Genomic DNA, 115343 nt, shown 5'->3' on the forward strand with positions numbered 1-115343 from the left:
GGGCCGAGTTCGGGATCTTGCCGTAGCGGGTGGCGAACAGGGTCGACGACCAGGCGCCCGCGTTCCAGTTCAGGCTAGCCGCCAGCTTGTCCGGCCAGTCCGAACTGGTGAGCGAATTGAGTTCGTCGCGCACCGTGTCGCCGGCAAACTGTTTCGAGCGGCGGGTCAGCGTTTTCGAATAATTGCCGCGCAAGGTGAACGTGCCCCAGGCCGTGGTGCGCAGCGCGTAGCGGGCGCTGACGTCGATGCCGCTGCTCGACTCCTCGGCCGCATTGATCGGGTTCACACGGATCTCGCGGATCTCGCCCGGACGCACCGGCGAACTGGCCGCGTAGCGCGTGATGCGCGAGATCGTGTCCGCGCACAGCGAAGAGCCGATATCCAGCGAGCCCAGGCGGCAGGCCGCTTCGTCGCGCAGCAGCTGGTCGGCCGACAGATTGGTCACCAGGTCGTCGATCTCGATGTTCCAGTAATCGACCGAGGCATCGAAACTCGTGCTCGGCGACCAGACGATGCCAGCGCCATACGACTTGCCCTGTTCCGGCTTGAGGTCGGCGCTGCCATACTGGATGTAGTCGGCGCCCGGCGAGTAGTTGGCGAATTCGCAGTTCGCCAGCGGCTGGCCGGTGGCGCCGCAGCGGTAATGGTCGGTGGTCGACGAGTAATAGCCGGTGCCGCGCGCCTTGTAGATGTAATTCATGTCCGGCGCCCGGAAGCTGGTCGCGTAGTTGGCGCGCACCAGCACCGCGCGCGTCGGCCGCAGTTCCAGGCCGCCGGCGTAGGTGAACTTGCCGCTGTCGCGTTCGGCGAATTCATAACGGTCGTAGCGGCCGGCCAGGGTCGCGGTCAGGATCTTGTGCAAGGGAACACTCGCTTCGGCGCCGAGCGCGTAGCGGTTGCGGGTGCCGGCGGTGACGGCGGTGTTCGGCGCCAGGTTGAAATAGCCCGCATTGATGCGCTCGTCGGGCGCATTGGTAAAGCCCTGGCGGCCGGCCTCGGCCACCACCGCCAGTTGCAGCGGGCCGGCCGGCAGTTGCGCTACTTCTCCATTGGCGCTGGCCGACACCGTGTGGGTCCACGACTCGTCGTCGCTTTCGGCGTAGCCGGTGATCGTGCCGAATTCGTCCGGGTTCACGCGGGTCGCCAGCCGCGTCGGGTCCGGCGCGTAGATGGCGACGCCGCTCGCGTCGGTTCCCAGGCGCGGCCCGAGGAAGAAGCTGTCGATGTTCGACAGCGCGCGCGGGGTCTTGCCCTTGCTCTCATACCACGAGGCGCTGTAGCCGGCTTCCCACTTCCAGCTGGTGCCGGGCACGATGCCGCGCGCGCCGAGCGAAGCGGCGACCGCGCCGTCTTCCCAGAAGCGGTCGTAGCGCGACAGGCCGCCCATCTCTTCCGGGGAAATGTAACGGGTCCAGGCTTCGTAATGCCCTGTGTTCCGGTTCAGGAAATAACCATTGTTGAGCGAGTTCGACGTCCACGACGGACCGCGCGTATTGTTGACGGTGTGGTTTTGGCCCAGCAGGATGTCGGCGAACAGCGTCGTGTTCTGGTCGAGCTCATAGGTGGCGCTGCCGAATGCATTTTTGCTCTGGTTCCGGGTCTGCACCGACCAGTAGGTGGGGCTGACCTTGTTGCTGGCGCAGTAGTTGCCGGTGCGTGATGCGTAGTCGACGACGCTGCCGCCGAACAGGTCGCCCAATTGCGCGCAGGTCGCGCCCGGATCGATGTAGCGGCCCACGGTGGCGTCACGGCGCGACAGCACATTGGTCGGCGTGCCCGAGCGCTCGGCCATGAAATCGCGCTGGTAGGCGCCGATCGGATTGCGCTCGGAGAATTCCAGCGCGAACACGGTGCTCAGGCGGTCGAACTGCTTGCCGCCGGTGAGCTGCACGCGCCGCTCGGCGCCGCCGCCGCGGCTGGTGCCGCCCAGCTTGACGTTGAGGTCGACGCCCTCGGCCTTCCTTTTGAGGATGATGTTGACCACGCCGGCGATCGCGTCCGAGCCGTAGATGGCGGAGGCGCCGCCCGACAGGATCTCGATGCGCTCGACGATGGCCGACGGGATATTGGCCAGGTTGGTAAAGTTGACCGTGCCTTCATAGGCGATCGGGAAGTCGGCCAGGCGCCGGCCATTGAGCAGGATCAGCGTGTGGTTCGGCCCCAGGCCGCGCAGGCTGATGGTGTTCGCCGACGGCGTGAAGGTATTGCCGAAGTCGGCGCCCTGCACGAAGCCGCTGTTCTGCACCTGGTTGTTCAGGGCATCGAACACGTTCTTGTAACCTTGGCGCGTGATCTCGTCGCCGGTGATGACGGTGACCGCCGACGGACCGTCCAGCTGCGCGCGGGCGATGCGCGAACCGGTGACGAGGACTGACGCGGGCGCGGCGTTGGTGGTGGTAGCGGCCGGCGCATCGGCGGAGGTCGCCGCCGCCTGGGCGTGGGCCAGCAGCGGCGCGCCGATGGCGGCGGCCAGGAGGTAGGTATGTTTCATGATTGGCTTGTTTTTATTGGGAAACGAACTCTAACAAGCCGACAAGTCAGTACAAACGAATTATTCTGAACAACTTTATAACAATAATGTTTGGCGCTGCCCGCGTTAACGACGACGCCCGGCGCGAGGCCGGGCGTCGTGGTCGAAGAACGGAAAACGGATCAGGCCGTCCCGCCCACCGTCACCCCATCGATGCGCAGGGTCGGCTGGCCGACGCCCACCGGCACGCTCTGGCCTTCCTTGCCGCACACGCCGACGCCCGAATCCAGGCGCATGTCGTTGCCGATCATCGAGATGCGGTTCATCACGTCCGGGCCGTTGCCGATCAGGGTCGCGCCTTTCACCGGATAGGTGATCTTGCCGTCCTCGATCATATACGCCTCGCTGGCCGAGAACACGAACTTGCCGTTGGTGATGTCGACCTGGCCGCCGCCGAAGTTCACCGCGTACAGGCCGTTCTTGACCGAGGCCAGGATCTCTTGCGGGTCCTTGTCGCCGGCGCGCATATAGGTGTTGGTCATGCGCGGCATCGGCAGGTGGGCGAACGATTCGCGGCGCGCATTGCCGGTGACCGGCATCTTCATCAGGCGCGCATTCATCGTGTCCTGGATATAGCCCTTCAGGATGCCGTCCTCGATCAGCGTGGTGCACTGGGTCGGGTTGCCTTCGTCGTCGATGTTCAGCGAACCGCGGCGGTCTTGCAGGGTGCCGTCGTCGACCACGGTCACGCCCTTGGCCGCCACCCGCTGGCCGATCATGCCGGCATACGAGGACGAGCCCTTGCGGTTGAAGTCGCCCTCCAGGCCGTGGCCGACCGCCTCGTGCAAGAGCACGCCGGGCCAGCCCGGTCCCAGCACGATGGTCATCGGACCGGCCGGGGCCGGACGCGCCTCCAGGTTGACGCAGGCCGACTTGACGGCCTCGGTCGCATAGCGGTCGAGCACCTCGTCGTCGAAGTAGCCGTAGTCGAAACGGCCGCCGCCGCCGGAGGAGCCGACTTCACGCCGGCCGTTCTGCTCGGCGATCACGGTCACCGACACGCGCACCAGTGGACGGATGTCGGCCGCCAGCACACCGTCGCTGCGCACCACCAGCACCACGTCGTATTCGCCGGCCAGGCCCGCCATCACCTGCACCACGCGCGGATCCTTGGCGCGCGCCATCTTTTCCACGCGCTCGAGCAGCTTCACTTTCGCGGTCGCATCGAGCGAGGCCAGCGGATCGTTGGGCAAATACAGCGAACGGCCGCCGGTCGGCAGCGCGCTGCCGGCCACCTTGATGCGGCCGGCGCCGGCGCGCGCGATGGTGCGCGTGGCGGTGGCGGCGTCCAGCAGCGCGCGCTCGGAAATCTCGTCGGAATACGAAAACGCCGTCTTGTCGCCCGAGATGGCGCGCACGCCGACGCCCTGGTCGATCGAGAAGCTGCCGGTCTTGACGATGCCCTCTTCCAGGCTCCAGCCTTCGCTCTTGGTGAACTGGAAGTACAGGTCGGCGTAATCGACCTTGTGCGTGAACATCGTCCCCAGCGCGCGCAGCAGCTTGCCCTCGTCGAGGCCGAATGGCGTCAACAGCACGTCGCGCGCGACGGCGATGGAGGAAAGATTCGGTTCAAATGGAGTCATGTTGGCATCAAGCATTCGGTTGGAAAGGGCATTGTGCCATATCCATGCCGTTCGCACCGGAAGGTAGACCAGGCAATGTGCTGTCGGTCATCGGGCATGCGTTCCGTGGCGCCAGGCTCCGCCTGACCCACTCAATCCCAGTAGCGGTTGGCGCGCACCAGTTCCAGGTAGTCGTCCCGCGTGACGCCGACAACGATTTTGTCGTGGTGTCGGCCGTCGCGAAAATACCAGTTGCGGCGCACCCCTTCCTGCTTCCACCCGCACTTGTCAAGATAAAAGCGGATCGAACGTTGATTGTAGGCAATCATGTCGCCGTCCAGGCGCTGCAAGCCCAGTTCCATGAAGGCGTAGCGCATGATCGCCATCACCGTGTCGAGGGCATAGCCGCGGCCGCGCAGGTTTTTTTCCCCGATCATCATGCCGTGGAAAGCGTTGCCGTTTTTCCAGTCGATGTCCACCAGGTTGGCGGTGCCGATCATGCCGTCGTCGGGCGTGTCGATGCAAAAGACATGGCTGGTCGGATTGCCGTCCTTGCGCGAACGGACCCAGTCTTCGGTCGAGCGGCTCGAGAACGGGAAATGCCAGCCGCCAAGCATATTCCATACTTCCGGATCGTTGCTCCAGCGATGCAGGCGCGGCACGTCATCGAGTTCCGGAGCCCTGAGGGTGACGGTCTTCCCTTGGATATTCATGGTGTGTGTCCAGTATGGTGTGTGTGTGTGCCGACAAGTAGGCCGCGCAGGCATCCGCCACCCTCGCCATATCGTCTTCGTCATAGCGCTGGTCGCAAGGCAACGGCACGAGCTCGCGGACCAGGGCGGCCGCAGCGCTGGCGCCCGGCGCTCGCTGCAGGACGTCGGGCCAGTAGGTTGCGACGTAGATTCGCTGTGCGATAAGCGCCTCGCGCAGGCCTTGCGCGCCCGTCAGCAAGGGATAGCACAGGGGCCCATCGATGCTTCCGGGATCGAGGTCGCAGCCGTTGAAGCGCGCCAGCCGCCGGTGCAGATAGTCGAAGTTGCGCTTGCGCCGTTCCCGAGCCGCCTCGAGGTCGACGCTGGCCAGGATGCGCTCGGATAGCGCCGACATGTGGCGCGGCGCCAGCGCCGCCAGCGCCTGTTCGCTGCGCTGGTAGGCGGCGTACCCGATCTCCGGCGCGCCCGCCAGCCGCATCAGGAGGTGGCCGGCATGCTCCAGCACCTGCGTATCGTCCTGTTGCGGGGCAGGCACCGGCAAGTCCGTGACCAGGAAGCCGCCATCGGCAACACCAAAGAACTTGCGCGGCGAATAGATGGAAGCCAGGCAGGCCGGCGCCGGCACGTAGAACGCCTGGCAATGGTCGAGCACGACGCGCGCGGGATCCACCCGCGCCAGCAAGGCATCGATTTCACGGGTACGGACACCGAAATAGTTGACGGCATAGAGCCAGTCATCCGCTTGCAGATCGACCTGCCCCGACACCTCGAAACGGGCATCGACCTCGTATGGCATGAGGGTCACGCCAGCCGCGTGCAGAGGCGCCAGCATGGAATCGCACAGGTAGTCGGGCATCCACACCCGGCCCGGCCGACCGGCTTGCAACAACGCGAAAAACGCTGCGCGCGCCGACTGGAAACGCAATGCGCCGGGAAACGCTGACGGCCGCTGCGGCGGCAGCTCGAGTTCGAAATAGCCACCGATCGCTGGCGCGCTCATGCGACCTCCCCCGCCGCGATCAGCTCACGCGTGGCGCGGGCGTCGTTGAACATCAGCACATCCAGGATCGACAGTCCGGGCTGGAACGGCTGCGCCAGCTGGGGATAGGGTTCCAGGCGCGGTGCGATGAATTCCAGGGCGATGCCATGCCAGGCGAAGGTCGACTTGTCGTACAGGTCGGTGCCACCGGGCGCGTTGAGGTAGCGGCTGGCGCGCTCGCGCAGGCAAATGTCGATGATGCGCGTCTCCCCCGCCAGGTGCCCATTGTCGTACGTGCGGGATGAATCGACGAGCCCCGTGTCCAGCCCGACGTGTTCGCACACCATGCGTACACTGGCGCGCGACAAGGCGCCGATCGACGCATGATTTCCATGAATGACACTGGCGAGCATCTCGTACGCCAGCGCGAAGTATGGCGCCCTGGCGTAGGCGTGGCGGACACTCTCCAGCAGCTTCTTTTTCCAGTGCTCGCCCGGCTCCGGCCTCACCGCATCAATCTTCATGAAGGAACTCGCGCCGGCCAGCGGCACCGTCATGTAGCGTACCGCCCCCGCCAGGAACAGGCGGTTGCGGTTGACCCATCCATTCTTGATGTAATTGACGTCGTCATAGAACACGAATCGATCGACCGACGCAAGCAGCTGGAAGTACCCGATGTACGGAAACAGATAAGGCTGCATGATGGCAAGCTTCACCGTTGCGCCTCCGGCGCGACGACCGCGCAAGCCACGCTCGCCGACGACGAGTCGCGCAGCGCGCGTGCCTGTCGAGAGACCTGGACCGAGTGGTGTTTGCTCATGATTGCAGTGCCATTCATTATGCGCGGCATGGGCCGCCCTGCTGCCGGCTGAGGGAAAACCGCATGATGACAAAAATCTTTCCCCAAAACAAGCTTCGTGACACGCATGCACGGCGCCCCGAAACCCTCGAGGAACGCCTACATTTTGCGATGCCGCAATGCCGGCAGGCTTTCGCGCACCCCGGCCAGGTAGGCCGCATCCAGTTCGCCCGCGACCACGCCCTCGCCTTCCGGCAGCACCGCCTTGACCTCGCCCCAGGGATCGACCAGCATGCTGTGTCCGTAGGTGCGGCGGCCGTTGACGTGCATCCCGCCCTGGGCCGCGGCCAGCACATAGCACTGGTTCTCGATGGCGCGGGCGCGCAGCAGCACTTCCCAGTGCGCGCGGCCGGTGGTGTGGGTGAAGGCCGCCGGCACGATGATGAGGGCGCATTCGCCCATCGCGCGGTACAGCTCGGGGAAACGCAGGTCGTAGCACACCGACAGGCCGACCCGGCCGAACGACGCGTCGAACACGCCCACCGTCTCGCCCGGCACGATGGTGCGCGCCTCGTCATACGATTCGGCGCCCTTGTTGAAGCCGAACAGGTGGATCTTGTCGTAGCGGCTCATCATTTGCCCCTGCGGGTCGTACACCAGGGTGGTGTTGAGCACCTTGCCCGCCTCGGGCGAGACCATCGGCAAGGTGCCGCCGACCAGCCAGATCCCGTGCTCGCGCGCCAGCGCGGCCATGCAATCCTGGATCGGGCCGCTGCCGGGCTGCTCTGCATGCGCCACCTTGTCGGCGTCGCTCATGCCCATGATCGGCCAGTATTCCGGCAGGGCCACCAGGGTGGCGCCCCGGCCGGCGGCCTCGGCCACCAGGCGGCGCACGGTGGCCAGGTTCTCGCCGACCTCGGGGGTGGAAACCATCTGGATCGCGGCTACGGTCGTCATATCACTCCTTCTTGGCTGGCTCAGTGGCTGGTGCAGTGGCGGCGGCCGCCGCCGGGTTGTCGATTTTCGTGATGACCGGCGCCTTCCACGGCCCCGTCACCTGCATTTCATAGGTCAGCGCCTTCATCACCGGCGCGCGCAGGAACAGCTGGGCCAGGAAGCCCCCCAGGCCGATCACCGGATTCACCGCCAGGCCATACACCAGCGGCCCGGTGCCCAGGTTGAATTCGGGGATCACCACCACGCGCAGGTTCGTCGATTCGTTGGCGATGTCGGCGCTGCCGTTCATCAGGACGGTGGCCGCCACCCCATGCATTCTAAGGTTGTCGGTGCGCAGCACCCCGCGCTGGATCATGGCGTTGGCGCTGATGCCGTCGAACGCCAGGCCTTCCGAGAACACGTCGTGGAAGTCGAGCTTGAGCAGGCGCGGCAGCGCTTGCAGGCTGAGCACGCCCAGCAGCTTGGCGGCGCCCGGATCCTGCTTCAGGAACTGGCCCGATTCGACGTTCATCTCGATCTGGCCCGACAGGCTCGGGATATCCATCGCATACGGCAGGCCGGCCCAGGAGATGTCGCCGCTCAGGGTGCCGTTGCCGCGCCCGATCGTGCCGGGGAAGCCCAGGCGGTCCAGCAGCTTGCCGGCGTCGTCCATGTGGAGCGCGAAATTCAGGCTGGTATTGCTCTTGCCATCCTTGGTCAGCCAGCGGCCGTTGGCCTTCAGCTGGCCGTCCGGATTGGCGAGCAGCACGCGGTCGATGCGCCATTCGCGGCCCGCCAGCGCGCGCACATTGCTGGCGCGCAGTTCCAGCCGGCCGAGGCGCTTGTCGAACAGTTCGAACTGCTCGGCCACGATGTCGAGCGAAGGGATGGTGGCGCTGGCGCCCCGGCTCGACTCCAGCAAGTCCTTGACCTCGGCCTCGGCCGATTCGGGAATCGTGAGCGAAGCCAGGCGCGCCGTAACCTTGCCCAGGCCGCTGGGGGTCTCGCTCCAGGTGAGATAGCCGCTGGCCTGGCGCGAATGCAGGTTCGCCTGCCAGGTGTCGCGGGTGTGGGTGGCGCCGAGCACCACGTCGGCCACGCGCCGTTCGCCGATGGTCAGTTCGCTGATGCGTCCGGCCAGCACGGTCGGCAGGATGTACTGCGTGAAGTCGGCGCCGCTGGCGGAGCTGGCCGCCGGTCCGGCCATCGCGCCCGGCGCCGGCAAGGCGGCGCCGGTATCCGCATCCGCGCCGGCGATGGCGCGCCCGGCCGCCAGCCAGTGATCGATATTGAGCACCTTCGAATCGACGTGGACCATCATGCCTTCGTCGGGCAGCGGCGCCGGCACGTTCACGCCGATGCCGCCCTGGGTCACCCGCCACGGGCCCTTGCCCTGCTTCTCGCGCAGGTAGCGCGCCGCCAGGTTGGGGCCGACGCCGACGCGGATCTCGTCGCGGCCCAGGCCGGCCATGGTCGGCGCGCCTTCCAGCACGAAGCTGAGCGGCAGGCTGGCGTCCGCCGCCTTGTTCAGCGGGTGCGGCAATTCGACGCCCAGGCCCGACAGGCTGGAGTCGATGGCGATCGTGCGCCGGCCTTCGCGCACCACGATCGAGCCGGTGTAGTGGGTGCTGCCCGACAGGCGTTCGGCCAGGCGTTGCATTGCCGGCGCCGGCGCCGTGCGGCGCATGCCCTCGGCCGACAGCACGCCGTCGAGCAGCACCCGGGTGCTGCCGTCGCGCTGGGTGCCGCCGGCCACCGTGACCGGCTCGCCCAGGAAGTCCGCGCGAATCGCCTCCAGGCCGAAGCCGTGATCGTGGAAATCGATCCGGCCCTGGGCGCTTTGCAAGGTCGGCAGTTCGGGGAACAGGCTGACGTCGTTATTCTGCAATTGCAGGCTGCCCTGCACCTTGGTGTCATGCATGTGCGACAGCGGCATGCGCAATTTCAGGCCCAGCTTCGCGTTGCCGCTGCCGCGCGTGTCCTCGGTGAAGTGGCCGATCCAGTCCAGCACCGGCGTCACCGACACATAGCGCAGGAATTCCTGCAGCGGCCCGGCGCCCTGGCCGTCGATCTCGAGCATCATGTTCTCGTGGGCGCCGAGGTCGGGGATCACCGCCTTGACGTTCGACAGCGCCACGCCCAGGGTGCGCAGGGTCTTGCCGTGGATTTCCATGCGCGCCCGGTCGAACTCGATGCTGCCGTCGATCGCCTCGGCCAGCGGCCACAGCGGCGTGCCGTCCGGATGCCGGTGGCCGGGCGCGTATTCGAGGCGCGCCCCTGCCAGCCGTCCGCTCACGCTGAATTCGCCGCGCGCGCGTTCGGCCGCGTTATTGGCATGGAACGGGAAGTGGGCCAGGTCGCCGCGCAGGCGCAGGCTGGCGTCGTTCAGGCGTCCGCCCTGCAAGGCCCCGACCAGCCAGTCGTGCAGGCCGTGCGGGGTGGCGAGCGGCAGGTAGCGGCCGATCTGGTCGATCGGGAAGCCGTCCAGGCTGCCGCTGAAGTCGGCGCTGCCGGGCCCGTGGCCGGGCTCGAGCGGCAACACGTGGCGGCCCGACACCTCGCCCGTGAAATCGCCCTGGCGGAACGTCAGGTCGTCGACCTCCACCTGCAATTGCTGCCCCGGCTCGAGCTTCCAGTTCGCGTTCAGCGCCAGCTGGTCGAACGGCATGCGCGGCTCGGCGAACCAGGCCGGCATGAACAGCGCCAGGCCCTTCGAGTCCAGCGCCACGCTGCCGCCGCGCTCGTTCGCATCGATGCGGCCGCTCAGGCGCTCGAAACCGGGCGTGGCGGGCCGCGCCGGCAGCGCCGGAACGCCGCCCTGGGCGTTTCTCGCCGGACGGGCGGCGACGGCATTCAGGGCCAGGTCGGCGACCTCGCCGCGGATGCGCCAGCCGCTCACGTTCGGGTAGCGCCCATCCCATTCGGCGCTGACGTCCTGCAGCATGCCGCGCGGCGCATAGTCGGCCAGCAGCTGGCGCTGCACCGGCGTGACCGGCAGGTACTGGGCCAGCGCCGCCAGCGCGCCGATGTCGAGCCGGCGCGCGCGCAGGGCGCCGCGCTCCGGCTGACCATCCTTCGCGGGACGCCAGGTTTGTTCGAGCGTGGCCGGCGGCAGCGCGCGGCCATCGCGCGCCACCACGGCAAAGTGTTCGAGGCGGATCGTGTGGCCGTGGGCGCCGAAGGTCGGCTTGCCGTCGGCCCCGTTCGGCAGCAATTCCTCGCGCGCCGACAGGCGGCCGCTGACGCGCGCCAGTTGCAGGGGCGCGATGTCCTTGCCGAGGCGCGCATTGACCCCGGCCAGGGCCAGGTCGGCGGTGAAGCCGGCCAGGCGCGCCTGGTCGAAGCCGAGCCAGGCGCGCAGCGAACCGCGGCCGCGCTCGAGCTGGATCGGATAGTCGACGAAGCGTTTCCAGGCGCCGAGGTCGACGTCGCGCAGGTCGGCGTACAGCTCGCCCTTCCAGCGCAGCACGTCCGACGGCCGTTCGCCGAAGCGGTGGCGGAACTGGGCGCGCACGTCGATCGGGCTGCCCAGCGCGCGCGGCGGCGTGGCCTGCAGCGCGAAGTGGTGGGCGCCCCAGCGATTGAGCAGCGCCAGGGTCACGCCTTCCAGCGCCAGCGGCGGCGTGCCGCGCAATTCGTCGGTCCAGTCGACCCGGCCGTCGCGGATCACGATCTCGCGCTGGCGCAGCAGCCAGTCGCCGCCGCCGCCGCCGGCCTTGTTGGGGTCGAGCCGCACGCCGGCGACCTCGATCACGCCGTCCAGCCCGCGCCGCACCGCCAGGCGCGGCCCCTTGATCTCAAGCGAGGCGAAGCGCGGCTCGAAGGCGGCCACGCTCCACCAGCCCAGGGTCGCCTCGACCTGCGGCAGCGCCAGCACCTGGCGCCCGTCGCGGTCGTGCAGGCGCACCTCGCTAAGCGACAGGGCCGGCCGCAAGCCGTGCCAGGACGCGGCCAGGCGCGCGATCGTGACCCGGCTGCCGAGGGCATTGCCGGCCATGCGCTCGATGTCGCTTTTATACAGGTCGATGTTGGGGAGGATGGCGTAGCGCAGCACCAGGAACAGCACGGCAAGCGCGAAATACACCAGCAGCACGAGCTTGATGGTAAAGCCGAGCACGTGGTGCGAGGCCAGGTTGGCCATGCGGTAGGCCGAACGCAGCCGCCGCCAGCGCACGGCGAGCGGCGATGCCGCAGTGGGCGCCTGCGGATCCGGGTTGTGCATCAAGGTGCTAATAACAAAGGCTCGCCGTAAATTTAACTCTTTAATAAAACAGGTCGCTTGCAACAGTTGCGGCGTCTACCTTACCATCGGTGCTGACCCAGGCAGCGTATCGTGTCCGATGAGCAGGCCATTCTACCGCATCGCCTCTGAGCCCGACCTTAAAAACCCTCCCTGCCGGGCGGCACCGACCCGCGCATCTAACAGGATCGACGATGACCACAGCTTCCCCCGCCTGCGCTTCGCGCTTCGTCCAGCGCTGGCTCGATGCCGCTCCCGAGCGCGCCGCCCAACTGGCCGCATTGTCATCATTATCGCTGGGCGGCGCCGATTTCCGCGCGCTGTTGGAACGCGAACTGGCCCAGGGCCTGCCGCTGGAACGGGCCATGCGCCGCGTGCGCAACCTGCTGGTCTCGACCATCGTGGCGCGCGACCTGGGCGCTCAAGCCGACCTCGATGAGGTGGTCACGGCCATGACGGCCTTCGCCGACTTCGCGATCCAGACCCACGTCGCCGCCCTCACCGACGAGCTGGTGACCAGCCACGGCATGCCAATGGGCGAGGAATCCGGCCGCCCCCAGCACCTGATGGTGCTGGCCATGGGCAAGCAGGGCGGCGGCGAACTCAATGTCTCGTCGGACATCGACCTGATCTTCGTCTATCCGGAAGACGGCGAGACCGCGGCCGGCCCCGGCCAGCGGCAGTTGTCGAACCACGAGTTCTTCGTGCGCCTCGGGCGGCGCCTGAACGCGGCGCTGTCCGAGGTGATCGAGGACGGCTTCACGTTCCGGGTCGACATGGCGCTGCGCCCCAACGGCAAGTCCGGCCCGCTGGCGGCCAGCCTGGGCATGGTCGAGGAATACCTGATCGTCCAGGGCCGCGAATGGGAGCGCTATGCCTGGGTCAAGGCGCGCGCCGTCACCGGCGCGCCCGACGACATCGCGGCGCTCGACGCGATCGTGCGGCCCTTCGTGTTCCGGCGCTACCTCGACTTCGGCGTGATCGATGCGATCCGCAATATGCACGCCCAGATCCGCGCCGAGGTGAAGCGCCAGGAGCGCCTGCATCCCGAGCGCAGCCACAACGTCAAGCTGGGGCGCGGCGGCATCCGCGAGATCGAGTTCCTGGCCCAGGTGTTCCAGCTGATCCGCGGCGGACGCGATCCGGCCTTGCGCGAGCGCTCCACCCGCAAGACCCTGCTGCTGCTGGCCGAGCGCGAGCTGCTGCCGCAAGAGACAGTCGAGCGCCTGCTGCAGGCCTATACGTTCCTGCGCAACCTCGAGCACCGGGTGCAATACCTGGAAGATGCCCAGACCCATACCCTGCCGGCCAATGCCGACGACCGGCTGGCGGTGGCGCGCATGATGGGCTTCGAGGACGAAGCCGCCCTGCTGGACGAGCTCGACGCGCAGCGCGCCTATGTGGCCCAGCAGTTCGACGCCATCTTCGCCGACAAGGAAAAGCCCGACGACAAGCCGGACGCCCCGCCCCTGGCCGACGAACTGGACAACGTGGATGCGCTCGCCGCCCGCCTGGCCGCGCTCTGCTTCGACGACGCCCGCACCGCCGCCAGCCGCCTGACCGCCACGCTGCAGGGTCCGCGCTTGTCCAGCATGCCCGACGCCAGCCGAGAGCGGCTGCTGGCGCTGGTGGAAGCCGCCCTGCCGCTGGTGGCCAGCGTGGTGGATGAGGCCGGGATCGGCAGCCACGCCGCCACCCTGGGCCGCCTGCTCGACCTGTTCGAGGCGATCGCGCGCCGCTCGGCCTACCTGTCGCTGCTGACCGAATACCCGCACACGCTCGAGCGCGTGATCCGGATGATCAATGCCAGCGGCTGGGCCGCCACCTTCCTCACCCAGCACCCGATCCTGCTCGACGAACTGCTGGACGACCGCAATGCCGGGGCCGGCGACCTCGGACAGCTGGCCGCGCTGCTGGACGAACACCTGAGCGAGGCGGCCGGCGATACCGAGCGCCAGCTCGACATCCTGCGCGAAGCCCACCATGCGCAGCTGTTCCGCCTGCTTGCCCTGGACCTGGCCGGCGAGCTGTCGGTCGAACGGCTGGCCGACCACCTGTCGGCGCTGGCGGACATGATCGTCGGCGCCGTGGTCAGGCATGCCTGGCGCACGGTCAATGGCCGCCACCGCGAGGAACCACGCTTCGCCGTCATCGCCTACGGCAAGCTGGGCGGCAAGGAGCTCGGCTATGTGTCGGACCTCGACGTGATCTTCCTGTACGACGACGAGGACCAGGATGCCCCGCCCCTGTATGCGCGCCTGGCCCAGCGCTTCATCACCTGGATGACGGCCCATACCGCGGCCGGCATCCTGTTCGACGTCGACATCGCCCTGCGGCCGGACGGCGCCAGCGGCATGCTGGTTTCGTCCGTCGCCGCCTTCGAGCGCTACCAGAACGATGCCGCCTGGCTATGGGAACACCAGGCATTGACGCGCGCCCGCTTCTGCGCGGGCGAGCCGGCCATCGGCGCGCGCTTCGAGGCGATCCGCGAGCAGGTATTGCGCAAGGACCGCTCCGGCCAGGAAGCGCAACTGAAAGAGGAGGTGGTGCGCATGCGCCAGCGCATGCGCGACGCCAACGTCAACCGCAGCGAGCTGTTCGACCTCAAGCACGACGCGGGCGGCATGATCGACATCGAGTTCATCGTGCAATACCTGGTGCTGCGCCATGCCGCGGCTTACCCGCAGCTGACCGCGAACGCCGGCAATATCGCCCTGCTGCGCGTCTGCGGCGAGCTGGGCCTGATCGACGCCGGCCTGGCGGGGCAGGTCGCCGACGCCTACCGCATCATGCGCAAGCTGCAGCACAGCGTGCGGCTGCAGGGCCAGGACAAGACCCGGGTCGAACCCGGCCTGGTCGGCCACCATCCGGACAGCGTGCAGCGCCTGTGGCAAGCCTGTTTCGGCGCCTGAATTTCCACTTTCTTCCTCTCCCTCCCATTGATTCACATGCGCACCACCCCGGTGCGCATGCGCGGCCTGCGCACCAAAACTACTCGTGCATACACCTCGCACGCACCATCTGTAAGCCATTGAAATTCCTGACTTTTCAGTCATTTAATTTCTTTTTGATAACTGTTGTTTTTGCCACATAAACAGGGGTTCAGTGCGTTGACACTCATCAATATGGAATGGTTTTATACAGATGTGTATGCACTACGGAACAGCCGTTACCCACGGGCCCCGCATGCGCACGGGTTGCACTTATTAATCATAAAAAGTCGTTCCACTTCCGGTGGGACGCAAGGATGGAGAGCACATGCAACAACGTACCAAGATCGCATTGGCAGTCGCCCTCGCACTGCCCACACTGACCGCTATCGCGCAGGAAACGCAGCGCGTCGAAGTGACCGGTTCGCGTATCCGCCAGGTGGACCTGGAAACGGCGCAACCGGTGCAAGTCGTCAACGCCGAGCAGATTCAGAAGAGCGGCCTGGTGACCGTCGGCGATATCGTCAACCAGCTGTCGTCGGTCGGCACGCCAGCCTTCAGCCGGGGTTCGGTCCTGACGTCGAACCGTGAAATGGGCGGCCAGTACATCAATATGCGTAACCTCGGTGCGCAGCGACTGCTCGTGCTGGTCAACGGCAAACGCTGGACCACCTCGACCGGCGGCTACACCGACATGTCGACCGTGCCGGCCGCGCTGATCGAGCGCATCGAAGTGCTGAAGGATGGCGCGTCGTCGATCTACGGCTCGGACGCGATCGCGGGCGTGGTCAACATCATCCTGAAGAGGAACATGCAGGGCGGCACCGCCAGCGCCTACGTCGGCCAGAACGAAAAGAACGATGGCACGAACAAGGACTTCTCCGTCACCTACGGCGCCGGCGACGAAAAAGCCAGCCTGCTGTTCGGCCTGACCCATACCGAGCAGGGCGAAGTCTGGTCCAGCACCCGTCCGATCACTTCCTTCACCTACGGTCCGGATCACTACCTGTCCGGCCTCGGCGCCTCGCCATGGGGCCGCATCACCGCCGTCAACCCGGCCAATGGCGGCTCGCTGACCACCGCCTCCGCGGGCGGCTTCAACCGCATCCTGAACCACACCGGCGGCTACCTCGGCGACGGCGTCGGCGCCGATTCGCGCAACCCGGCCAACTACCACAACTACACCGGCGCCGAAGCCGACGTGTACAACTCGACCGACCAGATGCACCTGGCCGCGCCGAACAAGCTGACCTCGATCTTCACCAAGGGTGAAATCGCGCTGCCCTACAACACCCGCCTGGTGACGACCGCCATGTTCGCCCAGCGCAAATCGAGCCGCCAGATCGCCGGCTATCCGCTGACGTCGACCACCCAGGCCGCCTATCCGGTCTACATCGACAAGGACAGCTACTATAATCCGTACGGCAACCAGGTCGCCGGCGCCGGCCTCGGCCAGGACCTGTGGTTCTCCCGCCGCACCATCGAAGTGCCGCGCGTGACCGACAACACCAGCGATACCCTCCACATCGACGCCGCGCTCGAAGGCGACTTCGAGATGCGCGGCCTGCCGTGGAACTGGTCGGTGGCCTACAACTACAACAAGGTCCAGGGCACGACCCAAGGCACGGGCGACCTGAACCTGCTGAACCTGAAACAGGCGCTGGGCCCGTCGTTCCTGAACGCCTCGGGCGTGGTCCAGTGCGGCACGCCGGACTCACCGATCGCGCTGACCTCGTGCACCCCATGGGACATCCTGGGCGGCCCGTCGGCCTCGACCCCGCAAGCCCTGAACTACGTGATGGCGCAGGCCCAGGGCACCTATGGCTCGACCATCAGCAACGCCAACGCGGACCTGAGCGGCGAGCTGTTCACGCTGCCGGCCGGCGCGGTCGGCATCGCGGGCGGCCTCGAGTACCGCGAAGTGCGCGGCTACGACGCGCCCGGCCTGTTCGAGCAGTCGGGCTACTCGTCCGGCCTTGCCGCCAAGACGACCCGCGGCCGCTATACCGTGCGCGAAGCCTACCTCGAGACCAACATTCCGCTGCTCAAGGGCGTGATCGGCGCCGACCTGCTGAGCCTGAACCTGGCAACGCGTTATTCGGACTACTCGAACTTCGGCTCGACCACCAACAGCAAGGCGAGCGTGATGTGGAAGCCGATCAAGGACGTGCTGGTCCGCGGCACCTGGGCCGAAGGCTTCCGCGCCCCGACCCTGAGCGACACCTTCGGCGGCGGTTCGCAATCGTTCGACAGCTATCTCGACGCCTGCGACAGCCGCTACGGCGATGCCGCCACCAACCCGGCCACGGCAGCGCGCTGCCTCGCCGCCGGTGTCCCGGCCAACTTCCGCCAGGTGAACCAGGCCGGCACGCCGGTCACGGCCGCCGCGCAGACGCCGACCGCCTTCAACTCGGGCGCGGGCAATGCGTTCCTGACCCCGGAGACCGCCATCACCCGCACCGCGGGCATCGTGTTCAGCCCGGCGTCGGTGCCTGGCTTCTCGCTGGCGCTGGACTGGTTCAACATCCAGGTCGACAACCGCATCACCGCCATCGGCGCGGGCTACGTGATCAATCAGTGCTACGTGTCGGGCGTGCCGCAGTTCTGCAGCCAGCTCAAGCGTGATCCGGTCACCGGCCAGATCGTCGAACTGTCGCGCGGCAATGCCAACCTGGGCGAGATGGAAACCGAGGGTGTCGACGTCAGCCTGTCGTACCGCCTGCCACGCACCCGCTACGGCCAGTTCGCGTTCCGTTCGGAGACCACCTATGTGGACTCGTACCGCACCCGCAGCACCAGCACCGCCGACTGGGCCGAGTACGCCGGCGAATCCGACATCTATCGCGTGAAGTCGAACCTGGCGCTGGATTGGAGCCTGGGCGACTGGAGCGCCACGTTCGCGACCCGCTTCTACAGCAGCCAGAAGACCCGTTGCTGGACCGTCAACCCGGCCGTCGAATGCTCGAATCCGACCGACGCCGTGACCTGGGGCACCGGCTACAACCGCCTGAAGGAAATGTGGTTCTCGGACCTGTCGGTCGGCTACGCCCTGCCGTGGAACGCCAAGCTGCTGATCGGTGCAAACAACATCTTCGACAAGAAGCCGATCATCAACTACAGCGCGAACAGCAACTACGGCGGCACTTCGTCGTCGAACTCGGTGAATCCGGAAGTGCCGCTCGACCGCTTCGTCTACATCCGTTACAACCAAAACTTCTAAGCAATTTAATTGCTGAAAAAGCCCGTCCGGCGCAAGCCGGGCGGGCTTTTTTTCTTCTTGCCAAATTTAGATCAGTTGTTGACCGCATAGTCAATTACTTGTCAAAGTGGCAATCAATAAATACACATTTCTGCAACACATCCGTCATACAGACCCGTATGCATTGACAGTCATACACCGCGAGTGGTTTTATTGCTGGCTTGAAAAGTCGTTAAACCAAGTAGTTGGCGTTTTTCAGCGAGTCGCTTCGCGACATTTTCGGTGGCAGTGCCCTTCCCATGGTGCCGCCGCGTTTTCACCCCTAGGAGTTTGCAACATGATGGAAACACTCTTGTCCCGGTCGGTCCGCGCGATCTGCCTCGGCGGTATGACCCTCGGCATGACCGCAGCGGTCGCACAGGAAGCATCGGCGCCGCTACAGCGCGTCGAAGTGACCGGTTCGCGTATCCGCCAAGTCGACCTGGAAACAGCACAACCGATCCAGGTCATGAACCAGGAACAGATCCAGAAAACCGGTCTGGTCACCGTTGGCGACGTCCTGAACAACCTGTCGTCGGCCGGCGCGCCTGACTTCAGCCGTTCGGGTTCGCTGATCTCGAACACCGAGGCCGGCGGCCAGTACGTCAGCCTGCGCAACCTGGGTGCAAACCGCCTGCTGGTGCTGGTGGACGGTAAGCGCTGGACCCAGACCGTTGCCGGTTACACCGACCTGTCGACCATTCCATCTTCCATGATCGAACGCATGGAAATCCTGAAGGATGGCGCCTCGTCGATCTACGGCTCGGACGCAATCGCCGGCGTGGTCAACATCATCCTGAAGAAGAACATGCAGGGTGGCCAACTGTCGCTGTACACTGGCCAGAACGAAAAGAACGACGGCAAGAACAAGGACTTCTCGCTGAGCTACGGCGCAGGCGACGAGAAGGCTTCGCTGATGTTCGGTCTGTCGCACACCGAACAGGGCCGCGTAGCCACCGGCACTCGTAACATCACCCGCTTCCAGTACGGTCCGGATCACCCGTATTCCGGCCTGGGCGCAGGCCCATGGGGCCGCATCACCCCGGTCAACCCGGCCAACGGCGGTTCGCTGACCAACGCTGCCCAGGGCGGCTTCAACCGGGTCCTGAACCACACCGGCGACTGGACCGGCAACGGCGTCGGCGCCGACTCGCGCAACCCGAACAACTACCACGCCTATTCGCAAGCGATCCAGGAAGACAAGTACAACTCGTCGGCCGACATGGACCTGCTGTCGCCGAACAAGCTGGACACCCTGTTCGTCAAGGGTGAAATCGCGCTGCCGAAAGACATGCGCCTGAAGACCACCGCGATGTACTCGCAACGCAAGTCGCTGCGCCAGATCGCCGGCTACCCGCTGCAATCGACCTCGCAGGCCACCTATCCGGTCTACATCGACAAGGACAGCTACTACAACCCATACGGCAGCTCCGTCGTCGGCGCCGGCCTGGGCCAGGACCTGTTCTTCCAGCGCCGCACCATCGAGCTGCCACGCCTCACCGAGAACGAAAACCGCACCCTGCACATCGACGCATCGCTTGAAGGCGAATTCGCCGTCAAGGACCTGGCCTGGAACTGGAGCGTCGGCTACAACCACAACAAGGTGTCTGGTACCGCAACCGATTCGGGCAACATCAATCTGCTGAACCTGAAGCAGGCCCTGGGCCCATCGTTCATGAACGCGGCTGGCGTCGTCCAGTGCGGCACGCCTGACGATCCGATCGGCCTGGCATCGTGCACCCCATGGGACATCCTGGGCGGCCCTTCGGCCTCGACCCCGGAAGCGCTGGCCTACGTCAACACCGTCGGCACCAAGACCTACGGTTCGACCATCAACAGCGCCACGGCCGACATCGGCGGCGAGCTGTTCCAGCTGCCGGCCGGCGCAGTCGGCCTGGCGGTCGGCCTCGAACACCGCGAAGTCAAGGGCTACGACGTCCCTGACCAGTTCTCGCAGTCGGGCTACTCGACCAACCTGTCGGGCCAGGCGACCTATGGCCGCTACACTGTCCGCGAAGCATACGCCGAACTGAACGTGCCGGTCCTGAAAGACCAGCCGTTCGCTGAACTGCTGAGCCTCAACTTCGCAACCCGCCACTCGGACTACAGCAACTTCGGCGTGACCAACAACAGCAAGGCCAGCTTCATGTACAAGCCGGTCAAGGATGTGCTGGTCCGCGGTACCTGGGCTGAAGGCTTCCGCGCACCGACCCTGGACGACGTCTCGGGCGGCGGTTCGCAGTCGTTCGACACCTTCCTGGATCCGTGCGACACCCGCTTCGGCGAAGCATCGCGCAACGCGGCCGTGGCCGGCCGCTGCGCCACCGGTTTCGGCGGCGTCATCGGCACGCCAAACGGCTACCGCCAGCTGCTGCAGGCGGGTGGTCCGATCGAAAACTCCGGCGGCACCCAGTCGCTGGTCGCCTTCAACAGCGGCGCCGGCAACCAGTTCCTGCAGCCTGAAACCGCGGTCACCAAGACCTTCGGCTTCGTGTACAACCCATCGTTCGTGAACGGCCTGAGCATCGGTCTCGACTGGTACAACATCTCCATCGAGAACCGCATCACCGCGATCAGCGCAGGCTACGTCGTGAACCAGTGCTATATCGAAGGCGTCACGAACTTCTGCGACTCGCTGCGTCGTGATCCGGTCACCGGCAACCTGACCCAACTGGCACGCGGCAATGCCAACCTGGGCGAAATGGAAACCGAAGGCCTGGACCTGTCGATCAGCTACCGTCTGCCACGCACCTCGTTTGGTCAGTTCAACATCCGTAACGAAACTTCGTACACCGACAAGTTCCGTACCCGCAGCGGCGCCGACCAGGAATGGAACGACTACGCCGGCGACTACTTCTACAACCGCGTGAAGTCGAACACCAACCTCGACTGGTCGCTGGGCAACTGGAGCGCCACCTGGGGCTTCCGTTACTACAGCCCGGTCAAGGACCAGTGCTGGGACGTCGATACTGGCGTCGAGTGCAGCAACCCGACCGGCGAAACGTCGTCGTGGGGTACCGGCTACAACAAGCTGGGCTCGGTCACCATCCACGACGTGAGCGTTGGCTACAAGACCAACTGGGATGCCCGCATCCTGTTCGGTATCAACAACGTCTTCGACAAGTCGCCACGCATGGTGTACGGCACCCAGGCATCGGCCTCGTCGGTTGACGCCGACATGTCGCTGGACCGCTTCTTCTACGTCCGCTACAACCAGTCGTTCTAATGGTTCGGGGCCGCAAGGCCCTGTCCTGAAGACATGACCGAATGCCCGTCCGGCTCCGCCGGGCGGGCATTTTTAATTGCGCTTTCTATCGTGGCGCCGCCTGCGCGGTATCATGGCGGTTTGCCCGCGCCGCGTGCAGCCCTACTCTTACCGTATGACCATCAAACTCAAGAACGACAAAGACATCGCCAAGATGCGCATTGCCGGCCGCCTCGCCGCCGAAGTCCTGGAAATGATCAAGGAATACGTCGTGCCCGGCGTCTCCACCGAAGAACTCGACCGCCGCTGCCACGACTATATCCGCAAGGTGCAGAAGGCCACGCCGGCCAACGTCGGCTACCATGGCTTCCCCAAGACCCTGTGCACCTCGATCAACGGCGTGGTCTGCCACGGCATCCCGAGCGACAAGGACGTGCTGCAGGACGGCGACATCGTCAACATCGACGTCACCGTGATCAAGGACGGCTGGCACGGCGACACCAGCCGCATGTATTTCGCCGGCACGCCAAGCCCCGAAGCGAAGAAGCTGGTCGACACGACCTATGAAGCGATGATGGCCGGGATCCGCGCCGTGCGTCCGGGCGCGCGCCTGGGCGACGTCGGCCACGCGATCCAGAAGCTGGCCGAAGGCGCCGGCTACTCGGTGGTGCGCGACTACTGCGGCCACGGCATCGGCCGCGTCTACCACGAAGAGCCGCAAGTGCTGCACTACGGCCGCCCGAACACCGGCCTGCTGCTCAAGGAAGGCATGACCTTCACGGTCGAGCCGATGATCAATATTGGCGAGGAAGACGTGATCCAGCTCGATGACGGCTGGACCGTGATGACGCGGGACGGTTCGCTGTCGGCGCAGTGGGAACACATGATCGTGGTGACGAAGAACGGCTTCGAGATCCTGACGCCGTGGCCGGACGCGAAATAATCACCTGAAAACGCCGGGTTGGCACATGCCGCGCCGCTCACGGTGCGGCATGCTGCGATTCAACCTAGATGCCGCAACGGGCGTAGCAATCGGTACGGTCCATATTACACTGGCTTTCATCGTAGCCATTGGCTACGCATGCCTGATACCCCCTAAGGCATTGCCATGCGCACTGACCCATGTCTTGCTGGAAGGCCGATACCGAGGCTGCGCTACCGAGCCCGATTGCGAACAACAGCACTGCAAGCTTCTTGCTCATACATTTCTCCTAGATGATAAAGGCGGCGACATAGCTCAGGAGCCGCGCCGCAGGTCGCGCCGATCCCGACACGGGAAATCGGCAAAATGGGCCAGCGGTCAGGGCCGCGCGATGCGGCCTGCCGCGGCAAGAGCGGCTTCCAGGTGGTCCTGGTTGAATCCGGTGAGCATCCGTTCGCCGACCAGTATCACCGGGACACCCTTCCCGCCAAGCTGCGCGAGCTCGCGATAACTTTGATCCGAATCGGAAATATTACGATCGATGAATGCGATATTGCGTTCCCGTAGATAAGCGCGCGCCTGAATGCAATAAGTGCATGAGCTCGTTCCATAGAGAACGACATTGCTTTGCTTGTCGGGATAGTAGGCGCTGTAGTCGCCCGTGGCATAGGCGGGCTTCAGCAGGTTGACGACGTAGGGAACGCCGGATCCTATACCGAGACCAGCAGCAAGGATGAGCACATATGACAGGATGGTCTTGACGCGTTTTGCAGGCATGGATCGTTCCGGTTTAAAGGGACGAATCCACGATACATATCTGTATATTACGCTGTCAATGAATTAGGATTGTTGCATGGATTTATCGCTGATTTAATGCTTTCGGGGTAGTGTACAGACGCAAAAAAGCCCCGGATGCGCGCGCGCACCCGGGGCGATTGGATGCCCGAAGGCTTACTTCGCGTTCATCAGCGCGACAGTGGTGTCGAGCATGCGGTTCGAGAAGCCCCACTCGTTGTCGTACCACGAGGTCACCTTCACCAGGCGGCCCGAGACCTTGGTCAGCGTGGCGTCGAAGTTCGACGATGCCGGGTTGTGGTTGAAGTCGACCGAGACCAGCGGATCGGTGTTGTAGGTCAGGATGTCCTTCAGCGGGCCTTCGGCTGCGGCCTTCTTCATGATCTCGTTGATCTCTTCGACCGTGGTGTCGCGCTTGGCGATGAACGACAGGTCGACGATCGACACGTTGATGGTCGGCACGCGAATCGCGAAGCCGTCCAGCTTGCCGTTCAGTTCCGGCAGCACCAGGCCGACCGCGGCGGCGGCGCCGGTCTTGGTCGGGATCATCGACTGGGTGGCCGAACGGGCGCGGCGCAGGTCTTCGTGCATCACGTCGGTCAGCACCTGGTCGTTGGTGTAGGCGTGCACGGTGGTCATCAGGCCGGTTTCCAGGCCGATGGCGTCATGCAGCGGCTTGACCAGCGGGGCCAGGCAGTTGGTGGTGCACGAGGCGTTCGAAATTACCGTGTCGCTGGCTTTCAGCACGTCCTGGTTCACGCCGAACACGACGGTCGCGTCGACGTCCTTGCCGCCCGGGGCCGAGATGATGACCTTCTTGGCGCCGCCCTTCAGGTGGGCCGAGGCTTTCTCTTTGGTGGTGAAGAAGCCGGTGCACTCCAGCACCACGTCCACGCCCAGCTCGCCCCATGGGATCTCGGCTGGATTGCGCTGCGCGAACACGCGAATCTTGTCGCCGTTGACGATCATATTGTCGCCCTCGACCGTGACGGTGCCCGGGAACTTGCCGTGGGCGGTGTCGTAACGGGTCAGGTGGGCGTTCGACTCGGCATTGCCGAGGTCGTTGATCGCCACGATCTGGATATCTTGCTTCTTGCCGCCTTCATAGAAGGCGCGCAGGACGTTGCGGCCGATGCGGCCATAACCATTGATTGCAACTTTGATCGTCATGCTGTGCTCCTGATTAGAAAAAAACTTTTTTCGTAACGAACATAGTAGAACGGGCTGCTCCTGGGAGCAGCCCGCGTCCGGCAAATGCTTATGCTGCGATAACTTCTTTCGCTTTCGCGACGACGTTCTCGACGGTGAAGCCGAAGTGCTTGAACAGCACCGGCGCCGGCGCCGATTCGCCGAAGGTGTCGATGCCGACCACGGCGCCTTCCAGGCCCACGTACTTGTACCAGAAGGCGGTCACGCCGGCTTCGATGGCCACGCGCGGCACGCCCTTGGTGAGGACCGACGCCTTGTAGGCGGCGTCCTGGCGGTCGAACACGTCGGTCGACGGCATCGACACCACGCGTGCGGCGATGCCCTCACCCGCCAGCGCGTCGAAGGCTTTCACTGCCAGCTCGACTTCGGAACCGGTCGCGATCAGGATCACTTTAGCGTCGGCGCTGTCGCGCAGCACGTAGCCGCCCTTGGCGATGTCGGCCACCTGCGCCGCCTCGCGCGCCATGAACGGCAGGTTCTGGCGCGAGAAGATCAGGGTCGATGGACCGTCCTTGCGCTGCACCGCCGCGCCCCATGCCACCGCCGACTCGACGGTGTCGCACGGACGCCAGTTGTCCAGGCCCGGGATCAGGCGCAGCGACGAGACGTGCTCGATCGACTGGTGGGTCGGGCCGTCTTCGCCCAGGCCGATCGAATCGTGGGTGAACACCGAGATCGAACGGATCTTCATCAGGGAAGCCATGCGCAGGGCATTGCGGCTGTAATCCGAGAAGGTCAGGAAGGTCGCGCCGAACGGGATGAAGCCGCCGTGCAGGGCCACGCCGTTCTGGATCGCCGACATGCCGAATTCGCGCACGCCGTAGTTGATGTGGTTGCCGGCGATGCCCGAACGCACAGGCACCGATTCCTTCCAGTTGGTCAGGTTCGAGCCGGTCAGGTCGGCCGAGCCGCCCAGGAATTCAGGCAGCACCGGGGCCAGCGCCTGGATCGCGTTCTGCGAGGCCTTGCGGGTGGCGATGGTCTCGGCCTTGTCGACGCAGGCGGCGATCGCCGCGTCCAGGGTCTTGCTGAAATCGGCAGGCAGGTCGCCCTTCATGCGGCGCTCGAATTCGGCGGCCAGCTCGGGGTGGGCGCCGCGGTAGGCGTCGAACATCGTGTTCCACTCACCTTCGGCTTGCGCGCCGCGCGCCTTCGCGTCCCAGGCTTCGTACAGGTCGGCCGGGATGTCGAACGGGATCGGATCCCAGATCAGGTGCTTGCGCACGGCAGCGATCTCGGCGTCGCCCAGCGGCGCGCCGTGGACCTTGTCGCCGCCCTCCAGGTTCGGGGCGCCCTTGCCGATGATGGTCTTGCAGCAGATCAGGGTCGGACGATCCGATTGTTTCGCCTTTTCGATGGCCGCATCGATGTCGGCGACGCTGTGGCCGTCGACCTTCGGGATCACGTTCCAGCCGTAGGCCTCGAAACGCTTCTGGGTGTCGTCGGTGAACCAGCCTTCCACACGGCCGTCGATCGAAATGCCGTTGTCGTCGTACAGCCAGATCAGCTTGTTCAGGCGCAGGGTGCCGGCCAGCGACGCCACTTCGTGCGAGATGCCTTCCATCAGGCAGCCGTCGCCCAGGAAGGCGTAGGTGTAGTGATCCACCACGTCGTAGCCTGGACGGTTGAATTCGTTACCCAGCAGCCACTCGGCCAGCGCCATGCCGACCGAGTTGGCGATGCCCTGGCCCAGCGGACCGGTGGTGGTCTCCACGCCCGGGGTGATGCCGACTTCCGGGTGGCCCGGGGTCTTCGAGTGCATCTGGCGGAAGTCGCGCAGATCGTCCATCGTCAGGTCGTAGCCGGCCAGGTGCAGCAGCGCATAGTGCAGCATCGAGCCGTGGCCGTTCGAGAGCAGGAAGCGGTCGCGGTTCGTCCAGCCCGGATTGGCCGGATTGTGGCGGTAGTGCTTGTCCCACAGCGCGACGGCAATCTCGGCCATGCCCATCGGCATGCCCGGGTGGCCCGAGTTGGCTTTCTGGACGGCGTCCATCGCCAGCGCGCGGATCGCGTTGGCCATCAGGGTGGTGGTTTGCGTAGATTTCATGGAGATCGTGGATCAGGGATTGGAAAGCGATGGCCCGCGAGGCCGTAGCCCGTTATTCTACCAGACCGGGGTGCTGCCGATTTAAAATGCAGGTTTATTCCTTTAACGCAAGCCCTCGCTGCGCCCCCACAGAATGCCCCGTTTTTATTGCCCCCAGCCGCTCGCCGCCGGCCTGACCGTCGACCTGCCGGAAGCCGTCGCCCACCACCTGCACGTGGTGCGCCTGCAGCCGGGCGCCGGCCTGACCCTGTTCAATGGCGAAGGCGGCCAGTACCGCGCCACCCTGAGCGAGAGCGGCAAGCGCCGCGCCACGGCGACGGTCGACGCCTTCGAGGATGTCGGAGCCGAGGCGCCCTACTCCGTCACCCTGGCCCAGGGCTTGCCTGAAGGCTCGAAGATGGACTGGATCGTGGAAAAGGCGGTGGAACTGGGCGTGACGGCGATCCAGCCGCTGGCGGCCCAGCGCAGCGTGGTGCGCCTGGCCGGCGAGCGGCTCGATAAGCGGCAAGCGCACTGGCAGGGCGTGATCGTCGCCGCCTCCGAGCAGTGCGGCCGCAACCGGCTGGCGCGGCTGCATCCGCTGCTCGAGGTGCAGCCATGGCTGGCGGCGCCGGCCGACGGCGTGCGCATCCTGCTCAGCCCGCGCGCGACCGAATCGCTGGCCGGCTGGGCGCGCGCCAATACGCCGCAAGCGGTCACCTTCCTGATCGGCCCCGAAGGCGGCCTCACGCCACAGGAAGAAGCCGCGGCCGTCGCCGCCGGCGCCCTGTCGCTGTCGATGGGTCCGCGCGTGCTGCGCACCGAAACCGCGGGGCTGGCGGCGCTGGCGGTGCTGGCCGGCGCCTGGGGCGGCATGTAAGCGCTTCGCACTATATAAGACAAGAAAAGCCCGCCGGCATCGCTGCCGGCGGGCTTTTTATTGGACATCAAGCAGGCTTAGAACGTGTAGTTCGCGCCCAGGCTGAAGAAGCGGCCCACCGCGCCAGGCTGGTGCAGCGAGGCGTTGTACGAGGTCTGGTTGCCCGCGTTGCCGTAGGTGGCGACGTCATATGGGGCTTCCTTGTCGAACAAGTTCAGGATCGCGCCACGGATGGTCAGGTTCTCGGTAACCTTGTAAGCCACGTTCAGGTTGGTCGAGGTGAACGACGACACGTCGCAATACCACGCCGGCTGGACCAGGCCCTGGAAGTAAGGACGGCCGCCGACGTTGGTGCCGGTCGACGCGCAATCGGTCTCGCCCAGCGCCGGGTCGAAGGTGGAGAAGCCGCTCGTGTAGTTCACGGTGGCGGTCACGTCCAGCGGGCCGCGGGCATAGCCGAGGGTGAACTGGGCGCGGTCCTTCGGATTGCCGGTGGCGCCGCCGACCGACGATGGACCCTGGGTGCCGGCCAGCTGGTAGCTCTGGCCAGCCACTTCGGTCTCGTAGCCGAACACGTGCGCCGCGCTCAGGTTGGCCGTGATGGTGCCCATGTCACCCAGGCGCCAGCGGTAGCGCACATCCGCTTCGATGCCGTGGGTCTCGGTGCTGCCGGCATTAATATACGGCGACAGGCCGTACAGGATCGGACCGGCGACAGGCATGCCCGGAACCGTGTTGTTACCCGAGCCGGTGGCGATGTCGATCGTCGCCGCCGGGCCGCGCACCCAGGTCGGGACGAAGCTCGGATCGTTGCCGGCCTGGGTCACGATCAGGTTCTTGATCTGGATCTTGTAGTAATCCAGGGTCATGTTCAGGCCACGCATCGGCTCGAGGATGATGCCGAAGGTATACGACTTCGATTTCTCCGGTTGCAGGTCGGGATTCGTGGTCTGGACGTATGGCGGGCTGAACGAGCAGGCCGACGGCACGTTGCCGGCGGTGGTCTGGCTGCCGTTGGCGCACAGGATCGGATCGCTGATCGCGTTGAAGGTGAAGAAGGAACCGGCGTTGCCCACCTCGGCCGGGGCCGGCGCGCGGAAGCCGCGTGCGAAGGTGCCGCGCAGGCCGATCTGCTGGCTCGGCGTCCACTTGAAGTTGGCCGACGGCGTGAACGAACGGCCGTAGGTATCGTAGTGGTCGTAGCGGCCGGCGACGCCGATTTCGACGTTCTTGATCGGGGTCGCCTGCAGCTCGGCGAACGCCGCCTTGTTGGTCTCTTCGCCGATCGCGAAGGCCGCGGTGTTGGCCACCGCGCCATTGAGCGTCAGGCTGGACGGCGGCGCATCCTGCTCGCGCTTGTGCCAGTGCAGGCCGGCCGCGAAGTTCAGCGGACCGGCGCCAAAGTTCGACAGCAGTTCGCGCGATCCGATCAGGTCGGCGTAGTTCAGGGTCGACTCGATCTTGTTGCTGAAGTGCGGCGACACCTGGTTCATGACGGCCGGCGAGTTACCGCCCAGCACATTGAAGGTGCCGTTGCGCAATGCGGCGTAGAGCGCGCTGCGGTTGACGTAGCCACTATAGTCGAGGTCGTTCTTGACCTTGGTCGCGCCGACCGAGGCGGTCACGTCCCAGCCGTAGGCGCTGCCGATCAGGTCGGCCGAGAAGCGGGTTGCGGTCGACTCGTTCTTGGTGGTCAGGGCAGCGCCGACATCCGGAATGTAGCCATACAGGCGTGCGTTCTGGCCAAACGGGTTGGTGACGTTGGCGCCGACCTGGGCGCCCGGCGCGAAGGTCGTGTCCGGCACTGCGCCGACGCGCGGGGTCAGCACGCCGTTGACCAGGGTGGTGGTGCCGTTGAAGGCCGTCGGATTGAAGGCCAGCGGCGACGTGCCTGCGCCGTTGCGGTTGTTGGTGCTTTCGCGGCGGAACATCGAGCCCTTGAACTGCACCTCCCAGTCCTCGCTCAGCTTCTTGGTCATGCCGACGAGGACGTTGACGTTCTCGGTCGGCGGCTGGATGAACGATTCGGTATCGCGCACCGAGCAACCGCCGGCGCGGTACTTGGCGAAGTTGCAGTTCGGATCCAGGAACAGGTAGTTGGCCGGGTTGTTGACGTTGGTGACGCCGGCCGGATTGTTCGGATTGGCCGGGTTGTACAGGAAGGGGCTGCTGGACGCGGTCAGGAAATTGTTGATATTGGTCGGCACGCCCAGGGTCAGGTCGTTGCCGCCACGTGCGCGCCAGTCGCGGTTGGCGTAGCCGAACTGCTCGCGGTCGACCACGTAGATCGGATCCTGCTTGCGGTATTCGGCGGTGATGAAGGCGTTGTAGCCGTCGGCGCCGAGGTCGCCGATGCCGGTGCTGACCGAGGCGCGCTTGGTCTTGCCGCCGCCGTGCTGGGTGTCGCCGATCTCGGCCGACAGGCGGGTGCCGTTCAGGTTCTTCTTGAGCTTGATATTGATTACACCCGCGATCGCGTCGGAACCGTACAGCGACGAGGCGCCGCTTTTCAGGACCTCGATGCTCTCGATGGCGTCGAACGGAATCGCCGACACGTCGACGAAGGAGCGCTGGGCGTCGTCCGACAATGGATACGGGGCCATGCGGTGGCCGTCGATCAGCACCAGGGTGGCGCCGACGGTCAGGCCGCGCAGCGAGATGCCGGAGGCGCCATTGGCGAAGGCGCCGGCGAAACCGGTGCCCAGGGTGCCGGCGCCGTTGGCGGCCAGGTCGGTCAGCAGCTCGGCGACCGAGGTCTTGCCGCTTTTCTGGATGTCGGCCGCGGTCAGCACCTGCACCGGGGTCGGGGTTTCGGTGTTGGTGCGGCTGATCAGCGAGCCGGTCACCACCACACGCTGCGGGCCTGCCTCGGCGCTGCCCTGCTGGGACTGAGCCATGGCCGGCGCTGCGCCGACCAGGGCGCCACTGGCGACCGCGCAGGCAATCGCAAAGGGCATCGACTTGAGTTTCAACATCATGTGTACTTCTCCTTGTGCTTTTCTTGTGAGTGGGTGCCTACCGCAACATTGGTACCGACAATATGCGGTCTCCTCTTTGCCGGCAGCGGCATGGCTCCTGGACGACACCATGCCTCCAGCGCGTGCCGCCAGCAGGAGGATGAATTTTCGTGCGTCTGAATACGATGTCTGCATATTCCCGCATTCACGGCGATGCATTATATGCAGCCCAAATATTAAGGACGAACAGCCTCAATTAGCGTTTGTTGCTAAATCAAACGTTATTTAAGTGAACATATAAAAACATATGGCACAGAAAAGTGTCAATCAGACACAGGGGGCGCAGAGTGTTAAATACAACAGATTTCCAAAGTGAAATTTTGGATAAGCAAATCCGGCTTGCGATACGACGCCAATGCATGCATACGGGGTAGGTATGGCATCCCAAGCTCAAATATGTGCTAAATCATTGTATTGACGATGGTTTCATACGCAGTGCATATGTGGAGCGCCGCATTCCGGCGAGATTTTTTTCTATTCGCGCGCCAAACAATATTTACACAGTATGCATTTGAACTAAGTTGTAGAGAATTTGTAGAATGCTGAGGTATGGTTGCGTAAACCCTACAGAACGTCCTCTCCAATCACTATTACTCAACGAAAAGGAAAATCCAGGCACTTTCCCTGGACATCGCGGCACCAGACACAAGCGGCTAGCTAGGACCCGCGCCGCCCTGCCAGGGCGCCAACGCCATCCCGCCCGATGCCTGCCGCCGAGGTAAAATAGCGGTTTGCCCGCTCACATTTTGTTGCCTCACCAGCAACCACCCTCTCATGCTGCGTATTAACGAACTCAAACTCCCCCTGAACCACCCCGAACCGGCCCTGCGCGAGGCCATCCTGGCCCGCCTCGGCATCCAGGACGCCGACCTGGTCGACTTCACCGTCTACAAGCGCAGCTACGATGCGCGCAAGAAGGCCGCCGTCGTGCTGATCTATTCGATCGACGCCGAAGTGCGCGGCGAAGCGGCGGTGCTGGCGCGCCTCAAGCAGGACCAGCACGTGATGCCCTCGCCCGACGTCGACTACAAGTTCGTGCAGGTCAACAAGCCGGCCCCTGGCACCCCGCGTCCGGTGGTGGTCGGCACCGGTCCCTGCGGGCTGTTCGTGGCGCTAGTCCTGGCGCAGATGGGCCTGAATCCGATCATCCTCGAGCGCGGCAAGATCGTGCGCGAGCGCACCGTCGACACCTTTGGCTTCTGGCGCAAGCGCAAGCTCAATACCGAGTCGAACGTGCAGTTCGGCGAAGGCGGCGCCGGCACCTTCTCGGACGGCAAGCTGTACAGCCAGATCAAGGACACCAACCATCATGGCCGCAAGGTGCTCACCGAATTCGTGCGCTTCGGCGCACCTGAAGAGATCATGTACGTCAGCAAGCCGCACATCGGCACCTTCCGCCTGGTCAAGATGGTCGAACAGATGCGGGCCGAGATCATCCGCCTCGGCGGCGAGATCCGTTTCGAGACGCGCGTGGACGACGTGCTGATCGAAGAGACCGGCGGCGTGCGCCAGGTGGTCGGCGTGCGCCTGGCCAATGGCGAAGAGATCGCGACCCGCCACCTGACGATGGCGATCGGCCACAGCGCGCGCGACACCTTCCAGATGCTGTACGACCGCGGCGTGTACATCGAAGCCAAGCCGTTCTCGATCGGCTTCCGGGTCGAGCACCCGCAGTCGCTGATCGACGTCTGCCGCTTCGGCCCCAACGCCGGCAACAAGCTGCTCGGCGCGGCCGACTACAAGATCGTGCACCACGCCTCCAACGGCCGTTCGGTCTACAGCTTCTGCATGTGCCCGGGCGGCACCGTGGTCGCCGCCTCGAGCGAGGAAGGCCGCGTCGTCACCAACGGCATGAGCCAGTATTCGCGCGCCGAGCGCAACGCCAACAGCGCGATCGTGGTCGGCATCACGCCCGACGACTATCCGGGCCACCCGCTGGCCGGGATCGATTTCCAGCGCGAGCTCGAATCGCGCGCCTTCGTGCTCGGCGGCGGCACCTATGACGCGCCGGGCCAGCTGATGGGCGACTTCGTGAAAGGCAGGCCATCGACCGAATTCGGCTCGGTGACGCCGTCGTTCCGTCCGGCCGTGCACCTGACCGACCTGGCGACCTCGCTGCCGGACTACGCGATCACGGCGCTGCGCGAAGCCTTCGTCGCCTTCGACAAGCAGATCAAGGGCTACTACAAGGAAGACGCGGTGCTCACCGGCGTCGAGACCCGCACCTCGTCGCCGATCCGCATCAAGCGCAACAACGACGACCTGCAAAGCCTGAACACGCGCGGCCTGTTCCCTGCCGGCGAAGGCGCCGGCTACGCCGGCGGCATCATGTCGGCCGCGGTGGACGGCATCCGCGTGGCCGAGGCGGTGGCCAAGGCGATGGCCGCCAAGTGAATGATCAGGTGAACGCCCGCGCCGCCACCGCCGCCCAGGGCGTGGCCGCGCCCGCGCTGGCCATCCTGGGTTCGCTGGTGTCGGTCAATGCCGGCGCCGCCTGGGCCAAGGGCCTGTTCCCGGCGGTCGGCAGCGCCGGCGTGGTGGCGTTGCGGGTCGGCTTGTCGGCCCTGATCCTGCTCGCCATCGTGCGCCCGTGGCGCTTCCCGCTGCGCCGCGCCGACCTGCCCAATCTCGTCATCTACGGCGTGATGCTGGGGGCGATGAACCTGTTCATCTACCGCTCGTTCGAACGCATCCCGCTCGGGATCGCGGTCGCGATCGAAGTCACCGGGCCGCTGGCGGTGGTGATCCTGTCCTCGCGCCATGCGCGCGACTTCCTGTGGGTGATCCTCGCCGGCGCCGGATTGTGGCTGCTGCTGCCGACGGCCGCCAACAGCGCCGCGCTGGACCCGGTCGGCATCGCCTATGCGCTGGCGGCCGCGTTCTGCTGGGCGATGTACATCGTGTTCGGCAAGCGGGTGTCGACCCTGGACGGCGGCCAGGCCGTGTCGTGGGGGCTGCTGGCGGCCTGCGTGTTCGTGGTGCCGTTCGGCGTGAGCTACGCCGGCGGCGACCTGCTGGCGCCGGCGGTACTGGGCGGCGGGCTGGCGGTGGCCATCCTGTCGTCGGCCCTGCCCTACACGCTCGAGATGAAGGCGCTCAAGCGCCTGCCGCGGCGGGTGTTCGGGATCCTGGTCAGCGCCGGGCCGGCAGTGGCGGCGCTGGCGGGTTTCCTGCTGCTGGGCGAACGGCTCACCACCGTGCAATGGCTGGCGATCGCGATGGTGACGCTGGCTTGCGCCGGCGCGGCGGCGACCGCCGACCGGCGCTGATCACAGCCAGCCGGCCTTCTTGAACCGGCGGTACAGGTAAGCGCACACGCCCACCATAGTGAGAAGCGCCAGTGGATAGCCCCACTTCCACTTCAGCTCGGGCATGAACTCGAAGTTCATGCCCCACACCCCGGCGAAGGCGGTGAATACGGCGAAGATCGCGGCGTACGAGGCCAGCTTCTTGCTCACTTCGTTCTCTTCGATCGCCACCATCGACAGGGTCACCTGGATCGCGGTGTTGATCGTGTCGCGCACCGCGTCCAGGCGGCCGGCGATGCGGTACAGGTGGTCGTGCACGTCGCGGAAGTAATCCTGGGTCTCGAGCACCACGCCCGGCACCCGGCCGCCGTACAGGCGGCCGACGGCGTCCATCAGCGGCACCACGGCATGGCGCAGGGTTTGCGCCTTGCGCTTGAGCTCATACAGGCGCTCGACGTTGGCGCGCTGCTTGCCCTGCATGCCGAAGATGTGGTCCTCGATCGACTCGAGCTCGGATTCGAGCATGTCGACCACCGGGAAGTAGCGGTCGACCACGGCGTCGACCAGCGCGTACAGCACGAAGCCGGCGCCCTTTTTCAATTGATGCGGCTCGCGCTCGGCGCGGGCGCGCACGCCCAGGAAGCCCTGGCTGGCGTCGCGCCGCACCGACAGCACGTAGTTCTCGCCGGCGAACACGGCCAGCTGGCCGACGTTCAGTTCGTCCCCGGCCAGCTCCACGATCTGGACCACGACGAACAGCGAGTCGCCGTATTCCTCGAGCTTGGGCCGCTGGTGGCCGCGCAGGGCGTCTTCGACCGCCAGTTCGTGCAGGCCAAATTCTTCCTGCATCAGGGTGATGTCGGCGGGGGCCGGGTCGCGCAGGGCGACCCAGACGAAGGTGTCGTCCTGTTTCAGGTATTCGCTGATATCCTCGACCGGGATATCGCACAGTTTCTTGCCTTCCTGGTAGGCGACGCAGTTGATCAGCATGGGGTGAAAAGGTAGAGCGGGCGATGCAGGAGCTTACACCACCCGCCACACTTTTCACTATCAGCCTTTACTGCGAGGCTTTACTACGGCGCTATTCTTCGCGCGCGCCGTCGATCCCCAGTTCCACGATCTTGCGCGTGATGGTGTTGCGCCCGATCCCGAGCCGCATCGCGGCGTCGTTCTTGCGGCCGTGCGTATGCTTGAGGGCGGTCCTGATCAGGGCCGACTCGAACTGGCGTCCCAGGATGTCCATCACGTCCATCTGCCCCGCGCTGAGCATGCCGGCGGCCTGCAGCTCGAGCAGGTCGATCCAGCCGTCGGGCGAGGCCGGCGCCTGCGCCGCGACCTGCATGACGATGCCGCCGGCGCCGGCCACGGGCAGCGCGCCCGCCCCCACCACGCCGTCGGCCAGCGGCACCGGGTTGACGCCGGCGCCCGCCTGGCCCTGGGTCAGGTCGCGCGGCAAGTCCTTGATCTCGACCGTCTGGCCGGGCGCCATCACGGTGATCCAGTTGCACAGGTTTTCCAGCTGGCGCACATTGCCCGGCAACTCGAGGCCGGTCAGGAAGCGCATCGCCTGCTCGCTCATGCGCTTCGGTTCGACGCCCAATTGGTGTGCGCTCTGCACCAGGAAGTGGCGCGTGAGGATTGGAATGTCGTCGCTGCGCTCGCGCAGGGACGGCAGGCGCAGGCGGATCACGTTCAGGCGGTGGTACAAGTCTTCGCGGAACAACCCGTCGCGCACGCGCTGCTCGAGGTTCTGGTGGGTGGCGGCGATCACGCGCACATTGGCCTTCACCGGCTGGTGGCCGCCGACGCGGTAGAAGTGGCCGTCGGACAGCACGCGCAACAGCCGCGTCTGCAGGTCGAACGGCATGTCGCCGATCTCGTCCAGGAACAGGGTGCCGTCCTCGGCCTGCTCGAAGCGGCCGCGCCGCATGGCCTGGGCGCCGGTGAAGGCGCCGCGCTCGTGGCCGAACAATTCCGATTCCAGCAAGTCCTTCGGGATCGCCGCGGTGTTCAGGGCGATGAAGGGCTGTTGCGCGCGCGGGCTGTGCTTGTGCAGCGCACGCGCCACGAGTTCCTTGCCGGTGCCCGATTCGCCCGTGATCAGGACCGTCACGTTCGATTGCGACAGGCGGCCGATGGCGCGGAACACCTCTTGCATCGCCGGCGCATGGCCCAGGATCTCGGGCGTCTCGGCCGGCAGCGCCTCGACGCTGGCTTCGCGCAGGCTCTCCTCGAGCGCGCGCCGGATCAGCGCCACCGCCTTGTCGATGTCGAACGGCTTGGCCAGGTAATCGAAGGCGCCGCCCTGGAACGAGGACACCGCCGAATCGAGGTCCGAAAAGGCGGTGATGATGATGACCGGCAGGCCGGGATGGCGGGCCTTGACGGCCTGCAGCAGGTCGATGCCGGATTCGCCCGGCATGCGGATGTCCGATACCAGCACCTGCGGGGTATCGGTTTCAAAGGCGGTCAGGGCCTCGCGCGCGTTGGCGAAGCTGCGGGTCTCCAGGCTTTCGCGCGCCAGGGCTTTTTCGAGCACCCAGCGAATCGATGCGTCGTCGTCGACAATCCAGATTGGTTTCATGTATTCGTGCTTCCCGCAACATGGATTCAATAAAGGACTGGTCGGCGCGCATCGAAGCCCGCGCTTATGGCAGGGGCAGCAGGATACGGAAATCCGTCAGTCCAGGCCGGCTTTCGCACTCGATCACCCCCAGGTGCTGCTGCACGAAGGTTTGCGCCAGCGTCAGCCCGAGGCCGCTCCCGCCGTCGCGCCCGGATACGAGCGGATAGAAAATGCGGTCGCGGATATCGGGCGCGATGCCCGGTCCATTGTCGATGATATGCAAGTCTAATGCCAGCCCGTAACGGACCTTGGCCAGGGTGACCTGGCGCGCCACGCGGGTGCGCAAAACGATCTCGGCATCGCCCTGCGCGATACGGCTCGCCAGGGCCTGGGCGGCGTTGTGGGCGATGTTCAGCACCACCTGGATCAGCTGCTCGAAATCGCCGCGAAATTCCGGAATCGAGGCGTCGTAGTCGCGCTTGATGCTCAGGCCCTGCGGGAATTCGGCCAGGATCAGGCTGCGCACGCGCTCGCACACTTCGTGGATATTCACGTCGCCCACGATGTGGGGTTTGCGGTGCGGCGCCAGCAGGCGGTCGACCAGGGTCTGCAGGCGGTCGGCTTCCTTGATGATCACCTGCGTGTATTCCTGCAGTTCGAGCAGGTGGTGCGGCGGCAGCTCGAGCTCCAGCAGCTGGGCCGCGCCGCGGATGCCGCCCAGCGGGTTCTTGATCTCGTGCGCCAGGTTGCGGATGAGTTCCTTGTTGGCCTGGCTCTGGTCGAGGATGCGCTCCTCGCGATCGAGCTTCAGCTGCTGCACGTTCTCGCGCAGCTCGATCAGGAGGGTGCCGTCGCCCAGCGCGCTGACGATGCTGTTCACGTGCAGCGGCTCGCGGTTGTTGCGCTGCAGGGTCAGGTCCTGGCGCAGGTCGGCGTACTGGTGGGCCAGCGCCTGGCCGATCAGGGCCGCCAGCTCGGCGCCGTTCTGGAACAGCTCGGGCAGGCGATGGCGCTGCAGCGACTTGAGCGACAGCTCCATCAGGTTCTCGGCGGCGGCGTTCGCATACAGCACTTCGCCCTCGGCGCCGGTCAGCAGCACGGCCGAGGCCAGCAGGTCGAGGCCGGCGTAGCGCGCCGGATCGCCCGCGTCAAAGGCGGGCGTGTCGTTCAAAGGTGGCAGGGTCATCTGATATTGCCGATCTCGCGCCGCAGCGCCTCGATATTGCGTTCGGTCCGGTTGATCTCGTCGCGCATCGACGCCACCCGCTCCTGGTACTTGGCGTAATTACGCTCGTTACCCTGGCGCTCGGGCTCGCCGTTATTGAATTCCTTCTTGAGGTCCGCCAGCTTGCGTTCCTCGATGCGCAGCTCGTCGCCCAGGATCTCGCGCCGCTCGTCGTCGCGCGCGCGCTGCACCACGTTGTCCACGCGCGGGAAGCCCGACGGGGTGCTGGTGGCGGCCGGGCTCGGCGCACTTGCCGAACCCGATCCGCCCGAGGCGCTCGATGAGCGCGGGGCCGGAATCGGCTTCGACGCGGCCGGCGGCGAACTGTAGCCGGTGTCGATCAGCTGGCACTTGCCGACCTTGGTGTCGGTGTACAGCGGGCGGCCGTTGGCATCGAGACAGCGGTAGATCTGGGCTTGGGCCGAGGCGCAGAACAGCAGGGCGAACATGGCCACGGCGCCATGAAAAACGATGTTTGTCATTCCTATCACTCGGTAGCTTGCATCGGCGGGAAGATGCATTGTAGTCGCGCCCGACTATACCCGAAGCAACAAAAAACGCGGGGAAAGCCATCGCTTTCCCCGCGTTTCATGGCATCGCCGTGGAGCATGGCGATGCGCAGGCACAACAGTATTGCTAACTGATTACGACGAGTAGTACATGTCGAATTCGGCCGGGTGCGGGGTCATGCGCAGACGCTGCACTTCGTTCATCTTCAGCTCGATGTAGGCATCGATCATGCTGTCGCTGAACACGCCGCCGCGGGTCAGGAACTCGCGGTCCTTGTCCAGGGCTTCCAGCGCTTCTTCCAGCGAGGCGCACACGGTCGGGATCAGCTTGTCTTCTTCCGGCGGCAGGTGGTACAGGTCCTTGGTCGCGGCTTCGCCCGGGTGGATCTTGTTCTGGATGCCGTCCAGGCCCGCCATCAGCAGCGCGGCGAAGCACAGGTAGACGTTGGCCAGCGGATCCGGGAAGCGGGTCTCGATGCGGCGGCCTTTCGGGTTCGCCACGTGCGGGATGCGGATCGAGGCCGAACGGTTGCGGGCCGAGTAGGCCAGCTTGACCGGGGCTTCGTAGCCAGGCACCAGGCGCTTGTACGAGTTGGTGCCCGGGTTGGTGATCGCGTTCAGCGCGCGTGCGTGCTTGATGATGCCGCCGATGTAGAACAGCGCGGTTTCCGACAGGCCGGCATAGCCGTCGCCTGCGAACAGGTTCTTGCCGTCTTTCCAGATCGACTGGTGCACGTGCATGCCCGAGCCGTTGTCGCCGTTGATCGGCTTCGGCATGAAGGTCGCGGTCTTGCCGTAGCTGTGGGCGACGTTCCAGATGACGTATTTCAGGTTCTGGGTCCAGTCGGCGCGCTCGACCAGGGTCGAGAACTTGGTGCCCAGCTCGTTCTGGCCGGCGCCGGCCACTTCGTGGTGGTGCACTTCGACCGGGATGCCCATCGATTCGAGGATCAGCGACATTTCCGAACGCATGTCCTGGAACGAATCGACCGGTGGGACCGGGAAGTAGCCGCCCTTGACGGTCGGACGGTGGCCGCTGTTGCCGCCTTCGAACTCCTTGTCGGTCGACCACGAGGCTTCTTCCGAGTCGATCTTGACGAAGCAGCCCGACATGTCGATCTTCCAGCGGACCGAGTCGAAGATGAAGAATTCAGGTTCCGGGCCGAAGTAGGCGGTGTCGCCGATGCCCGACGATTTCAGGTACGCCTCGGCGCGCTTGGCGATCGAGCGCGGATCGCGGTCGTAGCCCTTGCCGTCCGACGGTTCGATGACGTCGCACTGCATGAACAGCGTGGTCTCTTCCATGAACGGGTCGAGGTTGGCGGTGTTCGGGTCCGGCAGCAGGAGCATGTCCGAGGCTTCAATACCCTTCCAGCCGGCGATCGACGAACCATCGAAGGCGTGGCCGGATTCGAATTTGTCCAGGTCGAAGTGCGACACCGGGACCGTGACGTGTTGTTCCTTGCCGCGGGTATCGGCGAAGCGTAAATCAACGAATTTGACTTCGTTGTCCTTGACCAGTTGCATTACATCTGCGGCGGACTTTGCCATTCGGAATCTCCTAATTGAAAAAAGGAAGTCGAGTCATGAGAACCGACAACTTGCATCATGTTGAAGCACGAAGCATGCCAACTTGGTGACACCCCACGCGCCTTCTCGTTTGCATGAGGGCATGCACAAATCGTTCTTGGGGGACGGGCCAGTTTACCCATAAAATCGCGTCGATCGGCAAGCTTGTCGAAAGATTTACAGTACAGGCCGAATGCACCAATGGAGTGCGATCGTAGCCAGACGCACCATTTCAGAGCAGGATACACTGATCCATGGTGGTGCAGCGCGAGCGAATGCCCAAAAACGGAACGAACATTATGACTAAAGAAAACATTCTCGAAGCAGCGCGCCAGCGCGGCGCAGGGCAGCCCTATGCCGGTGCGGTGACGCCCCAGGAGGCGTTCGAGCTGCTCAAGAGCAGCCCGAAGGTCAAGCTGGTGGATGTGCGCACCAATGCCGAACGCGACTGGGTGGGCCGGGTCGCCATCCCCGACGCCCAGCACGCGGCAGTGCAATGGGCCACCTACCCGGGCGGCGTGCCGAACCCGGATTTCGGCGCCCAGCTCGAAAAAGTCGCGAGCAAGGACGACACCCTGCTGTTCCTGTGCCGCTCGGGCGTGCGCTCGCGCCACAGCGCCCGCGTGGCGACCGAACTCGGTTACGCCAACTCCTTCGACATCCTCGAAGGCTTCGAAGGCGACAAGGATGGCGAAGGCCATCGCAAGACCGTCGGCGGCTGGTGCAAGGCGGGATTGCCGTGGGTGGGCGCATGAGCGACGCCATGGAACGCCTGGTCAGGGCGCGCGAGCTGGCCGACCAGGGGCAGTATGACGCGGCGCTGCAAGAGCTGGCCTGGTTCCACGAGCACGCCCTGGAACAGGATCCCTCGTTGCATGGCGTGCGGCGCTCCTACGCGCTGGCCGACTGGGCGGTGCTGGCCGAGGCCCATCCGCCCGCGGCCGCAGCGCTCGAAGCGGTGCGCGAGCGCGCTACCACTGCCCTGCTGAACGGCCAGGGCGCCCGCGACCAGCTGCTCGACGTCCTGTCGATCGACCATGCGCGCGACCAGCCGGTGCGCACGCGCGACTTGTTCCTGCAACTGGAAAAGGTGGCGCCGGCGCTGGCCGCTTCCGGCATCCGGGTCGTGCTGCCGCAGGTGATCGCCGCCGGCGACGCCGAGCTGGCCGAACGCCTGATGCCGAACCCCGAAGAGAACATCCGCCAGCATGCCGACTACCTGATGGACGCCTTCCGCGAGCGCCGCAAGCGCTTCACCGCCGCGCCCAGCATCCCGGCCGAGATCCACAACTATGTGCAGGACGTGAACGCCATCCTGGACGTGCTGGCGGCGCGCGGCCGGCACGCCGACGTGCGGCGCCTGCGACAGCTGGCGGCCGACGCGATTCCCGCGACCACCCTGCGCCGCGAAGTGCGCGCATCGCTCGTTCCCGGCGCGCCGGCGTGGTACGAGCGCGGCGTGCCGCGCCGTCGCAACGAACGGTTCAGTTAGGCATCACCATCAGCTGGAGGCCAGAGGCGCTGCCCGGCGTGCGATACACACGCTGGCTCGCTTTCCTGAAGTCCTCCGGCTTGGCGTCGGGAATCCGCATGAAGGTCTGCGGATTCAGGTCGATCAGCGGGAACCACGAACTCTGCACCTGCACCATGATGCGGTGACCGCGGCGGAAAGTGTGGTTCACCTGCCCCAGCTCGTAGCCGATCGCCGTCACCTCACCGGGCACGAAGGGCTGCGGCTTCTCATAGCTGTTGCGGAACTTGCCGCGCAGCGGATTGCCGCGCACCAGCTGCTGGTAGCCGCCCAGTTTCACGGCCGGCGGTGCGACGTCGTTGCCCGCGCCCGGCGCCGGCGGCGTCGGATAGTCGCTCGGGTAGACGTCGATCAGCTTGACCACCCAGTCGGCGTCGGTGCCGGTGGTCGAGACGAACAGCTTCGGGACGACGGAGCCGGCCACCGTGACGTCTTGTTCCAGCACCTCGCTCTGGTACACCAGCACGTCGGGACGGGTCGCGGCGAAGCGCTGGTCGGACACCATGTACTCGCGCGGCACGCCCTGCGCCGGATAGCCGATGTAGGGCACCGGGCGCTTCGGATCGGCCACGTATTCATCGTAGCCGGCGCCGCCGGCGACCGGCTGCTGCCAGGTCAGGCTGCCGTTGGCGTTGAAATACAGGGTGCGCGCCCGGGCCGGCTTCGGCGGCCAGGCGTCGTAATTGCGCCAGACATTGGTGCCGGTCTCGAACATGGTGAACGGCGCCAGCTCCGTGGCCGGCTTGACGCCTTTCAGGTGCTGCTCGAAGAACGGGAACTGGATATGGCGCCGGAAGTAGTCGCTCGTATTGGCGTCGAAGCGCACGTGGCCGAGGCGCGCACCAATGCCGCGCATCCAGCCGCCATGCACCCATGGGCCCACCACCAGCTTGTTCACCGCGGCCGGACTGTGGCGCTTGAGCGCGTCGTGGATCGTGAACGGCCCCTGGAAATCCTCCGCATCGAACCAGCCGCCCACGGTCAGCATCGCCGCCTTCACGTTCTTCATGTGCGGGCCGATGGCGCGCGACTGCCAGAATTCGTCATAGGTGTCGTGCTCGATGTTCGGCATGAACAGCGCGCGCTGGCGCTCGCTCATCGTGCCCGCGATCGCCCCCAGGGTCAGGTGCTTGAGGAAGAAATCGTAACCGTCGGCCTCGTCGTAGTCGAAGCCGCCGCCCGATGCCGGCTTGGGCGATGGATTCGGCGCCGCGACGAACGACGAATAGAAGTCGAAGTTGGCGGCCAGCTTGAAGGCGCCGCCATGATAGGAATCGTCGCCCATGTACAGGTCGGCGATCGGCGCCTGCGGCGAGGCGGCCTTGATGGCCGGATGCGAATCGATCACGCTGGCGGCGGCGTAGAAGCCGGGATAGCTGATGCCCCAGATGCCGACCTTGCCGTTGTTGTTCGGGACGTTCTTCAACAGCCAGGCGACGGTGTCGTGCATGTCCTCGGCTTCGACGCCCTCGCCTTTCGCGCGCTGCGCCTTGCCGTGCGGCGTCATCTCCTGCCACACGCCCTCGGACATGTGGCGGCCGCGCACGTCCTGGACCACGAAGATGTAGCCGGCCTCCTCGAATTCGCGCGAGGGGCCGAGCGTTTCCGGCATCCAGTCCACGCCGTAGCGCAATTCTCCTTCGGCGCGCACGCCGGCGCTGTAGGGCGTGCGCTGCATCAGGAAGGGATAGGAGCGGGAAGCGTCCTTCGGCACGTACACGGCCGTGAACAGGCGCACGCCGTCGCGCATCGGGATCCGGACCTCGTACTTGGTATAGGCTTCGCGCGCCGGCCGCTCCCTCGCGGACGGCGCGGCATCCATGCCGGCCGCAAGGACGGGCGAGGCGGCCGGCCAGGCCAGCAGGCAACCCAGGAAAAGGGCGGAGAACGAACGGCGGATCATGGCTTCCTTCGGGACGGTACACGGGGCCGCCAGTGTAATCCGTTTGCCCCGGGCGTGGCTATGCCGACAGGTTCCTGGCAGGCTGCCGCAACTCGCACGCGACCACGCGGTCGCGGCCTTGCGCCTTGGCCTGGTACAGCAGGGCGTCGGCCGCTTCGACCCATGCCAGGGCGGGCCCGTCGTCGACGGCGGAATGGGCGGCCACCACGCCGATGCTGAGCGAGACGCGTCCGTGCGGACTATCGGCATGCGCGATCCCGAGCGCCGCCACCGCGGCGCGGATGTTCTCGGCGACGGCGCGCGCGCCGTCGAGATCCGTGTCCGGCAGGATCACCGCGAACTCCTCGCCGCCATAGCGCGCCGCCAGGTCGGTCGGCCGGCGCGTGCCGGCGCGGATCGCGCCGGCCACCAGCCGCAGGCAATCGTCGCCCGCCACGTGGCCGTAGCGGTCGTTGTACTTCTTGAAGTGGTCGACGTCGGCCAGGATCAGCGCGCACGGCTGGCCATTGCGGCGCGCCCGCTCGTGCTCCGCCGCCAGCGTCTGCTCGAAGCCGCGCCGGTTCGCCAGGCCGGTCAGCCCGTCGCTGTCGGCCAGCGCCTTGAGCGACGCGTTCTGCTCCTTGAGCGTCAGGCGCGCCCCGCGCAATTGGTCTTCCAGCGCGTCGCGCACCCGCAACTGGCCGATCATGCGGTGGGTGCCCCAGGCCAGCAGCGCCACCGCGAACAGCACCACGCAGCTCATCTTGACGACCACTACCCACCATCCGTACAGCACTTCCTCCTTCGACTTGGCGATGGCGACCAGCAGCGGGAAGCGTTCCACATGGCGGTAGCTGTACAGGCGCTCGATCCGGTCGATCTTCGAGGTCAGCATCGCGGTGCCGACCGGGCCCGTCTTGCGGTAGAGCTGGAAGATCGGGCCGCCGCCGATGTCGGTGCCGACCATGGATTCGCTGAACGGCCGCCGGTACAGCAGCGTGCCGTCGTCGATCGCCAGGATCAGGGTGCCGGTGCGGCCGACGTCGAAACTGTCGTAGAAGTCGCCGAAAAAGCTCAGCCTGAGCGACGCCATCGCCACGCCGCCGAAGCTGCCGTCAGGCCGGTCGATGCGGCGCGTCAGCGGAATGCTCAGGACGCCCGTCGAGCGGCTGCGGATCGGCTTGCCGATCCGGGTGCCGCGACCCGCGTGCTCGCGGTGGTAGCGGAAGTACTCGCGGTCCGCCACGCTGCCGGGAAGCCTGGCGGGCAGCGAGGTGGCCACCCGTTCGCCATTGGCGTCATAGATGAACAATTCCTGGATCTGCGGCGTGACGGAGGCGATATGGGCCAGCCGCGCATGCAGCCCGGCATCCTCGGCAGCCACCGTCGTGCCGGCCTCGGCGCGCGCCGTCATCTCGTCCAGGATCGCGTCGCCCAGGTCGATCGTGCGCTCCGCATGCGAGGCCAGCGCGCGCGCCATATTGGCGGTGCTGGTGCCCGTGTTGTCGATCTCGGCCTGGCGCGACGCCAGCAGGCTCCACGCATGCAGGCCCACCAGCAGCAGGCAGACGCTGACGATCAGGACGACCGAGCGCACCACCAGCGGCTTTCGCAGGCGGTCCAGGCGGTCGATCGTGGGTTGGGCGGAATCGGGCAAGGGATCGCAATCGGAAAAGGAAAAATCAGGCGCTGCCGCGCACCGGATGGCCCGGCGTCGCATCGTGGCTCGCGTCGCTTGCCGCGTCCTCCTGCTGCCAGCCGCGCACGCGCTCGCGCACCAGGTGGATATGGCTGCGCAGGCGGTACAGCTCGTCGGCATAGGCCAGCGGCACCGAGATGTGGTTGACGCGGTCTTCGAGGCTGTCCAGGCGCCGTTGCAGGTCGTTGCGCACCTTGTCGTCCGGCGCCGCGCCGCTGTCCTCGAACGCCTGCTCGATCGCGCGCAGTTCGCCGTACCAGCGGTAGACGCGCGAGCGCACGCGCCACACGTAGATCGGCGGCACGATCTTCGACAGCGGGATCAACAAGGCGGTCAGCGCCACCACCACCACCCACAGGCGTTCGGCCAGGTTGGCCAGCCAGAAGCTCAGGTAGCGCTGCATGAAGGGCGGACCGTCGCGGTAGTAGCGCGCGGCTTCCGCCGCCACCGGGATCTCGGTGTACTTCGGCGACGGGAACTGGCCCTGCTGCTGGAACCAGCCGGCCCCGCCGTGGATCTCGGTGGCGGCCTTGACCAGCAGGCCCACCAGGGCCGGATGGATTTCCTCGCGCGCCACCAGGGTTGCGGTCGGCGCGATCAGGTGGTAATCCTGGGCCGGGATGTTGCGGCCCAGGTCGACGATCCCGCGCGGCAGCACCACGTGGGTCAGGAACGGCAGGCGCCGCGTATACGCCTCGGCCTGGGCGAAGTCGAACAGCTTGATGCCGGGCGTCTGCAGCAGCATCTGGATCAGCGGCGCTTCCGGCGCCGAGGAAAACACCAGGCCGTCGATGCGGCCGGCCAGCAGCTCCACCGTGGCCGGCGTATCGGCCAGGTCGCCGATGCGCAGGTCTCGCGGCGCGATGCCGTTGGCGTCGAGCACCTGGCGCAGCAGGCGCGGCACGCCGGTGCCCTCCGGCCCCAGGTTGATGCGCTTGCCGCGCAGGTCGGTCAGCTTCGTGATATTGGCTTCCGCGCGCAGGAACAGCCACACCGGCTCGGTGAACAGGCTGCCCAGCGACACCAGGTCGCGGCGCTCGGCGCTGCCCTCGGCATCGGCGTTCATCGTGTCGCCGTCGGTCGAGCCGCTCTGCACGAAGGCGACGTCGGCCTCGCCCGCCAGCAGGCGCTGCAGGTTGTCGCGCGAGCCGAGCGTCGGCGCCAGCGTCACCTTGATCTCGTCGCGCGCGAGCACCGCGGCATACTGCTTGCCGAAGGTTTCGTAGGCGGAGTTTTCCTGGCCGGTGGCCAGGCGCAGGCTGCGCGGCGGCGCCGGATCGACCCACCAGTAGGCCAGCAGCAGCGCCGCGCCGACCAGCAGGATGGTCGGGCCGGACGCCACGACCAGATCGCGCAGCGAGACGATGCTGAAATTCTGCAGGCGCGCGCGCAGGCCTTTCACCTGCGCGCCGCCGGTTGCGCCCTGGCCTGGCTTCAACGCACGCACTGGCGCTGGGCCGCCGCCGCCGCAGGGGTCGCGCCAGGAGCCGCGGGCGCGGCCGAAGGCTCGATCATCGGCATCAGGCTCGGCGCCAGCGTCACCAGCAACTGCACCGGCAGCGCGCTGGTGAAGTCGTAGTGTTCCGACTGCGGGCCGTGCACATAGGCCGTCATGCTGCCGTAGAAGCGTTCGCCGATATTGAAGACGAAGGTCGCCGAACGGTTCACGTAGCGCGATTCGATCAGGCGGCCGCCGCGCGCATACACGTCGAAGCGCTGGTCGCCGGTGCCGGTCTTGCCGCCCAGCGCGATGATGCTGCCGTCGGCCTGCACGAAGGCGGTCTTGACGCGCTTGGCGGTGCCGTCCGAGACCACGCCCTGGATGGCGTCGGCCACGGTGCGCGCGACTTCCGGCGCCAGCACCTGTTCCTTGCCGCCGCCCTTGTTGCGCTTGACCAGGGTCTCGTACGGCGTGTCCTTGGCGAAGTGCAGCGAATCGATGCGCTCGGTGGGTTTGCGCACGCCGCCGTTGACGATGATGCCCATCAGCTCGGCCAGCGAGGCCGGACGGTCGGCCGAGGCGCCCAGCGTGGTCGCGTACGACGGCACCAGCGAATCGAAGGGATAGCCCATCTTCTTCCACTGGGCGTGGATCTTGAGGAAGGCCTCGACCTCGAGCAGGCCGGCGATGCGCTTGTCCTGGGCGTTCTTGCGGCTGGTCTTGAACAGCCACTGGTAGACTTCCTGGCGCTCCTTGACGCTGGCCGCCGTGACCTCGGACCAGGTGGCCTTGGGATGGGTGCGCAGATAGCTCACCAGCCACAGTTCGAGCGGGTGCACCGAGGCCACGTAGCCGCGGTCGGCCAGCGACATATTGCGCGGATCGTACATCTCGTACATCTTCGGGATGCGTTCCGGATCGACTTCGTTGGCGGACGGAAGGTTCGCATTGATGAAGGCGCCGAACTGGTCCAGCGTGGCGTTCGGCGCCACCGTGCGGTGGGCCGCGGCCAGCTTCGAGGCCAGCGGACGCACGCCGGAGAACAGCAGCGCTTCGATCTCCGCCGGGGTCTTGCCCTTGTATTTATTCCAGAACTTGGCCAGGAAGTCCTTGCCTTCGTTGTCGGCGAAGCGCGCCAGGTAGGCGGCGCGGCGCGGATCGTTGGCGTCGGCCAGCAGCTGGGCCGACGAGCCCGGCAGCTGGAACATGTAGAAGCGCACCACGTCGCGCATCATGCGCACGAACACCAGGTTCGTCGACTGGCGCAGTGCCTGGTGCACGTCCATGATCTTGCTGTCGTCGAGCTTGCTGAAGTTGCCGAAGGTGTGCAGGCCGCCGCCGGTCATGAAGCGCTCGCCCGGGCTGGCCGAATAGCGGCGCGCCATGGCGGCGTCGAGCATGGGCTTCAGGCCGCGGTCGGCGCCTTCCGGCAGGGTCTGGAAGTATTCCAGCGCCCATTGCGACAGGCGGTCCTTCGGATCGATCTCGACGCCGTGCAGGCCGATCTTGTCGAGCGGCTCGAAGCGCTTGTGCAGCTGGTCGACGATGTCGAGATAGGTCACCAGCGTGCGCAGCTTGGCGGTCGAACCGAGGTCGAGCTTGGCGCCCTCGTTGATGTCGAGCGGCTGGTCGTAGTTGTCGGTCTGGACCCGCAGGTAGTTGACGTGCTCGCCCCGCTCCATCAGGGTGAAGCTGTACACCACCTGGGCCGGGTCGCCGTTGCCGAGCAGGCCCTTGCCGGTCAGGCCGGCCGCTTTGGCGTGCTCGGCGTCGGACAGCTGGCGCAGGGCCGCCGTCACCGCCTGCTGGGCATTGCCGTCCAGGGTCGAGACCACCGACAGGTCGAGGCGGTCGACGTTGTACAGGCGCGTGTCGCCGATCAGGTAGCCGAGGTGGTTGCGCACCGCGTTGGCCGCCTTGCGCGACACGAAGGCGTCGGCCGGCGGCGGCGCCACGCCGCTGTGCAGCGCCGGCTGCAGCTTGACGCTCAGGGCGGCGTCGCGCAGCTGCGGCGAGATCACGCCGGCCTGGGCCAGCACGCGCAGGTGGCTGTCGGTCAGCACTTCGAGGTCGGGCTCGCCGGCGCCCAGGTAATAGGCCGGACGGCGCTGGGCGATCATCAGGGACAGCGCTTCTTTATACGCCAGCACGGCGTCCGGGCTCGTCATCGGGCCCTTGAGCATCGCGTTGACCTTGTCGAAGTCGCGGCCATACCAGACCCACAGGCCGTCGCCGATGCCGTTCACTTCGCCGTAGCCGGACTTGGCCGACAGCGGCACCGTGTTCAGGTAGTCGAGCACGATCTGGCGGCGCGAACCGGTGGTGTCTTCGCCGTCCTGGTAGGCGCGCAGGGTGGCCGAGGCCATCTGGATGATCTTGTCGGTGGTCGAGCTGGTGCGGCCTTCGGGCGAATGGCGGTATTTTTCGATCTGGGTCGCCAGCGTGCTGCCGCCGGCCACGCGGCCGCCGCCACCCAGGCCGACGCTGGACAGGGTCTTGTCGAACACGGCCTTCGAGAAGCGGTCCCATTCGACCGCCGGGTTGCGGCGCGGATGGCTGGCGTCGAGCAGTTCGCGGTTTTCGATGAACAGCAGGCTTTGCACCAGCAGCGGCGGCGCGGCGCTGAACTCGTGGTAGAAGCGCTCGGGGAAGCGCGAGGTATAGATCGGCTGCGAGCGGCAATCGAGGATCTCGAGGCCGACCTTGGTTTTCTCGTGGTAGGTCGCGTACAGGCCCAGGTCGGCCATCTTGACCATCTGCGGCGAGATGCGCGCCTGGCTTGCGATCGCATAGTCGCGCGTCTGGAGCCGCTCGAGGTAGCGCGGCAGGCCGGCGTAGCCCAGCCGGGTGTCGTACGGACTGGCGGCCGGGAAGCGGATCGCATCGCTGGGACCGTTTTCCATGCGGAACGTGAGTTCGCTGGCCATGTCGGCGAAGATCTTTGCCTGCAGGCGCGAGCTGCGCGTCTCCAGCACCGCCCAGGCCGCCAGCACGGCGACCAGGAGCAGCAGGCCGAGCAGCAGCCACAGTTTCCAGCGGCGCTTGCGCGGAGCCGGCTCGTCGTCGCCGGGTTCGCCCGACGGGCCGGCGGGAATGCCGCCATTGCCCGCCAGGTGCGGGAAGGCTTCGTACAGGGGAACGTCGTTGCCGCCGGCCGCGAGCGCAGGAGCGCTCTCCACGGCGGCGCCCGCGGCGCCGGCGCTCGCTGGCGCTGCGGAGGTCGCGACCGCGTCGCCGAAGCTCGGCTCGAAGCTCGGCTCACTGCGCTCGTTGGCGGCACGTTTGCCGGACACATTGCTTGGCCGTCCGAGACGGCGAATACTTTCCATGATGGCTTAACCGGTCTGAATCAAAACGCTAGCAATCCCCGCCAACCTGCTCGCCATCCGTGGTGCTGCTGGTCCGTTCGAGTGGTCGTGGTCTTTGTTAGTTCGCACGCTGATGGTGCAATCCCACTCCAGATCGCACCGTCCGTAGGCAATATTCCACCACATCAATACGTCCCACGCGAGACGCCGTTTAACAAATTTGCTGCGCTTGGAATATTTTCGCAAAAAAACAACGAGGTCTTGGCTGAGTGCTATTACCGCGTGCAATTCAGGCAAGCACCCCGGGCCGTTTTAGCTACCAATATTTAACGCGCTGGAAATGCCTTTGGTGCACAGCCAGGTTTGATCCATATCGAAAGACGGATCACGCCGGCTGCGTCGCCTCTTCCGCGCGCAGCTCTTCCAACCCTTGCAGGCAGTAATACTGGAACCACAGCCCGGCGAACAGGAAAATCATGACGTACAGCCACAGCGACACCAGGGCCAGGATCGGGAACAGCACGATCGACAGCACGGCGCCTCCCATCCAGACGATGCCCGGCAGCGCGCCGGCCAGCCCGGTGACGAAGCCGATGGCGAGCAGGGCCGGGCGACGGCGCCGCATCAGGGCCAGGCGTTCGGCCTGGCTGGCGTGGGCGGCCAGCGCGTCGTAGCTCATCACGCGCGAGGTCACCCAGGCCCACAGGCTGGCCTGCACCAGCCAGGCCAGCGGCGGCACCGCGTACAACGGCAGGGTGAACAGCCACAGCAGGGCGAACACGGCGGTGCTGCCCAGGTTGATCGCCACGCTGCCGAAGAAGGAGCCGCCCTCTTTTTTAGCGAGCTGGGGAAACTGGCGCTTGCCGACATGGGTTTCGATGGCCGGCATCGCCACCACGCCCACGAACAGCAGGGCCGAGCCGATCATGAGCGGCAGCAGCAGCACGATCGCCATCAGCGGCACCACCATCACCTTGAGCATGCCCAGGCCGACCATTTCGAGCATGCTGCCGCTGGTCTCGAAGCCGCCGTAGTCGGCGAACATGCCGTGCAGCCAGTCGAGCAGCGGCTGCAGGCCCAGCCACATCACCACACCCCACAGGACGAGCGCCAGCAACAGGGGCGCCAGCGACAGCAGCAGCATGCGGCCGCTGAACTGGGCGCGCAAGGCGCGCCGGCAAGCGGTCAATACGGCGTTCACGGGGCTTTCCTTTGCAGCATGGTTTCTCCTGATGGCAGGTCGGGACGGGGATCAATGCCGCCATTCTACGGGATGGCACTTTCGAGACCCATGGACTACAATCGCCGTTCAATCTGAACAACAAGGAAGACCATGTCCACCATCACCACCGATTCCGGCCTCCAATACGAAGACCTCGTCACCGGCGAAGGCGCCGAGGCCAAGGCCGGCCAGCACGTCACCGTGCACTACACCGGCTGGCTGCGCAACGACGACGGCAGCCTGGGCGCCAAGTTCGATTCGAGCAAGGACCGCAACGACCCGTTCGAGTTCGCGCTCGGCGCCGGCCACGTGATCCGCGGCTGGGACGAAGGCGTGCAGGGCATGAAGGTCGGCGGTTCGCGCCGCCTGACCATCCCGGCCAGCCTGGGCTACGGCGCGCGCGGCGCCGGCGGCGTGATCCCGCCGAACGCGACCCTGATCTTCGACGTCGACCTGCTGGCCGTCTAAGCGCGTTTTACCGTGCGCCGTCCTGCGGCGGCGCATGGCGCTGCCGTCTTGACGGCAGCTTTTGAACTTCCCTTCTAAAATGCGGCCCGAATTCCCGTGCCCGCCCTCCTCCTGCGCTAAGATGCCTGCCGAATTGTCCAAGCGACAATACCGCACTCAACCATCACAGGAGTTTCCATGAGCTTGCAGGAACAGTTCAACCAGGCCCAGGCCGATTCGAAGAACCTGTCGGAGCGTCCCGACAACATGACCTTGCTGAAGATTTACGCGCTGTTCAAGCAGGGCTCGAGCGGCGACGTGACCGGCGAGCGTCCGGGCATGACCGATTTCGTGGCGCGCGCCAAGTACGACGCCTGGGCCGGCCTCAAGGGCACCTCGCAAGAGGAAGCCCAGCAGCAGTACGTCGACCTGATCGAAGAGCTCAAGGGCTGATCGTTCGCCACCGGAGGCCGTGAAGTGGACGGCGAGCCGTCCACCTCACGGGCCAAACCATTGCCTACGCCGCTGCGGCGAAGGTCTTGCGCATCTTTTCCGCCACCTTGGCCTCGATGGCCGGCGCGAACGCGCCCATGAAGAAGCCCAGGCGGATGCGCATCGCGGCGCGCTGGTCTTCGAGGGTCAACATGCCCTCCACGCCGCTGCGCTCGAAGCGCAGCACATCGCCGTCCCACCTGCATTCCAGCCCGTATTCGGCCGCGATACGCTGCGCCACCTGCTCGGCTGCCGAACGCGCCGCGTCCGGGCTCAGGCTGTGCTGCTGGACGATGCTGATTTCCGCCATCTGACTGATCCTTCCTGAATCGATTGCAAACAATCCGCCATGATGCCAGTTGCGGCCGGGCTATGCCAGAGCTCGCTACAACAGACAGCGCTCGCACACCCTCAATTGATGAGTATCAAAGCGTGCCCAGCAGGGAGCGCGAGGATGAAGGCGCAAGCCCGTCATTACGCGAGGAGTCGATATGGAAACCCCCGTCGTCCAGCCCAACCGCCTGTTGCCCGGCGACCCCGATGCGCCGCAGGCCGCGCAGCCTCCGGTGCGCTTCGTCCCCACCCCGAGCGCGCCCTACCGCCAGCAGCACCGCGCCGCGCGCCTGCTCGAAGAACCCGACGTTCCCGATCCGGGCGCGCCACCGGCCGCCGAGCCGCCGCCGCACGCCATCGGCGCCCGCGTCCTCATGTGGAAGCAAGATCCTTCGGTCAGCGAAATCGGCACCCGCAAGGCCTTCCTGCCCGGCGTGGTGCTGGCCGGTCCGCGCGACGCCCGCATCGCCCCCGGCGAGCCGGGCATCGCCGCGGTCGAACCGAACGCCTTCGGCGACTTCGTCACCCAGCCCGACACGCCGCAGTTCGACGCCGTCCATACCTTCGTCGTGGTGCGCCAGACATTGACCATGTACCAGCGCGCCCTGGCCGCCGCCGGCAGCGCCATGCCGCTGCCCTGGCAATGGAACAGCAGCACCGATACGCGGCCGCTGCTGGTCTTCCCGCACGGCCTGCCGAACGTCATGAACGCCTTCTACAGCCGCAGCCAGGCCGCCCTCAAGTTCGGCGACTTCGTTCCCAACGGCGCGACCGACCGGGTATTCACCTGCCGCTCGTTCGACATCGTGTCGCACGAGACCGCCCATGCGGTGCTCGACGGCATCAAGCCGCTCTGGCTGCAGGCCGACGCCCCGCCCCAGACCGGCGGCCTGCACGAAGCCTTCGGCGACCTCACCGCGATCTTCCTGGCCCTGTCCCAGCTCGACCAGTGCGAAGCCGTGATCGCCCAGACCAAGGCCGACCTGCACGACAAATCCTTCCTGACCGACATCGCCGAGCAGTTCGGGCTGGCGCTCGGCAACAGCACCGGCCTGCGCAACGCCGACAACGACCTCAAGCTGAGCGAGGCCGGCACCCAGGTGCACGCCATCTCGCAGGTGTTCACCGGCGCCGTCTACGATGTGCTGGCCGACCTGTTCGCGCACGAGCGCGATCCCGAGCGCGAAGACTGCGCCGCCGTCCTGCACCGGGTGGCCGGCTACCTGAGCGGCGTGCTGATGCGGGCCCTGATCGCCGCGCCCGACGCAGCCGCCACCTATGCCGACGTGGTCAACGCCATGCTCCAGGCCGTAACCGGCGACGGCAAGCCGGCCGCCTACGCCGACGCCATCCGCCTCCAGTTCAGCCGGCGCGAAGTCGTCGAGGCCGGCCATGGCGGCGCTGCGGATGGCACGGCCTCGTTCGTCCCCGGCCTGCCGCTGGCGGCGCGGGTGTGCGACGCCCCGGGCGCGCGGCAAGACCGGCGCGCTTGCTGCGGCACCATGCAACTGGCCGAATACGATTGCGCCGAGCGCGTGCTGGCCGGCGAGGCACGCCTGCTGGCGCGCTGGTGTGCCGAACACGGCCGCCACGGGCCGGCGCTGCCCGGCCTGCCCGCCGCCGCGGCGCCGGCCGCCGGAGCGCCGGCCGCCGGAACGCCGGCCGGATCGTCGGCCGAACCGTCGATGCTGGCATGAAGATCAGCGCCCGCGCCTGCGGCGGCTTCGCCGGATTGGCCGAATCGTACGAGCTGGACACCGCCCGCCTGGCCGACGGGCCGGCCCTCGAGACGCTGCTGCGGCGTCTCGACTTCTTCGGCGTCGCTCCCGCCTGCCCGGTCGGCGCCGACCTGCCGCGCTGGGAAATCACGGTCGAGGACGGCCCGCTGTGCCACACCGTGTTCCTGCGCGAGGACGGCAGCGGCGGCCAGTGGCAACACCTGCTCGACTACCTGCGACAAGCCGGCTGAGCGGGGCCTTGACGGCGCCCATCCGCAGCGAGCTTCATCGCGGTCAATATCCACTGCACGGTGGCTTGACAAGCCAAAATCCGCACGCCCGTGCGGATTTCTCGTTCATTTGCTTATGTAGATTGTGTATATAGGCGAATTTGTGAGAAAAGCCGAATTGCCCTAAAATACAGTGCTTTGCTCTGTCCGGCCAGCCTATTCTCTTTCTTGCGCTCGGCGACGCGACATCCCACCAATTGATAGGACTGTTATGACCCACGTTGTCACCGAATCGTGCATCCGTTGTCGTTACACCGACTGCGTCGATGTATGCCCGGTAGATTGTTTCCGGGAAGGCCCGAATTTCCTCGCCATCGATCCTGACGAGTGCATCGACTGCGCCGTCTGTGTCGCCGAGTGCCCGGTGAACGCGATCTATGCCGAAGAAGACGTGCCTGGCGACCAGCAGCAGTTCATCAAGCTGAACGCCGATCTCGCGCGCTTCTGGCCTTCGATCACCAAGACGAAGCCGGCCCTGCCAGACGCGGAAGAGTGGAAAGACGTCAAGGACAAACTCGACCAACTGGCCCGCTAATACCGCCGCCGCGCCGCCCGTTCGGCGCCGGCCCGGGGTCGTTCTGCATGGCAGTGCTGGCTGCCATCGCCTCACCAATCAAAAATCACAGGAAGTAAGCGCATGACTATCAGTGCCACCCACGAAGCGGGCAGCATCGCTCCCAACAGTTCCTTCGCCGGCGCCATCGAAGCGGATGCCGTGATCATCGGCGCGGGCCCGGTCGGCCTGTTCCAGGTGTTCGAACTCGGCCTGCTCGAAATCAAGGCCCACGTCATCGATTCGCTGCCGGCCGTCGGCGGCCAGTGCGTGGAACTGTATCCGGACAAGCCGATCTATGACATCCCTGCCGTCCCGGTGTGCACCGGCCAGGAACTGACCGACAACCTGCTCAAGCAGATCGAGCCGTTCGAGCCGACCTTCCACCTGGGCCAGGAAGTCACGACCGTCCAGCGCCGTGAAGACCAGCGCTTCAACGTCGAGACCTCGACCGGCACCCGGTTCATCACCAAGACCATCTTCATCGCGGCCGGCGTCGGTTCGTTCCAGGCGCGCACGATCAAGGTCGACGGCATCGACAAGTACGAAGGCGAGCAGCTGTTCTACCGCGTCAAGGATCCGGCACGTTTCGAAGGCAAGAACCTGGTCATCTGCGGCGGCGGCGACTCCGCGCTGGACTGGGCCCTGAACTTCGTCGGCAAGGCCGAGTCGGTCGTGCTGGTGCACCGCCGCGATGACTTCCGCGCCGCCCCGGCCTCGGTCGCCAAGATGAAGGCCCTGTGCGACGAATACGAAATGCAGCTGATCACCGGCCAGGTGACCGGTTTCGACGAAAAAGACGGCCAGCTGACCGAAGTGAAGGTCACCGGCGCCGACGGCGTCACCCGCCGCGTGCCGCTGGACATGCTGCTGGTGTTCTTCGGCCTGTCGCCGAAGCTGGGTCCGATCGCCGACTGGGGCCTGGACATCGAGCGCAAGCAGCTCAAGGTGATGGACACCGAGAAATTCGAGACCAACGTCCCGGGCATCTTCGCCGTGGGCGACATCAACACCTATCCGGGCAAGAAGAAGCTGATCCTGTCGGGCTTCCACGAAGCCGCGCTGGCCGCCTTCGGCGCCGCGCCGTACATCTTCCCGGACAAGAAGATCCACATGCAGTACACGACGACCTCGCCGAAGCTGCACAAGATCCTGGGCGTCGAAACCCCGGTGTTCGACTAAGACGAGCATTGCCGCCACGGTTACCGCGTTCACCCAGCGTTCAGTAACTTGGCGGCGACAGAGTCCCCTGAAGCGCCCCGCCTTGCGGGGCGTTTTGCTTTATGTGGGCCGACCAACGGAGCGGGTCCGGGTAAATATGCTACAAGTGCACCATGCATAAGGGATGGCGCAGACCCTTGTTTCCACCGGCCAACGCAAATCCCCTATAATCGGATGAAGCTTATGCGCGGGCGATATTAGCGCAGTGTCAATACGAAGGAATACTTTATGCTTTATCAACTGCACGAGATGCAACGCTCCTTCCTGACCCCGCTGATGCAGTGGGCCGATGCGTCCTCGAAACTGTTCTCCAATCCCGTGTCGCCGTTTGCGCACACCCCATTTTCCCAGCGTATCGCCGCCGGCTACGAGCTGATGTACCGTCTCGGCAAGGAATACGAAAAACCGGCCTTTGGTCTCAAGACCACCACCATCAACGGTGAAGAGGTCGGCATTGTCGAGCGCATCGTCGTCGACAAGCCGTTCTGCAAGCTGCTGCACTTCAAGAAAGACATGGGCGACACCGCCTTCGCCGCGCTCGATCAGCCGTCGGTGCTGGTCGTGGCGCCATTGTCCGGCCACCACGCGACACTGCTGCGCGACACCGTGAAAGCCCTGCTGGTCGAGCACGACGTCTACATCACCGACTGGACCGACGCCCGCATGGTGCCGCTGTCCGACGGTCCGTTCCACCTGGACGACTACGTGTTCTACGTCCAGGACTTCATCCGCCACCTGGGCCCGGACGTGCACGTGATCTCGGTGTGCCAGCCGACGGTGCCGGTGCTGGCCGCGATCGCCCTGATGGCCAGCAACAAGGATCCCAAGCTGCCCCGGACGATGACCATGATGGGCGGCCCGATCGACCCGCGCAAGTCGCCGACCGCGGTCAACGACCTGGCCATCGAAAAGCCGTATTCGTGGTTCGAGAACACCGTGATCTATTCGGTGCCGGGCAATTATCCGGGCTTCGGCCGCAAGGTCTATCCGGGCTTCCTGCAGCACGCCGGCTTCATCGCCATGAACCCGGGCCGCCACGCCCAGAGTCACCGCGAGTTTTACCAGCACCTGGTGCGCGGCGACGACGACTCGGCCGAGGCGCACCGCAAGTTCTACGACGAGTACAACGCCGTGCTCGACATGCCGGCCGAGTACTACCTCGATACCATCAAGACCGTGTTCCAGGACTACAGCCTGCCGAAGGGCACCTGGAAAGTCGGCGGCCAGCTGGTGCGTCCGCAAGACATCGAGTCGGTCGCCCTGCTGACCGTCGAAGGCGAGCTGGACGATATCTCGGGCCTGGGCCAGACCAGCGCCGCGCTGACCCTGTGCAGCGGCATCCCGAAGGAAAAGAAGCACGACTTCGTGGTCGAGAAAGCCGGCCACTACGGCATCTTCTCGGGCCGCCGCTGGCGCGAGATCGTGTGTCCGAAGATTACCGAGTTCATCCGCGCAAACCGTTGAACCGGTGACGCAAAACGCAAAAGCCGTGGCATGCCACGGCTTTTTTCTTGCTCGCTCGGCTTCGGCGCCCCGGCTTCACCGCCCCATGACCACCTGCGCCACGCGCCCGGTCGCGATCGCGACCAAGGCATAACTTTCGCCGGCATCGACCCACTGGTGCCCGCGCGGCGGCTTGGTCAGCCGCAATGCGCGCCAGTCTTCGACCACGTGCTGGTGCGCCTGGTAGCGCGCCGGCAGGCGCTCGCCGCGCCGCACTTCCCCGGTCGCCTCCACGCTGCGGTAGCGCGTCGGACTCAAATGCGCGACCTGCGCGCGGCCAGCCTGCGCGTCTTCATCCGCCTTGGCGTCTCGCTGCAGCAAGCCATCGCCTGCCGAAAAGATGGCGGCGAACAGCAGCGGCCCAATCAACTCGTTCATGTCCCATCCCCGGTGATCCAGCGTGAGCCGACAGTACAGCAGGATTGTGACAAGTCGTCTGTTAGCTCTCCCACGTAGCGAATGGATGAGCGCAGCCGGGTTCGCCAAAAGGCCATCCGGTCGCATCCAGCTCCGTTTTGGCGGATAATGTCGGCTTGACCAGATTGAATCGCCCGCAGATCCTCCCCCCGTGACCAGCCCCCTCGCCGACCAGCTCGAAGACCTGCTGCCGCAGACCCAGTGCACCAAATGCGGCTATCCCGCCTGCCGCCCGTATGCCGAGGCCATGGCGCGCGGCGAAGCCGAGATCAACCAGTGTCCGCCGGGCGGCATGGAAGGCGTGCGCCGCCTGGCCGCCGCGACCGGACGCGCGGTCATTCCGATCAATCCGGCCAACGGGGTCGAGCGAGCGCGCCCGGTCGCCTTCATCGACGAATCGCTGTGTATCGGCTGTACGCTGTGCATCCAGGCCTGCCCGGTCGATGCGATCCTGGGCGCGGCCAAGCAGATGCACACCATCCTGCCAAGCCTGTGCACCGGCTGCGACCTGTGCGTCGCGCCCTGCCCGGTCGACTGCATCGCGATGATTCCTGTCACCGGCGAACGCACCGGCTGGGACGCCTGGAGCCAGCAGGACGCCGGCGCCGCGCGCGAGCGCCACGATTTCCGCACCGCGCGCCTGCGCCGCGAGCGCGAGGAAAACGATGCCCGCCTGGCCGCCAAGGCCGTCGAAAAAATGCGCGCGGTGACCGCCGAAGTGACGAACACCCCGGAAGAACTGGCCGAGAAGGAGCGCAAGCGCGCCATCATCGCCGCCGCCATGGAACGCGCCCGCCTGAAGGCGGCCGGCAACCAGGACAAGAACTGAACCAGATGAATCCCGCCAAACGCCTGGAAATCTTTACCCGCTTTCGCGCCGCCAATCCCAAGCCGACCACCGAACTCGAGTTCACGACCCCGTTCGAACTGCTGATCGCGGTGCTGCTGTCGGCGCAGTCGACCGACGTCGGCGTCAACAAGGCCATGCGCCGCCTGTTCCCGGTGGCGAACACGCCGCAGGCGATCCTCGACCTCGGCATCGACGAGCTCAAGACCTATATCTCGACCATCGGCCTGTACAACACCAAGGCCAAGAACGTGATGGCGACCTGCCAGATCCTGGTCGAGCAATACGGCGGCGAAGTGCCGCCCGTGCGCGAAGCGCTGGAATCGCTGCCGGGGGTCGGCCGCAAGACGGCCAACGTGGTGCTCAATACGGCCTTCGGCGAGCCGACCATGGCGGTCGACACCCACATCTTCCGCGTGTCGAACCGGACCAAGATCGCGCCCGGCAAGAACGTCGACATCGTCGAACAGAAGCTGTTGAAATTCGTGCCTAAGGACTTTTTGCACGACGCCCACCACTGGCTGATCCTGCACGGCCGCTACACCTGCGTCGCGCGCAAGCCCAAGTGCTGGAACTGCCTGATCGCCGACCTGTGCGAGTTCAGGGACAAGACGCCGGCGCCGGCTGGCGTGCTCGATCCGGCGGTGGCCGCGGCCAACGCGGCGACTTAGCGTCGCAACTTAGCGGCATAACTTAGCGTCGCAACTTAAACCCGGGTTTCGCCGCTGGCGAACGACGCGCGCACGATGCGCCCGTCGACCACCTCGTACACGCACAGCATCTCGACCGTGCCCTTTCCTTCGGGGAAGTTGCGGGTGACGATCTCGAGGTCGGTGACGAAGTTGCCGAGCACCGTGCGCGACAGCAGGCGCGCGTGCAGGTCGGGTTCGACGAAGCGCGCTTCGTAGCGCGGACGGATCTGGTCGTGGCCTTCGGCCAGCAGCGCGCCGTGCAGGGCGAATTGCTGCGCGTTGGGCGCATAGGTGGCCATCAGGGCGTCGAGGTCCTTGGCGTTGTAGGCGTCCAGTTGGGCCTGGACCACGGCGAGAGGGGAAGTTGGCGTCATTGGCATTCGATCGGTAAGGAAGCGCGCCGCCGCTTGTCCGGACGATCCGGGCAACACGGGCGCGTGCGCATCTTACGCTGTCGGGCGTGCGCCGTTAAGCCTCGGCCAGCGCAAGCGCCTTGCGCCCCGGCGCGGCCCGCAGCGCCTGCGGATCTTCTTCGACCTTGAACACGCTCACCACCTCGGTCAGGGCCACGGTCTGGTCGCGCAGCGACTGCGCCGCGGCGGCGGCTTCCTCGACCAGGGCCGCGTTCTGCTGGGTCGCGCTGTCCATTTCCGTCACCGCGTCGTTGACCTGGGCGATGCCCTGGCTCTGTTCGCTGCTGGCGGCGCTGATCTCGCCGATGATGTCCATCACCTGGCGCACGCTGGCGACGATCTCGCCCATCGTCGCCCCGGCCTCGCCGACCAGGCGGTTGCCATCCTCGACGCAGGTGGCCGATGCGGCGATCAGTTCCTTGATCTCCTTCGCCGCGACGGCCGAACGCTGGGCCAGCGTCCGCACCTCGCCGGCGACGACCGCGAAGCCACGACCCTGCTCGCCCGCGCGCGCCGCTTCGACCGCGGCGTTGAGCGCCAGGATATTGGTCTGGAAGGCGATGCCATCGATGACGCCGATGATGTCGGTGATCCGGCGCGACGAGGCGCTGATCGAGGCCATGGTGCCTACCACCTGCTCGACCACCTTGCCGCCCTTGGCCGCCACGTCGCAGGCCGATACCGCCAGCTGGCTGGCCTGGCGCGCATTGTCGGCGTTCTGGCGCACGGTCGAGGTCAGCTCTTCCATGGACGAGGCGGTTTCCTCGAGCGCGCCGGCCTGGCGCTCGGTGCGCGCGGAGAGGTCGAGGTTGCCCTGCGCGATCTCGTGCGAGGCCACGGCGATGGTCTGCGCGCCGCCGCGCACCTGCAGCACGATGCGCTGCAGGCTGTCCGACATCTCCTTCAGGGCCAGCAGCAGCTGGCCGGTCTCGTCGTCGCTGCGCACGGTGATCGCGGTGCGCAGGTCGCCGGCGGCCACGCTGCGCGCCGCTTCCACCGCCGCGTCGAGCGGCCGGGTGATCGAGCGCGACACCAGTACGCCGGCCGCCACTGCCGCCAGCGCACCGAGCAGCATCAGGCTGTAGCTGAGCGTGGTCGCGCGCGCACCGACGGCGTCGGCCTGCCGCACGCTGGCGGCGCTGAGCGCGGACATCTTCTTTTCCGCCTGCACCAGCAGTTCGGCCGGCGCCCGGTCCTTGCCCTTGACCGCCACGTCGCCGGCGGCGGGGTCGAAGCCGGCAGCGACGAAGTCCTGGTAACCGCGCCGGTAATCAAGGCCCATCTGCGCATGCGCGGCGCCGAACCGCGCCACCAGCGTGCGCACTTCTCCTTCGGGCAGGCTGGCCAGCAGGGCCGCGACCTGGGCGGCCACCTCGGCTTCGTTCTGCTGGAACGCGGCCCAGTACTTGTCGCGCTCGCCATCATCCTTGCCGCGCAGGAGCGTGTTCTTCCATTCCTGGAGCTGCTTGCGGAAGTGGGCCAGCATCGCCTCGACCTGCGTCGATTGCCCTTCCATGGCGACGGCCTGGCGGTAAGTGTCGACGGAGCGGTTCATCTGGCTCATGCCGAAGAAACCGGCACAGGCGACGAGCAGCGTGACGGCTGCAAAACCCAGGGGAAGTTTGCGGCTTAGCTTCATGTGGTGATCCTGAAAAACTGGAATGCGGCCCGGCTGGGCGGATATGCACAGTGTATAGGCTGGCGGGCGGTTTATCACCGCCAACGGAGCTTTCCAGACGGAAAGCGATACGGAACAGCGCTTATGTCCTGTCAGCGCGACACATCGCTGGCAGGAGCAAGCGCTTACTGATTACAAAAGCACCATATTGTCGCGATGCACCAGCTCAGGCCCCTCGACGAAGCCCAGGATGCGCTCGATCTCGGTCGAGGAATGGCGCATGATGCGGCGCACCTCGCTGCTGGCGTAGTTGGTCAGCCCGCGTGCCAGCGGCTTGCCGGCCTCGTCGACGCAGGTGATCACCTGGCCGCGGCCGAACTCGCCGTTCACGGCCACCACGCCGATCGGCAGCAGCGACTTGCCCTCTTTCGTCAGCTTGGCCACGGCGCCGGCGTCGATCACGACTTCGCCCGTGGTGTGCAGGTGGTCGACCATCCACTGGCGGCGCGCCGTCAGGCGGCCGGTGGCGGCCAGCAATTGGGTGCCGATCGCTTCGCCGCCGGCCAGGCGCGTGAGCACGTCCGGCTCGCGGCCCCAGGCGATCACGGTATGGGCGCCGGACCGCGCCGCGCGCTTGGCGGCCAGCACCTTGGTCAGCATGCCGCCGCGGCCGATGCTGCTGCCGGCGCCGCCGGCCATCGCCTCCAGGGCCACGTCGCCGGCCTGGGCCTGCTCGATCAGCTGGGCGTCAGGATTCTTGCGCGGGTCGGCCGAGTACAGTCCCGGCTGGTCGGTCAGGATGACCAGGGCGTCGGCCTCGATCAGGTTGGCGACCAGCGCGCCGAGCGTGTCGTTGTCGCCGAACTTGATCTCGTCGGTGACGACGGTGTCGTTCTCGTTGATGATCGGAACCACGTTCAGGCGCAGCAAGGTGGTCAGCGTCGAGCGTGCATTGAGGTAGCGTTCGCGGTCGGCCAGGTCGGCGTGGGTCAGCAGCACTTGCGCGGTTTTCACGCCGTGGGCGCTGAAGCTGGATTCGTAGATCTGGGCCAGGCCCATCTGGCCGCAGGCGGCGCAGGCCTGCAATTCATGGATGTCGGTCGGGCGTTTACCAAAACCGAGGCGCAGCATGCCCTCGGCGATGGCGCCCGAGCTGACCAGGACGACGTCCTTGCCGAGCGCGCGCAGTGCGGCGATTTGAAAGGCCCAGCGGGCGATGGCGGTATGGTCGAGGCCCCGCCCCTCGTCGGTGACGAGGGAGGAGCCGACCTTGACGATGATGCGGGAGGCTTGTTGGAGTGCGGAATAGGTAGCGGAAGTCATGGCGACAGGATCTTTCCCCGCGGTCGCAACGCGAGCAGGGAAAGTCCTGCCAGCAGTTCAACCGCGCAGACGACTAATAATACCCCCGAGGGCAAGCCGATCGCGAAAGCCGCAACGAGGCGGCCGGCCGGCTGGGCCAGGAGGAACAGGGCAGTAAGGTCGCCGAGGATGGGCTGGTCGCCCTGCCTGGCCGCCAACAGCGCCAACCCCGCGGTAGCGAGGCGGATGCCGACGTAGATGGCGTAGAACTGGCTGTAGCCGTTCACGCCGACGAGAAACAGGCCCATCGCGGCCGCGATGCGGTCGGGATCGAGCATGGCCGCGAGCGCGGCCAGCGAGCTGGCGGTGGCGACCAGCTGCAGCAGCTGGCCGCGCAGCCAGGCGCGCGACCAGATGGTGGTCTGTGAAGCGCTCGCGCTCAAGTCAGTCTTCGATGATCTTGAAGCGTGGATCGTCAGGATCGATCGACGAGATGCCGCGCGCTTCCTCGGTCATCGAGGTTTCTTCGGCGCGCTGTTCGGAATGACGCTTTTCTTCGAGGTGCAGGTAGATCGCATTGATCAGGTCCTGGCAGCCTTCGCGGTTGAGGGCCGAGATCTCGAACACGGGGCCTTTCCAGGCCAGGCGCTTGATGACGTCCTTGACGCGCTTCTTGCGCTCGGCGTCGTCGAGCACGTCGAGCTTGTTCAGCACCAGCCAGCGCGGCTTGTTGAGCAGCTCTTCGTCGTACTTTTCGAGTTCCTTGATCAGGGCCTTGGCTTCCTTGACCGGATCGACCTTCTCGTCGAACGACGACAGGTCGACGATGTGCAGCAGCAGGCCGGTGCGCGCCAGGTGGCGCAGGAACTGGTGACCCAGGCCGGCGCCTTCGGACGCGCCTTCGATCAAGCCCGGAATGTCGGCGATCACGAAGCTCTTTTCGTGCGACACGCGCACCACGCCCAGGTTCGGATGCAGGGTGGTGAACGGATAGTCGGCGATCTTCGGCTTGGCGTTCGACACGGCCGTGATGAAGGTGGACTTGCCGGCATTCGGCATGCCCAACAGGCCCACGTCGGCCAGCACCTTCAGCTCGAGGCGCAGGGTGCGGCGCTCGCCATCCTTGCCTTCGGTCTTCTGGCGCGGTGCGCGGTTGGTCGAGGTTTTAAAGTGGATATTGCCCCAGCCACCCTCGCCGCCCTTGGCCAGCAATTCGGTCTGGCCGTGCTCGGTCAGGTCGGCGATGATCTCGCCATTGTTGTCGTCGATGATCAGCGTGCCGACCGGCATGCGGATGGTGATGTCCTCGGCGCCCTTGCCATAGCAATCGGAGCCGCGGCCCGGTTCGCCGTTCTTGCCGGTATGGACTTTCGAGTAACGGAAGTCGACCAGGGTATTCACATTGCGGTCGGCAACCACGTAGATCGAGCTGCCCTTGCCGCCGTCGCCGCCGTCCGGACCGCCGAATGGGCGGAACTTCTCGCGACGGAACGAGGCGCACCCGTTGCCGCCGTCGCCAGCGATGACTTCAATTCTTGCTTCGTCAATAAACTTCATGATTGTGACCGCTAAAAAACTAAAAAGGCCCTACCGTGGGCAGAGCCTTTCGATGGAAGGCTTGCGCCTTGCAAAGAAGCGCCGCTGATGCGGCGCAAGTGCGTTATTACGCTGCGACTGCTTCGTTAGCAACGACGGTCACGAACTGCTTCGAGCCCACGCCTTGCTTGACGAACTTGACGGTACCGTCGACCAGCGCGAACAGGGTGTGATCCTTGCCGGTGCCGACGTTGGCGCCAGCGCGCACTGGGGTGCCGCGTTGACGGATGATGATGCCGCCGGCGTTGATTGCCTGGCCGCCGTAGACTTTCACGCCAAGGCGTTTGCTTTCTGAGTCACGGCCGTTGCGGGTAGTACCGCCGCCTTTTTTGTGTGCCATTGTATTACTCCTTGATGACTAATGCTGGGAACCGGACGGCGATTAGCCGTTGATCGAAACGATCTGGATTTCGGTGAAGTTCTGGCGATGGCCCTGACGCTTCTGGTAGTGCTTACGACGGCGCATCTTGAAGATACGGACCTTGTCGTGACGACCATGCGAAACCACTTTCACCAGCACCGTTGCACCTTCGACCAGCGGAGCACCAAACTTGATGCTGTCGCCCGCGCCAACGGCGAGGACCTGATCGATCGTGAGTTCGGAACCAATGTCAGCCGGTATCTGTTCTACTTTAAGTTTTTCACCAGCGACAACTTTGTATTGCTTGCCACCGGTTTTTATGACCGCGTACATGATTTGAAACCTCATCAAATGTTAAAAGAATCCGCCAGCAACAGAGCCCCGCGCAAGCGCGCTGGACTGTTCGTAAGCCGGGGAACAGGGGATTATACATAAATCGCCGCGATGCGTCAAAAGCGACTGACGATCTCTTCCGTACGTGGCATGCCGCCAACGCCGCACCGACGCCCAGTATCCTCTCAAGAGCGAGCTCTACCCTGCCGGCGGGACGGATATCCCTTGCATACCGTATAATCGCGGCACTCTTATAGTTAACCCACGTTTCGCAGGTCAGCCTTGTCAGCCGCCACTCAACACGCCCAACAGAACTCCATCGTCCAGTCGATCGCCCCAGACATGGAGGCCGTCAACACGGTGATCCGCCAGCGGCTGCATTCCGACGTCACCCTGGTGAACCAGATTGCCGAGTACATCATCAGCGCAGGCGGCAAGCGCATCCGTCCAGTGCTGGTGCTGCTGCTGGCCAATGCCTACGGCTACCGCGGCACGGCCCACCACGAGCTGGCCGCCGTGGTCGAGTTCATCCACACCGCGACCCTGCTGCACGACGACGTGGTCGACGAATCCTCGATGCGCCGCGGCCGCCAGACCGCCAACGCCCTGTTCGGCAATGCCGCTTCGGTGCTGGTGGGCGACTTCCTGTACTCGCGCTCGTTCCAGATGATGGTCGGCCTGGACAATATGCGCGTGATGCAGATCCTGTCCGATGCCACCAACGTGATCGCCGAAGGCGAAGTGCTGCAGCTGCTGAACATGCACGACCCGGACGTGACCGAGGCCGCCTACCTGCTGGTGATCCGCTCCAAGACCGCCAAGCTGTTCGAAGCGGCGGCCGAGCTCGGCGCACTGGTGGCCGGCGCCAACGACGAGCAGATCGCCGCGGCCGGCGAATACGGCCGCTCGCTGGGCACGGCCTTCCAGCTGATCGACGACGTGCTCGACTACGCGGGCGACGCCGCCGAGATCGGCAAGAACCTGGGCGACGACCTGCGCGAAGGCAAGCCGACGCTGCCGCTGATCTGGCTGATGGAGCACGGCACGCCGGAACAGCGTGAGCTGGTGCGCAACTGCATCGAGCAGGGCGACGAGCAGCAATTCGATGCGGTGCTGGCGGCAGTGACGTCCAGCGGCGCGCTGGATTACACCCGCAAGCAGGCCGAGGAAGCGGCCCGCCGCGCGTCGAATGCGATCGCCGATTTGCCCGACAGCGTCTTCAAAAACAGCCTCCTCCAGCTCAGCAGCTTCGCTGTTGACAGGAACCACTAAGTGATTTTATAGTAATGCCTTCCCGGGGTGACCTGTAAAGACACCCCGAACCGTCGGGGTGTAGCTTAGCCCGGTAGAGCGCTACGTTCGGGACGTAGAGGCCGGAGGTTCGAATCCTCTCACCCCGACCACAGAATTCCAAAAGCCAGACCAGGCATCAGCCGGTCTGGCTTTTTTCATTGTTACATGCCTGGCGTAGTCTCCACCGGCGCTCTTTGCTGGGCATCGAACGCCATCGCCAGGCTATCTGGTTGCCTAGGCCAGTTCGGTGACGAACTGCGACATCGGGCGACGCACTTTCTTCAGGTCGACCAGCCAGTCTCCTTCATCCGCACGGTAGCCAATAGGCAAGAGAATCACCGAACGCAATCCCCGTTCGCGCAGCTTCAGGATCTCATCGACCTTGGCAGGATCGAACCCTTCCATCGGCGTGGCATCCACCTTTTCCTCGGCCGCGGCAATCAGCGCACTGCCGAGGCCGATGTAAGCCTGGCGCGCGGCGTGTTCGAAATTGGTCTGGGCATCGCGTTGCGGATACGTCGACAGCAACTGCTGGCGGTAGGCTTCCCAACCTTCGTTTCTGAAGCCGCGCTCGGCGTTCACCAGATCGAACATCGCGTTGATGCGCTCAGCCGTATAGTTATCCCACGCGGCAAACACGAGCAGATGCGAAGCTTCCGTCACCTGCGCCTGGTTCCAGGCATGCGCCCTGATCTGTTCACGCAGAGCCTCGTTCGTCACCACGAACATCTCGTACTGTTGCAGCCCACTGGAACTGGCCGTCAGGCGCACCGCTTCGAGAATGCGGTCGATCTTCTCCTTGGCGACCTTTTTAGTGGGATCCATTTTCTTGGTGGCGTAACGCCACTGCAAGGTTTGCAAGACATTGGACATGCAGAATTCCTTCTATGTGAGTGAATAATGCGCCATGATGCCCGACCCGGAAGTTTCTTGCCGAGCGCCGTCCAATCTATCCGCAACACGTCTTGATTTCACTTACCTCTTCCACTCAAAACGTACTACGCAACCGAACCCCGAGCTGACGCGGCGTCCCCACCAGCACGCGCATGGCGCCATCGGCGGAAGTGTAATAAGCGCGATCGAAGGCATTACGCAGCAGCAGATCCAGCTTGAGCGCGGTGCCGTTCCATTTGAATACGGTGCCAACTCCCAGGTCGGCCACGGTGTACGACGGTAAGGTGATGGAGTTGGCCGAGTCGCCTTCGCGCTCGCCCGCATAGCGCACGGCGGCATTCGCATGCCAGGCAAGACTGCCCGTGCGCCAGCCCGGCGCATAGTGGGCGGCGACCGATGCCGCATGGCGCGGCGCATTCGGCAGCCGGTTCCCCTGCAGTCCACTCGCATCTTCCAGCACTTCGGTCGCGGTATACGCATAGGTCCCGATGACGCTGAGCCGGTCGCCCACCTGCCCCACCAGGTCCAGTTCGGCCCCGCGCGAGCGCGCCTTGCCGATGGCCTGTGCGGTGTCGTCGTCCAGGTTCACGACAATATTCTTCTTCTCGATGTCAAACAGCGCCACCGTGCCCGAAACGCGCTCGTCGACCCTAAACTTGCTGCCCAGTTCCAGCGAGCGGCCCTCGGTCGGGTCGAACGCGCCCTGGGTCGGGCTGCTGGCCAGGTTCGGCACAAAAGACGTGGCGTAGTTGGCATACAGCGACAGCCGCGGATCGAGCTTGTAGAGCGCGCCGAGGCGCGGCAGCACTTCTGACCCGGAGATATTCTGCGTCTCCACGAACTCCAGGCCGGCGCCCTCTTCCTGGCGATAGCGCTGGAGCCGTACCGAAGCCGCAACGATCCAGCGCTCGCCGAGCGCCATGCTGTCCTGGGCGAACACCGAGGTGGTGGCCAGCAGCGCGCGTGCATTGCGGGTCTCGTCGTCGATCTCGTTCGGCACCGGTATCTGGCCGTAGACCGGGTTGACGGTATCGAACCCATCGTGGGTCACGCGCGCCAGCTCGCCCATGGTGCGGCCCAGCGTGCGCTCGTGGTCCACGCCCACCAGCACTTCGTGACCGACCGCGCCGGTGCGGAACTTGCCCACGAGGTCGGCGACCAGGTAGTGGCTGCTGTCATCGACGCCCATGCGTCCGTCGACCCGGCGCCGCAGCAAGCCGGTCGCCTCGTCGTAGCGGTTGGCGCGTACGCGCCAGTCGCTGTAGCGATGCTGGTTGAAGGCGTAGTTCACGCGCGCCGTCCACTGGCCGTCGAGCGCATGCTGCAGCCGCGTGTTGACGAAGTCGGAATTACCCTCCACGCGGGAAAACGGCTCGCTGAGCCGGCGTTCGCGTGGGATGTCGATCGGCCGGCCGTTGGCGCCAAAGATGGCGCCGTCGTCGAAGGGCGCCTCGTAGTCCATGTGTTCGTAGCTGACGATGACTTCGGTGCCGCCGCTGCGCCAGGCAAGCGACGGCGCCACCAGGTCGCGCCGCGTGACGCCGAAATTGCGCCAGTCGTCGCGGTCTTCGGTCGACGCGATGAACCGGTACGACCAGCCGCTGTCGCCGATCGGGCCGGCGTGGTCGAACTGGGCGCCGTAACCGCCGGCCTCCTCCGTATCGAACTGCAGATCGGTGCGCGCACGCGCCAACGGCGCCTTGCTCACCACGTTGATGACGCCACCCGGCTCCTGGATGCCGTACAGCGTCGAGGCAGGTCCCTTGAGCACCTCGACACGCTCGGTGGTGGCGCTGAAATTGCGCGCCTGGACCGAGCGCACGCCGTCGCGCAGGAAGCTGCCCGCGGATTGACCGGTGAATCCGCGGCGTACGAAGGCATCCTGCGTCCCTGCGCGGGTAGGCGCCTGGGCAATACCACTGACGAGCGACAAGGCATCGTCGAGCGTGCGCACCTGCAGGTCTTCCAGCAGGGTCGGACCAAGCACCTGGACCGACTGCGCCACGTCCATCAGCGACTGGTCGGTGCGGGTTGCCGTGGAAGCCTGGCTCGATTCATTGATGACATTCGAGAAGCCCTTGATTTCGACCACCGCCGGTCTGGCGGTTTGCGCAATGGCGGTCATGGCGGGGGCGGCAAGAGCAAAGAAAGCAAGGAGGTGTTTTGGTGACATGAATACGCATGCGACGTCCCGCAAGTCTGCCAGGAACGGCAGCCGCACAAGAACGAAGTGAATGATAATGATTCTCATTCAATATCGTACACGATAACTGTTCGCTAAGTAAATGTATTTTGTATTTAGTATTTTTCAGTAGCGCTTGCCATGGCATTCCGCCCCGATGTGGCTCTGTGGCCAAGTACGGCAGGCTCAAGCCTGAGAACTCTGGACGATCGTCCTTTGGTCTGATTGAACGATGAATATCTCTCCCTTAGGATGAAACTCTCAAACTCAGGTTTCTCGGGAGGCGCCTCATGAACCTCGCTAAACTTTCTCATCATCCGTCACGCGTGGTGGCGGGATGCTTTCTTCTTGCCCTGTCCGCCTGTTCCAATCAAGCGTTGAAGCACGAGCTCGCCACCAGTCGGGAGGCGGTCGATCAAGCGCAGATGGCGGGTGCGGAAGAAAACGCTCCTGCAAATTACGGTGTCGCAGTCGATAAGCTGGCGCGGGCCAACGCCGCTGCCACCGGCCATCATCGGCACGATGCAATGCGCCTGGCCCAGCAAGCCCAGGTCGACGCCAATCTGGCGCGCGCCAAGAGCGAATCGACCCAGGCCAGGATTGCGGCTGCCGAATTGGCCAAGAGTAATCAGATGTTGCGCGAGACAATCAACCGCGCATCCCCGAACCAGTAGAGGTGAGAAATGAACCACATCCTTCGATCAAGCATGGGCGCGGTCATTGCCGGCATCATCGCAGCGGGATGCTCGACGACCCCGCCTGCGTCCAATGTGGCTGCCGCCAATACCGCCATCGGCAACGCCCAGCAGGCGATCGACCAGGCGTCCGCCGATCCCCACGTCGCCAAATACGCTGCAAGCGAACTGGAACGCGCAAGCGCGTCGCTGCAGAAGGCGAAAACGGCGTGGAATGACAAGCACGACCTGACGACCACGACGCATTTCGCCTATATCGCACAGCAACGCGCCGCGACGGCGCAGGAATTCGCAGGCGAGCGGGCGGCGGGCGAGGCCGTGACGGTTGCGGCGGCGGAGCGGGACCAGGTGTATTCGTCGCTTGCAGCAAGAAGCGGCAAACCGAAAGCAATCACGGAACTGGCGCAAAAAGACCTGGTAGGCTTCGCCCCCGGCAGAGCGAAGATCCCGGCCAGCGCCAAGCGTGCGCTTGACGCGTTGGCAGCCACATTGAAAAGCAATCCCGAGCGCGAGGTCGTGATCGAAGGGTATACGGACAATATCGGCGGTCCCCGTTACAACCAGGCCCTGGCCATGAGACGGGCAGATGCGGTGCGTGTCGCCCTGCTCCAGCGTGGCATCGACTCCGGCCGCATCGCCATCCGGTCTCACGGCGAACAGAATCCGGCGGCCAGCAACAAGAGCAGGATCGGGCGTCTGGAAAACCGGCGTGCGGAAGTCGTCACGGGCGACTCCAACACGCAAATGCTGGGTTCGTCACAAATCTCTTCCACGACGTCGAGCGACGAAAACGGGCAATCCAGGCAACCCGAGCGATGATGCCTGGGGCACGGATCTGCATGCGCGTGGTCCCGGATATTCTCGCCCCAGCGACAGGATTGGACAAGCCAGATACGGTCAGCCGGTCTGGCTTTTTTGCTGCTTGCAGGTCTTCCGGCGTCGGACCGTGATGTTCAGGCCAGGGCATATCGGCCTGGGTCATGAGCAGTGTTTGTTCCAATACCGCCATCCGTTTTATGATATGCGTCGCAAGCCGGCCATTGCCGTCACCGGCTGGCATCCAACCTTCAACCAAAAGGAATCCCATGTCCGAAACCCTCACCGTCACCACCGCCGACCGCAGCTTCGACTGCTACGTCGCGCGTCCCGATGTCGTCGGCACCTACCCTGTGATCATTGTGATCCAGGAAATCTTCGGCGTGAACGCCGGCATCCGCAGCATCGCCGACAACTACGCCGCCAAGGGCTATATCGCCGTCGCTCCCGACCTGTTCTGGCGCACCGACCCAGGCATCCAGCTCTCGGAGGCGAGCGAAGCCGACGTCGCCAAGGCCTTCTCGATGTACCAGGCCTATGACTTCGACCACGGCGTGCAGGACATCGCCGCCGCCATCAGCGCCGCGCGCACGATGGAAGGCAGCACCGGCAAGGTCGGCGTCACCGGCTATTGCCTGGGCGGCCTGATGACTTACCTGGCCGCGGCCCGCACGGATGGCGACGCCTTCGCGGCCTATTATGGCGGCGGCACCGACCAGTACCTGCACGAGGCCAAGCATATCGGCGCTCCCCTGCTCTACCACCTGGCCGGCGCCGACGAATACATCGGGCCGGAAGCGCAGGCGCAGATCAAGGCCGCGCTGGAAGGCAAGGCCGATGCCGAAGTGCATGTGTACCCGGGCCGCGACCACGCCTTCGCCCGTCCGGGCGGCAGCCACTACGACCATGACGATGCGACGCTGGCCAACAGCCGCACCGACGAGTTCTTCGCCCGCACCCTGCGCTAAGAGCCCTGCATCAAGCCCTATCGACTGCCGGCGCCATGCCGGCAGGCGCCGTTCCCACTTCGCTTCCCTTCACTGATCCGCTTTTTTCCGCACGCCGCCATGCGTGCGGCGTTCCTCCAAGGCTCATGCTCTAATTCCAACGCCGCTGGACTCCAGACCGTCCGGCACGCCTTGCCTTGGAGAAGCCATGCTCGAATCCGTCGGTACGCCCACGCTCTATCTCTCATTCTCCGCCTTCGTGGTGGTCATGCTGGCCATCGACTTCTTCGGGCTCAAGACCGCCGGCGACCACAAGGTCAGCACCAGGGAAGCGGCCCTGTGGTCGCTCGTGTGGATCACGGTCGCCCTCGCCTTCGGCGGCTGGTTCTACTGGTACCTGGACGGCATCGCCGGGCCCGTCGTCGCGCGCGACAAGGCCTTGGAATACCTCACCGGCTACCTGATCGAAAAATCCCTGGCGGTCGACAATGTGTTCGTCTGGATCACCCTGTTCAGCTTTTTCGGCGTGCCGGCCCAATATCAAAAACGCGTGTTGATGTATGGCGTGCTCGGCGCCATCGTGCTGCGCGCCATCCTGATCTACCTGGGCGCCCTGCTGCTGGCCCAGTTCCACTGGATCCTCTACGTATTCGGCCTGTTCTTGCTGTACACCGGCATCCAGATGCTGATGTCGGCCGACAGCGAACCCGACCTGGCCGACAACAAGCTGCTGAAATGGCTGCGCGGCCATATGCGCATCACCAATGAATACCATGGCGAACGTTTCTTCGTCATCCAGAACGGCCTGCGCTACGCCACCCCGATGTTCATCGTGCTGATCATGGTCGAGATCACCGACGTCATCTTCGCGGTCGACTCGATCCCGGCGATCTTCGCCGTCACCAGCGACCCGTTCATCGTGTTCACGTCGAACGTGTTCGCCATCCTGGGGCTGCGCGCGATGTATTTCCTGCTGGCCGACATGGCCGACCGCTTCCACCTGCTTAAGTACGGCCTGGCCGGGATCCTGATCTTTATCGGAATCAAGATGCTGCTGCTCGATATCTACAAGATTCCGACCGGTATCGCGCTCGGGGTCGTCGGCGCCATCCTGGTCGTCTCGGTCGTCGCGAGCCTGCTGACGACCAAGCCGACCAAGCCGCAGAAGACCCCGCCACCGGCCGCCTGAGAGTCGACGCCGCGCAAGCCCGCGCGGCGCTTCTATCCCGCTGGAACGCCAACTCTCCCGAAGCCTGATCTTCGCCAGAGCCGCCGCGTTCGCTCCGACTACTGTATCTCGACCACCCCGCCGCGCCCATCAGGGTGCGGCGGCATGGCGTCTTGACACGAAAGGAGAATCTCATGGCGAGGTTCGGCGTAGAAGCAATCCGGTACTTCAACCATGCGCGCGCCGCCGGCGTGAGCACGGCGGGAGACCTCACGTACACCTTTAACAGAAGCAATGGGTTCGACAGCAAGTTGCGCTCGGCCGGCCACACGCGCGCTTTCTACTGGGCCAATACCGACGTCTGGGAGACCGACATCCGCGACGTCGACCAGGGCGGGAGCGACCGCAACTGGGTCGACGACGTCGACCTGTTCTGGATCGAGACGCACGGCAATTCCGAGGCCGACGGCCGCGCGCGCATGCTGTACGACATCGCGCACAGCGAATGGCGCACCTGGTCCGACGGGTGGCAACTGGGCGAGGACTGGAACAGCGAATGGGTGATGGCCTATTCCTGCCACACGGTCAACCTGGCCGCCGTCACCGGCCTGTGGAACATCTTCGCGCGCCTGCACATCTATTGCGGCGCCTGGGGCGACATGTACGACGGCATCACCACCGACGAATGCGGCGAGGACGTGGCCGACAACCTGGTCGACGGCGACACCGTCTCGGGCGCCTGGCACGACGGCGTGTCCGACTGGTGGGTCGACAACCATCCGGTCACCGTCTGCGTAGGCGACGCCGCCACCTGGAATGGCGGCGCCATCCGCTGGGATCTGTCCGCCCTGAACCGCGACCACCTGTGGGGCCACGGCGGCGTGAGTCCCGACCTGGCGCCGGCGCAGCAGGCATGTCTCTTGTGGAAGTGGACGGAGGGCTGAACCATGAACCAGCAAACCCTGATCGATACCCTGATGAAGACCGGCGCGCATGCCGTGCCCGGCCGCGCCGACGTGATCGCGCTCACCCCGCTCACCCGCGACGACGCGCGCGCCAACATGAACCGCTTCCTGACCGCGCTGCACGAAGCCGACATCTGCCGCCACGACCGCGCCAACCTGGCCGACCGCGGCGAGCGCAGCGTGGTGCACCTGGCCGACGGCGCGCGCGCCGTGGTCTACCATGCCTCGGGCGCGCTGCAGTACGTGTCCGGCCTGGCGCCGTTCCAGGCGCCGTGGCAGCGGCTGGAAGCAACGCCGGTGCTGGTGCGCCAGCTGGAACAAGCCGCGCAGCGCATCGACCTCGCCGCCTGGGTCGGTGAGCGCGGCAGCCTTGCCTTCGAACGCCTGTGGCAGACCAAGGCGCGCGGCAGCGACCGCGACCAGAAGCTGTCGGACACGCTGCTGGTGCGCGCCACCGGCGCCTGGCGCCATGCGGTGGGAGAAATCCCGGTGTTGGGCGCCGCCTCGGTGGCGCTGCGCCTGGCCGGCGACGGCACGGTCGACGCGCTCGCGCTGAACATCCGCCACAGCGATGCCGAAGTGCTCGACAGCGCGCCCGTCATCGAGGCCGAACTGGCGGCGCGCCAGCTGGCCGAACGCCTGGCCAGCGTGCTGGGCAAGTCGAAGGACCGGCTGCCGGGCGACGTCGTGCAGTCGGCCGTGATGCGCTTCGGCTATCTCGACCTGGGCAAGCGCAAGGCCCAGCGCGTGCTGGCCCCGGCCTACGTGGCGCAGGTCGTGCTGCAGCACCGGCTCGAGCGCCAGGCCTATGTGCTGGCGGTGTCGGGCACCGAGCGGCCGTACATCGAGCTGCCGCTATTCGGCAACGAGGCGCCGGTGGTGCGCTCGCGTGGCTTGCATCCGGAGTGCCGTGACGGGGCATCGTGATCCGGTCACACCACGGCTGAGCGCACCTCCTGCAACAGCGACCTGATCTCGGGCAGGCACGACCCGCAGTTGCCGCCGGCCCGCAGGCAGGCGGTCACCTCGGCCGGCGTCGTCAAGCCCTGCTTCGCGATCGCCGCGCAGATCGTGTTGCGGCCGACGCCGAAGCAGGAGCAGACGGTCGGTCCCGGGTCCGGCCCCAACGTCGGCGCGCGGCCGGCCAGCAAGGTCGCGCGTTCGCGTGCGCTCAGTTCGGCTTGCGCGAACAATCCGCCGAGCCAGGCGCGCGCCGGCAAGTCGGGCCGGCGCGACGCGAACAGGCAGGCTTCCAGGCGACCATCGACCACGAGCGCCGCCCGCAGCATGCCTTCCGACTTGTCCTCGTACTCGATCCAGTCGGCGTCCTCGTCCGCCCCGAGCAGCGCGCGCGCCATCGCCGGCGATACCGGCTCGCGGCCGCCCAGCTCATAGCGCAGGAAGCCGCTGCCGCGCACGCGCGTCCAGTGCGCTACCCGCTCGAGGTTCAGTTCCGTGCGGCTCAGGATGAAGCCATGCCAGGCTACGCCGAACGGCTCCACCCGTACCGGCGTGTGCTTGAACTCGGGCTCGCCCGACACCGGATCGACTTCGGGATTGACCAGCGCGCCGACGCGCGCATCGGAGGCGGTTTGCCCATTCCAGTGGATAGGCACGAACACCGCGCCGCGCGCGATGCCGCCGCCATGCGCCACGCGCGCCACCATCGCGCCCCACTGCGAACTCACGCGGGCCAGTTCTCCCTCGCGCACGCCGGCCAGCAGCGCGTCGTGCGGATGCAAATCCACGAAGGGTTCTGCCGCATGGCCGGCCAGGCGCGGCGACTTGCCGGTGCGCGTCATCGTGTGCCATTGGTCGCGCAGGCGTCCGGTGTTGAGCGCCAGCGGATAGTCTCCGCCCGGCGCGTGCGCGGGCAGCCGCGGCGCGGTCGCGACGAAGCGCGCCTTGCCGTCCGGGTGAGAGAAACGACCATCGCCGAACAGCCTCCCGGTTCCTTCAGTCGGCGCGCGCAGCGGCCATTGCACCGGTTCCAGCGCATCGTAGGCCGCCCGGTCCATGCCGACCAGCGGATCGAGCCTGAAGGCGCGGCGGTAGCCATCTTCACCATTCTTCCAGGTGGACAGGCGCGCATGCTCATCAAAAATCGCGTGCGCGCCGTCGTAATCGAAGCCGGCAAATCCCATGCGCCGGGCCACGTCGCACAGCGCCTGCCAGTCGGCGCGCGCTTCTCCCGGCGCCGGCAGGAAGGCGCGCTGGCGCGAGATGCAGCGCTCGGAATTGGTCACCGTGCCATCCTTCTCGCCCCAGGCCAGCGCCGGCAGCAGCACGTGCGCATACGGCGCGACGTCGGTGTTCGCCACCACGTCCGACACCACCACCAGTTCGCAGGCGGCCAGCGCGCGCCGCACCTGGTCGGCGTCCGGCATGCTGACCACCGGATTGGTGGCCATGATCCACACCGCCTTGACCTTGCCCGCCTCCACCGCGCGGAACAGGTCCACCGCCTTCAGGCCCGGCTTGTCGGCGATGCGCGGCGCGCCCCAGAAGCCGCGCACCGCCTCGCGGTGGCCGGCGTTGTCCAGGTCGAGGTGGGCCGCCAGCATGTTCGCCAGGCCGCCCACTTCGCGTCCGCCCATCGCGTTCGGCTGGCCGGTCAGCGAGAACGGGCCCATGCCGGGACGGCCGATGCGGCCCGTCGCCAGGTGGCAGTTGATGATGCCGTTGACCTTGTCGGTGCCGCTCGAGGACTGGTTCACGCCCATCGAGAACGCCGTCACCACTTTCTCGGTGCGCGCGAACAGTTCATAGAAGGCGCGCAGCTGGGCCGGATCGACGCCGCAGGCGCGCGCCACCTCCTCCACGTCGCCGCCAAGCCTGGCCTCGTCCAGCGCCGCCTCCATGCCGCTGGTATGCGCCGCGACGAAAGCGTGGTCGACGGCGCCTACGCGCGCCAGATGGGCCAGCAGGCCGTTGAACAGCCGCACGTCGCTGCCCGGCTTGAGCGGCAGGTGCAGGTCGGCCAGTTCGCAGGTGGCCGTGCGGCGTGGGTCGAGCACGACGATCTGCAGCTCGGGCCGCGCCTCCTTCGCCTTGACGATGCGCTGGAACAGCGTCGGATGACACCAGGCGGCGTTCGAACCGACCAGCACGATCGCGTCGGCCAGTTCGAAGTCCTCATAGCAGCCCGGCACCACGTCTTCGCCGAAGGCGCGCTTGTGGCCGGCCACGGCGGACGACATGCACAGGCGCGAATTGGTGTCGATATTGGCGCTGCCGACGTAGCCCTTCATGAATTTGTTGGCGACGTAGTAATCCTCGGTGAGGATCTGGCCCGAGACATACAGCGCCACCGCATCCGGCCCGTGCTCGGCGATGATGCGCCTGAAGCCGTCGGCGACGGTGTCCAGCGCCTCCTCCCAGCCGGCGCGCGCCATGGCGCCATCGCGGCGGACGGCTGGCGTCAGCAGGCGGCCATCGAGACCGAGCGTCTCGCCCAGGGCCGAGCCCTTGACGCACAGGCGGCCGCGGCTGGCCGCGTGGCCGGCGTCGCCCTCGATCAGCGCGCCGCCATCGCCCAGCGGCGTGGCTTTCACGCCGCAGCCGACGCCGCAATAAGGACAGGTGGTGCGGATTTCTTGCAGCGGGATCGGCATGTGCGACATGAGTGACTCTCTTCTATGCGGCCTGCGCTTCACACATGGCAGGCCCGAACAACAATCGATCGCGCAGCGCCGACACGTCGGCCCCACGCTGGATCAGGTCGAAATACCAGGGGCCATCGAGCACGTCGCCATACAGCACGGCGCCCGTGATGCGATTCCCCTCGAGCACCAGGCGTTTATAGATGCCGGCGCGGCGATCGCGCAGCACCAGGTCTTGCGTGCCCGGCCCGCCGACGATGTCGCCGGCCGAATACAGGTCGATGCCGGTGACTTTCAGCTTGGTAGCCGTGGCCTGCTGCACGTAGCGGCGATGGCCCAGGCCGGCCAGGTGGGCGGCGCACACGCGCGCCTGGTCCCAGATCGGCGCCACCAGGCCGAAGGTCGCCTTGCGGTGCTGGACGCATTCGCCCACCGCATACACGCGCGGATCGTAGCTCTGCAAGGTGTCGTCGACCACGATGGCGCGCTCGACGTGCAGGCCCGCGGCGCGCGCCAGCGCCACATTCGGACGCACGCCGGCCGCCATCACCACCAGGTCGGCCGGCGCCTCGCTGCCGTCCTTGAAGCGCACGCCCTCCACCTTGCCATTGCCGAGGATGGCCTCGGTCTCGGCGCCCAGCAGGATGCGCAGGCCGCGCCGCTCCAGCGCGCCTTTGAGCAGCAGCGAAGCATCGACGTCGAGCTGCTGGTTCAGCAGGCTCTGGGTGAGATGGACCACGGTCACGTCCATGCCCTGCCGCAGCAGGCCGTTGGCCGCTTCCAGTCCGAGCAGGCCGCCGCCGATCACGACCGCATGCCGGCCCTTGCGCGCCGCCTGCAGCATGGTGTCGACGTCGTCCAGGTCGCGAAAACCCACCACGCCGGGCAGCTCGGCGCCCGGCACCGGGACGATGAACGGTTGCGAACCGGTCGCCAGCAGAAGGCGGTCGTACTGCACCTCCTTGCCCGAACGCGCGCGCACGACGCGCCGCTTGCGGTCGATCGCCACCACCGGGTCGCCCGCATGCAGGGTGATGCCGTGCTCGTCGTACCAGCTGCGCGGATGCAGCACGATCTCGTCCGCCGTCTTTTCGCCGGCCAGGACCGGCGACAGCATGATGCGGTTGTAGTTCACGCGCGGCTCGGCGCCGAACACGGTGATGTCGTACAGATCGGGCGCCAGCGCCAGCAGCTCCTCGACAGTGCGCATGCCGGCCATGCCGTTGCCGACCACGACCAGGGAGGGCTTCATACTGCGACCCACACCTGCCCGCCGTCGATCCGCGCCGGATAGCTGGCGACCGAATGCGCCGGCGCTTCCAGGCACTCGCCGCTCTGCAGGTCGAAATGCTGCTTGTAGATCGGGGACGCAACGACGATGCGCTCGCCGATGCTGCCCACCAGTCCGCGCGACAGCACGGCGGCCTGCGAATTCGGATCGTAGTTATCGATGGCGAACACCCTCGGCTCGTCGGCGCCGACGCGGAACACGGCCACCTGGCGGCCGTTCAGCAAGGCGCACACGCCGGTATCGGGCACGATGTCGGAAAGTAGGCAGACGGCGGTCCAGTGTTCGAGTTGAAGATCACGGTGCATGATGCTCTCCTTTATGCTGCGCTGGCGATGGGAATGACGCGACGGCGTTCGTCGAAAGTGGCGGGACGCACCTGGCCGCGTTCGGGCACGAACACGACGTTCTCGTCGACCTGCGCGCTGTTGACGAAGTGCCGGAAGCGGCGGCGCACGGTTGGATCGGTGACGGCCTCCTTCCATTCGCAGGCATAGGTGTCGACCACGTGCTGCATCTGCGCTTCCAGCTCCTGCGCGATGCCGAGGCTGTCGTCGACCACCACCGCCTTCAGGTAATCGAGGCCGCCTTCCAGGTTCTCGCGCCAGGTGCTGGTGCGCTGCAGGCGCTCGGCCGTGCGCACGTAGAACATCAGGAAACGGTCGGTCAGGCGCACCACCTCTTCTTCGGAGAGGTTCGAGGCGATCAGCTCGGCGTGGCGCGGCTTCATGCCGCCATTGCCGCACACGTACAGGTTCCAGCCCTTGTCGGTGGCGATCAGGCCGACGTCCTTGCCCTGGGCCTCGGCGCATTCGCGGGTGCAGCCCGAGACGCCGAACTTGATCTTGTGCGGCGCGCGCAAGCCTTTATAGCGATTCTCCAGCGCGATGGCGAAGCCGACGCTGTCGCCGACGCCATAGCGGCACCAGGTGGAGCCGACGCAGGATTTCACCGTGCGCAGCGACTTGCCGTAGGCGTGGCCCGATTCGAAGCCGGCCGCGATCAGCTCTTCCCAGATCGCCGGCAGCTGGTCCACGCGGGCGCCGAACAGGTCGACCCGCTGGCCGCCGGTGATCTTGGTGTACAGGCCATACTTCTTGGCCACCATCCCCACCGCGATCAGGCCGTCGGCCGTGACTTCGCCCCCCGGCATGCGCGGCACCACCGAGTAGGTGCCGTCCTTCTGGATGTTGCCGAGGAAGTAGTCGTTCGAATCCTGCAGGCTGGCGTGCTTCGGTTTCAACACGAAATCGTTCCACACCGAGGCCAGGATGTTGGCGGCGGTCGGCTTGCAGACGTCGCAACCGAGTCCCTTGCCGTGGCGCGCCAGCAGCTCGCCGAAGTCCTTGATACCTTCGACACGCACCAGGTGGTACAGCTCCTGGCGCGAGTACGGAAAGTGTTCGCACAGGTGGTTGTTGACCGCCACGCCCAGTTTCTTCAGCTCGGCGTTGAGGACCTGGGTTACCAATGGCACGCAGCCGCCGCAGGCGGTGCCGGCCGAGGTGCAGCTCTTGAGGGCGCCGATGGTGGTGGCGCCACCGGCCACCGCCTCGCACAGGGCGCCTTTGCTGACGTCGTTGCACGAGCAGACCTGGGCCGTGGCTGGCAGCTTGTCGACGCCGATCGCCGGACGCGCCGCGCCGGTGTCGGGCAGGATCAGGTATTCCGGCGCTTCCGGCAGCTCGATCCTGTTCAGCATCGTCTGCAGCAGCGCGCCATAGGCCGACGCCTCGCCCACCAGCACGCCGCCCAGCAGGTATTTGCCGCAGCTGGAGACGACGATCTTGCGGTAAGTCTGGCGACGTTCATCGAGGAACTGATAGCTGCGGCTGCCCGGCGTGGCGCCGTGGGCGTCGCCGATGCTGGCCACGTCCACGCCCATCAGTTTCAATTTGGTGCTCATGTCGGCGCCAGCGAAACCGCATTCCGTGCCTGCCAGGTGCCGCGCCGCGGTGCGCGCCATATCGTAGCCCGGCGCGACCAGGCCGAACAGCTGGCCGTTCCACAAGGCGCATTCGCCGATGGCATACACGTGCGGGTCCGATGTCTGGCAACGGTCGTCGATGACGATGCCGCCGCGTGGGCCGATCTCGAGGCCGCAAGCGCGCGCCAGCTCGTCGCGCGGACGGATGCCGGCCGAGAACACGATCATGTCGGTGTCCAGGTGCGTACCGTCCGCGAACTGCATGCGATGGGTCGCCTCCTCGCCGTCGACGATGGCTAGCGTGTTCTTCCCGGTATGGACGCCGACGCCCAGCTCCTCGATACGGGTGCGCAGCACGCGCGCGCCGGGATCGTCGACCTGCACCGCCATCAGGCGCGGCGCGAATTCGACCACGTGGGCGTTCAGGCCCAGGTCGCGCAGCGCCTTGGCGCATTCGAGGCCCAGCAGGCCGCCGCCGACCACGACGCCCGACTTCGAACGCGCCCCGCATTCCTGCATCGCCTCCAGGTCTTCGATGGTGCGGTAGACAAAGCAATCCTTGCGGTCGGCGCCCGGCACCGGCGGCACGAAGGGATACGAGCCGGTCGCCAGCACGAGGCGATCGTAGGCGACGGAGGAACCGTCGGCCAGGGTCACGCTCTGCGCCACGCGGTCGATCCCGACCACTTTCGCGTTCAGGCGCAGCACCATGTCTTCCCGTTCGAAGAAGCCGGGTGCGACCAGCGACAGGTCGTCCGCACTTTTACCAGCGAAGAATTCCGACAGGTGCACGCGGTCGTAGGCCGGCCGCGGCTCTTCGCCCAGCACCGTCACGCGCAGCTCTTTCCGCCCGCTGGCGGCCAGGGTTTCGAGGAATTTGTGGCCCACCATGCCGTGGCCGATGACGACGATATGCATTTGCTGCTCCCTAATTAAGCTGCTGCGGCTGCCGGCGCCGTGTTGGCGCTGGTCGTGGTGAATCGGGCTGCGATGGCGCAGACGCTGGCGACCAGCACCAGGCCGCTGAGGATCGTGAGCGTCTGCTTGATGTCGCCCGTGCCCTTCATCAGGAAGCCGGCCGCCACCGCGCCGACGTTGCCGCCGGCGCCGACGATGCCGGCCACGCCGCCCAGCGCCTTCGGCGCGATGAACGGCACCAGCGCATAGGTCGCGCCGCACGCCATGTGGGTGAACAGGCCGAACACCAGCATCGCGACCACGGCGAACACCACGCCCTCGGCCTGGGCGAACCACAGCAGGCCAAGGCCTTCGCCGATCATCAGCACGAACAGCACGGTCACGCGGCGGTTCAGGTCACCCGACAGAGCCGCCTTGTCCGACAGCCAGCCGCCCAGCGCGCGGGCGAACAGCGCCAGCAGGCCGAAGCTGCCGGCGGCCATGCCGGCCTGGGCCAGCGACAGGTCGAAGTGCTCGACGTAGTACACGGCGGCGATGTTGTGGATGAAGATCTCGATGCCGAAGCAGGCGCCATAAGTGACGAACAGCAGCCAGGCGCGGTAGTTGCGGCAGCCGGCGACGAAGCTCGCCCAGCCGCCCTTGCCGCCGCCCTCCGGCATGCGGCCGGTCTTGCGCAAGTCGTCGTAATTGCCGGCCGGGCAATCCTGCGTATAGCGCCAGTAGAAGAAGGCCATCACGATCATCATCACGCCGGGCACCACCAGCGCCAGGCGCCAGCTCAGCGACTGGCTCACGCCCAGCATCACGATCGCGGTGAGCATCAGCGGCATGACCGCCTGCGCCGCGCCGCCGCCGGCATTGCCCCAGCCGGCCGCCGCCGCGTTGGCGGTGCCGACCACCTTCGGTCCGAACATGACGGAAGTGTGGTACTGGGTGATGACGAAGCTGGCGCCGACCGCGCCGATGCCCAGGCGCGCCAGCAGGAAGGCTTCGTAGCTCTGCGCCAGCGCCACGCCCAGCACGGGAATCGCGCCCAGCAGCAGCAAGCCGGTGTACGTCTTGCGCGGGCCGTAGCGGTCGCACAGCGGGCCGACCAGCAGACGCACGAAGATGGTGATCGCGACCGCCGCGATATTGATGTTGGCGATCTGCTCCATCGAGAGTCCGAATTCGCCCTTGATGACCGGCATCAGCGGCGCGCAGGCGAACCAGGCGAAGAAGCAGATGAAGAAGGCGACCCAGGTCAGGTGGAAGGCGCGCATGGGCGCGCCCTGGAAGGAAAAGAGCTTGATGCTGTCCGCTTTGCTGGCCATTGTTCTTCCTTTGAAAAACGAAAAGGCGTCCGCGCTTGCTGCCATGGGCAGTAGCTGCGGACGCCGTTGTCCTGTTGCCGTCCCCGCGTTGGGCCGGCGCTAAGTGAAAATCGTGAAGAGAATCGCCATTGATCCTGTCAGAGGTATGAGCAAGAGGCGTGCCACCGCGGCTTCAGGGGGCGTACCTCAACGGACCGCATCCGGATGCTGCATTGCGGTGCATCGCTCACCATGATGATGCGCCCGCATGCACCGCGTTCAAGATCGCGCTGGTGTGCCGGCCCAGGCCTGCGGGTCGCTGCCGTCCCATACCCGTCCGCCGAGCAAGGTCGAGCTGCGCATCGGGGAGGCGGGCAGCATCGTGCCGGTGCGTTCGGCCGCTTCGCGATACAGGTCGATGCGGTTGACCTGGGCCGCCAGCGCCAGATAGGGAGGCGCTTCGCGCAGCAGGCCCCAGCGCCGGTGCTGGGTCATGAACCACATGCCGTCCGACAGCCAGGGGAAGTTGGCCTCGCCGTCGGCATGGAAGCGCAGGCCGTTGTGACCGCGCCAGCCGCCGCCTCCGCGGTGCTCGTCGATGTGGCTGCCGGCCAGGCAGAACTGCAGCGTCTCGCGGCTGGCGTTGACATAGGCGGGACTGGCCAGCACCTCGGCCGCGGCTTCGCGGTTGGTGCGCGAGGCGTCGAGCCAGCGCGCCGCTTCCAACAGCGCGGCGATCATGGCGCGGCAGGTGTTCGGGTGGCTGGCCGCGAAGGCGGCGCGCGTGCCGAGCGCCTTGCCCGGATGGTTCGGCCATATCTGTTCGCTGGACGCGGCCTGCACCCCGGCGCCGTCGCGCTGCGCGCGCTGGCCCCACGGCTCGCCCGCGCAGAAACCATCCATATGCCCTGCCGCCAGGCTGGCCGCCATCTGCCCGGGCGGCACCGTCACCGCCTGGCAGTCGGTGAGCGGATCGATGCCATGCGCGGCCAGCCAGTAATACAGGAACATCGCGTGGTTCCCGGTCGGGAAGGTGTGGGCCAGGGTCAGCTTGCGCCCTTTCTCGTCCACCTCGCGCCGCAGCAGGCCGGGATCGCGGGCGGCGTTGGCGAGCGCGCGCGACAGCGTGATGTTCTGGCCGTTCTGGTGCAGGTTCATCAACACCGCCATATCGCACTGCTGGGTGCCGATGCCGTTCTGGATGCCATAGACCATCCCGTACAGCGCATGGGCCGCGTCGAGCTGCTGGCCGATCAGGCGGTCGCGCATGGCGGTCCACGACAGCTCGCGGGTGAGCTCGAAGCGCACGCCATACTGCTCGTCGAAGCCGAGCACCGACGCCATCACCAGCGGCGCGCAATCGGCCAGCGGCATGAAACCGATGCGGACGGTCTCGATCTCGGGCCGGTCGGTGCCGGCGATCCAGGCGCCTTTGCCTGCCAATGTCATACGTCTCCTTGTCCTTGTATATAGTAAAGCGTGGCCTAGCCCAGCAGGTCTTCCACGTCGATCAGGCGCTGCGCGACTTCGGCCAGCTTCAGGTTCTTGTTCATCGCCAGGGTGCGCAGGCGCTGGTAGGCCTGCTCCTCGGTCAGGCTGTAGCGGTTCATGAGCAGGCCCTTGGCGCGATCGACGGTCTTGCGCTCCGCCAGCTTCTGGCGCGTGTCGCTCAGCTCATCGAGCAGCTTCTGCTCGCGCCGGAAGCGCGCCAGCGCCACGTCCAGCACCGGCTTGACGCGTTCGGCCTGCAGGCCGGCCACGATATAGGCCGAGACGCCGGCGTCCATCGCCGCGTCCATGCTGGCCGGCGCATCGTCTTCGGTGAACAGGACGATCGGCCGCCGCGCGTCGCGGGTGGCGATCACGATGTGCTCGAGCACGTCGCGCGCGTCGGACTCGCTGTCGGCGATGATCAGGTCGGGCTGCAACTGGGCGATGCGCTCGGGCAGGAAGACGTCGGCCGGGAGCGAGGCGATCAGGTCGTAGCCCGATTCGAGCAGGCCGATGCGCAGCGCCGTGCTGCGCCGGGCCTGCGCGGCCTGGGCGGCATCCGGGTCGATGCCGGGTGCTGTTGCGGAAAGCACGACGACGATCCGCAGGTGTGGTGAAGCACTGTCTCGCGATTTCATGTGCTTACGATATGCAAGATTCGCACCAGGCGCGAGCATCGACGATTAGCCATGCCCTTCTTATGCAAAACCCCTTGGCCGAGATATTCGCATGACGAATATCTTGCATGAGAGCAACTTTACAACCATTCACCAGACGCATCGCTGGAATCACAAATCTAAAGTTTGTTTATGACGGAGACGCCCCTATACTGCAACGCAACATCGAAGTATTTATCTCAGGGGAACAATCATGACTGCAGCCATCCAACGCACCAGCTTCTTCGCGGCAGCCATCTCGGCCATCCGCAGCTTCTCGCAAGAACTCTACGTCGCCCACGGCGGCTACGCTCCGGCAGTGCGGGGTTGATCATGCACCCGCTCGAATATATCACCATCGCCCTGGCCGTCGTGGCCGTGGCAGCCCGCGTTTCCATGTTCCTGCCGCGTCCGCCAAAGGGTCCGTTCAAGGCCCTGTAAACCACGTGCGATTGCGGCGCACCATCGTCGCAATACCCGCTCCGCCTCTCGCGCCGGCCGTACTGACGTACCGCCGGCGCTTGTCTTTACAGCAAAAAAAACCTGTCATATTTCGCGGTCGCGGTGAGTGCCTGCGCTAGAATGCATGCGCATTTCTGGCAAGCATCTTTGGCAACCAAGCCATTTCTCACTCATCAGACTCCACATGCGAACACCTGCACTTACCCTGTTTGCGGCCTCTTTCGCCGCACTGATCGCGCTGCCGGCGGCGGCATCCACCCCCATCACCCTCGACCAGGCCATGAGCCATCCAGACTGGATCGGCACCCCGGTGGAAGACGCCTGGTTCAGCTGGGACGGCAAGCAGGTGTACTACAAGCAGAAGCGCACCGGCTCGCCCGTGCGCGACGTGTTCCAGGTCACGGCCGGCAAGTCCCGGCTGGTAGCCGATGCCGAACTGCCGAAGATCGACAGCGCCGACGTGGTCTACAACCGCAACAACAGCCGCATGCTGGTCCTGCGCAACAACGACCTGTTCGAGCGAGACCTCAAGTCGGGCCAGCTGGTCCAGGTCACGCGCGGCGCCAGCCGCATCACCGCCGCCCAGTACACGGCGGACGAACGCGCGGTCCAGTACCGCATCGGCAACGACTGGTATGTGTGGGACCGCGGTAGCCGTGTCACCGGCCCGGCCGCCCTGCCGCGCGCCGCCAAGGACCCGAACGCGCCCGAGGAAGATCCCTACCGTTCGACCGAGCTGCGCCTGATCGAGCACCTCAAGCGCCAGAAGGATGACCGCGACGCCCTGCGCGAGCGCACCGACGAACTGCGCCGCGCCGACGCCTCGATGGCGCCGGGCCCGGTCTACCTGGGCGACAAGGTCACCATCGAAGGCAGCTCGCTGTCGCCCGACGGCCGCTGGCTGCTGGTGGTCACCGCCGCCAAGAGCGCCGACAAGGGCCGCGCCGGCAAGATGCCGCGCTACGTGAACGAGTCGGGCTACGAAGAGACCGAAGACGTGCGCACCCGCGTCGGCCGCAATATGCCGGTGCCGCATGCACTGAAGCTGGTCGACCTGCGCACCAACAAGGTGCAGGACATCGCCTTCGATGCGCTCCCCGGCGTCAACGTCGACCCGCTGGCCGAGCTGCGCGCCGCCGCCAAGAAGGATCCGCTCAAGGGCAACCGCCCGGTGGTCGTTTCGGGCGGCCGCAACGCGATCGACTGGAGCGCCAACGGCGCCAACGTCGCCGTCATGCTGCGCGCGGTCGACAACAAGGACCGCTGGATCGCCAGCGTCGACCTGGGCGCCGCGAAACTGAAGCCTCTGCACCGCCTGACCGACGGCGCCTGGGTCAACTACGACAACGCCGAATTCGGCTGGCTGCCGGACAACCGCACGCTGTGGTACCTGTCCGAGGAAAGCGGCTACTCGCACCTGTACACCAAGGACAGCGCCACCGCCGCTGCCCCGCGCGCCCTGACCACGGGTAAGTGGGAAGCCAGCGACGTGCGCTGGACTTACGACGGCAGCACCGCCTACATGCTGTGCAACCGCGAGACCCCGGGCGACTACGAAGTCTGCGCCGTCAACGCCAACAGCGGCAATGTACGTGAAGTGACCAGGCTCGATGGCGTCGAGAAGTTCGCCCTGTCGCCGGACGAGAAGAAGCTGCTGGTGCACTGGTCGTCCAGCTACACCCCGATCCAGATCGCGACCGTGCCGGTTTCGGGCGGCGAGCCCAGCAAGCTGACCGACACCCGCACGCCGGAGTTCAAGGCGCGCGAGTGGATCCAGCCGCAGTACGTGGCCGTGCCTTCCAGCGCCGGCGGCGATCCGGTGTGGGCCAAGCTGTATCGTCCGGCCCAGCTCGAGCCGGGCAAGAAGTATCCGGTCGTGATGTTCGTGCACGGCGCCGGCTACCTGCAGAACGTGAGCAAGCGCTATCCGAACTACTTCCGCGAGCAGATGTTCCACAACCTGCTGGTGCAGAACGGCTACGTGGTGCTCGACATGGACTTCCGCGCCTCGAAAGGCTACGGCAGCAAGTGGCGCACCGCGATCTACCGCCAGATGGGCCATCCGGAACTGGAAGACTACATCGACGGCGTCAAGTACATGGTGAATCAGCACCAGGGCGACGCCGCCAACGTCGGCATCTATGGCGGCAGCTACGGCGGCTTCATGACCTTCATGGCCCTGATGCGCGCGCCGGACACCTTCAAGGCCGGCGCCGCGCTGCGCCCGGTGACCGACTGGACCACCTACAACCACGAGTACACCGCCAACATCCTGAACACCCCGGACATCGATCCCGAGGCGTACAAGAAGTCGTCGCCGATCGAGTACGCGCAGAACCTGAAGGGCCACCTCTTGATCTCGCACGGCATGATCGACGATAACGTGTTCTACCAGGACTCGGTGCGCATGGCGCAGCGCCTGATCGAGATGAAGAAGGACAAGTGGGAACTGGCGAGCTATCCGCTGGAGCGTCACGGCTACGTGCAGCCGGAGGCGTGGTATGACCAGTATCGCCGGATTTATGAGCTGTTCGAGCGCTCGCTCAAGCAGAAATAATCTAGTCGGATCAAAAGGCGCCTGTGGGCGCCTTTTTCATTAAATCCTTCCAATAATGTTTATAAAAAATCAAAACCCTTTTAGAGCTCTTTGGAGATGCATCGCAGTATCATTCGTGATGTTATTAACTGGCTGCGCGATCACTCCTTCCATACCTGCAAATAGCTATGCGAACAAGCTCTATCCTTATGAAAGATCAGAGTATTTTTGGATTGATCAATCTGTGACGCGCGCCAGCTTTGAAGAAATAAATGTTCTTTCCAAGACCGACGACACAACTTCTAGGCTAGAGCAACCATTTATCGGCGTGGCGCTGTCTGGCGGCGGTAGTCGCGCAGCATTTTTTTCGCTTGCTGTCCTAAAAGAACTAGAGCAAGAGGGTATCTTAAAACACGTTACTGCCATTTCAACAGTTTCTGGCGGCTCAATCACAGGCGCTCACTTTGCACTGAATTACACAAAATTTGGAAGCAATTATTGGAGCTTTGCGCACAAAGAAATGTTAAAGAGCTTTCGCGACCGCTGGATCGGCCGTTACTTTTTGCCTTGGAACGTAGGTTGGTCGTTGATATCGGACTATGATCGCACAGACGTATTAGCTAAAGTTTATGACAACAACCTATTCCACGGCGCCACTTTTGGAGATTTTGGAACTTCCGGCCCGAACCGACCGGCCATCTTGATCAACGCCGCAAAAGTAAACAACCCACCATTTAATAGTTCACTCCTATCGAGTCGTTTAAATCAAGGAAGTAGTTCGCGATTTAGCGGTTTCACGTTCACAATGGAGAGCTTTTCCGCGCTCGGCTCTGACTTGAGTAAGTATCCCGTAGCCAATGCAGTAGCTGCGTCGTCCGCATTCCCATTAGTATTCAATCCGCTAACCCTAGCGCAATTTCCTCCTAATACATTAGAAACTTTTGTCTCTAGAAAAAAAATGAAGCCCGTTCCCATGGGCTACCTGCACCTAATAGATGGCGGCGTCGCAGATAATCTTGGCGTTGATGCTTTGATAACATCAGCCCAGCACCATTTTCAGAAGCGTTATCTGCTTAACGGCGACATGACTAACTCTTGCTTACTAATATTAGTGGATTCCGATGTTGACAGAAGAAGTTTTCAGGAGGGCCTACGTCGAGATCTACGAAAGTCCATGAGAGATTATCTAGTTGACGATAGCGCAGTGTATGCATTTGATACTCTCTTTGCACGTCGTCGGGAGGAAACGCTCAAGAGCTTGGGAATAAATCTATCTCAACGAGACGGCTTTGAGTATCGCCGTGCAGTTTCAGAGCATGAAGTTGATCTGGGAGAAAATGGATGGTCAGGCACACCAGGTGCGTTACTTACGAATGTCGATCAAAACAAAAGCGTGAAATCAGTTAAGTGCGCAATATGGCACATTTCGCTTAACGAAATATACGGCCTAAATAAAAAAGGATCACTGGCAGAAAATCAAACACTAGATTATCAGAACAAGCTCTGGGCAGTCGCCAATAGTATAAAAACCGATCTAAAGCTAACAGGTGTGGGAAAATGCTCTCCAGAATTTATTGCTGATAGAATATCTGACTCCGCCCGCCTTCTAGTTAGGGAAGACTTACTCAGTAGAAAAACCGTTTGTGAATGGTTTGGAAACAATAAGGCTGGCACACCAAATATTTGCAATCCACCAAACCCCGTTTCAAAAAGGTCACAATTCGACATATATCCCATGAATGCTTCAAACAACTCCCCAGCAACGTTGGTAACATGTGAGCAACCACTGGAGGCTATGCAATAAATCTATTCTCTCTCAACGTTAATAATTTTAGGTGCGCAGCCTGAGCTGAATGTAAACTTTGAAAAACGGAGCCGAATGCGGTGCAAGGCAGAGATTGCGCCGCAGTACACGCATTGCAAGGTAGCGCCAAGGCGGTAATGCGCTGGTTCTGGCAGTCAAAAAACACATTTATTTACGGGTGACCACTTAATATTTTGAATGGCCTTCGAGGAAGTCGAATAACGTGCATGCTACGACTATTGTTGCCTTCCGCAAATCCTCCAAAAGCAGACGTTCGTCAGCCTTCTTAGCGTTCGACTCTTCAACCGTGCGCGGCCCGGCGCCATACAGCACCGCCGGGATGCCGTATTCACCATACAGCCGCGCATCCGCATACAGCGGCGTGCCATGCGCGGGAATCTCCTCGCCCATGATGGCGCGCCCGTGGCGCTGCAAACTCTCCACCAGCGCCGCCACGCCCGGCAAGGGCCGCAGCGCCTGCGACAGCAGCAGGCGCCGGATCTCGAGGCGGATGCCGCTCGAGTCGCGCACCGCCTCCTCGATCAGGGCGCGCACCTGCGCCTCCACCAGCGCCGGGTCTTCTTCCGGGATCATGCGCCGGTCCATCCTTAACACCACCTTTCCCGGCACCACATTGGTATTGGTCCCGCCATCGATGCGGCCGACGATCATGGTCGGCGAGCCGATGCCTGCTACAGCGCTGCGGATCTTCTTCAGCGCCGGCAGTTCGCCATAGATCGCGTTCAGCACTTTCGTGGCGGCCTGCAGCGCGTCGACGGCCGTCTCCGGCATCGCGCCGTGGCCGGCCCTGCCGTGCACGGTCACTTCCAGCTGCAGGCAGGCGTTGTGGGCGGTGACGATGCCATGGCCGAAGCCGGCCGCGATCACGTAGTCGGGCCGGCTCAAGCCCTGGTCCAGCAGCCAGCCCGGCCCCAGCAGGCCGCCGACTTCCTCGTCGTAGGTGAAGTGCAGTTCGACCGCGCCCGACAAGGCCACGCCCAGCGCCTCCAGCGCGCGGGTCGCGAACACATAGGTGGCGAAATCGCTTTTCGAGACCGCCGCCGCGCGCCCGTACAGATAGCCATCCTCGATCACGGCGCCATACGGCGGCCGGGTCCAGCCTTCGCCCGGCGGCACCACGTCGCCGTGGGCGTTCAGCGCCAGCGTGGGGCCGTCCCCTCCATAGCGGCGGCGCACGATCAGGTTGGTGATGCTCTCCAGGCCATGGTCGCGCACCTGCTGCGCCGGCACCGCATGGCGCTCGACCGGCCAGCCGGCGCTTTCCAGCATTCCCGCGATTGCCTCGGCATGCGGCGCGTTATTGCCCGGCGGCGTATCGGTCGGGATCCGCACCACCTCCTGCAGGAAGGCGACCTGTTCGTCGAAGTGGGCGTCGATCCAGCCGGTGAGACGGTCGTGCAAGGGATTGTTCATGGCGCCTTTCCTGTGTTTGTGCCGGTGACCGCGCCGGCCTCGAACCAGGCCCCCACCTGGGCGCGTTCGGCATCGGTCATGTGGGTGAGATTCGCCAGCGGCATGGCTTTCAGTTGGACCGTCTGCTGGTAGATGCGGGCCGCATGCTGGCTCACCAGCTCCGGCGTGTCGAGCATCACGCCGCCCGGCGCCGCGGCGAAACCGGGTTGCGTCGGCTGCTGCGCGTGGCAGGACACGCAGCGCTGGTCCATGATCGTGCGCACCGCCGCAAAGCGCGCGGCAGCGTCGAGCTTGGTGACCGCCGCCGGATCGGCGCTCGCGCGCGGCCTTGGGGCCAGCACGACCGCCAGCGCCAGCAGCAGCGCCACGCCGGCGGCCGGATACCGCCATTCGATGCGGCCCTTGTGGCGCAGGTTGAAGAAGTGGCGGATCAAGACCCCGGCCAGCATGATCACGCCCAGCACGGCCCAGGCATGCGGATGGTTGTAGGTCATCGCATAGTGGTTGCTGATCATGATGAACAGCACCGGCAGCGTGAAATAATTGTTGTGGACGCTGCGCTGCTTGGCCTTGATGCCGTGGCTCGGGTCGGGCTTCTCGCCCGCCAGCATGGCGTTCACCATCTTGCGCTGTCCCGGAATGATCAGCATCGCCACGTTCGCCACCATGATGGTGCCGATCATCGCGCCCACGTGCAGGTAGGCGGCGCGTCCGCTGAGCAGGTGGGTGAGCACCCAGCTGCTGCCGACCAGCAGCAGCCAGATGGTGGCGCCGAACGCCAGCTGGTGCTGCACCAGCTTGGACCTGCACAGCAGGTCGTACACGATCCAGCCGACCACCAGGCTGCCGATGCCGATGCCGACCGCCTGCCAGCCCGTGAGGTCGGCCACGCTGCGGTCGACCATCATCGCCTTCGCGTTCAGGTAGTAGACGACGGTCAGCAGGGCAAAGCCCGAGAGCCAGGTGGAATAGGCCTCCCACTTGAACCAGTGCAGCTCCGGCGGCAGCTCGGCGGGCGCCACCAGGTATTTCTGCGGGTTGTAGAAGCCGCCGCCGTGCACCGCCCACAGCTCGCCGGACACACCCTTGCGCTCCAGGTCGGAACCTGGGGCCGGCGGTTTGATGGTGTTGTCGAGCCAGACGAAATAGAACGAGGCCCCGATCCAGGCGATGCCGGTGATGATGTGCAGCCAGCGCAGCAGCAGGTTGAACCACTCCAAAGCATATGGCGCCAGGTATCCGGTGTCGAACATGGGCTTCCTCGTGAACGCTGAGATGGATCGAAGATACGCCGATTCCAATTTCTGCGACATGAAATTTAGCGTATATTCAACATATCTACCTTGATATACGTTCCGCCCTTGCGATGTCCAGCCTGCCCCGCAACCTCGACCTGCACCTGATCCGCATCCTCTACCTGCTGCTGGTGGAGAAGAACGTCTCGCGGGTGGCGCTCAAGCTGAACCAGCCGCAGCCCTCGATCTCGGCTTCGCTGCGTAAACTCCGCGAGCTGACCGGCGACCCGCTGCTGGTGCGCGGCGCGCGCGGCATGGTGCCGACCCAGCACGGCGAGAGCCTGCTGAAACCGGCCAAGCGCATCCTCGACGAAGCCGAGAGCCTGTTCGTGCGCAAGGCGCCGTTCGTGCCCGAGCAGGCGACACGCACCTTCCACATCGCCGCCCCCGACTATCTCGACGCGCGCTTCCTGCCGAACGTGGTGGCGCTGCTGCGGCGCGGCTCGCCCGGCAGCAAAGTGGTCATCCACGCCCTCGGCCCCGGCCTGGACTACCTGCGCATGCTGTCCGACGGCGACATGGACCTGGTCATCGCCAACTGGGACGAACCGCCCGCCCACCTGCACATGTCCAAGCTGTTTGAAGATCCGATCATCTGCACCATGCGCGCCGACAGCCCCTACGCCAGGCGCACGGCGCCCGACGCGATGACGCTCGAGGATTACCTCGACCTGCCCCACGTGGCCCCGACCCAGATGCTGCCGGGCTACCACGGCGTGATCGACGCATACCTCGAGCGCCATGGCCTGCAGCGCCGGGTGGCGGTCGAGTCGCCCTATTTCGGCGTGATTCCGTATATGCTGACCCAGAGCGACCTGGTGCTGACCACCGGCCGCCAGTTCATCCGCGCCTTCGAAAAGGCGCTGCCGCTGAAAAGCTTCACGGTGCCGCTCAAGTTTCCGCCGATGCGCTTCTACCAGCTGTGGCACCAGCGCGTGCACCAGTCCACCGAACATAAATGGCTGCGCGACCAGGTAAGCAGCGCGGCGCGGGCCCTCAATCAAGAATAGCCAGGAGCAGACATGCCGACGATCCAGGAGCTGAACCAACTCGACGCCGACGCTTTCACCAAGGCGCTGCATGGCATCTACGAGCATTCACCCTGGATCGCGCAGCGCGCCGCGTCGGCCCGCCCCTTTGCCACCCTGGCGGCGCTCAAGCTGGCCTTGCAGGCGGCGGTCGACGGCGCGAGCGATGCGCAGCAGCTGTCCCTGCTGCGCGCCCACCCGGAGCTGGCCGGCAAGGCCGCCATCGCCGGCGAGCTGACGGCCGAGTCCACTGGCGAACAGGCCAGTTCAGGGCTGGACCGCTGCACACCCGACGAATACGCCCGGCTGCACGCGCTCAACGCCCAGTACAACGAGCGTTTCGGCTTTCCCTTCATCCTGGCCGTGAAAGGTCCGACCGGACGCGGCCTGGCGCGGCAAAGCATCATCGACACCTTCGTGCGCCGCCTCGACAACGCCCCTGGCGACGAGCTGCGCGAAGCGCTGCGCCAGGTGCACCGCATCGCCGAGATCCGGCTCAATGCCCTGCTCGGCATCGAACCCGCGATCGGCGTCACCGTGATGGACTGGTGCGAGACCCTCGGCGCCATCAGCGACAGCGACGCCGACCTGACCTGCGCCTACATGACGCCGGCCCACCAGCGCACCGCCGCCGCCATCGCCGGCTGGATGCGCGACGCCGGCATGGCGGTCCACGTCGACGCCGTCGGCAACGTGGTCGGCCGCTACGCCGCCGCGCGGCCGGGCGCGCCGACCTTGACCACCGGCTCGCACTATGACACCGTGCGCAACGGCGGCAAGTACGACGGCCGGCTCGGCATCCTGCTGCCCATCGCCCTGGTCGGCCGGCTGCATGAACGCGGCGAGCGCTTGCCCTATGACCTCGAAGTGATCGCCTTCGCCGAAGAAGAAGGCGTGCGCTATCGCAGCACCTTCCTCGGCAGCAGCGCGGTGGCCGGCGGCTTCGATCCGGCCCTGCTCGATGCGCGCGACACCGACGGCGTTCCGATGCGCGAGGCGCTGGCCGCCGCCGGCCACGACGTGGCCGCCATTCCCGCCATCGCGCGCGATCCCGCGGGGGTGCTCGGCTTCGTCGAGGTGCATATCGAGCAGGGTCCGGTGCTGCTCGAGCGCGGCCTGCCATTGGGCGTGGTGAGCGCGATCGCGGGCAGCTCGCGCTACCTGGTCGAACTGAAGGGCGTGGCCAGCCACGCCGGCACCACGCCGATGGGCATGCGGCGCGATGCGGCGGCGGCCGCTGCCGAGATCGTGCTGCTGGTGGAACGCCGCTGCAACGGCCCGGCCTCCCTGGTGGGCACGGTCGGCCAGCTGGAAGTGCCGGCCGGCTCGGTCAACGTGGTGCCCGGCGCCTGCCGCCTGTCGCTCGACATCCGCGCCGCCGACGACGCAACCCGGCTGGCGGCGGTGGATGAGATATTGGCTGGCATCAGCGCCATCTGCGCGCGGCGCGGCATCCAGGAAAAACTGTACAAGCTGCTCGAGATCGATGCGGCGCCGTGCGCGCCGCGGCTGATGGCGCAGCTGGGGGCCGCGGTCGAACGCGCCGGCCTGCCGTCCTTTGCATTACCCTCCGGCGCCGGTCACGACGCGATGCGCATGGCCCGGCTGACCGAGGTCGCGATGCTGTTCGTCCGCTGCGGCAACGGCGGCATCAGCCACAATCCGCTCGAGACCATGAGCGCCGACGATGCCGAAGTCGCCGGCGCGGTGATGCTCGACTTCCTGCGCAACTTCACTCCGGCGGCAGCGCCGGCAGGATCAGCGTCGTGAGCAGCTTCTCCGTCAGCGGATGCGGCCCCGGCACGCGGAAGTTGGTGGTGGTGATGACCACCACCGCATCCCACTCCGGCAGCACGTAGACCTTGTTGCCGCCCAGGCCAGACATCGCATAGGTGCCCACCTTCCTGTCGCCCACAGTGAACGGCTGCAGCCACCACAGGTAGCCGTAGTCGACGCCCTCGCGCACCTGGGCATGCGGCTTGATCGAGCGCTCGACCCAGGCTTGCGGCAGCACCTGCTTGCCGGCCCACTTGCCGCCGTCCAGGTAGAGCTGGCCCAGCTTCCACAGGTCGCGGCTGCGCAGGCTCAGGCTACCGCCGGTCATCGCCGCCCCCGACGGCTGCAGCTGCCACTTGACCGGCTCGATGCCCAGCGGCTTGAATAACACCTCGTCGGCGAAGTCCTGCACGCTGCGTCCGGTCGCGCGCTCCAACAGCGGCGCGATCAGGGCGGTGCCCGCGGTGCAGTAGCTGAAGGCGCGGCCATACGGCTGCTTGTCGGGCGGCGGCGTCCATTCGGGAAAGCCGCGCACCGGCAGGTCGAGGTAGAAGCGGCTCCAGTCCTCGATCAGGTACATGCGCTCCTCGTGCCCGCGCGAGAACTCGTTGAAATCGTCGCACTCGACGATGGAACTCATGGTGAGCAGGTCTTCGACCGTGATGCGCTCCTTGCGCGGATCGGGGTGCGCGACCGGCATCTTGTCCTTGAAGAAGGGCATGACCGGCGCATCGATCGTGAGCAGCTTGCGCTCGACGGCCGCCCCGACCAGCATGCCGCCCACGGTCTTGGTCACCGAACGCGTGTTGCGCAGCCCTTGCGCCCCTTCGCCGTCGAAGTACTGTTCGTAGAGCACCTTGCCGTGGCGCGCCACCAGCACGCTCGTGATCTGCTTGAAGTTGCCGGCCTTGATCTCGCCCGTCACGGCATCGAAGCTCGCCGCGCCGGCGCCGCCCGCCGCCAGGGCGCAGGCCCCGGCAATCGCACATCGAAGATACTTGCGCATGCATTCCTCCTCGTCATGGAAACCGGCAATCTAGTGCGCGCCCCGCCCCTTCATCATGAGACCGTAGACCACGGCCGCGATCGCGACGCCGACGAACCACGCATACGTATAGATCGTCTTGAAGGCCTCGCCGACGTCGGGGAAGCTGGCCGGGAAGGCGGCGTTCAGGAAGCCCGGGATGTTGGGCAGCACGCCCAGCGCGAAGGCGGCCAGCGCCGCCTTGTTCCAGCCATTGCCATAGCCGTAGATGCCTTCGTGGCGGTACAGCTGGTCGACCTCCAGCACGGTCTTGCGCACCAGGTAGTAGTCGACCACCAGCACGCCGGCGATCGGTCCCAGCAAGGCCGAGTAGCCGACCAGCCAGGTCATGATGTAGTTCTGGGTCGACTCCAGGATCTTCCACGGCATCATGAGCAGCGCCAGCCCGGCGGTGATGTAGCCGCCGGTCCGATAGCTGATGCGGCGCGGCGCCAGCGCCGAGAAATCGTAGGCCGGGCCGACCAGGTTGGCCGCCAGGTTCACGCTGACCGTATCGACCAGCAGCACGATCAGGGCCACCAGCACCGCGATGCCGGTCATGCGGCTGGCCAGGTCGACCGGGTCCCACAGCGCCTTGCCGTACAGGACCACGGTGGCCGAGGTGACAATCACCGCCAGCGCCGCCAGCAGGCCCATGGGCAGCGGCAGGCCGACGGTCTGTCCGACCACCTGGTCGCGCTGCGACTTGGCGAAGCGGGTGAAGTCGGGGATGTTCAGCGCGAGGGTCGCCCAGAAGCCGATCATGGCGGTCAGCGACGGCCAGAAGGTGGACCAGAACTGCCCTTCTTTCGGCCCGCCGGGCACGAACTGCGAACGCTGCTCGAGCAGCGGGCCGAAACCGTCGGCCCCGACCTGCCGGTGCACCCACCACAAGAGCACGAAGCAGATCGCGATCTTCAAGGGCGCGGTCCAGGTCTCGAGCTGGCGGATCGATTCCATGCCGTGCACCACGAAGTACAGCTGGATCGCCCAGAACGCGAGGAAACAGGCCAGCTGCGCCAGGTTGATGCCGAGCCAGGCGAGCGGCTCGCCGCCGATCGGAGCGCCGTTCATCACGCCCAGCAAGGTATAGATCATGCTGCCGCCGAACCAGGTCTGGATGCCGTACCAGCCGCAAGCGACGATGGCGCGCATCAGCGCCGGCAGCCTGGCGCCCCGGGTGCCGAACGAGGTGCGGGCCAGCACTGCGTAGGGAATGCCGTACTTGGCGCCGGCATGGCCGATCAGCAGCATCGGCACCAGCACGATGGCGTTGGCCAGGAATACGGTGAGCACCGCCTGCCAGCCCGACATGCCCGCCTCCACCAGGCTGGCCGACAGCGTGTAGGCGGGGATGCACATCACCATGCCCACCCACAGGGCGGCGAAGTGGTACCAGCGCCAGGTGCGCTGCGCTGCGGTGGTTGGAGCGAGGTCGTCGTTCCAGAGGTCGTTGCTTGTCGAGGTCGAATGAGTCACGGTGCACGTCGGTTGAAATCGATGCGCGCGAGTGTAACGCAAACGTCAATACGACGCGAAAACCTCAGGCCTGCAGGTCGGCATGGATCGCCTGCGCCGCCTGCAGGCCATGGCGGCGCGCCTGCATCGATTCCAGGAGCGGGGCCACGCAGTCGCCGCCGGCATAGATGCCCGGCAGCGCGGTGCGGAAGCACCCGTCGACCTGGATGCGGTCGCCCTCGCGCGACTGCTGGCGCACGGACGGGTCGAGCTCGGCCCCGGCCGCGCGGCCCACCGCCTTGAACACGGCGTGGGCGGCGATCTCGGTGAAGCCGCCGGTGTCGACCACCCGGTCGCCCAGCAGGCGGGTCTGCTCGAAGCGCACTGACTCGACCGCGCCGCGTTCGTCGCGCAGCACCTCGAGCGGCGCAACCCAGCCGCGCACCCGCACGAAGCAGGCGCGCGCGACCTCTTCTTCGCGGCCGTCGGGCGCCAGGGCGTGGCGCAGCGCCAGGGTGACGTCCTGGGCGCCCAATTGCTTGAGGCGCGCCGCCATGCCGACCGCGCCGCGGCTGGCGCCGATCACGATCGCGCGTTGCGGCACCGGCAGCGCCAGCAGGTCGTCCAGCGCATACACGGCGGCCAGCCGGCGGCCGGCGTCGACCAGGCCCGCCGGATCGCTGCCGGACAGCGCCAGCACGCGGCTGGACGCCAGGCCGACGCCGATGAAGATCGCGTCGTGCCACAGGTGCAGGTCGGCCAGCTCGAGATCGACGCCCAGCTTGCGGCCATATTCGCAGCGGATGCGGCCCTGCGCCACCAGACGCGCGAACAGCGCCTGGTCGGATGCGCTTGCCGCCATGGTCTCGCGCTCGCGCGAGCGCGCCTCGTACAGCACGACGCCGTTGCCGAGCAGCGCCAGCCGGATGGCGCAGGCCATGCCGGCCATGCCGGCGCCGACCACGGCGACCTGCTTCCCGGTCGGCGGCGCCGGCTCGCCGGCCAGGAGGGAATGCTCGTCGGATGCGAGGTCCGGGGCGTCGGTGGTGGCGGTCATCAGTCTCTCTTTCCTTTCATGCGGGGCGTGGCGCGCCCTCTTTCTTGGTGTCAGCCTGGTATCAGGCCAGTCGCGTCAAGACCCCGGCCAGCTTGCCGAACAGTTCGTCGACGTGTTGTTTTTCCAGCACCAGCGGGGGCGACAGCGCGATGATGTCGCCCGTGATGCGGATGAGCAGGCCGTCGGCGAAGGCCTGCTTGAGCGCCGCATAGCCGCGCGCGCCGGGCTGGCCCGCGATCGGCGCCAGCTCGATGCCGGCGATGATGCCGATCGAGCGCAGGTCGATCACGTGCGGCAGGCCGCGCAGCGATTGCAGCGCTTCCTCGAAATACGGCTGCATGCGCGCCGCGTTCTCCAGCACCGCCTGTTCGCGGAACACGTCCAGCGTGGCCAGCGCGGCGGCGCAGGCCAGCGGGTGGCCGGAATAGGTGTACCCGTGGAACAGCTCGATCCCGGCCGGCCCCTCCATGAAGGCGTCGTGGATGAAGGATTTGCTGAACACCGCGCCCATCGGCACCGCGCCGTTGGTGATGCCCTTGGCCGTGGCCATCAGGTCGGGCTCGACGCCGAACCAGTCGCCGGCGAACGGCGTCGTCAGGCGTCCGAAGCCGGTGATGACTTCGTCGAAGATCAGGAGGATGCCGTGGCGGTCGCACAGCTCGCGCAGGCGCTTGAGGTAGCCCTTGGGAGGAATCAGGACGCCGGTCGAGCCGGATACCGGCTCCACGATCACCGCCGCGATGGTCGACGGGTCGTGCAGCGCCACCAGCCGTTCGAGGTCGCCGGCCAGTTCGACGCCGTGTTCGGGTTCGCCGCGTGCGTAGGCGTTGCGCTCCAGGTCATGCGTGTGGCGCAGGTGGTCGACGCCCGGCAGCAGGGGCCCGAAATGCTTGCGGTTGGCGCCGATGCCGCCCACCGAGATGCCGCCGAAGCCCACGCCATGGTAGCCGCGCTCGCGGCCGATCAGGCGCGTGCGTCCGCCCTCCCCGCGCGCGCGGTGGTAGGCCAGCGCGATCTTGAGCGCGGTGTCGACCGCTTCCGATCCCGACCCGGTATAGAACACGTGGCCGAAGCGATGGCCGCTGAACTCCATCAGGCGTTCGGCCAGTTCGAAGGCGGCAGGATGGCCCATCTGGAAAGTGGGCGCGTAGTCGAGCTGGCCGGCCATGGCGGCGATGGCTTCGGCGATCTTCGGCTGGCCGTGGCCGCAGGGCACGCACCACAGGCCGGCGGCGCCGTCGAGCAGCTCGCGGCCATCGACGTCACGGTAATACATCCCCTTGGCGGAGACCAGCAGGCGCGGATCGCGCTTGAAGTCGCGGTTATTGGTGAATGGCATCCAGAAAGATGACATCGCGGCAGGCCTGGATTCGTACATATTGCGCTCCTCGTTCGATGGCGCCCTGAAGCATTTAAGTTTGAACAAGAATGGCGAGTCTGGCAACAGGCACGCGGCATCAGGCATGCGCCATCGCAAAACCATGCACGACGCATCGTGTTAGCGAGAAGAAATAATCGTGGTGCGTAGTCATGTCTACAGGCGTCACGGCAGTGGTATGCTAGCGCTTATCACACTGGCAATGCGAACCATGTCGACTTATATCACCCCTGTCCTGACCACCGAACGCCTGGTGCTGCGCCCGCTGGCCGCGAGCGACGCCCCGGCCCTGTACACCGTCTTCTCCGACCCGGCCGTGGTGCGCTACTGGAGCGCCGAGCAGTGGACCGACATCTCCTTCGCCGAAGCCGCGATCGCCCGCGCACTCGAGGCCTACCGCGACGAGACCGAGCTGCGCTTCGCGATCGAACTGGCGTCGAACCGCGAGCTGATCGGCACCGTGGGCCTGCACCACTTCTTCAACCAGAACAATCGCTGCGAACTCGGCTACGCGCTGGGCAGCGCGCACTGGGGCAAGGGCTATGCCTTCGAAGCGCTGCAGGCGGCGCTGGACCATGGCTTCCGCGAGGTCGGCCTGAACCGGGTCGAGGCCGACATCGACCCGCGCAACGAAGCCTCCGGCCGCGTGCTGGAAAAACTGGGCTTTCGCAAGGAGGGCTTCATGCCGCAGCGCTGGCTGGTGCACGGCGAGTATGCCGACACCGTCTTCTACGGCCTGCTGCGCGACTACTGGAACGACAGGACGGCGCACTGATGGCAAGGCGCACTCCCACGATGAAGGCCCTGGCGGCATGTTCGAGCCTGGCGCTGTCCCTGCTGGCCATGGCGCCGCAATCGGCCGCGGCCCAGGCCACCGTGCCGACCTGGCGCGAGATCACGATCTATGCGAGCGACGCCGGCTATCCGGCGGCGCTCGCGCGGCGCGGCGTGCAGGGCAATGTGACGGTCGAACTGGCCCTCGACGACAAGGGCCGCAAAGGGGTGGTGGCGGTGCGCGATTCCTCGCGCTCGGCCGAACTCGACGCGCTGGCGCTGGCCATGGCCAGGCGGCTGGACATCCCCGCCAGCGGCGCGCACCGCACCGGCCTGGTGACCTTCAAGTTCAAGAAAGACCACAGCGCCACCATCGCCACCAAGAGCTGCGCCGACTTCAATGTCGACGCCGCCTGGCAGGCCGCCACCTTCCCGGAACGCAGCCTGCGCGAATTGCCGGTGACTTATGAAAGCGTCGGCACGCTGATCTACAGCCTGCACCGCGAAGGCGCGGCGCGCCAGTCCTTCCCGGCCCTGGAACCGATCCTGAACGCCACGGTGGCCGCCTGCGCGCGCACGCCCGAGGCCGGCATGCTCGACGTGATGCGGCAAGAGGCGCTCAAGCTGATCGAGCAATAAAGCGCGTCATGCAGCGTATTGACGGGGTCGAAAGCGCCCCCGTTCATCCGCCCTCACGACCGTCCGTCGCCGTAATCGCACCGTTTATCGGATCGCTCTTGGCGTAACATGGGTGCATCCCTACAGTAGGGTCATCTTTGTTAGAAAGGACTTGCACGCATGAAAACCATTCATACGCCCACCAGTCGCTTCCAATCGATCCTGCGCAATATGGAAGTGGCCGGCCGCACTACCTGGCGCCTGGCGAAGTCCAGCGCCCGTTCGCTGCGCCGCATGCCGTGGCCGGTGCTGCTGGTGATCGCGATCGTGCTGGCGGCCCTGATCACCATCGTGCCGATCGTGCTGGCGCTGTTTGTCGGCCTGCTGCTGCTGAAATTCCTCGCCATCGCCATCTTCGGCCGCGAACCGCGCCGCATCAAGCACTACACCGGAGAATAACACCGATGGCCGCCACCCAGATCAACCGCGCACTCGACTTCGTCCGCGACGCTTTCCGCGAAGCGGGCGTGCTGTGGTGGCGCTTCTTCGACTGGCTGGCGCTGATCGAGTGGCGCCAGCTGTACCTGGTCTGGTTCCTGGTGTTCGTGACCGGCATGTTCGTCAAGCTGACGGAGCCGGCGATCTGGTTCATCCTGATCTCGTTCGGGGTCAAGGTGCTGGCCGGCGGCAAGCGCCGCGCCGAGCTGCTGGCGCGCGACGCTTCGACCAAGGCCGACGTCGCCAATCTCGAGCGGCGCCTGACCGAGGCGCAGATGGCCACGCTCCAGGCCCAGGTCGAGCCGCACTTCCTGTTCAACACCCTGGCCCTGATCGGCCAGCTGATCGAGACCGACCCGAAGGAAGCGGCGCGCGTGCACGGCTACCTGATCGAATACCTGCGCGCCTCGCTGCCGCAGATGCGCGCCGCCAAGGGCGCCGGCGGAACCCTGGGCAAGCAGGTCGAATTGTCGCGCGCCTACCTGTCGATCATGCAGGCGCGCATGAAGGAAAGGCTGGCGGTGCGCTTCGAGGTGCCCGACTTCCTCGGCAGCTCGCCATTCCCGCCGATGATGCTGCAGACGCTGATCGAGAACGCGATCAAGCACGGCCTGGAGCCGAAGGTCGCCGGCGGCACGATCACGGTGCGCGCGCGGGTCGAAGGCGCCACCCTGTGCGTCGACGTGTGCGACGACGGCGTCGGCTTCAACCTGCATGCCGGCAGCGGCGTCGGGCTGGCCAATATCCGCGAGCGGCTGGCGCTGTTGTATGGCAAGGATGCCGAACTCGTGATCGAAGCCCTGCCCGGCGGCGGCGCCTGCGTGTCGATCCGCCTGCCCTATCGCATGACGGAAGACGGCTGATGGCGCCCACGCACCCGACGGCCCTGATCGCCGACGACGAAGCGCCCATGCGCGACCAGCTGCGCGCGCGCCTGCACGAGGCGTGGCCGGCGCTGCGCATCGTGGCGGAGGCGGCCAACGGCGCCGAAGCGGTGGCGCTGGCGCGCGAACACAAGCCGGACATCGCCTTCCTCGACATCCGCATGCCGGGCATGGGCGGCATCGACGCGGCGCGCCAGATGTACGAGCGCTGCCACATCGTGTTCGCCACCGCCTACGACCAGTATGCGGTCGAGGCCTTCGAGCACGGCGCCATCGACTACCTGCTCAAGCCCGTCACCCTGGCGCGCCTGGAAACCACGGTGGCGCGCCTGCGCCGCCGGCTCGACCACACGCCGCAGGACATCGGCGCGCAACTGGCCCGCCTGGCGCAGCTGGGCGACCAGCTGCTGATGCAGAACGGCGCCGCCGCGGCCGCCGCCAGACCTGCTTATCTGCGCTGGATCCAGGCCCAGGCCGGCAACAGCCTGCGCATGGTGAGCACGCGCGAAGTGCTGTTCTTCCAGTCGGACGACAAGTACACGCGGGTGCAGACCGCCACCGGCGAGCACCTGATCCGCAAGACGCTCAAGGAACTGGAAGAAGAGCTGGACCCGGACGAGTTCTGGCGCATCCACCGCTCGACCCTGGTGCGCGTGGATGCGATCGCGGAAGTGCGGCGCGACCTGCGCGGACGCCAGATGCTGCGCCTGCGCGGCTACCCGGAAGAACTGGAAGTGAGCCGCAACCACGGCGCGCTGTTCCAGCAGATGTAAAGCGACGTCAAAGCCGCGCCGGCGTATTCAGGTAGTTGTCCTTGACCCGCACGTAGTGCTCGGCCGAGTAGCGCAGCCAGGCCTTTTCGTCGTCCGTCAACGGACGCACCTTCTCTGCCGGCCGGCCCATGTATAAAAATCCGCTTTCGAGCCGCTTGCCCGGCGTGACCAGGCTGCCGGCGCCCAGCATCACCAGGCTCTCGATCACGGCGTCGTCCATCACGATGCTGCCCATGCCGACCAGGCAGTCGTTGCCGATGCGGCAGCCGTGCAGGATGACCGAGTGGCCGACCGTGACGTAGTCGCCAATGACCAGGGGCGAGCCCTGCGGCTTGTGGGGAGTGCGGTGGGCGACATGGCCCATCGTCAGGTCCTGGATATTGGTGCAGCTGCCGATGACGATGTCGTTGACGTCGCCGCGCAGCACGGCGTTGCACCAGACCGAGGAATCGGCGCCGATGCGCACGTTGCCGATGACCTGGGCCGATTCGTGAAGATAAACGCCGTCGGCGAGTTGCGGGAGGGCGTCGAGGTAGGGGGCGATCGGCATGACGGTCTATTAGGTGACAGGAATTCGTCATTTTAACTTGGGCATGTTTACTGCTATGCTGGGCCGGTCCCGCCCACGGTCCACGCCATGCCGCTCCAAGCCACCGCTACCGCCGCCTTGCCCATCTGGTCCATCTTCTGGACCTTCCTGAAGCTCGGCCTGACCTCGTTCGGCGGCCCGATCGCCCATCTGGGCTACTACCGCAACGAGTTCGTCCTGCGCCGCCGGTGGCTCGACGATGCGCGCTACGGCGACCTGGTGGCGCTGTGCCAGTTCCTGCCCGGGCCGGCGTCGAGCCAGGTCGGCTTCGCGCTCGGCGTCCTGCGCGGCGGCGGCCTGGCCGGCGGCCTGGCGGCCTGGATCGGATTCACGCTGCCTTCGGCGCTGCTGATGTTCGCGTTCGCGCTGGGCGCCGCGAGCCTTGTCGGCTTAGGGGCGGCGGGCCTCGTGCATGGCCTGAAGCTGGTGGCGGTGGCCGTGGTGGCCCAGGCGGTATGGGGCATGGCGCGCACGCTCACGCCGGACCGCCGGCGCATCGCGATCGCGCTCGGCGCCATCGCGATCGTGGTCCTCGTCGATGGGCCGACCGGGCAATTGGCCGCCATCGCCGCGGGCGCCGGCGCCGGGTACTGGCTGTGCCGGGGACCGGTCGCGCAGTCCGGCCCGGAACTGTCCATGCCGGTCAGCCGCCGCGCCGGCATCGCGGCGCTCGCGCTGTTCGGCGTCCTGCTGCTCGCGCTTCCGCTATTGTGCGGCCTGACCGGGCATCGGCCGCTGGCGCTGTTCGATGCCTTCTACCGCTCCGGCGCGCTGGTCTTTGGCGGCGGCCACGTGGTGCTGCCATTATTGCAGGCCGAGACGGTGGCCACCGGCTGGATCCCGAACGAGACCTTCCTGGCCGGGTATGGACTGGCGCAGGCGCTGCCCGGCCCGCTGTTCGCCTTCGCCGCCTTCCTCGGCGCGCAGGCCGGCATGACGGCGGGCGCGCCCACGGGCGCCGCGCTCGCCCTGCTCGCGCTCTTCCTTCCCGGCCTGCTGCTCGTCTATGGCACCTTGCCGTTCTGGGACGGCTTGCGCCGTCACGCGGCCGCGCGCCACGCCATGATGGGCGCGAACGCGGCCGTGGTCGGCATCCTCGCCGCCGCCTTGTACCACCCGGTATGGACCGCCGCCGTGTTCGACATCCGCGACGCCGGCATCGCGCTGGGCGGCTTCATGCTGCTGACGCTGTGGAAGGCGCCGTCGTGGATCGTCGTGATCCTGCTGGTGGCGCTGGGGGCTGTTGGCGCGTCATAGCTTCTTGTATATCTGCGGATTCAAACCTGCCGGCCCCGGCCCCTCGCTGCCGCGATTCAGGTCGATCAGCGTCCGGCCACGCAAGGGCAGCCCGGCGCCATGCAGTTCGACTTCGAGCGTGATGCCCGATTCGAACACGATCCGGTTGGTCTGGAACACCTTGGTCACGGTAACCGTTGCCCCCTTGGGCACCGGGGCTTCGAACACGACTTCGGACCCGCCGATGCCTGGGCGCGGAATCAGGGTGAGATAGTCGGCCGGCGCGCCCGAGTGCCGGCCGATGCCGTAGGCGTCGACCTCGCCGATGATCTCGTACCGGGAGCCCACGACCTTCCTGAATTCCTCGTGGTGGCTGACATCGGCATAGGTGACCTCGCACGAACAGCCGGCAAGCATGGACGCGCAGGCACACAGGACAATGCAGGGAAGCGGACGCATGGGGTGGTCTCCTCGACGGCAAGGAAGCGGCTGGCGTGCCGCAACCGGAAAGGCCATCCTGCCGCTTTCGCCGCGACGCTTCCACGAAAGCCGGCAAGGTGCCGTCATCTGCGCCTGCAAGGATCGTGCGACGATCCCGGGTATCGTCAGCCGAACAGCCCTTCGTCGGAACCGTCGCCGTCGAAGAAGCCGCCCAGGCTATCTTCACTGCTGTTGTCGGCCACGCTGTCGTCGACGCCGCCGCCCGGTTCGTCGATCGCGCCGATGCCGGCCTGGTCCGCCAGCGCCCCGCCCCCGGCCGCCTCGGCCGCGCCACCGTCGGCCGCGTTGTCCGCCAACAAGTGGTTCGAGGCGCCCTGCCCGTCATTGCCCAGCAGGTTGCCGATGCCGTGGAACAGGAAGCTGCCGGCAGCCACGCCGGCCGCCGTGGCCGCCACCGTGCCCAGCATGCTGCCGCCGGCGCCGCCCAGGAAGCCGCCGCTTCTCGCCGGCTGGGCCTGCGCAACAGAGCCGGTCGGTCCGTTCTGCTGGTATGTCCCTTGCCCAATGCCCGGGACCGGATTCGATGGCGCGCTTCGCGCGGAGTTGCCCCATTGGTTCGCGTCGAGGAATCCCCCTCCACCCTTGGCGCCCTGGTTTTCGAGCTCGGCGATACGGGCCTTGGCATTGCCCAGCGCCTGCTCCACCAGCAGCGCGCGCTGCACCAGCAGGTAGGCGGCGTCCGGCTGCTGGGCCACGGCGCGCTGGATCAGCGCATCGGCGTCGGGGTCCTTGGTGACGCCCCTGGCCTGGACGAGTTGGCCGAGGAAGTCCTGCAAGGTTTTTTCGTCTGACGGATTCATGATGGGCTCCTGTTTGAAGAATGGCTATCCCTTATGTTGTGGATCAGTTATTCAAATTTCAAGCGCCAACCCGGGCTGCGTTACCATCGAAGGCCTGCCACCTCACAGGAGATTGCCATGAGCTCGACCGTCGTCCCCTGCCTGCGCTACCGCGACGCGCCCGCCATCATGGAATGGCTCTGCAAAAACTTTGGTTTCGAAAAACGCCTGGTGATACCAGGCAAGAACGCAGAGATCAGCCATGCCGAGCTCACCCTGGGCGACGGCATGATCATGCTCGGCAGCCATGCGGACGATTCTTACGGTCAATTGCTGACGACGCCAGAGAAATCCGGCGGCCTGCAGACGCAGACCATCTGGATCCATGTCGACAACGCGGATGACGTGTATTCGCGCGTGGTCGAGAGTGGCGCGTCGATCATCATGAAGATCGACGACGTGCCCCAGGGGGGCCGCGCCTTTGCCTGTCGCGATCCGGAAGGCCACGTGTGGCAGGTCGGCACATACGACCCCTGGCAAGCCTGATGCTCGCCCGGGAACCGCTAGTTTGCTATGCTAACGGCCGGTCGCCGCTCCGCCGCGAGCGGCATTCATCATTTCAAGGAAGCACAACATGGTCTCGCTGCAAGAGCAGTTATTGAAAGCCGGCCTGGTCGACAAGAAGAAGGTCAAGCAGGTCAACCAGGACAAGAGCAAGCAACACAAGGAAGTGTTGCGCACCGGCGTGGAAAAGGTCAACGAATCGCGCGAAGCCGCGCTCGAGATGCAGCGCAAGAACGCGGAACGGGCGCGCGAACTGAACGCCCAGCGCGACGCCGCGGCGACCCAGAAAGCCATCCTGGCGCAGATCGCCCAGCTGGTGCAGCAGAACAAGCAGTCGAAGGGCAAGGGCGACGTGCCCTACAACTTTACCTTCGGCACCAAGATCGAGCGCATCCACGTGACGTCGCAGATCGTCGAGCACCTGGTGGCGGGACGCCTGGTGATCGTTCACATGAATGGCAGCTTCGAGCTGGTGCCGCGCGTGATCGGCGAAAAGATCGCCCAGCGCGATGCCTCGATCGTGGTGCAGATCAAGAAGAAGGCGCAGGAGGTCGAAGAAGACGATCCTTACGCCGATTACAAGATTCCGGACGACCTGATGTGGTAATCAAAAACGGCCCCGATGAAGTTCAATCGGGGCCGTCACGACGAGCGATTACTGTTTCGTCTTGTTTTCCACGTCCTGCACGTCCGAACCGCTCTTCTTCGAAGACCGCTCGCCTTCCTTCTTCGGCTGCCCCATGCCGGATGCGGTGGTTTCCTGCTTGCTGCTGCCCTGGAAATCGGGGTCGACGATGTTTGCGCTTTCCGGCCCTTCCGCGGCCGGATTCTCCCGCTTGTCGCGGTCGGTATTGGCCGGAATCTGCCGATCGACGGTTCCCGTCCGTTCAGCCTGGGTTGTATTCGAACTGGTCTTGTCCGCCTGGGCCGCGGCGCTCGCCGCGATGATCACACCACTCAACAGCACGATGACTTTCTTCATGACTACCTCCAATTCCAGGTTAAAGCGTATAAGGATGTCATCATGGTGGTGACCGAATCGCGGATCACAAGGCCTGTTTAATTGCCGAGGTCACGCCCGCCAAAGGCATTCGGCAACTGCGCCGCCGCGGTGGTCTCGAATACGTCGCCGCCCAGGTTGGTCAGCACCACCGGCAGTTCGTTGCCGCCCAGTTCCAGGATCACCTGGCGGCAGGCGCCGCATGGCGCGATCGGGCCCTCGGTCTGGCCGATCACGGCCAGGGCCGCGAAATCGCCCGGCTGGTAGCCGCTGGCGATGGCGCTGAACAAGGCGGTGCGCTCGGCGCAGTTGCACAGGCCGTAGGCGGCGTTTTCCACGTTACAGCCGCGGAAGATACGGCCATCCTTGCACTCCAGCGCGGCGCCTACCTTGAACTTCGAGTACGGGGCATAGGCCAGCTCGCGCGCGGCGCGCGCTTCATCGATCAGTTTCGCGTATTTCATGTTTGGTCCTCAGCTCAGGGACGAACGGTGCGGTGGATCATCGGCTCGACGGCCGGCTTGTCAAGCGCGATGCGGTAGGCGGCCTGCACCTGGCGGATGGCCTGCTCGGCTGCTTCCTGGGTGCGCGCATGCACCATTGCCAGCGGCTGGCCGACGACGATCGCATCGCCCAGTTCCACGAGCCCGGTCAGGCCGACGGCGAAGTCGATCGCATCCTGCGGACGCACGCGACCACCGCCGAGCGCCACCACGGCCAGGCCCAGCTCGCGGGTGTCGACCGCGCTCGCGTAGCCGGCCTGCAGCGCAGGCGCGGGCACGATGACCGGCGCCGTTTCCAGGTACGTATCGGGCTTGTCCATCAGGTCGGCCGGGCCGCCCAGGGCGCTGACCATGCGCGCGAAACGCTCGGCGGCTTCTCCCGAATCGAGGGCCGCCTGCAGCCTGGCGCGCGCTTCCTGCTCGCTCGACGCCAGGCCGGAGATGACGAGCATCTCGGCGCACAGCGCCATCGTCACCTCGTGCAGGCGCGCCGGGCGCGACTTGCCGCTCAGGTAGTCGATCGCGACGCGCACTTCGACGGCGTTGCCGGCGGCATGGCACAGCGATTCGTTCATGCCGGTCAGGATGGCCGAGGTGCGGGTGCCGGCGCCGTTGCCGACGTTGACGATCGATTCGGCCAGTTCCAGCGACTTGGCCGGGGTCGGCATGAAGGCGCCGCTGCCGACCTTCACGTCCATCACCAGCGCATCCAGGCCCGCCGACAGCTTCTTGGACAGGATCGAGCCGGTGATCATGGCCACCGATTCCACGGTCGCCGTGGTGTCGCGGATGCTGTAGAAACGCTTGTCGGCCGGCGCCAGCTGGGCGGTCTGGCCGATGATGGCCACGCCTACGTCCTGCACCACCTGGCGGAACTTTTCCGGTTCCGGCACGGTGCTGTAGCCCGGGATCGAATCGAATTTGTCGAGCGTGCCGCCGGTGTGGCCCAGGCCGCGCCCCGAGATCATCGGCACGAAGCCGCCGCAGGCCGCGATCATCGGTCCCAACATCAGCGATACCACGTCGCCGACGCCGCCGGTCGAGTGCTTGTCGACCACCGGGCCGGGCAAATCCAGCGATTTCCATTCCATGACCTGGCCCGAGTCGCGCATCGCCAGCGTGAAGGCGACGCGTTCGTCCATCGTCATGTCGTTGAAATAGACCGCCATGGCGAATGCCGCGATCTGGCCTTCGGTGACGCTGCCGTCAGGGATGCCGCGCACGAAGAACTGGATCTCTTCGGCGGAGAGGACGCCGCCGTCGCGCTTCTTGCGGACGATTTCTTGGGGGAGGAACATAGTGATACCTTTACGTTAAACGCAACGTGGGCGGTCGAACCGCCCACGTTTCCAGTCTTGCCCGTCGACGTCAGACGCCGTACGGAATCCAGACATTCTTGACCTGGCTCGCATGCTGCAGCACCGTGCGGCCGCAGGCCTGCTTCGGATCGAACCAGTCGCGGCCCTTGGCGCCGCCGGTCCAGGTGCGCTTGAGCGATTCGGCCGACAAACGCTCGACTTCAGCACAGCCTTCCGCCGAACCATCATGACGCCACACCGCATCGATATCGCCATGCGTCGCCAGTGTGCGCGCCAGCTCGTCGGCGGAGCCAGTGACGATGTTCAGCGCGCCGCCCGGCAGGTCCGAGGTATCCAGCACCTGGTACAGGTCGATGCTCGATAACGGATGCTGCTCCGACGGCACCGCCACCACGCGGTTGCCCAGCGCCAGCGCCGGCGCCACCAGCGAGATGAAGCCCAGCAGCGGGTTCTCGTTCGGGCACACGATGCCGATCACGCCGACTGGCTCGTTGAGCGCGACGGTGATGCCGTGCATCGGCGGCTGGTGCGCCGCGCCGTCGTACTTGTCGGCCCACGCCGCCCAGTAGAACAGGCGCTCGATCGAGGCGGCCACTTCGCGCGCCGCATCCTTCGAACCGGTCTGCTGCGCAATCCGCTGCGCGAATTCGTCGGCGCGGATCGCCAGGTTCTCGGCGATGTAGTACAGCACCTGCGCGCGGTTGTGCGCGGTCGCCCTGGTCCAGCCGGCAGCCTTGTGCGCCGCTTCCACGGCGTTGCGGATGTCCTTGCGGCTGCCTTCGCCGATGTCCGCCAGGAAGTCGCCATTGGCGCCATGGATGGCGCGGCTGTAGGCGCCGTCAGGGCGGGCCTGCTTGCCGCCGATGTACAGCTTGGCGGTGCGGTCGACCGCGAACGGGCTGTCTTCCTGCGCCGGCCTGGCCTTGGCTTTGTCGGCCACGATTGGCGCCGCTGGACGCGCATCTTCCGCCAGCGGCGTCAGGTACTCGACCATGCCTTCCTTGCCGCCTTCGCGGCCATAGCCCGATTCCTTGTAGCCGCCAAAGCCGCAAGCCGCATCGAACTGGTTGGCGGTGTTGATCCACACCACGCCGGCCTTGATCTGCGGGACCACGTCCAGCGCCAGGCTGATCGATTCGCTCCACACGCAGGCCGCCAGACCATACACGGTGTTGTTCGCCAGTTGAACCGCCTCGGCCGGGGTGCGGAAGCTCATCGCCACCAGCACCGGTCCGAAGATCTCGGCCTGGGCCACGGCGGCCGAGGTCGAGACGCCCGTGATCAGGGTCGGCAGATACCACGAGCCGGTCGCCGCCAGCTCGACGTTCGGCTGCCACACTTCGCAACCCTCGGCGCGCGCCGATTCGACGAGGCCGTGGATGCGCTGCTGCTGCACCGGATCGACCAGCGCGCCGATATCGTTCGATTTGTCCAGCGGCGAGCCGACCCGCAGGTTCTGCATGCGCGCCTTCACCTTGGCGATGAAGCGGTCATAGACCGATTCCTGCACCAGCAGGCGCGAACCAGCGCAGCAGACCTGGCCCTGGTTGAACCAGATCGAATCGACCAGGCCTTCGACCGCCGCATCCAGGTCGGCGTCGTCGAACACGATGAACGGCGACTTGCCGCCCAGTTCCAGCGACAGCTTCTTGCCGCTGCCGGCGGTGGCCTTGCGGATCAGGCGGCCCACTTCGGTCGAGCCGGTGAAGGCGATCTTGTCGATGCCGGGGTGATTCACGATGGCTTCGCCCACGCGGCCGTCGCCGGTCACGATATTGACCACGCCTGCAGGCACGCCGGCGCGCTGGCAGATCTCGGCGAACAGCAGCGCGCTCAAGGGCGTGTACTCGGCCGGCTTGAACACGACCGTGTTACCGGCGGCCAACGCCGGCGCGATCTTCCATGCCAGCATCAGGAGCGGGAAATTCCACGGCACGATCTGGCCCACCACGCCCACGGCGCGGTAATCCGCGAATTCTTCGGACTGCAGCTGCGCCCAGCCGGCGTGATGATAGAAGTGGCGCGCGGCCAGCGGCAGGTCGGCATCGCGGGTTTCGCGGATGGTCTTGCCGTTGTCGAGCGTCTCGAGCACCGCGAACAGGCGCGCGTGCTTTTGCAGCAGGCGCGACAAGGCGTACATGATCTTGGCGCGGCCATGGCCGCCGAGGGCGACCCAGCCCGGCTGCGCGCGGCGCGCGGCGGCGACGGCGCGTTCGACATCGTCCTGCGTCGCCTGCGTCACCTGCGCCAGCTCGCTGCCGTCAGCCGGATTGTTGGTGGCGAAGGTCGCGCCGGCCTCGCTCCAGGCGTTGTCGATGAACAGGCCGAAGCGGCGGCCACGCTGGTCCAGCCACGCGAGCGCTTCCTTGGTACTCTCTGGTGCAGGACCGTAATCCATGGTGTTCAGAATCTCTTTGATTGTTGGCATGACGAAGTCCGGAATTAAGGTTGCGCGTGGCGATGGGCGGCCGAGTAGTTCCCGGTCACGTAGTGCTCCAGCTGGCGCTCGATGTCGGTCAGCAGGCTGGAAGCGCCGATCCGGAACAGGTGCGGCTGCAGCCAGTCGTTGCCCAGTTCTTCCTTCATCACGGTCAGGTATTGCAGCGCCGACTTCGCGGTCGACACGCCGCCGGCCGGCTTGTAGCCGATCTGGAAGCCGGTCTGTTCGTAGTAATCGCGGATCGCGCGCACCATCACCAGCGACACCGGGATGGTCGCGTTGACGCCTTCCTTGCCGGTCGAGGTCTTGATGAAGTCGGCGCCGGCCATCATGCACACCCAGGAGGCCTTGGCCACGTTTTCCAGGGTCACCAAGTCGCCGGTGGCCAGGATCGCCTTGACGTGCGCTTCGCCACACGCCTGGCGATACGCCACCATCTCGTCGTACAGCGCCTGCCAGTTACCGGTCAACACGTGCTGGCGGGTGATGACGATGTCGATCTCGGTGGCGCCCGCGGCCACCGACAATTCGATTTCGCGCACCTTGGTTTCCATGCTCGACAGGCCGGCCGGGAACGCGGTCGACACGGCGGCGATCGGCAGGCGGCCCTGGATCACTTTCACCGCGGGCTGGATCATCTCGTGGTACACGCACACGGCGCCGGTCGACAGCGTTTCGAGGCCGAGGGCCTGCATCAGGTCGGCGCGCAGCGGACGCATCGCCTTCATGCACAGGCGCTCGACGCGGCCCGGCGTGTCGTCGCCGCTCAGGGTGGTCAGGTCCATGCACTCGATGGCGCGCACCAGCCAGGCGGCCTGGTATTCCTTCTTGACCGTGCGGCGATTCGCCAGGCTGGCGGCGCGGCGGTCGGCCGCGTTGCGGTTGACCTTGAGGCTGTTCACCAGGCCCAGGTCCAGCGCAATGCCGGTATTACGTTTGAAATCCAGGGGCTGGCTCATAACAGTGCGGTTCCGTTCGAAAGTGGTTTGACGCCGAGGTGCTGCGCCAGCGTGGCGCCGATGCTCGAGAAGGTGTCGGCGGTCGGCAGTTCCTGCGCCTTGACATTCGGGCCGAAGAAGATCATCGGGATGTGCTCGCGGGTGTGGTCCGAGCCAGGCGCTGTCGGGTCGCAGCCGTGGTCGGCGGTGATCACGACCAGGTCGCCATCCTTCAGCTTGGCCATGAATTCCGGCAGGCGCGCGTCCAGCTCGTGCAGCGCGTTCGAATAGCCGGCGACGTCGCGGCGGTGACCGAAGTGCATGTCGAAGTCGACGAAGTTGACGAAAGTGAGCGACTTGTCGCCCGCTTCATCGGCCACTTCCAGCAGGCGGTCGAACAGCGCCATATTGTCCGGGCCCTTGACCAGGCGCGTGACGCCCTGGCCGGCGAAGATGTCGCTGATCTTGCCGAGCGCGATCATATCACCGCCAGCGTCCTTGACGTGGTCGAGCAGGGTCGGCGCGATCGGCGGCACGGCGTAGTCGTGGCGGTTCGACGTGCGCTTGTAGTCGCCGTTGGCGCCCACGAATGGACGCGCGATCACGCGGCCGATATTGTAGGGCTTGACCAGCTCGTAGGCGGCTTCGCAGACTTCGTACAGGCGCTCGAGGCCGAAGTGTTCTTCGTGGGCCGCGATCTGCAGCACCGAGTCGGCCGAGGTGTACAGGATCGGTTTGCCGCTGGCGACGTGCTCGTCGCCCAGCTCGTTGATGACGGTGGTGCCCGAGGCGTGGCAGTTGCCCAGCCAGCCCGGCACGCCGGTCAACGCTTGCAGCTTGTCGGTCAGCTCGGCCGGGAACGACGGCACGGTCTTGGGGAAGTAACCCCAGTCGAACAGCACCGGCACGCCGGCGATTTCCCAGTGGCCGCTCTGCGTGTCCTTGCCGGTCGACTGTTCGCGGGCGACGCCCCAGGCGCCGGTAAAGCCTTCACGCAGGTCGAAGCCGGGCGCCCATTCGCCGCTCGCCTTGTGCGCGGCAGCCGCGAGGCCCAGTTTCTCCAGGTTCGGCAGCGACATCGGCTTGCCCTCTTTCGCCGCCCACTTGGCGATGTGGCCGAAGGTGTTGGCGCCCGCGTCGCCGTATTTGTCGGCGTCCGGCAATGCGCCGAGGCCGAAGGAATCAAGCAGGAGGATGAATGCGCGTGACATGGTCTTCGCTTTCAAAAAAGGATGAATTACGCTCAAACGCGCGGGGTCGAACCCAGGCGCTCGATGTACGCATGGATCAGCTTGACCATGTCCTGCGCCGCGACGGCGGCGTACTTCAGGGTCTGCTCGTGCGACAGCGCGAACGGCGACAGGCCTTCGGCCAGGTTGGTGATGGCCGAGACGGCGGCGACCTTCAGGCCGCAGTGGCGCGCGGCGATCACTTCCGGGATCAGCGACATGCCCACCACGTCGGCGCCCAGCGTCTTGAAGGCGCGGATTTCGGCGACGGTCTCGAAGTGCGGGCCGGCGGCGGCCAGGTACACGCCTTCGTGCAGGGTGATGCCCTTCTCGGCGGCGACAAGCTTGACCTGCTCGCGGATCTCCGCGTCATAGGCGTTGGACATGCTGAAGAAGCGCGGGCCGAAGCGCTCGTCGTTCGGGCCGGCCATCGGGCTGCCCGGCAGGAAGTTGATATGGTCGGTGATCGCGACCAGGCTGCCGGCGTCGGCTTCGACGCGCAGCGAACCGGCGGCATTGGTGACGAACAGCAGTTCGCAGCCGATTTCCTTGAGCGTGCGGATGGCCGAGGTCATCACGCCCGGACCGTAGCCTTCATAGAAGTGGCCGCGGCCCTTCATGCAGGCGACCGGGACGCCGGCCAGGGTACCCAGCACCAGTTCGCCTGCGTGGCCATGCACGGTGGAGATCGGGAAGCCCGGCAGGTCGGCATAGCTGATCGACACCGCGTCGACCAGCTGTTCGGCCAGCACGCCCAGTCCGGAACCGAGGATCAGCGCCACACGCGGGGCGAAACCCGGCTTGCGGGCGCGGATGATGTCGGCGGCTTCGAATGGGGTATTGCTGGACATGATATTCCTTGTTGAAAACTGGGTGATGTGGGATCGCGGATGAGAGAGGCAGCTGCCCAGCGCACACGAGTGCGGCGCATTTGGACAACTAGATATTATAACTATGCATGATTGGCGATATGTATGGCAAATACACTTTTTCTT

Annotated in this window: 93 protein-coding genes and 1 tRNA gene (1 of these 94 cut by a window edge); 38 read left to right on the forward strand and 56 right to left on the reverse strand. The window is 65.7% G+C overall.

The genetic code is table 11. The annotated features are described in order from the left end of the window. The 7 genes from LO55_RS01540 to LO55_RS01570 all read right to left on the reverse strand — a co-directional run. Positions 1 to 2491: the 5' portion of a TonB-dependent receptor gene (locus LO55_RS01540; protein ID WP_071360176.1), read on the reverse strand. It extends 209 nt beyond the left edge of the window; only the first 2491 of its 2700 coding nucleotides appear in the window; it begins with the start codon at positions 2489 to 2491; its stop codon lies beyond the left edge, outside the window. 161 nt (positions 2492 to 2652) lie between these two features. Next, a complete protein-coding gene (gene tldD, locus LO55_RS01545; RefSeq protein WP_005668528.1) occupies positions 2653 to 4113 on the reverse strand; it encodes a metalloprotease TldD in 1461 nt (486 codons plus the stop codon). 131 nt (positions 4114 to 4244) lie between these two features. Continuing rightward, entirely contained in the window at positions 4245 to 4805 is a 561-nt protein-coding gene (locus LO55_RS01550) for a GNAT family N-acetyltransferase (protein ID WP_071360177.1), read from the reverse strand. Next, the gene (locus LO55_RS01555; RefSeq protein WP_071360178.1) at positions 4756 to 5805 is read right to left on the reverse strand and encodes a PLP-dependent aminotransferase family protein; all 1050 of its coding nucleotides are present in this window, start codon (positions 5803 to 5805) and stop codon (positions 4756 to 4758) included. Before LO55_RS01555 ends, LO55_RS01550 begins: the two co-directional genes overlap by 50 nt. Continuing rightward, the gene (locus LO55_RS01560) at positions 5802 to 6500 is read right to left on the reverse strand and encodes a WbqC family protein (RefSeq protein WP_071360179.1); all 699 of its coding nucleotides are present in this window, start codon (positions 6498 to 6500) and stop codon (positions 5802 to 5804) included. Before LO55_RS01560 ends, LO55_RS01555 begins: the two co-directional genes overlap by 4 nt. 242 nt (positions 6501 to 6742) lie before the next feature. Further along, complete coding sequence (locus LO55_RS01565; protein WP_071360180.1) at positions 6743 to 7540, reverse strand: carbon-nitrogen hydrolase family protein; 798 nt, start codon at positions 7538 to 7540, stop codon at positions 6743 to 6745. Between the two features lies 1 nt (position 7541). Next, positions 7542 to 11741, reverse strand: coding sequence for a YhdP family protein (locus LO55_RS01570; protein WP_071360181.1), 4200 nt, complete (start codon positions 11739 to 11741; stop codon positions 7542 to 7544). Between the two features lie 212 nt (positions 11742 to 11953). On the opposite strand from LO55_RS01570, the gene glnE reads away from it, so the two are divergent. The 4 genes from glnE (at position 11954) to map (ending at position 22075) form a co-directional block, all read left to right on the forward strand. Then, entirely contained in the window at positions 11954 to 14671 is a 2718-nt protein-coding gene (gene glnE / locus LO55_RS01575) for a bifunctional [glutamate--ammonia ligase]-adenylyl-L-tyrosine phosphorylase/[glutamate--ammonia-ligase] adenylyltransferase (RefSeq protein ID WP_071360182.1), read from the forward strand. 346 nt (positions 14672 to 15017) lie between these two features. Continuing rightward, the gene (locus LO55_RS01580) at positions 15018 to 17909 is read left to right on the forward strand and encodes a TonB-dependent receptor plug domain-containing protein (RefSeq protein WP_071360183.1); all 2892 of its coding nucleotides are present in this window, start codon (positions 15018 to 15020) and stop codon (positions 17907 to 17909) included. Between the two features lie 316 nt (positions 17910 to 18225). Further along, a complete protein-coding gene (locus LO55_RS01585) occupies positions 18226 to 21153 on the forward strand; it encodes a TonB-dependent receptor plug domain-containing protein (RefSeq protein ID WP_083415098.1) in 2928 nt (975 codons plus the stop codon). Between the two features lie 154 nt (positions 21154 to 21307). Beyond that, on the forward strand, positions 21308 to 22075 hold the full coding sequence (map, locus tag LO55_RS01590) for a type I methionyl aminopeptidase (RefSeq protein ID WP_071360184.1): 768 nt from the start codon (positions 21308 to 21310) through the stop codon (positions 22073 to 22075). 64 nt (positions 22076 to 22139) lie between these two features. Here the strand turns inward: map and LO55_RS26160 are convergent, their stop codons facing one another. The 4 genes from LO55_RS26160 to tkt form a co-directional block, all read right to left on the reverse strand. Continuing rightward, on the reverse strand, positions 22140 to 22334 hold the full coding sequence (locus LO55_RS26160) for a hypothetical protein (RefSeq protein WP_005668510.1): 195 nt from the start codon (positions 22332 to 22334) through the stop codon (positions 22140 to 22142). A gap of 98 nt (positions 22335 to 22432) precedes the next feature. Beyond that, entirely contained in the window at positions 22433 to 22831 is a 399-nt protein-coding gene (locus tag LO55_RS01595; RefSeq protein WP_071360185.1) for a glutaredoxin family protein, read from the reverse strand. Positions 22832 to 23005: 174 nt separating this feature from the next. Then, positions 23006 to 24019 (reverse strand): type I glyceraldehyde-3-phosphate dehydrogenase, encoded by a 1014-nt coding sequence (gene gap / locus LO55_RS01600; protein ID WP_005668506.1) that lies wholly within the window; start codon positions 24017 to 24019, stop codon positions 23006 to 23008. A gap of 88 nt (positions 24020 to 24107) precedes the next feature. Next, the gene (gene tkt, locus LO55_RS01605) at positions 24108 to 26105 is read right to left on the reverse strand and encodes a transketolase (protein WP_071360186.1); all 1998 of its coding nucleotides are present in this window, start codon (positions 26103 to 26105) and stop codon (positions 24108 to 24110) included. A 133-nt stretch (positions 26106 to 26238) separates the two neighbouring features. Here tkt and LO55_RS01610 point away from each other — a divergent pair, with 133 nt between their 5' ends. Then, the gene (locus LO55_RS01610) at positions 26239 to 26964 is read left to right on the forward strand and encodes a 16S rRNA (uracil(1498)-N(3))-methyltransferase (RefSeq protein WP_071360187.1); all 726 of its coding nucleotides are present in this window, start codon (positions 26239 to 26241) and stop codon (positions 26962 to 26964) included. A 77-nt stretch (positions 26965 to 27041) separates the two neighbouring features. On the opposite strand, the gene LO55_RS01615 is transcribed toward LO55_RS01610, so the two are convergent. Next, positions 27042 to 29942 carry a TonB-dependent receptor plug domain-containing protein gene (locus LO55_RS01615; RefSeq protein ID WP_229410017.1) on the reverse strand — a complete coding sequence of 967 codons (2901 nt, stop codon included), beginning with the start codon at positions 29940 to 29942 and terminating at the stop codon, positions 27042 to 27044. Between the two features lie 813 nt (positions 29943 to 30755). On the opposite strand from LO55_RS01615, the gene LO55_RS01620 reads away from it, so the two are divergent. Both LO55_RS01620 and LO55_RS01625 read left to right on the forward strand, forming a co-directional pair. Continuing rightward, positions 30756 to 32375, forward strand: coding sequence for an NAD(P)/FAD-dependent oxidoreductase (locus LO55_RS01620; RefSeq protein WP_071360188.1), 1620 nt, complete (start codon positions 30756 to 30758; stop codon positions 32373 to 32375). Beyond that, positions 32372 to 33250, forward strand: coding sequence for an EamA family transporter (locus LO55_RS01625; protein ID WP_071360189.1), 879 nt, complete (start codon positions 32372 to 32374; stop codon positions 33248 to 33250). The genes LO55_RS01620 and LO55_RS01625 overlap by 4 nt, the downstream gene beginning before the upstream one ends. Here LO55_RS01625 and corA read toward each other — a convergent pair whose 3' ends face one another. The 5 genes from corA to glnA all read right to left on the reverse strand — a co-directional run bounded on the left by corA (position 33251) and on the right by glnA (position 39080). Next, positions 33251 to 34219, reverse strand: a complete 969-nt coding sequence (gene corA, locus LO55_RS01630; RefSeq protein ID WP_071360190.1) for a magnesium/cobalt transporter CorA — start codon at positions 34217 to 34219, stop codon at positions 33251 to 33253. Positions 34220 to 34310: 91 nt separating this feature from the next. Continuing rightward, a complete protein-coding gene (ntrC, locus tag LO55_RS01635) occupies positions 34311 to 35813 on the reverse strand; it encodes a nitrogen regulation protein NR(I) (protein WP_071360191.1) in 1503 nt (500 codons plus the stop codon). Positions 35814 to 35877: 64 nt separating this feature from the next. Beyond that, positions 35878 to 36981 carry a nitrogen regulation protein NR(II) gene (gene glnL / locus LO55_RS01640; RefSeq protein ID WP_229410018.1) on the reverse strand — a complete coding sequence of 368 codons (1104 nt, stop codon included), beginning with the start codon at positions 36979 to 36981 and terminating at the stop codon, positions 35878 to 35880. After that, complete coding sequence (locus LO55_RS01645) at positions 36978 to 37502, reverse strand: DUF4124 domain-containing protein (RefSeq protein WP_071360192.1); 525 nt, start codon at positions 37500 to 37502, stop codon at positions 36978 to 36980. The genes glnL and LO55_RS01645 overlap by 4 nt, the downstream gene beginning before the upstream one ends. Before the next feature lie 162 nt (positions 37503 to 37664). Then, the gene (gene glnA / locus LO55_RS01650) at positions 37665 to 39080 is read right to left on the reverse strand and encodes a type I glutamate--ammonia ligase (protein WP_005668489.1); all 1416 of its coding nucleotides are present in this window, start codon (positions 39078 to 39080) and stop codon (positions 37665 to 37667) included. A gap of 317 nt (positions 39081 to 39397) precedes the next feature. On the opposite strand from glnA, the gene LO55_RS01655 reads away from it, so the two are divergent. Together LO55_RS01655 and LO55_RS01660 are read left to right on the forward strand one after the other, a co-directional pair. Further along, positions 39398 to 39853 (forward strand): rhodanese-like domain-containing protein, encoded by a 456-nt coding sequence (locus LO55_RS01655; protein WP_040776999.1) that lies wholly within the window; start codon positions 39398 to 39400, stop codon positions 39851 to 39853. Beyond that, positions 39850 to 40590 (forward strand): hypothetical protein, encoded by a 741-nt coding sequence (locus LO55_RS01660; RefSeq protein ID WP_071360193.1) that lies wholly within the window; start codon positions 39850 to 39852, stop codon positions 40588 to 40590. Before LO55_RS01655 ends, LO55_RS01660 begins: the two co-directional genes overlap by 4 nt. Here the strand turns inward: LO55_RS01660 and LO55_RS01665 are convergent. From LO55_RS01665 to LO55_RS01685, 5 genes are all read right to left on the reverse strand, one after another. Further along, positions 40583 to 42532: a CocE/NonD family hydrolase gene (locus tag LO55_RS01665; RefSeq protein WP_071360194.1), complete on the reverse strand. Its 1950-nt coding sequence runs from the start codon at positions 42530 to 42532 to the stop codon at positions 40583 to 40585. The genes LO55_RS01660 and LO55_RS01665 overlap by 8 nt on opposite strands. Positions 42533 to 42590: 58 nt before the next feature. Beyond that, entirely contained in the window at positions 42591 to 44168 is a 1578-nt protein-coding gene (locus LO55_RS01670; protein ID WP_071360195.1) for a GGDEF domain-containing protein, read from the reverse strand. Between the two features lie 25 nt (positions 44169 to 44193). Continuing rightward, positions 44194 to 45648: a TAXI family TRAP transporter solute-binding subunit gene (locus LO55_RS01675; RefSeq protein ID WP_071360196.1), complete on the reverse strand. Its 1455-nt coding sequence runs from the start codon at positions 45646 to 45648 to the stop codon at positions 44194 to 44196. Continuing rightward, positions 45645 to 48980: a transglycosylase domain-containing protein gene (locus LO55_RS01680; protein ID WP_071360197.1), complete on the reverse strand. Its 3336-nt coding sequence runs from the start codon at positions 48978 to 48980 to the stop codon at positions 45645 to 45647. The genes LO55_RS01675 and LO55_RS01680 overlap by 4 nt, the downstream gene beginning before the upstream one ends. Before the next feature lie 364 nt (positions 48981 to 49344). Then, positions 49345 to 50160: an EI24 domain-containing protein gene (locus LO55_RS01685; RefSeq protein ID WP_071360198.1), complete on the reverse strand. Its 816-nt coding sequence runs from the start codon at positions 50158 to 50160 to the stop codon at positions 49345 to 49347. A gap of 132 nt (positions 50161 to 50292) precedes the next feature. Between LO55_RS01685 and LO55_RS01690 the strand changes: the two genes are divergently transcribed. Together LO55_RS01690 and LO55_RS01695 are read left to right on the forward strand one after the other, a co-directional pair. Next, positions 50293 to 50649, forward strand: a complete 357-nt coding sequence (locus tag LO55_RS01690; RefSeq protein WP_005668468.1) for an FKBP-type peptidyl-prolyl cis-trans isomerase — start codon at positions 50293 to 50295, stop codon at positions 50647 to 50649. A gap of 177 nt (positions 50650 to 50826) precedes the next feature. Continuing rightward, positions 50827 to 51081: an acyl-CoA-binding protein gene (locus LO55_RS01695; protein ID WP_005668466.1), complete on the forward strand. Its 255-nt coding sequence runs from the start codon at positions 50827 to 50829 to the stop codon at positions 51079 to 51081. A 64-nt stretch (positions 51082 to 51145) separates the two neighbouring features. On the opposite strand, the gene LO55_RS01700 is transcribed toward LO55_RS01695, so the two are convergent. Beyond that, complete coding sequence (locus LO55_RS01700) at positions 51146 to 51430, reverse strand: polyhydroxyalkanoic acid system family protein (RefSeq protein WP_005668465.1); 285 nt, start codon at positions 51428 to 51430, stop codon at positions 51146 to 51148. A gap of 181 nt (positions 51431 to 51611) precedes the next feature. Here LO55_RS01700 and LO55_RS01705 point away from each other — a divergent pair, with 181 nt between their 5' ends. The 5 genes from LO55_RS01705 (at position 51612) to LO55_RS01725 (ending at position 56699) form a co-directional block, all read left to right on the forward strand. Continuing rightward, a complete protein-coding gene (locus LO55_RS01705; protein WP_071360199.1) occupies positions 51612 to 53150 on the forward strand; it encodes a gluzincin family metallopeptidase in 1539 nt (512 codons plus the stop codon). Further along, positions 53147 to 53422 carry a protealysin inhibitor emfourin gene (locus LO55_RS01710; RefSeq protein ID WP_005668460.1) on the forward strand — a complete coding sequence of 92 codons (276 nt, stop codon included), beginning with the start codon at positions 53147 to 53149 and terminating at the stop codon, positions 53420 to 53422. The genes LO55_RS01705 and LO55_RS01710 overlap by 4 nt, the downstream gene beginning before the upstream one ends. Before the next feature lie 250 nt (positions 53423 to 53672). Beyond that, the gene (gene fdxA / locus LO55_RS01715; protein ID WP_005668458.1) at positions 53673 to 53996 is read left to right on the forward strand and encodes a ferredoxin FdxA; all 324 of its coding nucleotides are present in this window, start codon (positions 53673 to 53675) and stop codon (positions 53994 to 53996) included. Between the two features lie 102 nt (positions 53997 to 54098). Next, complete coding sequence (locus LO55_RS01720) at positions 54099 to 55196, forward strand: NAD(P)/FAD-dependent oxidoreductase (protein ID WP_005668455.1); 1098 nt, start codon at positions 54099 to 54101, stop codon at positions 55194 to 55196. A 267-nt stretch (positions 55197 to 55463) separates the two neighbouring features. Further along, positions 55464 to 56699: a polyhydroxyalkanoate depolymerase gene (locus LO55_RS01725; protein WP_071360200.1), complete on the forward strand. Its 1236-nt coding sequence runs from the start codon at positions 55464 to 55466 to the stop codon at positions 56697 to 56699. Positions 56700 to 56774: 75 nt separating this feature from the next. Here the strand turns inward: LO55_RS01725 and LO55_RS01730 are convergent, their stop codons facing one another. Next, the gene (locus LO55_RS01730; protein ID WP_005668452.1) at positions 56775 to 57116 is read right to left on the reverse strand and encodes an RcnB family protein; all 342 of its coding nucleotides are present in this window, start codon (positions 57114 to 57116) and stop codon (positions 56775 to 56777) included. Between the two features lie 190 nt (positions 57117 to 57306). Between LO55_RS01730 and rsxB the strand changes: the two genes are divergently transcribed. Together rsxB and nth are read left to right on the forward strand one after the other, a co-directional pair. Further along, a complete protein-coding gene (rsxB, locus tag LO55_RS01735) occupies positions 57307 to 57984 on the forward strand; it encodes an electron transport complex subunit RsxB (RefSeq protein ID WP_071360201.1) in 678 nt (225 codons plus the stop codon). A gap of 5 nt (positions 57985 to 57989) precedes the next feature. Further along, positions 57990 to 58673: an endonuclease III gene (gene nth / locus LO55_RS01740; protein WP_071360202.1), complete on the forward strand. Its 684-nt coding sequence runs from the start codon at positions 57990 to 57992 to the stop codon at positions 58671 to 58673. Positions 58674 to 58708: 35 nt separating this feature from the next. Here the strand turns inward: nth and LO55_RS01745 are convergent, their stop codons facing one another. The 7 genes from LO55_RS01745 to rplU form a co-directional block, all read right to left on the reverse strand. Beyond that, positions 58709 to 59068 carry a nuclear transport factor 2 family protein gene (locus LO55_RS01745; RefSeq protein ID WP_083415101.1) on the reverse strand — a complete coding sequence of 120 codons (360 nt, stop codon included), beginning with the start codon at positions 59066 to 59068 and terminating at the stop codon, positions 58709 to 58711. Between the two features lie 94 nt (positions 59069 to 59162). Further along, the gene (locus LO55_RS01750) at positions 59163 to 60746 is read right to left on the reverse strand and encodes a methyl-accepting chemotaxis protein (RefSeq protein WP_071360204.1); all 1584 of its coding nucleotides are present in this window, start codon (positions 60744 to 60746) and stop codon (positions 59163 to 59165) included. Positions 60747 to 60917: 171 nt separating this feature from the next. Beyond that, positions 60918 to 62048 carry a glutamate 5-kinase gene (proB, locus tag LO55_RS01755; RefSeq protein WP_071360205.1) on the reverse strand — a complete coding sequence of 377 codons (1131 nt, stop codon included), beginning with the start codon at positions 62046 to 62048 and terminating at the stop codon, positions 60918 to 60920. After that, a complete protein-coding gene (locus tag LO55_RS01760; RefSeq protein ID WP_071360206.1) occupies positions 62045 to 62470 on the reverse strand; it encodes a hypothetical protein in 426 nt (141 codons plus the stop codon). The genes proB and LO55_RS01760 overlap by 4 nt, the downstream gene beginning before the upstream one ends. Before the next feature lies 1 nt (position 62471). Continuing rightward, a complete protein-coding gene (cgtA, locus tag LO55_RS01765; RefSeq protein WP_005668439.1) occupies positions 62472 to 63584 on the reverse strand; it encodes an Obg family GTPase CgtA in 1113 nt (370 codons plus the stop codon). 106 nt (positions 63585 to 63690) lie between these two features. Then, positions 63691 to 63963 carry a 50S ribosomal protein L27 gene (gene rpmA / locus LO55_RS01770; protein WP_005668438.1) on the reverse strand — a complete coding sequence of 91 codons (273 nt, stop codon included), beginning with the start codon at positions 63961 to 63963 and terminating at the stop codon, positions 63691 to 63693. Between the two features lie 42 nt (positions 63964 to 64005). Continuing rightward, positions 64006 to 64317: a 50S ribosomal protein L21 gene (gene rplU, locus LO55_RS01775; RefSeq protein ID WP_005668436.1), complete on the reverse strand. Its 312-nt coding sequence runs from the start codon at positions 64315 to 64317 to the stop codon at positions 64006 to 64008. A 282-nt stretch (positions 64318 to 64599) separates the two neighbouring features. On the opposite strand from rplU, the gene ispB reads away from it, so the two are divergent. Continuing rightward, the gene (gene ispB / locus LO55_RS01780; protein WP_071360207.1) at positions 64600 to 65589 is read left to right on the forward strand and encodes an octaprenyl diphosphate synthase; all 990 of its coding nucleotides are present in this window, start codon (positions 64600 to 64602) and stop codon (positions 65587 to 65589) included. A gap of 54 nt (positions 65590 to 65643) precedes the next feature. After that, a tRNA-Pro gene (locus LO55_RS01785) sits at positions 65644 to 65720 on the forward strand. A 124-nt stretch (positions 65721 to 65844) separates the two neighbouring features. On the opposite strand, the gene LO55_RS01790 is transcribed toward LO55_RS01785, so the two are convergent. Together LO55_RS01790 and LO55_RS01795 are read right to left on the reverse strand one after the other, a co-directional pair. Continuing rightward, on the reverse strand, positions 65845 to 66483 hold the full coding sequence (locus tag LO55_RS01790; RefSeq protein ID WP_071360208.1) for an NAD(P)H-dependent oxidoreductase: 639 nt from the start codon (positions 66481 to 66483) through the stop codon (positions 65845 to 65847). Positions 66484 to 66598: 115 nt separating this feature from the next. Then, positions 66599 to 68629, reverse strand: coding sequence for a TonB-dependent siderophore receptor (locus LO55_RS01795; protein WP_177185493.1), 2031 nt, complete (start codon positions 68627 to 68629; stop codon positions 66599 to 66601). A gap of 347 nt (positions 68630 to 68976) precedes the next feature. Here LO55_RS01795 and LO55_RS25625 point away from each other — a divergent pair, with 347 nt between their 5' ends. The 6 genes from LO55_RS25625 to LO55_RS01825 all read left to right on the forward strand — a co-directional run bounded on the left by LO55_RS25625 (position 68977) and on the right by LO55_RS01825 (position 74204). Next, entirely contained in the window at positions 68977 to 69360 is a 384-nt protein-coding gene (locus tag LO55_RS25625; protein ID WP_083415105.1) for a DUF4398 domain-containing protein, read from the forward strand. 9 nt (positions 69361 to 69369) lie between these two features. Next, a complete protein-coding gene (locus LO55_RS01805; protein ID WP_083415108.1) occupies positions 69370 to 70200 on the forward strand; it encodes an OmpA family protein in 831 nt (276 codons plus the stop codon). A 266-nt stretch (positions 70201 to 70466) separates the two neighbouring features. Then, the gene (locus LO55_RS01810; protein WP_071360212.1) at positions 70467 to 71165 is read left to right on the forward strand and encodes a dienelactone hydrolase family protein; all 699 of its coding nucleotides are present in this window, start codon (positions 70467 to 70469) and stop codon (positions 71163 to 71165) included. 187 nt (positions 71166 to 71352) lie between these two features. Then, positions 71353 to 72333: a TerC family protein gene (locus LO55_RS01815; RefSeq protein WP_005668422.1), complete on the forward strand. Its 981-nt coding sequence runs from the start codon at positions 71353 to 71355 to the stop codon at positions 72331 to 72333. 173 nt (positions 72334 to 72506) lie between these two features. After that, positions 72507 to 73256, forward strand: coding sequence for a DUF6345 domain-containing protein (locus tag LO55_RS01820; RefSeq protein ID WP_071360213.1), 750 nt, complete (start codon positions 72507 to 72509; stop codon positions 73254 to 73256). A 3-nt stretch (positions 73257 to 73259) separates the two neighbouring features. After that, the gene (locus LO55_RS01825) at positions 73260 to 74204 is read left to right on the forward strand and encodes a hypothetical protein (protein WP_071360214.1); all 945 of its coding nucleotides are present in this window, start codon (positions 73260 to 73262) and stop codon (positions 74202 to 74204) included. A gap of 5 nt (positions 74205 to 74209) precedes the next feature. Here LO55_RS01825 and LO55_RS01830 read toward each other — a convergent pair whose 3' ends face one another. From LO55_RS01830 to LO55_RS01860, 7 genes are all read right to left on the reverse strand, one after another. Then, positions 74210 to 76900, reverse strand: coding sequence for a nitrate reductase (locus LO55_RS01830; protein WP_071360215.1), 2691 nt, complete (start codon positions 76898 to 76900; stop codon positions 74210 to 74212). Positions 76901 to 76913: 13 nt separating this feature from the next. After that, positions 76914 to 78131, reverse strand: coding sequence for an NAD(P)/FAD-dependent oxidoreductase (locus LO55_RS01835; RefSeq protein ID WP_071360216.1), 1218 nt, complete (start codon positions 78129 to 78131; stop codon positions 76914 to 76916). Beyond that, positions 78128 to 78475, reverse strand: a complete 348-nt coding sequence (gene nirD / locus LO55_RS01840) for a nitrite reductase small subunit NirD (protein WP_071360217.1) — start codon at positions 78473 to 78475, stop codon at positions 78128 to 78130. Before nirD ends, LO55_RS01835 begins: the two co-directional genes overlap by 4 nt. Positions 78476 to 78486: 11 nt before the next feature. Further along, complete coding sequence (nirB, locus tag LO55_RS01845; protein ID WP_071360218.1) at positions 78487 to 81012, reverse strand: nitrite reductase large subunit NirB; 2526 nt, start codon at positions 81010 to 81012, stop codon at positions 78487 to 78489. A gap of 14 nt (positions 81013 to 81026) precedes the next feature. Continuing rightward, complete coding sequence (locus LO55_RS01850) at positions 81027 to 82325, reverse strand: MFS transporter (protein ID WP_071360219.1); 1299 nt, start codon at positions 82323 to 82325, stop codon at positions 81027 to 81029. 258 nt (positions 82326 to 82583) lie between these two features. Beyond that, on the reverse strand, positions 82584 to 83753 hold the full coding sequence (locus tag LO55_RS01855) for a CmpA/NrtA family ABC transporter substrate-binding protein (RefSeq protein ID WP_071360220.1): 1170 nt from the start codon (positions 83751 to 83753) through the stop codon (positions 82584 to 82586). A gap of 35 nt (positions 83754 to 83788) precedes the next feature. After that, positions 83789 to 84433, reverse strand: coding sequence for an ANTAR domain-containing response regulator (locus LO55_RS01860; RefSeq protein ID WP_040776989.1), 645 nt, complete (start codon positions 84431 to 84433; stop codon positions 83789 to 83791). Positions 84434 to 85097: 664 nt separating this feature from the next. Between LO55_RS01860 and LO55_RS01865 the strand changes: the two genes are divergently transcribed. Both LO55_RS01865 and LO55_RS25630 read left to right on the forward strand, forming a co-directional pair. After that, on the forward strand, positions 85098 to 87470 hold the full coding sequence (locus LO55_RS01865; protein ID WP_071360221.1) for a S9 family peptidase: 2373 nt from the start codon (positions 85098 to 85100) through the stop codon (positions 87468 to 87470). Positions 87471 to 87588: 118 nt separating this feature from the next. Beyond that, on the forward strand, positions 87589 to 89253 hold the full coding sequence (locus tag LO55_RS25630) for a patatin-like phospholipase family protein (protein ID WP_229410243.1): 1665 nt from the start codon (positions 87589 to 87591) through the stop codon (positions 89251 to 89253). A gap of 186 nt (positions 89254 to 89439) precedes the next feature. On the opposite strand, the gene LO55_RS01870 is transcribed toward LO55_RS25630, so the two are convergent. Beyond that, positions 89440 to 90687 carry a M20/M25/M40 family metallo-hydrolase gene (locus LO55_RS01870; RefSeq protein WP_071360222.1) on the reverse strand — a complete coding sequence of 416 codons (1248 nt, stop codon included), beginning with the start codon at positions 90685 to 90687 and terminating at the stop codon, positions 89440 to 89442. Then, positions 90684 to 91940: a urate hydroxylase PuuD gene (locus LO55_RS01875; RefSeq protein WP_071360223.1), complete on the reverse strand. Its 1257-nt coding sequence runs from the start codon at positions 91938 to 91940 to the stop codon at positions 90684 to 90686. Before LO55_RS01875 ends, LO55_RS01870 begins: the two co-directional genes overlap by 4 nt. A gap of 113 nt (positions 91941 to 92053) precedes the next feature. On the opposite strand from LO55_RS01875, the gene LO55_RS01880 reads away from it, so the two are divergent. Further along, positions 92054 to 92992, forward strand: coding sequence for a LysR family transcriptional regulator (locus LO55_RS01880; protein WP_071360224.1), 939 nt, complete (start codon positions 92054 to 92056; stop codon positions 92990 to 92992). 12 nt (positions 92993 to 93004) lie between these two features. Next, entirely contained in the window at positions 93005 to 94780 is a 1776-nt protein-coding gene (locus tag LO55_RS01885) for an allantoate amidohydrolase (RefSeq protein ID WP_071360225.1), read from the forward strand. Here LO55_RS01885 and LO55_RS01890 read toward each other — a convergent pair. The 4 genes from LO55_RS01890 to aptA all read right to left on the reverse strand — a co-directional run bounded on the left by LO55_RS01890 (position 94743) and on the right by aptA (position 99703). Continuing rightward, positions 94743 to 95792: a serine hydrolase domain-containing protein gene (locus LO55_RS01890; RefSeq protein ID WP_071360226.1), complete on the reverse strand. Its 1050-nt coding sequence runs from the start codon at positions 95790 to 95792 to the stop codon at positions 94743 to 94745. The genes LO55_RS01885 and LO55_RS01890 overlap by 38 nt on opposite strands. Positions 95793 to 95822: 30 nt before the next feature. Next, positions 95823 to 97289: an NCS1 family nucleobase:cation symporter-1 gene (locus LO55_RS01895; protein ID WP_071360227.1), complete on the reverse strand. Its 1467-nt coding sequence runs from the start codon at positions 97287 to 97289 to the stop codon at positions 95823 to 95825. A 64-nt stretch (positions 97290 to 97353) separates the two neighbouring features. Next, positions 97354 to 98325: an FAD-dependent oxidoreductase gene (locus LO55_RS01900; RefSeq protein ID WP_071360228.1), complete on the reverse strand. Its 972-nt coding sequence runs from the start codon at positions 98323 to 98325 to the stop codon at positions 97354 to 97356. A gap of 61 nt (positions 98326 to 98386) precedes the next feature. Next, positions 98387 to 99703 carry an omega-aminotransferase AptA gene (aptA, locus tag LO55_RS01905; RefSeq protein ID WP_071360229.1) on the reverse strand — a complete coding sequence of 439 codons (1317 nt, stop codon included), beginning with the start codon at positions 99701 to 99703 and terminating at the stop codon, positions 98387 to 98389. Positions 99704 to 99914: 211 nt separating this feature from the next. On the opposite strand from aptA, the gene LO55_RS01910 reads away from it, so the two are divergent. The 5 genes from LO55_RS01910 to LO55_RS01930 all read left to right on the forward strand — a co-directional run bounded on the left by LO55_RS01910 (position 99915) and on the right by LO55_RS01930 (position 103250). Next, positions 99915 to 100478, forward strand: a complete 564-nt coding sequence (locus LO55_RS01910; RefSeq protein WP_071360230.1) for a GNAT family N-acetyltransferase — start codon at positions 99915 to 99917, stop codon at positions 100476 to 100478. Beyond that, positions 100478 to 101116, forward strand: a complete 639-nt coding sequence (locus LO55_RS01915) for a TonB family protein (protein ID WP_083415111.1) — start codon at positions 100478 to 100480, stop codon at positions 101114 to 101116. The genes LO55_RS01910 and LO55_RS01915 overlap by 1 nt, the downstream gene beginning before the upstream one ends. A 159-nt stretch (positions 101117 to 101275) precedes the next feature. Next, positions 101276 to 101554, forward strand: coding sequence for a hypothetical protein (locus LO55_RS01920; RefSeq protein WP_005668385.1), 279 nt, complete (start codon positions 101276 to 101278; stop codon positions 101552 to 101554). A gap of 5 nt (positions 101555 to 101559) precedes the next feature. After that, positions 101560 to 102456, forward strand: a complete 897-nt coding sequence (locus LO55_RS01925; protein WP_005668384.1) for a sensor histidine kinase — start codon at positions 101560 to 101562, stop codon at positions 102454 to 102456. Then, positions 102456 to 103250 carry a LytR/AlgR family response regulator transcription factor gene (locus LO55_RS01930; protein ID WP_071360232.1) on the forward strand — a complete coding sequence of 265 codons (795 nt, stop codon included), beginning with the start codon at positions 102456 to 102458 and terminating at the stop codon, positions 103248 to 103250. The genes LO55_RS01925 and LO55_RS01930 overlap by 1 nt, the downstream gene beginning before the upstream one ends. A 7-nt stretch (positions 103251 to 103257) precedes the next feature. Here LO55_RS01930 and LO55_RS01935 read toward each other — a convergent pair whose 3' ends face one another. Then, complete coding sequence (locus LO55_RS01935; protein ID WP_071360233.1) at positions 103258 to 103800, reverse strand: gamma carbonic anhydrase family protein; 543 nt, start codon at positions 103798 to 103800, stop codon at positions 103258 to 103260. An 87-nt stretch (positions 103801 to 103887) separates the two neighbouring features. Between LO55_RS01935 and chrA the strand changes: the two genes are divergently transcribed. Next, a complete protein-coding gene (gene chrA, locus LO55_RS01940) occupies positions 103888 to 105096 on the forward strand; it encodes a chromate efflux transporter (protein WP_071360234.1) in 1209 nt (402 codons plus the stop codon). Here chrA and LO55_RS01945 read toward each other — a convergent pair. Both LO55_RS01945 and LO55_RS01950 read right to left on the reverse strand, forming a co-directional pair. Continuing rightward, entirely contained in the window at positions 105091 to 105534 is a 444-nt protein-coding gene (locus LO55_RS01945; protein WP_143054434.1) for a hypothetical protein, read from the reverse strand. The two genes, chrA and LO55_RS01945, sit on opposite strands and share 6 nt — an antisense overlap. A 146-nt stretch (positions 105535 to 105680) precedes the next feature. Then, entirely contained in the window at positions 105681 to 106376 is a 696-nt protein-coding gene (locus tag LO55_RS01950) for a DUF2076 domain-containing protein (RefSeq protein WP_071360236.1), read from the reverse strand. A gap of 117 nt (positions 106377 to 106493) precedes the next feature. Between LO55_RS01950 and LO55_RS01955 the strand changes: the two genes are divergently transcribed. Together LO55_RS01955 and LO55_RS01960 are read left to right on the forward strand one after the other, a co-directional pair. Further along, positions 106494 to 106901 carry a VOC family protein gene (locus LO55_RS01955; protein WP_071360237.1) on the forward strand — a complete coding sequence of 136 codons (408 nt, stop codon included), beginning with the start codon at positions 106494 to 106496 and terminating at the stop codon, positions 106899 to 106901. An 88-nt stretch (positions 106902 to 106989) separates the two neighbouring features. Continuing rightward, on the forward strand, positions 106990 to 107526 hold the full coding sequence (locus LO55_RS01960) for a DUF2058 domain-containing protein (protein WP_071360238.1): 537 nt from the start codon (positions 106990 to 106992) through the stop codon (positions 107524 to 107526). A gap of 48 nt (positions 107527 to 107574) precedes the next feature. Here LO55_RS01960 and LO55_RS01965 read toward each other — a convergent pair whose 3' ends face one another. The 7 genes from LO55_RS01965 to xapA form a co-directional block, all read right to left on the reverse strand. Then, positions 107575 to 107901, reverse strand: a complete 327-nt coding sequence (locus LO55_RS01965; RefSeq protein ID WP_071360239.1) for a hypothetical protein — start codon at positions 107899 to 107901, stop codon at positions 107575 to 107577. A gap of 77 nt (positions 107902 to 107978) precedes the next feature. Next, positions 107979 to 108383: a cytidine deaminase gene (locus LO55_RS01970; RefSeq protein WP_005668376.1), complete on the reverse strand. Its 405-nt coding sequence runs from the start codon at positions 108381 to 108383 to the stop codon at positions 107979 to 107981. Between the two features lie 14 nt (positions 108384 to 108397). Next, positions 108398 to 109720 carry a thymidine phosphorylase gene (gene deoA, locus LO55_RS01975; RefSeq protein WP_071360240.1) on the reverse strand — a complete coding sequence of 441 codons (1323 nt, stop codon included), beginning with the start codon at positions 109718 to 109720 and terminating at the stop codon, positions 108398 to 108400. A 70-nt stretch (positions 109721 to 109790) separates the two neighbouring features. Further along, positions 109791 to 112169: an aldehyde dehydrogenase family protein gene (locus tag LO55_RS01980; RefSeq protein WP_370659590.1), complete on the reverse strand. Its 2379-nt coding sequence runs from the start codon at positions 112167 to 112169 to the stop codon at positions 109791 to 109793. Positions 112170 to 112183: 14 nt separating this feature from the next. Continuing rightward, positions 112184 to 113140: a deoxyribose-phosphate aldolase gene (gene deoC, locus LO55_RS01985; RefSeq protein ID WP_071360242.1), complete on the reverse strand. Its 957-nt coding sequence runs from the start codon at positions 113138 to 113140 to the stop codon at positions 112184 to 112186. Then, complete coding sequence (locus LO55_RS01990; RefSeq protein WP_071360243.1) at positions 113137 to 114330, reverse strand: phosphopentomutase; 1194 nt, start codon at positions 114328 to 114330, stop codon at positions 113137 to 113139. The genes deoC and LO55_RS01990 overlap by 4 nt, the downstream gene beginning before the upstream one ends. A gap of 32 nt (positions 114331 to 114362) precedes the next feature. Continuing rightward, positions 114363 to 115199 (reverse strand): xanthosine phosphorylase, encoded by an 837-nt coding sequence (xapA, locus tag LO55_RS01995; RefSeq protein WP_005668368.1) that lies wholly within the window; start codon positions 115197 to 115199, stop codon positions 114363 to 114365. Between the last annotated feature and the right edge of the window lie 144 nt (positions 115200 to 115343).

The sequence above is a fragment of the Massilia timonae genome (assembly GCF_001866515.1).
Taxonomy (GTDB): domain Bacteria; phylum Pseudomonadota; class Gammaproteobacteria; order Burkholderiales; family Burkholderiaceae_D; genus Telluria; species Telluria timonae.

Coding starts and splice junctions, on each gene's coding strand:
- LO55_RS01835 (WP_071360216.1), bottom strand. CDS start 78,131: ATGAAGCCCTCCCTGGTCGTGGTCGGCAACGGCATGGCCGGCATGCGC.
- xapA (WP_005668368.1), bottom strand. CDS start 115,199: ATGTCCAGCAATACCCCATTCGAAGCCGCCGACATCATCCGCGCCCGC.
- LO55_RS01885 (WP_071360225.1), top strand. CDS start 93,005: ATGCCGACGATCCAGGAGCTGAACCAACTCGACGCCGACGCTTTCACC.
- LO55_RS01960 (WP_071360238.1), top strand. CDS start 106,990: ATGGTCTCGCTGCAAGAGCAGTTATTGAAAGCCGGCCTGGTCGACAAG.
- deoC (WP_071360242.1), bottom strand. CDS start 113,140: ATGAGCCAGCCCCTGGATTTCAAACGTAATACCGGCATTGCGCTGGAC.
- LO55_RS01955 (WP_071360237.1), top strand. CDS start 106,494: ATGAGCTCGACCGTCGTCCCCTGCCTGCGCTACCGCGACGCGCCCGCC.
- LO55_RS01655 (WP_040776999.1), top strand. CDS start 39,398: ATGACTAAAGAAAACATTCTCGAAGCAGCGCGCCAGCGCGGCGCAGGG.
- LO55_RS01570 (WP_071360181.1), bottom strand. CDS start 11,741: ATGCACAACCCGGATCCGCAGGCGCCCACTGCGGCATCGCCGCTCGCC.
- LO55_RS01680 (WP_071360197.1), bottom strand. CDS start 48,980: ATGGAAAGTATTCGCCGTCTCGGACGGCCAAGCAATGTGTCCGGCAAA.
- LO55_RS01870 (WP_071360222.1), bottom strand. CDS start 90,687: ATGAACAATCCCTTGCACGACCGTCTCACCGGCTGGATCGACGCCCAC.
- LO55_RS01950 (WP_071360236.1), bottom strand. CDS start 106,376: ATGAATCCGTCAGACGAAAAAACCTTGCAGGACTTCCTCGGCCAACTC.
- glnL (WP_229410018.1), bottom strand. CDS start 36,981: ATGACCCTGCCACCTTTGAACGACACGCCCGCCTTTGACGCGGGCGAT.
- LO55_RS01700 (WP_005668465.1), bottom strand. CDS start 51,430: ATGGCGGAAATCAGCATCGTCCAGCAGCACAGCCTGAGCCCGGACGCG.
- nirB (WP_071360218.1), bottom strand. CDS start 81,012: ATGCATATCGTCGTCATCGGCCACGGCATGGTGGGCCACAAATTCCTC.
- LO55_RS01875 (WP_071360223.1), bottom strand. CDS start 91,940: ATGTTCGACACCGGATACCTGGCGCCATATGCTTTGGAGTGGTTCAAC.
- LO55_RS25630 (WP_229410243.1), top strand. CDS start 87,589: ATGTTATTAACTGGCTGCGCGATCACTCCTTCCATACCTGCAAATAGC.
- LO55_RS01745 (WP_083415101.1), bottom strand. CDS start 59,068: ATGACGCCAACTTCCCCTCTCGCCGTGGTCCAGGCCCAACTGGACGCC.
- LO55_RS01945 (WP_143054434.1), bottom strand. CDS start 105,534: ATGCGTCCGCTTCCCTGCATTGTCCTGTGTGCCTGCGCGTCCATGCTT.
- fdxA (WP_005668458.1), top strand. CDS start 53,673: ATGACCCACGTTGTCACCGAATCGTGCATCCGTTGTCGTTACACCGAC.
- LO55_RS01705 (WP_071360199.1), top strand. CDS start 51,612: ATGGAAACCCCCGTCGTCCAGCCCAACCGCCTGTTGCCCGGCGACCCC.
- LO55_RS01615 (WP_229410017.1), bottom strand. CDS start 29,942: ATGATGTTGAAACTCAAGTCGATGCCCTTTGCGATTGCCTGCGCGGTC.
- glnA (WP_005668489.1), bottom strand. CDS start 39,080: ATGGCAAAGTCCGCCGCAGATGTAATGCAACTGGTCAAGGACAACGAA.
- proB (WP_071360205.1), bottom strand. CDS start 62,048: ATGACTTCCGCTACCTATTCCGCACTCCAACAAGCCTCCCGCATCATC.
- LO55_RS01830 (WP_071360215.1), bottom strand. CDS start 76,900: ATGTCGCACATGCCGATCCCGCTGCAAGAAATCCGCACCACCTGTCCT.
- LO55_RS01815 (WP_005668422.1), top strand. CDS start 71,353: ATGCTCGAATCCGTCGGTACGCCCACGCTCTATCTCTCATTCTCCGCC.
- LO55_RS01855 (WP_071360220.1), bottom strand. CDS start 83,753: ATGACATTGGCAGGCAAAGGCGCCTGGATCGCCGGCACCGACCGGCCC.
- LO55_RS01750 (WP_071360204.1), bottom strand. CDS start 60,746: ATGAAGCTAAGCCGCAAACTTCCCCTGGGTTTTGCAGCCGTCACGCTG.
- LO55_RS01850 (WP_071360219.1), bottom strand. CDS start 82,325: ATGGCCAGCAAAGCGGACAGCATCAAGCTCTTTTCCTTCCAGGGCGCG.
- map (WP_071360184.1), top strand. CDS start 21,308: ATGACCATCAAACTCAAGAACGACAAAGACATCGCCAAGATGCGCATT.
- rplU (WP_005668436.1), bottom strand. CDS start 64,317: ATGTACGCGGTCATAAAAACCGGTGGCAAGCAATACAAAGTTGTCGCT.
- corA (WP_071360190.1), bottom strand. CDS start 34,219: ATGCTGATCAACTGCGTCGCCTACCAGGAAGGCAAGAAACTGTGCGAT.
- LO55_RS01645 (WP_071360192.1), bottom strand. CDS start 37,502: ATGACAAACATCGTTTTTCATGGCGCCGTGGCCATGTTCGCCCTGCTG.
- LO55_RS01710 (WP_005668460.1), top strand. CDS start 53,147: ATGAAGATCAGCGCCCGCGCCTGCGGCGGCTTCGCCGGATTGGCCGAA.
- LO55_RS01825 (WP_071360214.1), top strand. CDS start 73,260: ATGAACCAGCAAACCCTGATCGATACCCTGATGAAGACCGGCGCGCAT.
- LO55_RS01585 (WP_083415098.1), top strand. CDS start 18,226: ATGATGGAAACACTCTTGTCCCGGTCGGTCCGCGCGATCTGCCTCGGC.
- LO55_RS01865 (WP_071360221.1), top strand. CDS start 85,098: ATGCGAACACCTGCACTTACCCTGTTTGCGGCCTCTTTCGCCGCACTG.
- LO55_RS01820 (WP_071360213.1), top strand. CDS start 72,507: ATGGCGAGGTTCGGCGTAGAAGCAATCCGGTACTTCAACCATGCGCGC.
- LO55_RS01620 (WP_071360188.1), top strand. CDS start 30,756: ATGCTGCGTATTAACGAACTCAAACTCCCCCTGAACCACCCCGAACCG.
- LO55_RS01915 (WP_083415111.1), top strand. CDS start 100,478: ATGGCAAGGCGCACTCCCACGATGAAGGCCCTGGCGGCATGTTCGAGC.
- LO55_RS01580 (WP_071360183.1), top strand. CDS start 15,018: ATGCAACAACGTACCAAGATCGCATTGGCAGTCGCCCTCGCACTGCCC.
- LO55_RS01810 (WP_071360212.1), top strand. CDS start 70,467: ATGTCCGAAACCCTCACCGTCACCACCGCCGACCGCAGCTTCGACTGC.
- LO55_RS01790 (WP_071360208.1), bottom strand. CDS start 66,483: ATGTCCAATGTCTTGCAAACCTTGCAGTGGCGTTACGCCACCAAGAAA.
- LO55_RS01990 (WP_071360243.1), bottom strand. CDS start 114,330: ATGTCACGCGCATTCATCCTCCTGCTTGATTCCTTCGGCCTCGGCGCA.
- LO55_RS01610 (WP_071360187.1), top strand. CDS start 26,239: ATGCCCCGTTTTTATTGCCCCCAGCCGCTCGCCGCCGGCCTGACCGTC.
- LO55_RS01965 (WP_071360239.1), bottom strand. CDS start 107,901: ATGAAGAAAGTCATCGTGCTGTTGAGTGGTGTGATCATCGCGGCGAGC.
- cgtA (WP_005668439.1), bottom strand. CDS start 63,584: ATGAAGTTTATTGACGAAGCAAGAATTGAAGTCATCGCTGGCGACGGC.
- nirD (WP_071360217.1), bottom strand. CDS start 78,475: ATGCACCGTGATCTTCAACTCGAACACTGGACCGCCGTCTGCCTACTT.
- LO55_RS01695 (WP_005668466.1), top strand. CDS start 50,827: ATGAGCTTGCAGGAACAGTTCAACCAGGCCCAGGCCGATTCGAAGAAC.
- LO55_RS01565 (WP_071360180.1), bottom strand. CDS start 7,540: ATGACGACCGTAGCCGCGATCCAGATGGTTTCCACCCCCGAGGTCGGC.
- LO55_RS01925 (WP_005668384.1), top strand. CDS start 101,560: ATGGCCGCCACCCAGATCAACCGCGCACTCGACTTCGTCCGCGACGCT.
- LO55_RS01900 (WP_071360228.1), bottom strand. CDS start 98,325: ATGACCGCCACCACCGACGCCCCGGACCTCGCATCCGACGAGCATTCC.
- LO55_RS01930 (WP_071360232.1), top strand. CDS start 102,456: ATGGCGCCCACGCACCCGACGGCCCTGATCGCCGACGACGAAGCGCCC.
- LO55_RS01935 (WP_071360233.1), bottom strand. CDS start 103,800: ATGCCGATCGCCCCCTACCTCGACGCCCTCCCGCAACTCGCCGACGGC.
- nth (WP_071360202.1), top strand. CDS start 57,990: ATGAATCCCGCCAAACGCCTGGAAATCTTTACCCGCTTTCGCGCCGCC.
- LO55_RS01880 (WP_071360224.1), top strand. CDS start 92,054: ATGTCCAGCCTGCCCCGCAACCTCGACCTGCACCTGATCCGCATCCTC.
- gap (WP_005668506.1), bottom strand. CDS start 24,019: ATGACGATCAAAGTTGCAATCAATGGTTATGGCCGCATCGGCCGCAAC.
- LO55_RS26160 (WP_005668510.1), bottom strand. CDS start 22,334: ATGAGCAAGAAGCTTGCAGTGCTGTTGTTCGCAATCGGGCTCGGTAGC.
- LO55_RS01550 (WP_071360177.1), bottom strand. CDS start 4,805: ATGAATATCCAAGGGAAGACCGTCACCCTCAGGGCTCCGGAACTCGAT.
- LO55_RS01970 (WP_005668376.1), bottom strand. CDS start 108,383: ATGAAATACGCGAAACTGATCGATGAAGCGCGCGCCGCGCGCGAGCTG.
- LO55_RS01690 (WP_005668468.1), top strand. CDS start 50,293: ATGTCCACCATCACCACCGATTCCGGCCTCCAATACGAAGACCTCGTC.
- ntrC (WP_071360191.1), bottom strand. CDS start 35,813: ATGAAACCAATCTGGATTGTCGACGACGACGCATCGATTCGCTGGGTG.
- deoA (WP_071360240.1), bottom strand. CDS start 109,720: ATGTTCCTCCCCCAAGAAATCGTCCGCAAGAAGCGCGACGGCGGCGTC.
- aptA (WP_071360229.1), bottom strand. CDS start 99,703: ATGTACGAATCCAGGCCTGCCGCGATGTCATCTTTCTGGATGCCATTC.
- LO55_RS01860 (WP_040776989.1), bottom strand. CDS start 84,433: ATGAAATCGCGAGACAGTGCTTCACCACACCTGCGGATCGTCGTCGTG.
- LO55_RS01795 (WP_177185493.1), bottom strand. CDS start 68,629: ATGACCGCCATTGCGCAAACCGCCAGACCGGCGGTGGTCGAAATCAAG.
- tkt (WP_071360186.1), bottom strand. CDS start 26,105: ATGAAATCTACGCAAACCACCACCCTGATGGCCAACGCGATCCGCGCG.
- tldD (WP_005668528.1), bottom strand. CDS start 4,113: ATGACTCCATTTGAACCGAATCTTTCCTCCATCGCCGTCGCGCGCGAC.
- LO55_RS01555 (WP_071360178.1), bottom strand. CDS start 5,805: ATGAGCGCGCCAGCGATCGGTGGCTATTTCGAACTCGAGCTGCCGCCG.
- rpmA (WP_005668438.1), bottom strand. CDS start 63,963: ATGGCACACAAAAAAGGCGGCGGTACTACCCGCAACGGCCGTGACTCA.
- LO55_RS01595 (WP_071360185.1), bottom strand. CDS start 22,831: ATGCCTGCAAAACGCGTCAAGACCATCCTGTCATATGTGCTCATCCTT.
- LO55_RS01980 (WP_370659590.1), bottom strand. CDS start 112,169: ATGCCAACAATCAAAGAGATTCTGAACACCATGGATTACGGTCCTGCA.
- LO55_RS01725 (WP_071360200.1), top strand. CDS start 55,464: ATGCTTTATCAACTGCACGAGATGCAACGCTCCTTCCTGACCCCGCTG.
- LO55_RS01805 (WP_083415108.1), top strand. CDS start 69,370: ATGAACCACATCCTTCGATCAAGCATGGGCGCGGTCATTGCCGGCATC.
- LO55_RS01660 (WP_071360193.1), top strand. CDS start 39,850: ATGAGCGACGCCATGGAACGCCTGGTCAGGGCGCGCGAGCTGGCCGAC.
- LO55_RS01910 (WP_071360230.1), top strand. CDS start 99,915: ATGTCGACTTATATCACCCCTGTCCTGACCACCGAACGCCTGGTGCTG.
- LO55_RS01720 (WP_005668455.1), top strand. CDS start 54,099: ATGACTATCAGTGCCACCCACGAAGCGGGCAGCATCGCTCCCAACAGT.
- LO55_RS01890 (WP_071360226.1), bottom strand. CDS start 95,792: ATGCGCAAGTATCTTCGATGTGCGATTGCCGGGGCCTGCGCCCTGGCG.
- LO55_RS25625 (WP_083415105.1), top strand. CDS start 68,977: ATGAACCTCGCTAAACTTTCTCATCATCCGTCACGCGTGGTGGCGGGA.
- LO55_RS01920 (WP_005668385.1), top strand. CDS start 101,276: ATGAAAACCATTCATACGCCCACCAGTCGCTTCCAATCGATCCTGCGC.
- glnE (WP_071360182.1), top strand. CDS start 11,954: ATGACCACAGCTTCCCCCGCCTGCGCTTCGCGCTTCGTCCAGCGCTGG.
- LO55_RS01730 (WP_005668452.1), bottom strand. CDS start 57,116: ATGAACGAGTTGATTGGGCCGCTGCTGTTCGCCGCCATCTTTTCGGCA.
- chrA (WP_071360234.1), top strand. CDS start 103,888: ATGCCGCTCCAAGCCACCGCTACCGCCGCCTTGCCCATCTGGTCCATC.
- LO55_RS01665 (WP_071360194.1), bottom strand. CDS start 42,532: ATGATCCGCCGTTCGTTCTCCGCCCTTTTCCTGGGTTGCCTGCTGGCC.